This is a genomic window from Micromonospora sp. NPDC049051 (genome assembly GCF_043197575.1).
In the GTDB taxonomy this organism is placed as follows: domain Bacteria; phylum Actinomycetota; class Actinomycetes; order Mycobacteriales; family Micromonosporaceae; genus Micromonospora.
Genome location: NZ_JBICTL010000001.1, coordinates 115,344 through 228,821 on the forward strand (window position 1 = coordinate 115,344; position 113,478 = coordinate 228,821).

Genomic DNA, 113,478 nt, shown 5'->3' on the forward strand with positions numbered 1-113,478 from the left:
GCTGACCGGCGGCGCGTGCAGCTGGTGAACCGTCGCCGCCGGAACGCTGGTACCTGAGGGGCGTGCGGGCACCTGTGGTATCGGGGCGAGCGGACCTCTAGCCCCAGCCCAACTCGTGCAGGCGGGCGTCGTCGATGCCGAAGTGGTGGGCGATCTCGTGCACCACCGTCACCGCCACCTCGTCGACGACGTCCTCGTCGTCGTCGCAGATGCGCAGGATGGGGTTGCGGTAGATGAGGATGCGGTCCGGCAGCACGCCGGCGTAGTCCCAGCCGCGCTCGGTGAGGGCGTGCCCCTCGTAGAGGCCGAGCAGGTCCTCACCGGGGGGCGGGTCGTCCTCCACCAGGACCACGACGTTGCTCATCAGGGCGAGGAGTTCCTCGGGCACCTCGTCGAGCGCGTCGCCGACCAGCTCCTCGAAGCGCTCGCGACTCATCTCCACCGGCACCCCGCCCATTCTGCCTGACGGCACGCACCGCCGGCGCGGAGCGAGACCGGCGGGCGGCCCGCGTACCGGCCGCGCGGGTCGGGCCGCCACGGCGCACACGGCTGGCGTGGCGGCCGACGACCGCTGCGGGACGGCCGGGAAGCGAGGTGCTACGGCCAGGAGGTGAGTGGGACGGTCAGGAGGCGAGGCGGGCGGTCAGGCTGATCTGCGCGCCCGGGGCGAGCAGCCGGGAGATCGGGCAGTTCTCCTTGGCCGTCTCCGCGAGCTTGGTGAACTGGGCCTCGTCGATGCCGGGCACCTGGCCGACGGTCTCCAGCTCGATCCGGGTCACCGTCATTCCGGCGTCGGTCTTGTCGAGGTGGACCTTGGCGGTGGTCTCCACGGAGGTGGGCGGCGAGCCGGCCTCGGCGAGCGCCTTGGAGAACGCCATCGAGAAGCAGCCGGCGTGAGCGGCACCGATGAGCTCCTCGGGGTTGGTGCCCTCACCCTCCTCGAAGCGGGACTTGAAGGAGTAGTTCCCCTCCAGCCCGCCCTTGCCGGTGCGGATCGTGCCGGACCCCTCGGTGAGGTTGCCCTGCCACTGTGCGGAAGCGGTACGGATAGGCATACGTCCGACGCTAGCCCAACCGCGACCGGCCGGCGACCGTTCGCGCTCCGGGTCACCGGGTGCGTACTGTGTCATGATTCGGGGCAGGCCCGCGAACGCGGAAGGGTGGCCGATGTCCCAGGAATCCCCCATTCCCCGGCAGGAACACCGGTCCGACGGTGCGACCGTCCTGGAGTGGGGCACGACGGAGCCGATCGGGTCGGGCCGGTTCGGGCGTACGTTCTCCGGCCTGGGCCGGGACCGCCGGATCCCCGTGCTGCTCGCGGCGCTCGGCGCGGTGGCCGCTCTCGCGTCGATGCTCGGCGAGTGGCAGGTGATGACCCTGCCGAACGCCGGCCCGCAGGGCAACACGCCGCTGCGGGTGCCGGGCGGGGTGTCCGACATCGGCGGCTTCGGGGTGGGTTACCTGGTCGGGCTGTTCGCCCTGGTCTGCGCCGTGGTGCTCGCGCTGCGCGGCACCCGCCCGGTGCGCTCCAACGCCCGGCTCGCCGGGCTGGCCCTGGCCGGGGCACTGCTGGGGCTGCTGGTCGCGACCGCCGCCTCGCTGGACGAGGCCGGCCAGCGGGTCTTCTTCTACTCCACCGACGACGGGTTCCGGGTCGAGTACGGCCGGGGTCTGGTGATGGCGTTCCTGGCCTGCGTCCTCTTCGCGGCGGCGTTGAAGCTGGCCCCGGCCGGCGCGCCCCCGCTCCCCGGGAACGCGGACGACGGGCCCGGGACGGAGGACGAGCGCGGGGCGGACGACGGGCGCGGGGCGGACGAGGCCGAACCGGTGGGTTGGCGCCGGCGCGGCCGCAGGTCGCGGGACGCGGCGGACGATGTGCCGCCCGCGCCGGCCGACCTCACCGTCGGGCCGGCCATCCCCTTCGCCCGCCCCGAACCCCGGAACTGACCCGGCCACCAGCCCTGCGCAGGGGTCCCCGGACGGGGGCACCGGTGGGCCGTCGTCCGTTGGCACAGCATTCGCCGGAACGCCATGGCCGGTGCCCCTCGCGCGAGGTACGTTTGCTGCCCGCCGTCACTAGGGTCGAGGCACCGAGGACCGCGACGGCTGGCTGCGACGGCGGCGGGCGAAGGAGGAACGATGACCCGCCCGGGGCTGCCCAAGCTGATCGCCACGGATCTCGACGGGACGCTCGTCCGCAGTAACGAGACCGTGTCCGCGTACACCCATGAGGTGCTCGACCGGGTGCGGGCCGCCGGGATCCCGGTGGTCGGCGCGACCGGTCGCGGCCCCCGGCTGGCCGAACTGACCCGCAACGACATCCGCGCCGCGGACTTCCTGGTGATGGCCGGCGGCGGCCGGGTGGTCGACCAGAGCGACCCGGCCGGGCCGGTGGTGCTGCGCGACGAGCGCCTCCCCGCCGAGGTGCTGGCCACGCTGCTGACCAGCCTGGAGGCGGCCGTCGGGCCGCTGACCGTGATGGTCGAGGCGTCGGACGAGCACGACGCGCCGCTCTGGGGCGACTACCACCCGAGCTGGCCCTACCAGGACGCGTTCGAGGCGCGCACCCGCGCCGAGTGCCTCTCCCACGACGTGATCAAGGCGTTCGTCCGGACCGCCGATCACCACGTCGACGAACTGCTCGCGGTCGCCCGGCAGATCGTCCCACCGGAGGTGGCCACGCTCACCCAGGCCGGGCTGGGCTTCGTCGAGATCTGCCCGCCGGGGGTGGACAAGTCCACCGGGCTGACCGTGGTGGCGCAGCGGCTGGGCGTCGACCCGGCCGAGGTGCTGGTCTTCGGCGATATGCCCAACGACCTGCCGATGTTCGAGTGGGCCGGCTGGGCCCGGGTCGCGGTCTCCAACGCCCACCCGACGGTCCGCGCCGCCGCGGACGAGGTGACCCTGCGCAACGACGACGACGGGGTGGCGGTGTATCTCGATCGGCTACTGTCCCGCTGATGGAAGAGGCACCACGGCTGATAGCCACCGACATCGACGGCACCCTGCTGCGGGACGACCGCACACTGAGCCCGCACACCGCCGGGGTGCTGGCCCGGCTGTCCGCGGAGGGCACGCCGGTCGTGCTGGTCACCGGCCGTCCCATCCGCTGGCTGAAGATGGTGTACGAGCAGCTCGCCGAGCCGCTGCCGGCCATCTGCGCCAACGGGGCGGTGGTCTACGACCCCGTCGCCGACGAGGTGCTGCGGGCCGACCCGCTCGCCCCGCAGCTCCTCGCCGAGGTGGCCCGACGGCTGCGCGCCGAGGTGCCCGAGGTCAGCTTCGCGGTGGAGATCGTCGACAGCCGGCAGATGCGGCACGAGGCGCACTACCCGCTGCGCTGGGACGCGGACCACGGCGCGATCCGGGCGGTCGAGACCCCGGAGGAGCTGCTGGCGGCACCTGCGGTCAAGCTGCTGGCCCGGGCGGTCGACCAGGATCCGGACGCCTTCGTCGCGCTGGTGGCGGGGGCGTTGGAGGGGCTGGCCGAGGCGACCCACTCGTCGTACTCGGGGCTGGTGGAGATCTCCGCCGCCGGCGTGACCAAGGCGGCCGGGCTGGCGTGGTACTGCGCCCGGCTCGGCATCGACGCCCGCGACGTGCTCGCCTTCGGTGACATGCCCAACGACGTGCCGATGCTGACCTGGGCGGGGCGAGGGGTGGCCGTGGCGAACGCGCACCGCGCCGTCCTGGAGATCGCCGACGAGGTGACGGCGGCGAACTCGGCGGACGGCGTGGCGGCGTACCTGGAGAAGGTCTTCGGGGCGGGGTGAGCGGTCGGCCCCTGGCCGCCCCCGTGGATCAGAGGTACTGGCCGGTGCTGTGCCCCTCGACGCCCTGCGGCGGCTGACCCATGCCCGGCATGCCCGGCAGCATGCCGCCGGGGCCGCTGGGCAGCGCCTGCCGGCCCGAGCGCATCTGCTCCAACTGCACGCGGGCGGCCATCTGCTGCGCCACCAGGGCCGCCTGGATGCCGTGGAACAGGCCCTCCAGCCAGCCGACGAGCTGGGCGTGCGCGATGCGCAGCTCGCCCTCGCTGGGCGCCTTCTCCTCGGTGAAGGGCAGCGAGATGCGCTCCAGTTCCTCGCGCAGCTCGGGGGCGAGGCCCTCCTTCAGCTCGACGATCGACCGCTCGTGGATCTCCCGCATCCGGTGCCGGCTGGCGTCGTCGAGCGGGGCGGCCTTGACCTCCTCCAGCAGCTGTTTGATCATGCTGCCGATCCGCATCACCTTGGCCGGCTGCTCGACCAGTCGGGTCGGGTCCTCGCCGTGTGCCTCGTCGGTCTGCACGGTGCCGACGGGCCGCCCGTCCGGGCCGACCACCACCACCGTTCCGGAGCGACCGGTGCCATCCTGGCCCGGCTCGTCGTTCTGTCCAGCGGAGTGCGCTTCGGTCATGGGAACCATCTTTACCCAGTCGCCAGCGCCCATGCGCCCCGGGACCGATCCCCGACCTCGGATCCGCGCGTGATCCGCGCTACGGTCGCGCCATGCCCGCCGACCCACGCGACGTGCTCAGCCGGCCCGCTCCGGCCCCTGACGCCACCGTCTCCTACGGCGACCATCCGGACCAGGTCGCCGACCTGCGTGTCCCCGCCGGGTCGGGCCCGGCACGGCGGCTGGTCGTGGTGGTGCACGGCGGCTTCTGGCGGGCCGAGTACGACCGCCGGCACACCGACTGGTTGGCCACCGCGCTGGCCGCGCTGGGCCATCCGGTGGCCCAGGTGGAGTACCGGCGGACGGGGCAGCCGGGGGGCGGCTGGCCCACCACGCTGACCGACGTGCTGACCGGCGTGACGGAGCTGCCCCGGCTCGCGGCCGAGGCGCTGCCCGGCCGGGTCGCCGCCGGACCGCCGCTGCTGGTGGGCCACTCGGCGGGGGGACACCTGGCGTTGTACGTGGCGGCGTACGCCCCGGCCGCCGTCGGTGGGGTGCTGGCGCTGGCCCCGGTGTCGGACCTCGCGGAGGCGTACCGGCTGGATCTCGACGAGGGGGCGGTGGCCGCGCTGCTGGGCGGCGGGCCGGCGGACGTCCCCGCGCGCTACGCCGAGGCCGACCCACGCCAGTCAGTACCAACATCAACACGCACAGTAGTCGTTCACGGTGCACTGGATCAACAGGTGCCGATCACGATGAGCCGGGAGTACGTGGCCGCCAGCCGCGCCGCAGGCGGCGATATATCCCTTGTCGAGCTGCCAGAATGCGAGCATTTCGGGCTCATCGATCCGGAGTCGGCGACGTGGCCGCAGATCACGGCCGCTTTCCGATCTTTGGGAGAAGATCGCTAAGCATTGACGCAGCGTCGCTGACCGGGTAGAACGCCGAGGGGGCGCGATCCGCCCTGCATGCTCCCCCGGAAGGAAACTCGGTGTCGCAGATGAACCGCAGGCAGGCCCTGCAACTGCTGGCCGCTCTCGGTACGGCTGGACTGGTCGCCGGGTGCGGCACCGACGACGCCGGAGACTCGGCCAGGGCGGGGAGCCCGATCAAGATCGGCCTCGTGGCGCCCACCAGCGGCGGCCTCAAGGCCATCGGTGACGAGATCACCAACGGCTTCCAGCTCTTCCTCGACCTGAACGACGAACTGCTGGGCGGGCACCCCACCACCCTGCTCACGGCCGACGAGGGCGAGAGCGTCAAGACCGGCAAGGCCGCCGTCGAAGGGCTGCTCAAGCAGGGCGTACTCGCCCTCACCGGCGTGGTCGACGCCAACGTCATGTCGGGTATCCGGGACACCGTCGAGCAGGCCCGGGTGCCCCTGATCGGCTCCAACGCCTCGCCGTCCAGCCTCCAGAGCGTCGTCTACATCTGGCGGACGTCGTACGTGCTGGACGAGGCGGGTCGGGCGCTGGGCCGCTACCTGCGCGAGCAGCTGGAACCGTCGGCGCGGCTGGCGATCATCGTGCCGGACAGCGTCGCCGCGCAGGACGTCGTGCGGGGCTTCCGGCAGGAGTTCGGCGAGTCCGACCCCCGGATCAAGGACGCGATGGTCACCACGGAGGACCACACCAACCCGTCGAAGTCCGCGTACCGGGCCGACATCCGCAGCGCGCTGAGCCGGAACCCGTCGGCGGTGTTCTGCTTCTTCGCCGGGCCGGCAGCGGTCGAGTTCATCAAGCAGCTGCGCATCGAGGGGTACGACGGCAAGGTCTACGCCCCCGGCTTCCTCACCGAGGGGGCGGTGCTGAGCAGCGTCAAGGCCGAGGACGCGCTGGGCATCCAGACGTCGCTGAACTACTCGTCCGACCTGAACAACACGGCCAACCGCCGGTTCGCCTCCGCGTACCGCAAGAAGCACGGCACCTCGCCCACCACGTACGCGATGGCCTCGTACGACGCCGCGCAGGTGCTCGACCAGGCGATCCGGATCGCCGGCGGTTCGCCGACCCCGCAGCAGGTCAACCTGGCGCTCGGCAAGATCGGCCAGATCGACAGCCCGCGCGGGTTGTGGCAGTTCAACCAGCCGCGTACGCCGCAGCAGAAGTGGTACCTGCGCGAGGTCCAGCTCGACGGCCAGGTCCTGTCGAACGTCCTGGTAACCGAACTGGCCACCCTCGGCTAACCCCACCCTCCCCACTCCCGGCCCGCCCCTCGCGCTCCGCCCCCGCGGCGGGCGCGGGAGCGCGGGGGCGCGAGGTGGGTGGGGTCAGGGGCGGAGTTCGGCGATGCAGCACTTCACGCTGCCGCCGCCCTTCTTCAGCTCGGCCAACTCGACCGGTACGGGGTGGTAGCCGGCCGCCTTCAGTTTCCCGGCCAGCCGGGTCGCCTCGCTGTTGAGCACCACGTTGAGCCCGTCGCTGACCAGGTTCAGGCCGAAGGCCAGGGCGTCCTCGGCGTCGGCGACCACCGCGTCCGGGAAGAGCTGCGTGAGCACCCGCTGGCTGGCGGCGGAGAAGGCGCCCGGGTAGTAGACGACGTTCTCGTCGTCGATCGAGGCGAGCGCGACGTCCAGGTGGTAGAAGCGCGGGTCGACCAGACGCAGCGACACCACGGGCCGCCCCAGCGCCTCCTGCGCCTCGGCGTGCGCCGGCAGTTCGGTGCGGAAGCCGTGCCCGGCGAGGATCAGCCCGCCGTGCGCCTCCGGCAGGTACGCGAAGTCACCCTCGCCCTCGTTGGTCTCGATCGGGGCGATGAACCGCCAGTCCCGCGACTCGTAGAACGCCCGGTGCGCGGCGGCCTCGGCGGCCCGCTGCTCGTGCTTGAACTGCGCGCCGTACACCGTGCCGTCGACCACGAACGCGCCGTTGGCGGCGTAGACCATGTCGGGCAGGCCCCGCTCGGGGGTCAGCAGGTGCACCTCGTGGCCGAGACCGACCAGGGTCTCCCGCAGTCGGTCCCACTGCTTGACGGCAAGCTCGGAGTCGACGGGGGTGGTCACGTCCATCCACGGATTGATCGCGTACTCGACCGCGAAGTGCTCGGGCGAGCACATGAGATATGTCCGCTTTCGCGCGACTCGCTGCTGGTTCACGATGACCAAGGGTAGGTACGCTCGAACTTTGGTAACAGCCACAACCATTGCTTCCCAGAGGCGGAACGTTGCAGATAGACGCCGTTGACCAGCGGATCATTGCGTTGCTCGTCGCGGATGCCCGCGCCTCGTACGCCGACATCGGCCAGCGGGTGTCGCTCTCCGCTCCGGCGGTCAAACGACGGGTGGACCGGCTGCGGTCCGCCGGCGTGATCCGGGGCTTCACCGCCATCGTCGACCCCGCCGCCGTCGGCTGGACCACCGAGGCGTTCGTCGAGCTGTTCTGCGCCGGGCGGACCACCCCGGCCCAGATCGGGGTGGCGACCCGCCGGCACCCCGAGGTGGTCGGCGCGTACACCGTCTCGGGCGAGGCCGACGCGCTCGTACACCTGCGGGCCGCCGACATCGCGCACCTGGAGGCGGCGTTGGAGCGGCTGCGGGCCGAGCCGTTCGTGACCTCGACCCGGAGCACCATCGTGCTCTCCCGGCTCGTCGAGTCCCCCGGCGTCGGCCCCTCCCCCCGCTGACCCCCAGCCGGGCCGCCGGCGCGGGCAGACGCGGGAGAGGCGGCGCGGGCAGGCCGCGTGTCGAACGGCGCGGAAGGCCGGAGACGGGCCGGAACCTCCCGGCGGGCGGGTGCGTCGAACCGGCCATGACACGGGGAGCCCCCATCTTCGCGGTCGGCACGCTGGCCGCGCTCACCCTGCTCGGCGGCAGCGCGTTCCCGGCGGCACCGCCCGGCCCACCGGCCCCGCGGCAGCCGACGGCCGCGCCCCTGCTCGTCTCCTACGACTCCTGCGCCCAGGCGCTGGCCGGGCTGCGCGCCGCCGCCGGGGCCTCCGTCGGTCCGTGGGGCTTCGGCGGGAACGGCTGGCGTACCGGGGCGGCCTTCGGCGACGTCGCCAAGGACGCGACCGGGGCCCGGGCGATGCCCCAGTCCGCCCAGCCCGCCCCGGAGCACTCCACGACCAACGTGCACGAGGCCGGCGCGGACGAACCGGACCTCGTCAAGACCGACGGACGGCGGATCGTGACCGTCACCCGGGGCGTGCTGCGGGTGGTGGATCCGGCCGCCCGGCGGGAGACGGGCCGCCTCGACCTGACGCGGTCGACGCCCGAGCTGCGGTGGGGGGAGCAGGCCAGCCTGCTCTTGCACGGCGACCGGGCGCTGGTGCTGACCCGCACGGGCGTGGAACTCCAGCGGGCGACCCGCGAGGCACGGCCGGGCACCGCGCCGCGCCTGATCCTGGTCGACCTCGCGGGTGCGCCACGGGTGCTCGGCACCTACCGGATGGACGGCAGCCTCGTCGACGCCCGGCAGACCGGGTCCACCGCGCGGGTCGTGGTCCGCACGCACCCTCGGCTGGTCTTCCCGTACGCCGAACGGGGCACCGACGCGGCGCGGACCGCCGCCAACCGGGCGGTGATCGCCAGCGCCGGGGTCGAGGCGTGGCTGCCGGCGTACGAGTGGACCGACGGGGCGCAGCGACACGTCGGCCGGGTCGGCTGCGAGCGGCTGAGCCGTCCTCCCGCCTGGTCCGGCACGTCCATGCTGACCGTGTTGAGCTTCGACCTCGCCGGCGACCGCCTCGGCGACGGCGACCCGGTCAGCGTCGCCGCCGACGCCACCACCGTCTACGGCACCGGGACGAGCCTCTACCTCGCCGGAGAGCGGTCGGGCTCGACTCGACCCGGCTCCGGCCGCGTGGGCGACTGGCCGCCGGAGCCGCCGGTCACCGAGATCCACGGCTTCGACACCAGCGGGCCCGGGCGCCCCCGGTACGTGGCCTCCGGCAGCGTCCCCGGTTCACTCGTCAACCAGTACGCGCTCTCGGAGTGGCAGGGGCACCTGCGGGTCGCCACCACCACCGGCGACGCCTGGGGCACCCGGCCGACCTCGGAGTCCGCCGTGTACGTGCTGCGCCCCGACGGCAACTCGCTGGTCCGCACGGGCGCGGTCACCGGCCTCGGCCCCGGCGAGCGGATCTACTCCGTACGCTTCCTCGGCGGCTCCGCGTACGTGGTCACGTTCCGGCTCACCGACCCGCTCTACGCGGTCGACCTGACCGACCCGACTGCGCCCCGGGTCACCGGCGAACTGAAGATCACCGGGTACTCGGCGTACCTGCACCCGCTGCCGGAGGGCCGGCTGCTCGGGGTGGGCCAGGAGGCCGACCGGCGGGGACGCGCGCAGGGGCTCCAGGTCTCCCTGTTCGACGTCCGTGATCCGGCCCGTCCGACCCGGCTCGACCAGTGGCACGTGCCGAGGGCGTACTCCGCGTTGGAGCACGACACGCACGCCTTCCTGCACCACCCGGAGACGGGCCTGGTCGCCCTGCCGGTCGGCGAGGACGTACGCCTGCTGCGGGTGTCCGGGACCGACATCGGCGAGGTCGGCACGGTCTCGCACGCCGGCCGGGCGGGCCCGGTCCTCCGGTCGTTGCTGGTCGGGGACGTGCTCTGGACCGTCTCCGACGCCGGCCTGCGGGCCACCGACCCGGCCACCGCCCGGAGCCTCGACTGGCTGCCGGTGACCTGATCATCCCTCCCTCGGCGGGTGGGGCCCGGTTCTCGGGGTTTCCGGGCCCCACCCCGCCACCACCGGCACGGCTCGGCGAGGCCACGGCCCGGACGTCCGGGCCCGCTTGAGCTTCTTGCGCGACGGGATCTCGTCGGCGGTGGTGCGGGGTGGATCAGAGGTACATGCCGGTGCGGTGTTCGCCCTGGTCCCGCTTGACCGGCTTGTCGCCCTCGCCGAAGAACCGCTTCCCACCGAACTCGCCGTGCAGGCGGTCGTCCAGCTCGTCCGCGAGGCCGGTCATCACCTGGACCGCGAGCATGAGGTGGGTGGCCTGGAAGTTGCGGCCGAAGACGGGGATGGACGCCCACACGGTGTCGTCGGCGCAGTAGAGCCGGCCGATGGGCATCCGGTTGGTCAGCTCGGAGAGCTTGACGTAGAGCCGCTCGGTCGGCTCGACCTCGGTCAGCACGGGGGAGAAGACGTCCACCAGCGGCGGGTTGTCGCGGACCCGGACGAAGACCATCGCCGAGCCGGCGCGGATGTTGATGTCGCCGTCGGAGTCGATCTGCAACCGCTCGGAGTCCGACTTGAGCATGGTCGAGACGACGGTGCGGACCTGCTCGGCGAGCACGGCCACGTCCTGCTCGGGCGCCTGGGCGGCGGCGGCCGCCGCGAGCGCCTCGTCGAGGTCGGCCTCGACGTTGCGGTCGGGGCCGAACTCGCTGCGCGCGGTGCCCAGCGGCTCCACCGGCAGCGGGTCGCCCTCGGCGTCGTGGATGAGGTAGACGAGGAAGGCGGGGTGCGGGGCGCCGTAGACGTCGCGCAGCGTACGGGTCAGCAGGGCCGCCAGCCGGGTGGCCTCGGCGGTGCCGCTGTCCAGCCCGAAGGACTCGCCGGAGCCCTCCACCACGCCGGGCGGCGACCAGCCGAGCGCGATCATGTCCGCCACGGCGGCCCGGTCCAGCCGGTAGCCGTCCGGCAGGGTGGCGTTGCCGACCGCGCGGGCGGCCAGCCGGCCCCCCTCGCCGACATCGATGCTGACGGAGTAGACCGCGTCGCCGGTGCCGGATGCCGTCGGGTCGAGGGTCAGCTCGACGTGCGTGCCCGTGGGCAACGCCGCCAACCGACCGGCGAGTGCGTGCGCGAACTCGTGCCAGGCCTGGGTGACCTTGGCCCGCAGGTCGGCCGTGCTGGGCTCGTCGAGCAGGATCGGCTCGTGGTGCGCCGGCAGGCTGCCGGGCGAGTCGTCGCCCGGCGCCGAGGGGTGGTCCGCCGTCATGATCGCCTCCGTCCGTCGAGGTCACCCTACCCACGGAACGTGGGAGACGAATCAGCCCGACCGTGATCGGACAGCGGAGGTCAGCCCGGCGTCCCGTCCGGGCGTTCGGCGCCGAGCCCGACCGGCCAGGAGGCGGCCAGCGCGCTGAGCCGGGCAGCCGCGCCCGCCGGGTCCGCGCCCCGCCCGACCGCGAGCCCGAGGAGGTACGCCGTGACGGGCGCGCCCGGCCGCAGCACCTGGTGGGCCACGTCCCTGGCCAGGTCGAGCACGGCCGGCACCGGCACCTGGGCGGGGTCGAGGTCCAGCTCGGCGCAGGCCGCCGTCACCCAGTCGTCCATGACCGTCATCGCGCCCACTCCTCCGCCCGGCGTACGTCCTTGTCAGTGTCGCAGTCGAACCAGGGCGGCGGGCCGGCACCGACCCACGGCACCTCGCGCACCCGCAGGCCGGCGAGCAGCGCCCGCATCGACGCCCCGGCGAGCGGCGCGGCGCCCCTGCCGGCCGGCCCGTCGGCGCGCTCGACGCCTCCGTCGGTCGACCCGTCGGCGCGCTCGGTGACGAGGCGGTCCAGGGCTGCGCGCAGTGGCTCCAGCCGCCACACGCCGCAGAGGGGCTGCCGTCGGCCGGCACCGTCGACGTAACAGGCGCCGTCGTGGCCGGCGTGGAGCTGAGCGAGCAACTCCCCGACCGCCGGGCGGGTGAGCAGGGGCAGGTCGGCGGCCAGCAGTGCGACCACCGGCGTACCGGGGCCGAGCAGGGCCACCCCGGCCGCCGCGGCGGCGACGGGGCCGCCGCCCGGCGGTTCCTCCCGGATCACCCGCACCCCGGCAGGCGCCGGTCCGGGCGGGCCGACCAGGATGCGCGGCGCGGCGTCGGCGACGGCGGCCAGCACGCGCTCCCGCATGGGCAGGCCGCCGACCGTACGGGCGGGCTTGTCGACGCCCCCCATCCGGCGCGCGGCCCCGCCCGCCAGCACCACCGCCGCGTACGCGTCCACCCGGCCACGGTAGCCGCCGGACGCCTCGGCGGGACACGAGTGCCGGGGCGCCGACCGGGACGGGCACCTGACGCGGGTGGGGCTGTGGCGTCGGGCGGCGGCCGGCCCCGGAGGTGGGACGGCACTGTGGACGGCCCCCGATAGGGTCTGGTCCGGTAACCCGGCTCTACCGAGCGACGAGGCTCGACGAGCGGCGGTGGACAGGGACGACGAGAACCTCCACCGGTGACACCCTCTGCCTTCGACGGGTCGAGGTGAAGAAAGGGAACAACGATGGCGAAGACTCTGCGTCGCCCGCGCGTCCGCAGCCTCATCGCGGTAGCCGCCGTGGCCGGCGGTGGCGTGCTCGGCCTTGCCGCGCCCGCCCACGCGGACTACACCAGCCCGCTCTACTCGACGCTGAAGGCGTGCAACGCCGCACGGCCGTCGTACGTCAGCTCGTGGACCTCTCCAGGGCCGTGCTACAAGATGTACAACTGGGACGGCACGAAGCACATCGGCTACTCGTTCCTCGTGAGGACCAGGGCCTGACGACGTTTCGCAGGACCGGCCGTTAGGGCGTCGTCGTGTCGCCCTCACGGCCGTGCTCGATGGGCCGGGTCAGAGCTCACCCGGCTGTCGGCCGTCCCCGCGCGGTGCCCCGGCCCGGGGGTGGAGGATGGCGGGATGGGACGGGCTACTGACCGGCGCGGCGTGCTCCGCATCGACCTCGACGCGCCCACCGGCCGCACCTCGGTGCGCCGGCAGGACAGCCTGGCCGTCGAGGAGCCGCTGGAAATCCGGGTCGGTGCGGCCGGTCCCGGCCGGCGACGGCCGCTCGCGGTGACCATGCGTACGCCCGGCGACGACCTCGACCTGGCGATCGGCTTCCTGCTGACCGAGGGACTGATCCGCTCCGCCGACGACGTACGTACCGCCCAGCTCTGCGCCGGCGCGGAGACGCCCAACACGTACAACGTGGTGGACGTGGTGCTGGCCCCCGGCGTGCCCGAACCCGCCGTCGACCCGGCCCGGAACTTCTACACCACCAGCTCCTGCGGCGTGTGCGGCAAGGCGAGCATCGACGCCGTGCGTACCCGATCGGTCTTCGCGGTGGACGACGACCCGCTGACCGTGCCGGCGGCTGTCCTGACCGCGCTGCCGGACCGGATGCGCGCGGCGCAGCGCGGCTTCGACCGCACGGGCGGCCTGCACGCGGCGGGCCTCTTCACCGCCGACGGCGACCTGGTGGTGCTGCGCGAGGACGTCGGCCGGCACAACGCCGTCGACAAGGTGGTCGGCTGGGCGGTACGCGAGCGGCGGTTGCCGCTGGTCGGGCACGTCCTGCTGGTTTCCGGGCGGGCGAGCTTCGAGCTGACCCAGAAGGCCTGGATGGCGGGGTTGCCCCTGCTCGCGGCGGTCTCCGCGCCGAGCAGCCTGGCGGTGGAGCTGGCCGAGGAGGCCGGGCTGACGTTGGTCGGCTTCCTACGCGGCCACGCTATGAACGTCTACGCCCGCCCCGACCGGATCGACGTCACCGTCCCGTCGCGTGATGCTGTGCCATCGGCTGATCACACAGGGTGTTGATCGGACTTATGGTTGACGCCGGTAAGCGACCGTCGTCACAGGGGAGAACCATCGTGCGCCGCATCAGGACCGCCACCGTACTGCTCGGCCTGCCACTGTTCGTGTTGCTGGGGGCAACGCCGGCGAGCGCGGCGAGCACCACCGACGTCACGTCCGCGACCCTGGTCGCCCGGGGCGTCGCCGTGGACGTCACCGTCTCCGTGACGTGCCCGGCCGGCATGTCCGGCTCCTTCGAGCTGAACGTCAGGCAGCGCTCGGGCAACAGGATCGCGTACGGGTCCGGTTGGGCCCCACTCTCGTGCACGGGCCAGCCGCAGGCGGTGCCGGTCCGGGTGCTCGCGCAGCACGACGGCGCCATCTTCCGTACCGGCGAGGCGCTGTTCACCGGCGGCACCGAACTGTGCAACGAGGACACCTGCGAGTACGGGCAGATCGACGACACGGCCCGGGTCACTCGCTGAGCCTGGCGGGCCACTCCTCACGGACCCGGTCGGGCAGGCGCGCGACGCACCGTCGCGCTGCGCCTCACCGGCCGGGTCCGCCGAGCAGGTCACAACCTGTTCCACGTGTCGAACAGCCCCAACCGGACCGCGGCGTCCCGCGCCAGCAGGAAGCCTGCGATGCCGAGGATCCAGCCGAGCATGCTGCCGGAGGTCCGCATGATCCAGGCGTTGAGCCGGGCCAGCACCGGCTCGACCAGTCTCGGCAGGGCCACCCGGGCCGCCAGCAGCAGCACCGCCGGCAGGACCATGACCAGGCAGTAGCCGGCCAGCAGCCCCACCATCTGCCCCGCACCGAGCCCCGAGGTGGTCAGCAGACCGACCGCGCCGAGGTACGGCAGCATCGTCGCCACCTCCGCGAGCGCGGCGAGCAGCGCCAGCCCCACCAGCCACCGCGCCGAGGAGTCGCCGGCGGTGGCCCGGTCCCGCCAGCGCAGCACCCCGCCGCTGCGCGGACGCCGCTTGCTGTCGTAGCGGAAGCTGAGCGCGAACAGCCCGACCCCGAGGACGAGCTGCGCCCAGAGCACCGGTCGGTTGTCCATCGCCCCGCCGAGGACGTCGGCCAGCCGGCTACCGCCGAGGGCGAGCAGCAGCCCGACGCCGAAGTAGAAGACGGCGATCGTGCCGAGGTAGACGAGGATCCGTCGGGCGTTGACCGGCCCGGGCGCGAGCAGCAGCCAGACGGGGATGAAGAGCGTGCCGATGCTCGTGCTGTCGACCAGGGCCAGGCCGGCGAGCGACAGCAGCAGTCCTACGCTCATGCGGGTCTTTCACCGGGTGAGGGCACGCGACCATTCTGCAACGGCGCGTCGACTCGCCCCACGCAGTAACCTCCGCCAGACCCTCCTGAGGGAAGCGCCGAGCCGTACCGATGCCGACGGTGGCGTCAGCGTGGACGGGCCCAGGCGGTGAAGCGGGCGGTCAGGTCGGCCGGCGTCGCCGCGTGTTCCAGCGTGGCGAGCTGTTCGCCCGCCTCGGCCTGGAGCGCCGCCAGGTGGATCAGCAGGGCGGACCGGTCCGTCCGGTATTCGGCGAGCAGCCGCAGCTTGGCCGGCGAACACGGCCAGGCGATGCCGCAGGCCGCGCAGCGCCAGGTGGGGCGGGTGGGCAGGTGGGCGCGGCGACGGCTCATGCCGAGACCTCCTGGCGGGGAACCGACCGGCGGGCACGCGCCGCAAGGACCGGAGCTGCGGTACGCCAGCGCACCCCCTCGCACCACACGTAGAGCGAGCGCCGGTCCACGGCGTCGCCGCGTGCGTCCAGTTGGTAGACGTCGACCCAGCACCAACCGTGGTACGTGTGCCAGTCGGTCAGGACGCGGATCACGCGCACGAAGATCGGGCGGACGAACTGCGGGCTCGCGGACCGGGTCAGGTACAGGATGTCGCCCGACCTGATCTGCCGCTGGTTCACCGGACCGGCTTCACGTTGCGGCCGGCGACCCAGCGGGACACGGGAGCGAGGTTGATCCGGCCCGGCCCCCGATATGGCGGGACGAAGGGGCCGATCGGCCCCGGCACGACCGGGCGGGCCGGCGGTGTCGTCGGAGCGGGCTCCGGCTCCGGCTTCGGGTCCGGCGATGGCTGGCGCTCCGGCAAGGTCTTCCCCCTCGTCCGTCGGGTATGGATGAGGGGGCCACCACGGATGCTCGCCCTGCGGCGACCCCCTCGCGACGCGACCGGCGGGCCTCGGGATGCCTCCACCGGCTCGCGTCGTCTACAAAGCACCCTGCCGAGGGTTGCCAGCCGATCACACTACGTAGCAGTCTGTACCGGAGACATTCGGGACGTTCGGGCTAGGAGCAGGGATGAACCGGGCGGTGCAGGTAGCAATGGCGAAGGCTGGTGAGACTGCGGAGAGCCTCGCAGCTCAGGTCGGCGTCGATCCGAAGACGGCGGCACGGTGGGTGAGCCAGGGACGAATCCCGCAGACCCGTCATCGTGCGCGGGTGGCCGAGATTCTGAACAAGGACATAGAGGAACTCTGGCCGGACGCACTGAAGCGCCGCGAACCAGCCTGGTTCCAGCCATGGACGGACATCGAGCGCGAGGCAGCCGGGCTGCGCTGCTATGAATCCACCGTCATTCCCGGACTCCTTCAGACCGAAGACTACGCCCGTGCGGTGCTCGCGAGCGGCCCTCTCATTGCCGACGCAGACGGCTACGTCGAGACACGGCTACGACGTCAGGCAGCGGTATTCGAGCGACCCCGCCCGCCTCTGGCGGTCTTCGTGATCGATGAGGCCGCGTTGCGGCGAGGTGCGAGAGCAGTCATGCTGCCTCAACTCGACCACCTTGCCGAGATGGCTCAGCGGCCTAACGTCATGGTGCATGTCCTGCCGCTGGATGCGGGCCTCCACCCCGGGCAGGCCGGGCCGTTCGTGATTGCCACGACGAAGGACGGCGAGGATGTCGGCTACCTCGATGATCAGGCGACCGGCCGCATCACTAATGACGTTGCTCCACTCTGGGCCGTCTGGGATACCGTGAGATCACTCGCGCTTCCGCGAAACCAATCCATCGACTTCCTAGAGGCAAGATCATGGCTGACCTGACCGGCGCGCAGTGGCGCAAGACCACCCGCAGCAGCTCGAACGGCGGCAACTGTGTCGAGGTCGCCGACAATCTTCCCGGCGTTGTCGGCGTACGAGACTCGAAGGACCCGGCCGGCCCGGCGCTCACCTTCGCGCCGGCGGTGTGGCGCGCGTTCGTCGCCAAGCTGACCGAGCCGGCCTGATCGTCCGGGGCGCATACCAGGCTGGCGGGCCGTGGAGACGTAGGGCTGTAGTCGGAGAGATGCGGCGTCTCAATCGGGCGTGCCGAATTGCAGCCAGACGCGGATCCGCTCGGTGACCTCGTCGCGTCCGCCGAGGGCGTCACGTACCTCGGCCGTGAACGCGGCGCGGCCCTGTGCGGAGGGCAGCCGGTCGGCCGACAGGGCGGAGAAGACGCCGCCGACCATGTCATCGACGGTGAGCGCCGCGTCGTACTGCACCGACGACTCCGTGTACCGGAAGCCGGCGCGCACGAGGGCCTCCTGGTTGAGTAGGCGGCCCGCCTCGTCGGTTTGGCAGTTGGCTGTCACGGGGTGCCCGAGCAGCCGTTCCAGGCATTCGCGCAGTGCCCCGGACCATTCGGCGTCCTGCAACCACAGCGGTGCTCCGTTGGTGACCACGGCGACGCCACCGCCGGGACGCAGCAGCGGCCGGACGGCCCTGAACAGCGCGTCGCGGTCCATGAAGTGGATCGCGACAGCGGCGGTCAGCGCGCCGATCGTCCGCTCGCCGAGTAGCCGACCCAGCGCGGGCAGGTCGCTGTCAGCACCGAGCAGCCAGGTGGTGTTGCCCGCTGCGGCGTCGAGGGCGGCCTGGCGGGCCAGGGCCAGCATGTCCGGCTCCGGGTCCACGCCGACCACGGCCCCGACCCGGGCGGCGAGCGGGAGGCTCAACTGGCCGGTGCCGCAGCCGAGGTCGACCACCGTGTCGTCGGCACCGAGGCCGAACGCTTCGACAAGGGCGTCGAGCACCTCGGGCGGGTAACCCCGCCGGTGCCTCGCGTAGTACGTCGCCACCTCGCCGCTGAAGCTCGCTTTCATTTCGACAGCCTGCCCGCAGCACGGATCGGGAAGCGAGCCATTCTGCTCAGGGCATGGTCGACGTGCTGCTGCTCACGCAAACCCACCGCGAGTCCATGGGCTGGCCGACACGGCACTAGATCGGGAAGCGGCCTCGGTGGACCTGCCAGTGGCGGCCGGCTCTCAGGTGGTCGACGATCGCGCGCTGGAGCACGGTGCGGCGCGGCAACTGGTCGAGCGGCGTGGTCAGGGTACGGAACACGAACCGCAGCACCTCGACGTCGCCGTCCAACCCGTCCGGCTCCTCGTAGGGCTCCAGCTCGAACCTGCGCTGGAACCGGACGATGTTGGAGTCCTCGGGCAGGTACTCCAGTAGCTGCGGGTCGAGCAGCCACGAGCTGCAGGAGAACGCCGTGTAGCGTTCGTCGGGAAAGTGGCGGGGGAAGAACGCGCGGGCCTCGTCGAGCGACGCCTCGACCGCCTCCGGGGTCATCGGCCCGGACTCGGGGATGTGCAGGGCGATCGCGGTGCCGCCGCGCTGGTGCTGCAACCGGCCCAGCTCGTAGAGGCCGCCGCGTGCGTGCAGCGTCAGCCAGCTCTGCATGACCGGCCAGCCCTCGCGGTGCATCCGCCGGTCGATCGCGAGGTTGCGGCCCAGGTCGGCGAGGGTCGCCCACGAGACGGTGTCGGGGATGCCGTGCTCGCGGTGGTACGCCCGGACAACGTCGACCAGGGCCAGGTACGCGTACACGTAGAGGTGCCGCCAGGCGGGGCCCCGCTCGCGTGGCAGCTCCGGGCCGGGCGGCAGCCAGCCGTGGCCCCCGAGGTCGGCGCGGACCAGGGCGATCGAGCGGTCGAGCAGCCAGCGCAGCTCGGGCGTCCACAGTGTCGAGTCGAGGTCGGGCCAGCCCGCCATGATCTCGGCGGCGTCGTCCGGCCGTACCGCGAGCCGAGCGAGGATCGCGGGCGCGTCGGCCTTGACGGGCAGCGGAGCCGACGGCCGGTCACCGGCGAGCCGGCGTACGCGGTCGATGTCCTCGACGGGTACCCCGAGCCGGGCGGCCGTGTCGTCCAGGTCCACGCGGGCGACCCTACCGGCCGGCGGGGTCTGCCACTGGCCCGTACCGCGCTCGGATCAGACCGGACTGACGATCCACGACGATGAATCGCGGGAGGGCCTACGGGTGCCGGCGCGCGAACAGGATCCCGCCGAGCTTGCTCTCCGGCGAGGTCACGATCGTCTCCGCCACCACGGTTAACCCGGCGGCCCGCAGCCAGACCGCCAGCTTTTCGGGCCGGCGGCGGTGGACGTGGACCTTCATGGGATGACCCCCGTAGCCCTCGGTCTTCAGTCGGGATTCGTCGCCGACATGGAAGCCGAGCAGCAGGAGACCCCCTGGGCGCAGTACCCGCCGGAAGTGCGCGAAGACCGGGCCGACCTCCTCGTCGGGGACGTGGATGAGCGAGTACCAGGCCACCACGCCGTCGACCGAAGCGTCAGCGAGCGCGAGATCGGTCATCGAGCCCACCTCGAACCGCAGATGGGGATGGTCCCGGCGGGCTATCTGGACCATCGCGGGGGAGAGATCGATCCCGAAGGCGTCGAGGCCGTGCTCGTGGAGATGGGCGGTGACGCGTCCGGGCCCGCAGCCGATGTCGGCAACGGGGCCTCCGCCTGCGGCCAGCACCAGTTCGGCGAACGACGCCAGGGCCGCTCGTTCGTGCGGCGCGTCGGCCAGGAGGTCGCGAACCAGTTCCGCATAGCTGGCGGCGACGGTGTCGTAGGAGTCCCTGGTGTCCGCCAACCAGCCCGCATCGTTCACGCCCGACACGTTAGAGCTGTCGGGCTCGGTTCGTCGGCAGGCCGCGCCCGGCACCTCACTCTTACCGCCGGCACCGCCCGACCATCGTGAGCTGGCTGCCGCGCGGCGGAATCGCTATCACCACCGCGGGTCGGATTCGTCGCCGGCCTCACCAGCCTTAGCAGCCGTTTGGGGGTCACTCAGATCAGCGGTTGCTGAAAACGGCGGGAGATGGGTAGGAGGTCCGGTTCACCGAACTTCTCCACCAGCGCCGCAAACCGGGCCACCTTGTCCGCACCGAACCGCCGAACGGTCGCGGCGTAGGACGCCGTGGTCACGAGCGTGGGCGGCGTCGTCTTACTGTGGAACTTGTCCGCGTACATCACGAGTTGCTCCTCCACAGTGTCGGCCGTGTAGTCGTTCACAGGTAATGGCAGACGCTGCCGCAGCACGTCCTCCTGAGTCAGGCCTACGCCAGTGTGATGGGAACAGAATCTGCTGATCAGCTCAGGGAAACCGAGATCGCGTAGTAACGCATGGCCGAGGATTCCATGACGGATGTAGTTCTCGTGATCGAGCTGCCCCGTCGCGTCGTACAGACGGTAGACGCCTATGTCATGCAAGAGGCTTCCCGCACGTACCAGAGCGACGCTCAGGGCCGAGCGGTTCCTGTCGAGCAGTTGCTCCGCCACGGCGCAGACGATCTGGCAATGGGTGTAGACGAGCAGGAAAGCTTCCTCAGTCGGCGCGTACCGCTCGTGCAGCGCACGGATCTGCTCGTCGGTCGGGATGACCACCTTCTGCTCGACTGTCAAGCGCCTACCTCTGCTTCGCAGAACCACTACCAGTAACCCCAGCTCCGGCCGCTGGCAGCGCCGCCTGTCAAAACACCTGCCCGACCGTGACTTTGATGCGCTGGGGATAGCTGTCAACGACGATGTACCAGTGGTCGTCGTACGGCACTTCCAGGACCACGGGGCTCAGGTCATAGAAGCCGCCGAAGAACTCGTACTCGTCGCCGTCGAGGTACGCCTGGTACTCGTCGCCGTCCATCAGGCAGACCCGGGCGGTCGAGCCACGCAGCTCCACCTCGAACATGGCGCCGCCCGCGTACGTACCGAGGTTCCAGTAGAGGTGTTCCACACGCAATGTGTACTGGATGACCACGCCTCGCAGGAAGACTGCCGGGCGAGCATCCGAGCGGACTCCGGGGAAAGATGAGAAGCAACAAGCGGGCCGGTCGGTGGGCTGCAACCGAAGCATTAGGGCGTTCCCCAGATTGCGGCAATTCGGGCATCGAACAGGGTTGGCGACCGAACGGCGGGCTGCTCCGGTCATGTTCGATCGCCCACGTCATGCTGATCGGGTGATCACCAACGGTGAACCCCACCCGCCACAGGCCCAGCTGGACTGGCGCAGCCGGCTGTCCGGAGTGCTCCTCGGCGCAGCCGGCGGCATGGGTATCAACGTCCTGAGCAACGACGTCGGCTACCGGGGCGTCGCCGCCGTCACCGCCGCCGGCGCGGTCCTGTCCGCCGTCGCCTCGCTGCGCCGGCTGCCCCCACAGGCGCCCCTGGTCCGCCACACCACCCGGACCCTGCTCGCCCTCGCCCTGACCGCCACCATCGTCGCCGCCATCAGCCCGGCGCCCTGGACCGCCTACGCCACCCTGACCGCCATCGCCCTGACCATCACCGCCCTCCTCACCACCAACACCACCGACATCGCCCTCAACCTGCTTCTCAGCGCAGCGGTCATCGGCCTCGGGGTGGCGGCCGTCGGCCTCGGCGTCGCGATCCTGATCGACGGCCGCATCCTGGTTGGCGCAGCGATCATCGGCTTCGGGGTGGCGACCATCGGCCTCGGCGTCGCGCCCATGGTGGGTGTAGCGCTCATCGGCCTCGGGGTGGCGAGCATCGGCGTCGGCGTCGCGATCCTGGTCAACAGCGACGTCCTGATCGGCGCAGCGACCATCAGCGCCGGGGTGGCGAGCATCGGCCTCGGCGTCGCGATCCTGGTCAACAGCCGCATCCTGCTCGGCACAGCGGGCACCAGCGCCGGGGTGGCGGCCATCGGCCTCGGCATCGCGATCCTGGTCGACGATGGCGTCCTGATCGGCGCAGCGACCCTCGGCCTCGGGGTGGCGATCATCGGCCTCGGCGTCGCGATCCTGGTCAACAGCCGCATCCTGCTCGGCGCAGCGGGCACCAGCGCCGGGGTGGCGGCCATCGGCCTCGGCGTCGCGATCCTGGTCGACAGCGGCATCCAGATCGGGGCTGCCCTTCCCGCCGCAGCGGCCGTCGGCACCGGGGTAGCGGTCATCGGCGGCGGCATCGTGACGCTGGTTCGGGGTACTGGTCTCACCACAAGGCTGCAAAAGTGGGGCACAGCCCTGACACAGGAACCGCCGAACAGGTAGAGGAGGCGTCCGGCATCTAGCTCGTAGCGTCAGCCCGTCGGGCAACAGGAAGGCCCCGTCGCGATGGACGAGGCCCGGCCAGGAACGATCGGGTGAGACGGAGGCGCCCCGTCGGTGGTTGACTGCCCGCATGGAGCTGAGCGTCGGCGAGCAGCAGCTTCCCGCGACCCTGCACCTGCCGGCCGGGCCGCCTCGGGGTGCCCTCGCCGTGTTGCACGGCTCCCACGCCGGCAGCCGGTCGTACTTCCTCTACGAGCACCTTGCCCGGCTGCTCCCACCGGCCGGAATCGCCGTGCTGCGCTTCGACCGGCGCCCCCGGATCGACGGACGCGACGTGCCGCTGAGCGCCCAGGCCGACGACGCGGCGGCGGCCCTGAACGTGCTCCGCCGGCAGGTCGGTGACGTCCCGGTCGGGCTGTGGGGGTTCAGCCAGGGGGCCTGGGCGGCGGCGCTGACCGCCAGCCGCCACCGGGTCGACTTCCTCGCGCTCGTCGGGTGCAGCGGGGTCAGCCCGGCGCGGCAGATGCGGTACGGCACCGCCGAGCAGCTGCGCCGCCACGGGTACGGCGACGCCGACCTCGCCGAGCTGGACCGGCTGCGTGGCGTCGCGGAGGCGTACCTGCGCGGCGGGCTGTCCCGGGCGGTGGCGCAGGCGGAGCTGGACGCCGCGTTCGAGCGCCCCTGGTTTCCGCTGGCGTTCCTGCCGCGCGAGGTGCCGGAGCCCGGCGCCTGGACCGACCTGGACTTCGACCCGGAGCCGGTCCTCGCGGCGCTGTCCTGCCCGGTGCTGCTCTGCTACGGCGAGACCGACGCCTGGATCCCGATCGAGGAGAGCCTGGCGGTGTGGCACCGGGCTGCCCGCGCCGCGGAGCTGACCGTCGCCCGGCTGACCGGCTGCGACCACGCGCCCACCCTTCCCGGGTTTGAGGGCCTGGCCGGCGTCAGCCCGCAGTACGAACAGGTCCTGCTCTCCTGGCTGGACCGACGTGTCTCCTGCCCGAAGCGCCCGTAAACCCTCGCGGTATTCGCCCGTAAACCCTCGCGGTAGTTTCGCCGACCGTACTTGATGGACGGTTTGCGGCCATGGTCGACTACGCGTCATGCGCAGGTTGCTGCCTTCAATCTTCGTCCTCATTCTCGGTGCCGCTGGTGTTGTCGCGGGCGTCACGAGTCCGCTCTGGGGGCACGTACGCAAGGCCGGCACCCAGCAGCACAGCTACGTCTCCGAATCGTTCCTGCGCAGCAACGGCTGGATCCTGCCGCGCCCGCCCGCTTCCTATCAGTGCTGACCGAGCCGCAGGAAAAGGACCCCGTAGAAAACGCCTCGTTGCCCGTTGGGTGCAATTCCTGCTACGAATACCGGGTTTTCCCGGGGCACCCGGTCCGGGTACGTCAGGGGGATCTCCCCGATGCCTCCGGCCGGCACGGACGACAGGCTCGACGTCATGAAGATCATGAATAGCCGAACTGCGCTCGTCGCGACGGCGCTCGCCACCGTGCTGACCGTCGTGACCCCCGGCGCGGTCACCGCCGCTCCTCCGGCCCGCCCCACCGCCGACTGCCACCCCGGCACCCTCGACCCCGGCCCGCTCCGGCAGGCGATCGCCGAATTGCCCAACTCCGACGCCACCAGCGCCCAGGTCCGGATCAGCACCCCGGACGGCTGCTGGACCGGCACCACCGGCGTCCGGGACCTGCGCAGCCAGGCTCCCGTGCCGCCGCACGCACGGTTCCGGATCGGCAGCGTCACCAAGGTCTTCACCGCCGCGCTGGTGCTGCAACTGGTCGCCGAGGGCCGCATCCACCTGGCCGATCCGGTGCAGCGGCACCTGCCCGGGCTGCTGCCCGCCGACTACCCGACCGTCACCGTCCGCCAGTTGCTCGACCACACCAACGGCATCCCCAGCCCGAGCATGCCGGACGGGATCGAGTGGCAGCTCGCCCACCGGTACGACCGGTGGACCCCGGAGCAGATTGTGCGGCTCGGCCTGCGCAACCCCCGGGAGTTCGAACCCGGGACGAGGCAGCACTACACCAACATGGGCTACATCGTCGCCGGCCTGCTGGTGGAGAAGGTCACCGGCCACCCGTACGCGCGGGAGCTGGATCGGCGGATCGCCCGCCCGCTCGGCCTGCGGGACACGTACGCCCCCGGCGACGACCCACGCATCCTCGGTCCGCACGCACACGGATACCAGGCCGTCGTGCGCGACGGAGCCACCGAGCTGGTGGACGCGACGACGTGGAGCCAGACCTTCACCCCGGCCTCCGGCAACGTCATCTCCAGCCTCGACGACCTGGACACGTTCGTCACCGCGCTCTTCGCCGGCCGGGTCGTGCCCCCGGCCCAGCTGGCCGAGATGTTCACCCTGCCCGCGGTCCCCGACGTCTCCGGCGGCCCGGCCCGGTACAGCGTCGGGCTCACCGCGTTCCCGCTGCCCGGGGGCGAACTCCTGTGGATCAAGACGGGCTCCCGGTTCGGGTACCTGACCGGCGTGGCGTCCACCCGCGACGGCCGGTTCCGGATGCAGTACTCGATCACCGGGACCGACGCCAAGGGTCAGGAACTCGGCCGTACCGCTCAGGCGGTCATCGGCGCCGCGCTCGGGATGCTCTGACAGGGGTCAGCGAGGGCCGCGTCGGCGGCGCCGGCGGCGGAGCACTCCGGGCGTTCCCACCGCCGGCCAGCCGTCCAGCTCGGAGGGCGGCACGCCCCGGCGCAGCAGGTCGTCGAGGAGCAGCGCCATCGAGTGGCCGGGGTGCTCGGCCAGGGCGCGTTCGAGGGCCACCGCCGCCAACGCGCCCTGCCCCGCCCGCCACGCCGCGAACGCCAGCAGCGCGGCCGGCACGGCGATCAGCTCCGGTTCGGCCCGGCGCAGCACGTCGGTCCAGAGCGCGATGTCCGCGTCCCGGCCGTCGGTGCGTTCCCAGGCGTGGTCGCGTACCGGCACGTGGGTCAGCAGCAGGCTCAGCCAGGCCACCTCGCTGTCGGTGAGCGCCCCGCCCCGCCGGTACCGGCGCTGTGCGCTGCGTACGGCGGCAGCCCCGGCGGAGCGGACCGCCCGCTCGCCGCGCGGGTCGGCCGTCGGCGCCCGGTCCGACAGCTCCGCCAGCCGTCGCCCTGCACGGGCGGTGGCCTCGCGTACGGCCGTCCGGGCCGGACCGGTCACCGGGGCGACCTGCGCGACGAGGGCGTCCCGGTCGGGCAGGGCGACCTGGCCGGCGAAGACGGCCGCCGCGCTGACCTCGCTGGCGGCGACGTCGTAGGGCTTGCCGTCGGGCGGGCAGCACTCCGGCTCCACGCACAGGTACGACCAGTAGCGGCCGTCGGTGACCCGGAGGGCGTCGAGCACGGCCAGCCCGGCGGCGCTCAGCGCGGCGCGCACGGCGTCGACCGCCGGGGTGACCAGGTGTGCCGGGCCGTATCCCAGCACGGTGGCGGTCTCGGCGTCCTGCCGGGCGACGACGCCCGCGAGATGGCCGGCAGGGTCGCGCGGGTCGGCGAGATCGGGCAGGTCGGCGCGGGCGGCGAAGGTGATCCGGCGGCCCCGCATCGCCACCACGACGACGCTGCGGGTCGGGTGGAAGCCGAGCAGGTAGGGCACGGCGGCGATGAGGTCGGCGGGGGAACGGACGGCGAGGCGGAGGCGGTCGGTGGGGGTCATGGCTGGCAGCCTGCGGCGCGCGTGGACCGGTCGACGTCCCCTGTGGACGACACTCGGGTTATCCACAGTCACCGAACGTATTCGGCCAGGTCGGCGGCTTACGCCCCGGCGCGGGCGGGGTACTCGGGCCGGGCCGCCACCAGGGACGCCAGCTCGCTGCGGGAGCCGACGCCCAGCTTGGGATACGCCTTGTAGAGGTGGTAGCCGACCGTACGGGGGCTCAGGAAGAGCTGCGCCCCGATCTCCCGGTTGCTCAGCCCCCGGGCCGCCAGCTGCACCACCTGGTGTTCCTGCGGGGTCAGCCGCTGCACGGCACCCGTGTCGGCGGCCCGGACGCTCTCCCCGGCGGCGCGCAGCTCGGCGCGCGCCCGCGCGCTCCAGGGCTGGGCCTGGAGCCGGTCGAAGATCTCCAGCGCCGAGTGCAGCACGATCCGCGCCTCGCTGATCCGGCGTGCCCGGCGCAGCCACTCGCCGTACAGCAGTTCCGTGCGGGCCCGCTCGAACGGCGGGCCGCCCTGCTGGTGCAGCGCCACCGCCTGGGCGTACCGGTCGTCGGCGTTGCCGTCCAGCAGCGCCTGGCAGCGCAGTGCGATCGCCCGCGTCCACGGCTGCCGGACGCGCCCGGCCCATTCGGCGTACTGCCGGGCGGCCGAGAGCCCGTCCGCCGGCCGGTCCACCCGGGTCGCGGCCTCCACCAGGTCGGGAAGGCTGACCATCGCGCCGCCCCGGTGCCGGGCGCCCAGCATGCCGGAGAGCCGGCCGAAGGCCGCCTCGTACCGGCCGAGGCCCAGGTCGAGCAGGCTCAGCGCACCCGCCGCGTGGATGTTGCCCGGCGTGACGCCCCGGGCGATGGGTTCCGCCGTCAGCTCGACGCACCGCTGTTCCGCACCCCGGATGGCGGCCAGGGAGGCGAGCACGGTGGTCAGGGTGACGGCGTGCCGGCGCTGCCCGGTGTCGGCGGCGATCCGTAGCCCCTCCGTCGCGTTGGCCTCCGCGTCGTCGTGTCGGCCCCGCATGAGCTGGGCGCAGGCGAGCAGCGGCAGCACCGAGGCCAGCAGGCCGGCGGCACCCTGTTGACGGGCCACGGCGGCCAGCCGCGCCGCGATGTCGTCCGCGCTGTCGAAATCGGCCAGCATGATGTGCCACCACCCGATGTCGAGCAGTTCGAGGTGCCTGTCGCACCCGGTCGTCTCCTCGACCAGCACCCGCAGCGGTGCGACGGAGGCGTCGGTGAGGGCGTTCTGCGCGGCGAACGCGCGGGACAGCGCGGCGACGAGGTGGGCGCTGGGCACGCCGAGTTCCTCGGCCCGGGCCGCGGTGCGGTCCAGCGCACCGAAGTCACCGGCGTGGGCGGCCGCCCGGCCGGCGCGGAAGAGCAGGTGACCCGCCAGGCTCGGAGCGAGGTCGGCCACCGCGACTGCGGCGTCGGAGAGCAGGCGGTGGGCCTCCCTGGGGCGGTCCCGCGAGTCCAGCACGGCGGCGCGGACCAGGGCGATGTCGGCCAGTTGCAGGGGGTGGGTGACGTGGTCGGCGGCCTGGTCGGCCAGCGTCGCGGCCCGATCCAGTTGGCCGGTGTCGGCCGCCGCCTCCGCCGCGACGGTCAGCCGCCGCCCGCGCCGGGCCCGGTCGGCGGTGAGTTCGGCGGCCCGCTCGTACATGGCCGAGACGGCGGCGCTTCCCCGGACCGCCCCGGTCGAGGCCGCGGTCTCCAGGGCGACCGCCGCCTCCTCGTCCGGCCCGGTGGCCATCGCCGACCGGTGCCAGGCGTACGAGCAGACGTCGCCCCGGGCCGCGTAGACCTCCGCCAACGCCTCGTGCGCCGCCAGCCGGCTGCCGGCCTCCGAGGTCTCCCGCAGCGCCGAGAACAACAGCGGATGGCGCAACACGAGCCGGCCCTCCACCAGCCGTACGAGCTGCGCCTGCTCGGCGGGGGCCAGGTCGTCACGGGTGCAGCCGAGGCGCTCGGCGGCCGGGAACACCACGGAGGCGTCGGCGGAGGACGCGGCGACGACGAGCAGCCGCCGGGTCGCCTCGGGCAGCCGCCGCACCCGTTCGGCGAAGACCTCGTGGAGTCGCTGGAAACGCGAGGACGGCACCCGGCGTGGCTCGCCGTCGACCGGCAGCTCCAGCAGGGCGAGCGGGTTGCCCTGCGCCTCGGTGAGCAGGTCGGGCCGGAGATGACCGGGCACCGGATCCGACCGCTGCGCCAGCACCTCGGCGGCGGCCGACTCGGCCAGCGGCCCGATCGGCAGCTCCGGCAGACCGGCCCGGTCGAACGGGGACGGTTCGTCGGTGCGGACCGCCACGATCACCGCGATGGCCTCGGCGTCGAGCCGCCGTACGGCGAAGATCAGCGCCTCCGCCGAGGCCGGGTCGAGCCAGTGCGCGTCGTCGACCAGGCAGAGCAGCGGGCGTTCCTCGGCCAGCTCGGCCAGCAGGGTCAGTACGGCCAGCCCGACGAGGTAGCGGTCGACGTCGCCGCCGGTCTCCTGACCGAGCGCCACCCGCAACGCCCGGGCCTGCGGGGCGGGCAGGGCGTCGAGCCGGCCGGTCTGGCGGCCCAGCAGCAGGTGCAGCCCGGAGAAGGGAAAGCCCGTCTCCGACTCGGTGCCGTCGGTGCGCAGCACCCGCATGTCGTCGGCGCGGGCGGCGGCGTCGTCGAGCAGCGCCGACTTGCCGATGCCGGCCTCCCCGCGCAGGACGAGCACACCGCTGCGCCCGGCCCGCGCCTGCCCGAGCATGGCGTCGATCCGGGCGGTCTCCTCGCTTCGGCCGTGCAGCACGGGGGTCAAGGCTACGCGCCCACCGGGCCCGTCGAGACGTACCGCGCCCCCGCAGGGCGCTCCCGGGCGCAGCCGGCGCGAACCTCAGGCCGCGTACGGGATGCGCTCCCGGGCGTCCCGCAGGGCCCACCCCCACCAGCCGAGCTGGTCCAGCACGGTCTTGGCGGCGTTGTTGCAGCCCTGCGGCTCCACCGGCGTCCCCGACTCGTCGAACCGCTCCCAGCAGCTGTGGAAGCTCACGGTGTCCCGTACGGTCGTCGCGTGCAACTCGGCGAACACCAGCCGCAGGTGCTCCACCGCACGTAGGCCGCCGGAGACCCCGCCGTAGGAGACGAAACCGACGGGCTTGGCGCGCCACTCGTCGCGGTACCAGTCGATCGCGATCTTGACCGAGGCCGGGTAGCTGTGGTTGTACTCCGGCGTCACCACCACGAAGGCGTCGGCGGCGGCCAGCCGTGGCGCTAGCGCCTCCACCGCCGCCGGCCGCGGGGCGCCGAACCCGCCGAGCGACGGCGGCAGGTCGACCTCGGTCAGGTCGACCACGTCGATCTCGAAGCCGTCGTGCCGGCGCGCCTGGTCGACGAACCACTCGGCCACCACCGGGCCGAAGCGGCCCTGCCGGGTGCTGCCGACGATGACGGCGAGCCGCAGTCTCTGCGTGGTCATGGTGCTCTCCTGGGTGCTCGGGGTGGATGTGCCGACCACGCTAGGCAGCCGGCGGGGCCCCGCCATCTGTCAACTGACCGGTCGCCGGGCCCGGCCCCGCGCCGGTGGCCGCTACGGTCGTTCGACAGATGCCCGGCGAGGGTCCGCGTCCCTACCGTCGGTGCCCATGACCGCCGCACCCGCACCGCAGCCGTCGACCCCGGTCGTGCACACCCGCTGGGCGCCGGTCGTGGCGGTCGCCCTCGCCATGCTCGTGGCGACCTCCGAGATGAGCATGGCCGGCGTCGTGCTGCCCTCGATCGGCGCCGACCTGGGCGCCGACCCGGCCGCCACCACCTGGGTGCTGCTCGCGTACGCGCTGCCGATGGCCGCGATCGCCATCCCGGCGGGCCGCTGGGCCGACCGGGCGGATGCCCGGCTGATCTTCGCCGTGTCCATGGCCGGTGTCGGGGTCACCAGCGTGTTCGCCGCCTGCGCACCGGCGCTGTGGGTGCTGCTGGCCGTACGGCTGCTCCAGGGCGTCGCGGGCGGTCTGACGCTGGCGGTCTACCTGCCGGTGATCGCCGCGACCGTGCGGGCGGACCAGCGGGCCCGCGCGATCAGCGCGGTGGTGACCATCATGACCATCGGCGGAATGGCCGGCACCTCGTTGGGCGGGCTGGTGGCCGGCACCTCCGGTTGGCGCGCGGTGTTCCTGCTGAAGCTGCCCCTCGTCGCGGGCGCGCTCTGGCTGGGCCTGTGGGCGCTGCCCCGCGACGGCCGGGGTCTGCCCGTCCCCGGGCTGCCGCTGCTGCGCGAGGCGGTGCTGCTGGGCGGCATGGTCGCCGCGGTGCTCGTCGCCGTCGATGAGATCGTCACCCGGCCGGTGGTGGCGGCAGGGCTCGGCGCGCTGGCCGTGGGGCTGGGCGTGACCTGGGCGCGGTTGCCCGCCTCACGGCCGGTCATCGCGCTGGTCCGCGCCCGCCGTTTCGGGTTCACCGCCCTCGGGCTGTTCCTGGTGTGCTTCAACGTCGCGCTGACGGTCTTCCTCCTGCCGTACTTCCTCGCCGACGTGCTGCACAAGGGACCTGAGGTGGCCGGGATGCTGCTGCTGGTCCAGATCGGCGCCATGACGGTCACCTCGCCCGTCGCCGGCTGGCTCGCCGACCGGGTCGGCGCGCTGCCGGCGGCGGCGACGGGCGCCGCGCTGACGGCCGGGGCGACGCTGCTGCCGGTCACGCTCTCCGCCGACTCCGGGCTGGCGCACCTCGCCTGGCAGGTCGCGTTGGTCGGCGTCGGATTCGGCCTGTTCAACACCCCGGTCATCGCGGCGGTCATGGCGGCGGCGCCCGCCGGCTCGACGGGTGCCGCCGGCGGCGTCGGCGGCACCGTACGGATGATCGCGACGACGCTCGCGCCGGCGGTCGCCGCGCTGTGCTGGACCGCCGCCGGGGGCGGGCTGGCCGGCTTCCGTACCGCCCTGGTGGTGCTCACGGTGGTCCAGGCCGCCGGGATGCTGGCGCTGCTGGCCGCCCGGCGCGGGCGCGCCGCCGTGTCCGTGGCCGACGGCGGCTGAGGTCGCGTGGGGTGCGGTGACGCCGGCCGGCGGGACCGTCGACGCCACCGCGAACCGGTCAGAGACCGATGCTGGCCTGCGGCCCGGCGTGGGTACGCAGCATCGCCGGGATGTCCGCGGCGTTGTGCAGGGTGTACGAGTAGAAGCTGCTCGGGTTGAACGCCGAGCCCTTCGACTTGCGGGCGGCGGCAACGGGTTCAAGCTCGGCGGCGGCGACCCCGCCCCCGAGGTGCGGCACCGGGTGACCCGGAGCGCGGCCCGGGACAACGCCGGTTATCGGCTTCACGTCGAGACGTTGCGGAAGAACTATCCACCAATTGCGCGAATGTGTCCGATCAGACTGCTGAGCTTGTCGAACCTCTCGCCGTCCGCCTGCACCCCGGGTAGAGGTTTGTCGTTCTCGCCGTGCTCGCCGAGCGGGTTCACGACTGCTGCGTCTCCCTGCGCGAACATCGCGTGCATGTGCAGCGGAGCGTACAGGGCCGGATCTGCAGGGTCGGTGTTCTCGGTGACTTCGGGCTTCGTGACCGGCCTCTTGTTCCCCTGCCACTCGAGGAACCATACGGCGCTTCCCTGTGGAAGACTCGACTGCAGCTCTGCCAACTGCTTCGCAGCGCTCTGGGGTTCCCCCAGTGGAAACTCCACGACAATCTTTCCTATCAGTTCCGGCTGCAGACTGCCGTTGATCGTCTCCGAGACACCGAGACTGAGGCCAACGGTTTGCAGATCACCCATGACCCGTAGAAGCTTGACGTCGGTGATGGTTGCGACGACCACCGCATCGGCATTGCCGGTAGCGGCTCGGACGTCCGCCGGAGGCGCGACGAGCATCGCCCCGTCGAGCCGCAGGCTGTCGTAGAATTTTTCGTCCCCAGGGTGATACCGGTCAACGCTCGTTATAGCACCTGGTGCTGGCTCGTTCTGTATCTGCGCACCCCTGTCCCCGGCGCCCGGCTGACTTGCACAACCAGAACCCGCGATGACAATTACGCTGAGACCTGCGGTGATCCTTGTTCTCCACGTCGAGTTCATGAGCGTCCCCTAATCGTCAGTACTGAGCATTGATGTGCGCGCGATCGTGTCCATCGTAAGTGGCGCCACCGTTATCGCCGGCGTAGATCCACATGCAACTCGCGGTGGTGTCGCTCCTGTGGCGGAGGCCAACACTGTGGCCGAGTTCATGACATGCGACGTTCTGCCGCTGGGCCGCAGTGTCGAATACGCCGTTGTCGGACACCCAGTAATACACGTTGAACCTGAAATGCCCCGCGACATGGTGTGGGCGGCAGCCGCACGGCCGGCGGGAGGCGTTACCTTGCGCAGATGGATCTGGCGTACCTACGGGCGCACCCGGAGCACCTGCCGACCTTCCTGACCCACCAGCGGATCCGGGAGACGCCGGTCGCCGGCGGCGACATCTGCGCGGCGTCGAGGCTCACGCTGGACGACGGGCACTCGGTCTTCGCCAAGAGCTGGCCGGAGAGCGCCGGCAGGCCCGCGCCCGAGGGCTTCTTCGCCGCCGAGGCGGCCGGTCTGCGCTGGCTCGGCGAGGCGGGCGCCGTGGCCGTACCGGAGGTGATCGTGGCGCTGCCCGGGCTGCTCGCGCTGGAGTGGGTCGACCCCGGCGAGCCGACGCCCGAGGCGGCCGAGCGGTTCGGCCGGGAGTTGGCGGGGCTGCACCGGGCCGGGGCGTCGGCCTTCGGCGCCGGGTGGACCGGGTTCATCGGGGCGCTGCCGGCGGACAACACGCCCGACCACGGCCCCTGGTCGGCCTGGTTCGCCCGGGCGCGGCTCACGCCGTACCTCCGGACGGCGGTCGACGGCGGCGCGCTCACCGGCAGCGAGGCCCGCCTGGTCGAGCAGGTCGTCGAGCGGATCGGCGAGTTCGGCGGGGACGAGCCGCCGGCGCGGATCCACGGGGACCTCTGGCCGGGCAACGTCCTCTGGGGCGCGGACGACCGGGTCTGGGTGGTCGACCCGGCGGCGCACGGCGGGCACCGCGAGACGGACCTGGCGCAGCTCGCGCTCTTCGGCGGCGCGCCGCACCTCGACCGGATCCGCTCCGCGTACGCCGAGCAGTGGCCGCTGGCCGACGGGTGGCGCGAGCGGGTGCCGCTGCACCAGCTGCACCTGATGCTGGTGCACGCCGCGCTGTTCGGCGGGGCGTACCGCGATGCGGTGGCCCGCACCGCCCGGTCGGCCCTGGCCGGGCTCGGGCGAGCTACCGTCGACGGGTGACCGCCGCCCCGCCGACCGACGGCGCCCTCGCCGACCGGTACGGCCGCGTCGCCCGGGACCTGCGGGTCTCCCTCACCGACAAGTGCAACCTGCGCTGCACCTACTGCATGCCGGCCGAAGGGCTGGCGTGGCTGCCCGGCCCGCAACTGCTCGGCGACGCCGAGGTCGTCCGGCTGGTCGGCGTCGCGGTGCGCCTGCTCGGCGTGACCGAGGTGCGGTTCACCGGTGGGGAGCCGCTGATCCGGCCCGGCCTGGTCGGCATCGTGGCCGCCGTGGCGGCGCTGGAGCCGCGTCCCCGGATCTCGCTGACCACCAACGGCATCGGGCTGGACCGGCTCGCCCCCGCGTTGCGCGCCGCCGGGTTGGACCGGGTGAACGTGTCGCTCGACACGCTGGACCCGGGGCGGTTCACGCGGCTGACCCGGCGCCCGCGCCTGGCGGACGTGCTGGCCGGGTTGGCCGGGGCGGCCGCCGCCGGCCTCACCCCCGTCAAGATCAACGCGGTGCTGATGCGCGGTGTAAACGACGACGAGGCCCCCGAGCTGCTCCGCTTCGCCCTCGCCCACGGCTACGAGCTGCGGTTCATCGAGCAGATGCCGCTGGACGCCCAGCACGGCTGGGACCGCGACAGCATGGTCACCGCCGACGGGATCCTGGCCTCCCTGCGCGGCACGTACGACCTGGCACCCGACCCGGCGGAGCGCGGCGCGGCACCGGCCGAGACCTGGCTGGTCGACGGCGGCCCCGCCCGGGTCGGCGTGATCGCCAGCGTCACCCGGCCCTTCTGCGGCGACTGCGACCGCACCCGGCTCACCGCCGACGGGCAGGTACGCGCGTGCCTCTTCGCCACCGAGGAGTCCGACCTGCGCGGCGCCCTGCGGGCCGGGGCCGACGACGACGAGCTGGCCCGGCGCTGGCGGGCCGCGATGTGGGGCAAACGGGCCGGGCACGGCATCGACGACCCGGCCTTCCTCCAGCCCGCCCGGCCGATGTCCGCGATCGGAGGCTGACCCGTGGCAGCATCGACACCCCCGGCCCGTGGTGCCGGGCAGGCGACCGGCTCCGGGCCGGCGGCTGACGCCGGAACGACGTTGACCGTCCGCTACTTCGCGGGGGCGCGGGCCGCCGCCGGCAGGTCCGAGGAGCCCGCATCCGCCGGCCGGTCCCTGGACGAAATCGTCGTGGAACTGACCGACCGGCACGGCGCGCGGCTCGCCGCCGTCCTGACGGTGGCGAGTTTCCTCGTCGACGGCGTGACCTGTCATGATCGGCGGGCACCGCTACCGGCCGGGGCCACGATCGACGTCCTGCCGCCCTTCGCGGGCGGCTGAGGGAGAGGCGCACACATGCTGGCGGCACTGGCGTTCGTCGCCACCATCGCACTGATCACCGGCCTGATCCACCTCTACCTGTGGAAGCGCCTGGTCCGGGACACCACCGTCCCCGGGCGCTGGCGGCGGATCGGCGGGGTCACCGCCCTGGTGCTCGCGCTGCTCGTACCGGCGACCATGGCCGGCACCCAGGCGGGCCTCTACTGGCTCGCGTGGCCGGGCTACCTCTGGCTCGCCATCATGTTCTATCTGCTCGTCCTGCTCGTGGCGCTGGAAGTGCCGATGGCGGTGGCGAAGCTCGTGCTGCGTCGCCGGGTCGCCGCCGCGGAGCCCACGGCCGCCGCGCCGGAGCCCGCCATGGTCCCCGCCGCGGAGCCCGCCGCGCCCGAGCCCGCCGTGGGGGTCGCGGCCGGCCCGCCGACGGCCGGCGCCGTCGGGCAGCCCGACCACGACCCGGCCCGCCGGCTGCTGCTGACCCGTGGCGCGGCGATCTTCGCCGGGCTCACCGCCACCGGCCTGACCGGGTACGGCATCCGCACCGCCCTCGGCCCGCCGCAGCTCGACCGGGTGCAGATCCCGCTCGCCAAGCTCCCCCGGAGCATGGACGGCCTGCGGATCGCCACCGTCTCCGACATCCACCTCGGCCCGCTGCGGGGACGCGCGCACACCGAGCGGATCGTCGCCGCGATCAACCGCCTCGACGCCGACATCGTCGCCGTCGTCGGCGACCTGGTCGACGGCTCGGTCGCCGAACTGGGCGAGGCCGCCGAGCCGCTGCGCGGCCTGCGCTCCCGGCACGGCAGCTACTTCGTCACCGGCAACCACGAGTACTACTCGGGGGTCGAGGAGTGGGTCCAGGAGCTGGACCGGCTCGGCCTGCGGGTCATGCAGAACGAGCGGACGGAGATCCAGGCCCGGGGCGGCGTGCTCGACCTGGCCGGGGTCAACGACGTCACCGCCTCCGGCACCGGCCTGGCGGCCCCGGCGGACTACGCGGCGGCCCTCGGCGACCGCGACCCGAGCAGGCCGGTGGTGCTGCTCGCCCACCAGCCGGTCGCCGCCGTGGAGGCGGCGAAGTTCGGCGTCGACCTCCAGCTCTCCGGGCACACCCACGGCGGCCAGATGGTGCCGTTCAACCTGCTCGTGAAGCTCCAGCAGCCGGTGGTCTCCGGGCTCGGCGAGGTCGACGGCACCAAGGTCTACGTCACCAACGGCGCCGGATTCTGGGGCCCGCCGGTCCGCGTCGGCGCCGAACCACAGATCACCCTGGTGGAGCTGCGCTCCCGCTGAGCCCATAGCGCGGGCGGCCGGTGTTGTCCAGCACCGGATGCTCAGGTCACGGGTGTGCGTGGCGACAGGTGGGTATTGGCGCGGGCGTGACAGGATGCGGCGTGCCTCCGTTCAGTCCCGCACCCCCCGGCGGCCCTTCGCCGTTCGTCGCGGATCTGCACATCCACTCGAAGTACTCGCGCGCGTGCAGCCGTGACCTCACCCTGCCCAACCTCGGCTGGTGGGCGCGGCGCAAGGGCATCGGGGTGCTCGGCACCGGCGACTTCACCCACCCCGCCTGGTACGACCACCTCCGCGAGACGCTGCACCCGGCGGAGCCCGGCCTGCACCGGCTCAGCCCGGAGGCGGAGCGCGACATCGCCCGCCGGCTGCCGCCCCGCCTGGCGAGCGAGGCGGAGGCGAACCCGGTCCGGTTCATGCTCAGCGTGGAGATCTCCACGATCTACAAGCGAGACGACCGCACCCGCAAGGTGCACCACCTGATCTACCTGCCCGACCTGGACGCGGTGGCCCGGTTCAACACCGCGCTCGGGCGGATCGGCAACCTCGGCTCGGACGGCCGGCCCATCCTCGGTCTGGACTCCCGGGACCTGCTGGAGATCACGCTGGAGGCCAGCGCCGACGGCTACCTGGTGCCGGCGCACATCTGGACCCCGTGGTTCTCCGCGCTGGGCTCCAAGTCGGGCTTCGACGCGATCGCCGACTGCTACGCCGACCTCGCCGAGCACATCTTCGCGGTGGAGACCGGCCTCTCCTCCGACCCCGAGATGAACTGGCGCGTCGGCAGCCTGGACGGCTACCGGCTGGTCTCCAACTCGGACGCACACTCGCCGCCGGCGCTGGCCCGGGAGGCCACCGTCTTCGCCACCGCCCGCGACTACTTCGCCATCCGGGACGCGCTGCGTACCGGTGACGGGCTCGCCGGGACCATCGAGTTCTTCCCCGAGGAGGGCAAGTACCACGCGGACGGGCACCGCCTCTGCGGGGTCAACTGGTCGCCCGAGCAGACCCGGGCCGCCGGTGGCCGCTGCCCGGAGTGCGGCAAGCCGCTGACCGTCGGCGTACTCAGCCGGGTCGAGGAGCTGGCCGACCGGCCGTCGGGGCAGCGCCCCGCGCACGCCCGCGACGTCACCCACCTGGTGCCGCTGGCCGAGATCCTCGGCGAGCTGAACAAGGTGGGTGCCCGGTCCAAGAAGGTCGAAGGAAAACTCAACGAGCTGGTCGCGGCGCTCGGCCCGGAGCTGGAGATCCTCACCACCACGCCGCTCGACGAGATCGGCCGGGTCGGCGGGGAACTGCTCGCCGAGGGCATCGGCCGGCTGCGCCGGGGCGACGTGCGCCGGGTCCCCGGCTACGACGGCGAGTACGGCGTCATCACCCTCTTCGACCCGGCCGAGCTGGGCGGCAACGCGGGTGCGGCGCAGGAGACCCTCTTCGACGTACCCGTGCCGGCGCAGCGCACCCCGGCGGAGCCGGCGCCGAAGCCCCGCGCCAAGCGCCCGGCGGCGGCGAAGGCCGAGCCGAAGCGCAAGGCCGCGCCGCCCGCGCCGCCGCCCCCGATCGCGCCGACGCCCTCACCGCACGAGCCGTTCGAGCCGATGCTCGCCGGCATGGAGGAGGTCGGCACGGGCCTGCTGGACCGGCTGGACGCCATGCAGCGGGTGGCCGCCTCGGCGCCGGGCGGGCCGCTGCTCATCGTCGCCGGGCCGGGCACCGGCAAGACCCGGACGCTGACCCACCGGATCGCCTACCTCTGCGCGGAGCTGAACGTCTTCCCCGAGCAGTGCCTGGCGATCACCTTCACCCGGCGGGCCGCCGAGGAGCTGCGGCACCGCCTCGACGGGCTGCTCGGGCCGGTCGCCGAGGACGTCACCGTCGGCACCTTCCACTCGCTGGGTCTGACGATCCTGCGGGAGAACGCCGACGCCGTCGGCCTGCCGGCGGACTTCCGGATCGCCGACGACGCCCAGCGGGCGGAGGCCCGCGCCGAGGCGGGCGACGACGACGCGGCCTACGCGGCGCTGCTGCGCAAGCAGGACCTGGTGGACCTCGACGAGCTGCTGACCCTGCCGGTCGCGCTGCTGAAGGCCGACCGGAAGCTGGTGCAGCGGTACCGGGAGCGCTGGCGGTGGATCTTCGTCGACGAGTACCAGGACGTCGACGAGGTGCAGTACGAGCTGCTGCGCCTGCTCAGCCCCGCCGACGGCAACCTCTGCGCGATCGGCGACCCGGACCAGGCGATCTATTCCTTCCGGGGCGCCGACGTCGGCTACTTCCTGCGCTTCTCGCAGGACTTCACCGACGCCCGGCTGGTCCGGCTGAACCGCAACTACCGCTCGTCGGCGCCGATCCTGGCCGCCGCCGTACAGGCCATCGCGCCGTCGTCGCTGGTACGTGGCCGCCGGCTCGACCCGGCCCGGCTCGACCCGGAGGCCCCGCTGGTGGGTCGCTACCCGGCGGCGTCCGTCGCCGACGAGGCCGACTTCGTCGTACGCACCATCGACGAGCTGGTCGGCGGGCTGTCGCACCGGTCCCTCGACTCGGGGCGGATCGACGGCCGGTCCACCTCGCTCTCCTTCTCCGACATCGCGGTGCTCTACCGCACCGACGCGCAGGCCGCCCCGATCGTGGACGCGCTGGCACGGGCGAACATCCCGGTGCAGAAGCGCTCGCACGACCGGCTGCGGGACCGGCCCGGGGTGGCCGCCATCGCGCGCGAGCTGCGCCACGCGGACGGGCTCGACGGTTCGCTCGCCGCCCGCGTCCGGCTGGCCGGTCAGGTGCTGGCGGAGCGCTTCGCCGTGCCCACGCTGGACGGCGCCGGTGCCGTACGCCCGGAGGACGTCCGCTCGGCCGTCGACCTGCTCACCCCGCTGGCCCGCCGCTGCGGCGACGACCTGCCGCTGTTCCTCTCCCAGCTCGCCACCGGGGCGGAGGTGGACGCGCTCGACCCCCGCGCCGAGGCGGTCACTCTGCTCACCCTGCACGCCGCCAAGGGGCTGGAGTTCCCGGTGGTCTTCCTGGTCGGTGCCGAGGACGGCCTGCTCCCGCTGCGCTGGCCCGGCAGCACGCCCGACTCCGACGCGATCGCCGAGGAGCGGCGGCTCTTCTTCGTCGGGCTGACCCGGGCCCAGGACCGGCTCTACGTGACCCACGCCGCCCGCCGCAGCCGGCACGGCACGGAACGCGAGTGCGCCCCGTCGCCGTTCCTCGACGTCATCGACCCGGGCCTCTTCGAACGCTTCGGCGAGACCGAGCCCCGCCGCCCCCGCGACCGCCAGCTCCGCCTCATCTGATCCCGCCGGCTCCACCGCCCCGCCTGACGCGCGACACAGCGTCCGGCGGTCAGGGCGCGGCCGGCCAGGCGCGGGGTGGGCCTGCCCGTGCGGCCTAACTGTCGATGCGGCGTACGCGGTCAGCGCGGCTCAGGCGGTGAGGGCGGCCAGCCAGGCGCCGGTGAGCAGGGCCGGGCCGAGCGGAAGCGGCGTGTCGCGGCGCACCCTGCCTGCGGCCAGCAGGACGAGCACCACCACACCGTGGAGCAGGTGCGGCAGGAGCAGCCCGAGCGCCAGGGTCGGCCCGCCGAGCCAACCGAGCGGCAGGCCGAGGACGGCAGCGAGTTTCACGTCGCCGAAGCCCAGCCGGGAACCGGGCAGCAACGCCAGCAGCACGTGGCAGGCGAAGCAGAGCACGGCCCCGGCCATGGCGCCGAGCAGGTGCCCGGGGTTGCCGGACGTTGCCGCCACGCCGGCCAGGCCGCCGGCGGCGACCAGCCCGGCGGTGCCCACCAGCGGGTCGGGCAGCCGCAGGCAGGCCAGGTCGACCAGGGCGAGCACCTGCCCGACGGCCGCCAGCGCGAGGAGGACCGGCAGGGCGGGGTCGGCCCCCAGGGTCGCGGCGAGCCCGGCGAACACCAGGGCTCCCGCGGACGCGCCCCACGCGGCCTCGACGACGCGTACGACGGACGGCCCGGCATCCCCGTCTCGCACCACGGCTGGCGCCTTGTCCGCGTCTCGCGCCACGGCTGGCGTGTCCTCCGCGTGCGGAACCGTGCCCGGCACTGTCCCGGTGCCGGCGGCGTGATCTCGGGCCGGATCTCGTTCGCGCGACGCGGGCGGGGCGGTGAAGTGACGGGCGGCCCGGGGCGCGGCGAGGCCGCTCAGGGCACCGAGCAGCGCCACGCATGCCAGCAGCCCGGTCGACACGGGCGGACGCTACCGGCGCGACGGCTCCGGCGCGGTACCCCGGGCGGGACGTCGCGGTCTCTCGGTGCTCACCACGAGGGCCACGCCGGCGAGGATGACCGCGCCGCCGAGCACCACCCGCGCGGTGACCGGCTCGGCGACGAACAACGCGCCGAGCGTCACCGCGACCACCGGGTTGACGTACGCGTACGTGGAGGCCAGCGAGATCGGGGCGTTGTGCAGCAGCCAGACGTACGCGGTGAAGGCCACCAGCGAGCCGGCCACCGTCAGGTACGCGAGCGCGAGCCACGACCGGGTGGTCACGGCGCCCAGGTCGAAGCCGCGCAACTCGCCACGGCCCACGGCGAGGACGGCGAGTGCGACCGCCCCGGCGAGCATCTCGTAGACGGTGGCGACGAACGGGTCGGCGGGCATCCGGATGCGCCCGGAGATGAAGGAGCCGATCGACCAGCAGGTGGCCGCGGCGACCACGGTCAGCGCCCCGGTGAGCGGTACGGCGCCCGCCCCTCCGGTCGGCAGCACCAACAGCACCAGGCCGACGAAGCCCACCGTCACCCCGGCCAGCGTCCACGACCGGGGGCGGTCGCCGGTGACCGTACGCAGCAGCACCACCAGCAGCGGAACGGTGGCCACCAGCAGCGCGGCGATCCCGGAGGGCACCGCGACTCCCGCCGGACCGGACTGGGCGAGCACCACGAGCCCGTTGCCGCAGGCCAGCAGGAGCACCCCGACCAGTGCCGTCGAGGCGAGCTGCCGCCGGTCGACCCGCAGCGCGCCGCGCCCCCGCCGCACCCGCAGCACGATCGCCAGCACCAGGGCGGCGGCGGCGAACCGGGCAGCCGCCGATGTGAGCGGCGGCATGGACTCCACGGCGATCCGGATGCCCAGATAGGTGGAGCCCCAGAGGACATAGACCAGCAGCAACGCGGTCCAGAGCAGTGCCGGCCCGGCGGCAGCCGTACGACCCGCCCCGGCGACCGGTCCGGTTCCGGTCCCGGCCGCGGTCGGCGGCGGTGCGCTCGGTGGAGGTGGGCTCATCGGTGGACACGCTACGGTGACGGGGGCGTCGGCGTCCCTCGTTGGTGGCCGGCCTCTCACCACTCGCACGGGAGGCGTGCATGGCGAACTACGGACCACCGGGTCACGGGGACCCGGACCCGTGGCACGGGCGGCGCCCCGATCAGCCGTACGGCCCGTCGGACGGGTCCTGGCCGGACGCCTGGGGTGACCCGTACGCGGGAGGTCCCGGCCCGCCCCCGCAGCGCCGACGCGGACGGGCGGCCCCGGTCGTCGCGGTGCTCGCCACGGTGGTGCTGCTGGTCCTGGTCGGCGGGGCAGCGGTGCTCTACCTGCTCGACCAGGACGACGAGACGCCCGTCGCCACGCCGACCGGATCCGCGCCCGTGGCGAAGGCCGACCCGTCGGACGCGCCGGCCAGCGCGACGGCCCCCGCACCGATCACGCCCGCCCCCGACTCCTCGGCCGACCCGCGCTTCGTCAAGGCCGGCCAGTGCGTCCGTAACGACGGCCCGGCCGGTGGCAAGCCCAAGCTGCTGATCAGCGACTGCGCCCCGCAGACGTACGAGGTGCTGCGCCGGATCGACGGCGCGACCAGCGGCGAGAAGGACGCGGCGGCGAAGTGCGCCAAGGTTGACGGCTACACCAACTGGTACTTCTTCGACAGCGAGCTGGACACCCTCGACTTCGTGCTCTGCCTGAAGCAGCGCTAGGCCAGCGCGCTGCGCCGCAGCGCTGAGCCGCAGCGTCCCCTGAGCGACCAACCCCTGAACCACCGCGCCCCTGGGCGACCGCACCCCTGAGGAAGAGATGACGACCTACGGATCACCCGCGCAGCCGGACGACCCCTACCAGCGCCAGCCCGGCACTCCGGGCGGCCCGCCCCCCATCGACCCGACGCTGCCCGAGTGGGGCCAGCCGCCGGCCGCCGGCCAGTGGGGCCAGCAGTCCGGGGGCGAACCGCAGTGGGGTCAGCCGCCGTCCCGTGGTGAAGCGCCGGCCGCCCCGCAGTGGGGCCAGCCGGACCCGATGTGGAACCAGTCCCCGCCGCCGCCGGCCCAGGATCCGGGCTACCCTCCGCCGAGTTCCGGAGCCGGCTACCCGCCGCCCACGTCGGGGGCCGGCTACCCGCCGCCGCCCACGTCCGGGGCCGGCTACCCGCCGCCGCCGACCTCCGGGGCCGGGGCCGGGTACCCGCCGGCCGGGGTCCACGGAAGCTACCCGCCGGCCGGGCCGGGGCCCGCGCCGACGCCCGGCGGCCAGTGGGGTGCCCCGCCGCCGCCGTTGCCGGGCGGGTACGGGATGCCCCCGGCCGCCCCGCCGGCCAAAGGCGGCGGCGGCAAGATCGCGCTGGTCATCGGCCTGGTGGTGGTGCTCCTGCTCTGCCCGTGCCTCGGCCTCGCCGGCTGGGCGTTCTGGCAGTCCGACGACGAGGACCCGATCGCGACCCCGACGATGAGTGCTCCCGCCAAGCCGACGGTCGAGCCGACCACCGAGCCGACGGACGAGCCCACCCCGGCACCCACCTCCGCCCGTCCGAGCCCCACCAGGGCCGAGTTCGCCAAGGGCGACTGCGTGGTCAACGACGGTACGGCCAGCGACGCCGAGCTGCGGAAGGTGCCCTGCGGCCCCAACACGTACGAGGTGCTGCTGCGGATCCCCGGTACGGCGAACGGCAACCTCTGCAAGACCCGGGCTCCGGAGGCGACCGCGAACTACACGCACAACAACTCGCTGGACTTCCTCGACTACGTGCTCTGCCTGAAGAAGCGCTGATTGCCGAAACTAGGGCTGTCTAGCATCCACGCTAGACAGCCCTAGTTTTGCGTCGAGACTCCTCCCGAGGGCCCGACACGCCGGTTGCCCCCTCTACGCATGTCTAGTCCCGCAGCTAGACGGCCCGATACTGTGCGATGCGTGGATCCGGTCCGCAACCCGTACGCGCCGGGCGCCGGCCAGCGTCCCCCCGAACTCGCCGGGCGGGGGCGCGAGCTGGACGTCTTCGACGTCGTGCTGGAGCGCATCGCCCGGGGCCGGCCCGAACGCAGCCTGATGCTCACCGGCCTGCGCGGGGTCGGCAAGACCGTGCTGCTCAACACCCTCCGCTCCCAGGCGATCAACCACCTCTGGGGCAGCGGAAAGATCGAGGCGCGCCCGGACCAGTCGCTGCGTCGCCCGATCGCCGCCGCGCTGCACATGGCCGTCCGGGAGCTGGCACCCCGGCACCGCGCGCCCGACCGGATCGACGCCTTCCTCGGCGTACTCAAGGCGTTCGCCCAGCGGACCGCGCCGACCGGTCGCGGCAACGCCGCCCCGAAGCTGCGCGACCGGTGGCAGCCCGGTATCGACGTGCCCGCCGCCAGCGGCCGCGCCGACTCCGGCGACATCGAGATCGACCTGGTGGAGCTGCTCACCGACGCCGCGGCGGTGGCCGCCGACGTCGGCACCGGCATCGCGGTCTTCATCGACGAGATGCAGGACCTCGGCCCGGAGGACGTCTCCGCGCTCTGCGCCGCCTGCCACGAGCTGTCCCAGCTCGGCGCGCCGCTGATCGTGGTCGGCGCCGGGCTGCCGCACCTGCCGGCCGTGCTCAGCGCGGCCAAGTCGTACTCCGAGCGGCTCTTCCGTTACCAGCGCATCGACCGGCTCGACCGGATCGCCGCCGACCAGGCGCTCTGCGCGCCGGCCGAGCGCGAGGAGGTCGAGTACGAGCAGAAGGCGCTCGACCTGCTCTACGAGAAGTCCGGCGGCTATCCCTACTTCGTCCAGGCGTACGGGAAGGCGACCTGGGACCACGCGCCCCGCTCGCCGATCACCGCCGCCGACGTACGGGTCGCCGCGCCCGAGGCCGAGGCCGAGCTGGCGGTGGGCTTCTTCGGCTCCCGCTTCGAACGGGCCACCCCCGCCGAGCGCGAATACATGCGGGCCATGGCCACCCTGTCCCTGGTGGAGGGCGAGACCGACGGCGGGGGCCGCGACGACATGGACGCCGCCGTACCGACGGCGGAGATCGCCCGGTCCCTGGGGCGCAAGCCGGCCAGCCTCTCCCCGGCCCGGGACGCGCTGATCAAGAAGGGCCTGATCTACTCCGGGGAACGCGGCACGGTCGCCTTCACCGTCCCCCACTTCGGCCGCTACCTGCGTACCCAACCGGCCTGACCGGCCACCACGGGCCGCGACGGGCGCACACCCGATGAGCGCGGCGCGGGACGGCCGGGTCCGGCGCGGCGCGGGCTTCGCGCGTGGGATCAGGCCGGCGTCAGACCTTGGACCAGGGCGGTGGGAAGATCACCTCACCGCGCGGCGGTGGCCCCTCGCCGCTCGTGGACGGCGGCAGCACCAGCGCCTGCCACGGGTCGCCCAGGCCCGACCAGGGACTGCTCAGGCCCAACCGGTCGGCCCGCCCGAAGCCGAACCGGTGGTAGTAGGCCGGGTCACCCAGCACCACCACCAGCCGTTCGCCCAGCTCGGTGGCCGCCTCGACGGCGGCCTGCACCACCGCCGCGCCCAGCCCGATCCGCCGCCGGTGCGGCGCGACCGCCACCGGGCCGAGCGCCAGGGCCGGCGCGGTGTGGTCGTCGGACTTCACCCGCACCCTGGAGAGCAGGGCGTAACCGACGACCTCGCCGCCGTACTCGGCGACCATCGCCAGCTCCGGCAGCCAGGCGTCGCTGCCGCGCAACTCCTCGACCAGCCCGACCTCGGGCGGCGTGGCCACGTCGGGGCGGGCGAACGCGGCGGCCAGCACCCGCCGGACCGCGCCGATGTCGGCCGGGTCCTCGGGTCGCAGCCGCAGCGTCGTCACGCGGGGCACGTTACCCCTCACTGGCGGTCCATCAGCGACGGTCGCTCGGATCGGCGTGGCGTGGCGTGCACCGCCGCCGATCCGGATCGGCGGTTGCGGGGGTAGCCGGGCCGGCGACGGGGTATGACTGACCCATGAAACCCGTACGTTCCCTCGCCCGCGCCATGCTGAGCGGCATCTTCGTGGTCAGCGGGTTCACGAATCTCCGCAACCCCGGGCAGCTCGTCCCGGCCGCGAAGCCCGTGACGGACCGGGTGACGCCGCTGTTGGAGAAGGCCGACCCCCGCATCCCGACCGACACCGAGACGCTGATCCGCATCAACGCGGCGGTGCAGGTGGGCGCCGGGCTGATGCTCGCCACCGGTCGGTTCGCCCGGCCTGCGGCGCTCGTCCTCGCCGGCACGCTGGTCCCGGTGACCCTCGCCGGGCATCCCTTCTGGAACAACGACGACCCGGCGGCGCGGCGCGCCAACCAGGTCCACTTCCTGAAGAACCTCGGCCTCTTCGGCGGGCTGCTGCTCGCCGCCGCGGACACCGGCGGCAGGCCGGGACTGCGCTGGCGGACCGGACACCGGATCGGCCACTCCCGACGTTCCGTGCAGCGAGCCGTCCGTACCGCCCGCAGGGAGGCCCGGATCGCCGTACGATCAGCAGCGACGGCCCGACGACTGCCCGGCTGACCTGCGTCGATACCTTCCCCCGGCCGACCCCTCACGCGTCAACACCGCGAATCACCTGAACCACCCGACAGGCGTTAACGCGGTGGAAATGTCAAAAACTTGTGTGGGATCGGACACGGTCGCATAACGCGGGAGGCATTAACGTGAGGCGCCGTTCTAGGCTCCGTGCAGGACCTGGACGGGTAGGACGACCTTGGTACGGGGGTGGCCACGCCATGCCGGCGACCGTCGGAAGACGGGTGGACCGCCTCGCCCCAGTCCGTCGCGTAACGCGTGGGATCGATCGTAGGACAGTCGTACGGGCTGGCATCGTGGCCGCCGTCGCCTATGCCGCATGGCTCGCCATCGGTGCCTTCGGGCGGCCGTACAACTTCTTCGACATGAAGATCTACCACGGCGCGGTGGTGTGGTGGGCGAGCGGTCACGAGCTCTACGAGTTCATCGCACCCGGCACCACCCTGGGCTTCACCTACCCGCCGTTCGGCGGCCTGGTGATGCTGCCGATGGCGCACCTGCCGGTCGAGCTGGCCGGGATGGTCAACGCCCTCGCGAGCATCGCCGCCCTGGCCATCGTGCTGGCCGGGCTGCTCCGCCCGATCGTCGACCGGCTCGGCTGGCCCCTGTGGTTCACCGTGGGGATCGCGACGCCGCTGGCGGTCGCCGTCGAGCCGGCCCGGGAGACCCTCGGCTACGGCCAGGTGAACCTGCTCCTCTTCGCGCTGATCATGGCCGACCTGATCGGCCTCCGCTGGCGGTCCCGCCGGGGCACCCACATCGCGCCCAGCGACGGCCTGCTGCTGCGCTTCGTCTACAGCGGCGCCTGGGCCGGCGTCGGCATCGGCCTGGCCACCGCGGTCAAGCTCACCCCGGCGCTGTTCATCGCCTACCTGGTCATCACCCGACAGTGGCGGGCCGCGACCACCGCGATCGGCACCGCGATCGCCGTGACGGTCGGTTCCTTCGCGGTCGTCGGCACGGAGTCCCGGGCCTACTTCGGCGGCGTACTCTGGCAGACCGAGCGGGTCGGGGCCGCCGACATGACGCCCAACCAGTCGTTGGCGGGGCTGCTGGCCCGGCTGTACGACTCGATCGAGACGCCCGGCCTGCTCTGGCTGGCGTTCTCGGTGCTGATGCTGGCGCTCGGCCTCTCCCGGGCCGTCAACGCCCGCGCCGACGGCGACGAGCTGACCGCGTTCACGCTGGTCGGTCTCACCGCCAACGTGATCAGCCCGATCTCCTGGACGCACCACCTGGTCTGGGTGATCCCCGCGATCATCGTGCTGGCCGACGCGGCCGTACGCCGTCGCGACGCCAGCCGCGGGCCGGCGCTGCGAACCGGCCAGGGCGGGTACGGCGGACCGCCGGGGGTGACCGGGCTGCGCTCGCCGATCTGGTACCCGACGTTGACCGGGCTCCGGCACGGCGGCGCCGCGATCGGGCTCTACCTGCTCTTCCTGATCTCCCCGATCTGGCCGTACGAGCACCAGCTCCCCGAGGTGTCGCACTACCAGGACGGCCTCTTCGGCGCCCTGATGGAGAACTCGCTGGCGCTGGCCCTGATCCTGCTGGTCGCCGCGCTGCCGTGGCGCCCCGGCGCCGAGCCGGCCTTCTACGCCGACCGGTTCGGCCGCCAGGCCATGACGGGCGTCCGCCGCTGACGGGGTGGAGCCGAGCCGCCCCGCTCAGGGGCAGTTCACCCACTCCTCGGTGCCGTCGGCGAAGACCTGCCGCTTCCAGATCGGCAGCCGCGCCTTGGCCTCGTCGACCAGCCGCGCGCAGGCCGCGAACGCGGCGGCCCGGTGGGCGGTGCTGACGGCCGCCACCAGGGCCACGTCGCCGATGGCGAGGGGACCGACCCGGTGCGACACCGCGACCGCGTACACGTCGGGATCGGCGGCGATCTCGACCGCGACCTCGCGCAGGATCCGCCCGGCGCTCGGGTGGCCCTCGTACTCCAGGCTGGTCACCGCGCGACCGTGGTCGTGGTCGCGGACCACCCCCTGGAACGAGACCACCGCGCCGGCCCGGCGGTCCGCGACCGCCGCCTCGTGCGCGGCGAGGTCGAGCGGGCGGTCGGTGACCTCGCCGAACGTCCTCGGGCGACGGTCCGCCGCGTCGGTGGTCGGCGCGGTCACCACGCACGCTCCCCCGGCAGCAGCGGCAGCGGTACGACCGGCACCCGGTCGCCGGGCTCGCCGGAGCTGCCGGGTCGGATGACGGCGAACCCGTCGGCGCCGGCCAGCCCGCGCAGCATCGCGGAGCCGACGTGCCGAACGGGGTGCGCGGTGCCGGCGACCCGGTCCACCCGTACCAGCGCCAGATGGGTGTACGCGCCCCGCCCGCGTACCGGCTCGGCGAGCGTGGCGTGCGGCAGCACCGGCATCGAACGGCCCGTCAGGCCGGCCAGCAGCGGGGCGACCAGCGAGACCAGGGCGACGATGGCGGACTGCGGGTTGCCGGGCAGCCCGGCGACGAACCGGACCCGGCCGTCGGCGTCGGCCAGCCGCGCCAGCAGCATCGGAAACCCGGGGCGCACCGCCACCGTGTTGACCACGTAGTCGGCACCGAGCGCCTCCAGCGTCGGATGCAGGTGGTCGACCGGTCCGTGCATCGTGCCGCCGGTGGTGCACACCAGGTCGGCGGTGCCCAGCGCGGCGCGCAGCGCCGCCACGTGCGCGGGGAGGGTGTCCGCCACCGGTCCCACCACGTCCGAGGGGCGCACCAGGCAGCCGTAGCGGCGCAACCAGGCCGGCACCGCCGGCCCGAGCGCGTCGCGTACCCGGCCGGCGCCGGGCGGGCCGGCGGTCAGCAGCTCGTCGCCGAAGACCAGCAGCGCGGCGCGGGGCTGCCGTCGCACCAGCAGACGGTCGTGCCCGCAGGAGGCGGCCAGGCCGATCAGCGCCGGATCCACCGGGGTGCCGGCGGCGACGAGTTCCTCCCCGGCGTACGCCTCCTCGCCCGGCTCGCGCCACTCCGGCGCCGGGCGCGGCGTGCCGTCGACCAGCCCCTCCGGCGTACGGCGGGACTCCTCCACCCGCAGCACGGCCGTGGTGCCCTCCGGCACCATCGCGCCGGTGGCGATCTCGACGGTCGTCCCGTCGTCGGTCAGCGGGGCGGGGGTGCCGCCCGCCAGCACCCGCCCGACCGGCCGCCACGGCCCGGCGCCCCGCACCGCCCAGCCGTCGACGCTGGAGGTGGGGAAGGCGGGCAGGTCCGTACGGGTGGTCAGCGGCTCGGCGAGGGTGTGCCCGTCGATCTCGGCGAGCGGCCGGCTGACGGCGGTGAGCGCGGCGGCCAGACCGACGGCGTACACCCGGGACCGGGCCTCCTCCCAGCCGGCGGGCGGGGGCGCGCTGACCGGCTCGGCGGCCGGTGCGGTTTCCGTGCTCACCGGCCGAGCCTAACGGTGCGGTACGCCGGTCGCGCCGTCAGCGGCCCCGCGCCCACCGGTCGGTCCGCCCGCACCCACCGGTCGGTCCGTCCGCGTCCGTCGTCAGTGGTCGCCGCCGCGGAGCTGGTCGACGGCGTGGGCGAGGATCGGCGCGAGCACGGCGAGGCCGTCCCTGGCTCCGCCGGTCGAACCGGGCAGGTTGACCACCAGCATCCGGCCGACCACGCCGGCGAGCCCCCGGGAGAGCGCGGCGGCGGGCACCTTGTCGCGGCTGTGCGCCCGGATCGCCTCGGCGATGCCGGGGACCTCGTGGTCGAGCAGCGCCCGGGTCACCTCGGGCGTACGGTCCGACGGGTTGATCCCCGTGCCGCCGCTGGTCAGCACGACGTCGATCCCGTCGGCCAGGGCGGCGCGCAGCGCCTCCCCCACGGGCTCGCCGTCGGGCACCACCACCGGCCCGTCCACCTCGCAGCCGAGGTCGCGCAGGCCGGCGACGAGCAGGGGGCCGCTGGTGTCCGCGTACACCCCGGCGGCGGCCCGGTTGGACGCCACCACCACGCGGGCCCGGATCACGGCCGCTCCTCCGGCCGGACCCACAAGCCGGTCTTGCCGCCCTCCTTGCGCAGCACCCGGACCGCGTCGACGCTGGCCGCCGGGTCGACCGCCTTGACCATGTCGACCAGCGCCAGCCCGGCGACGGCCACCGCCGTCAGCGCCTCCATCTCCACGCCGGTGCGGTCCGCCGTCCGCGCGGTGGCGGTGATCTCGACGGTGTCGTCGGTGAGCGCCAGGTCGACCGTGACGCCGTGCAGGGCGATGGGGTGGCAGAGCGGGATCAGGTCGGGGGTGCGCTTCGCGCCCATGATGCCGGCGAGGCGGCCGACCGCCAGCGCGTCGCCCTTGGGCAGCCCGTCGCGGCGCAGCAGCTCGACGACCTCGGACGTGGTGCGGAGCCGGCCGGCGGCGACGGCCAGGCGGCCGGTGACCGCCTTCGCGGAGACGTCGACCATGCGGGCCGCGCCCGCCGGATCGACGTGGGTGAGCTGCGCGGGATCGGTCACGGTCGCGAGCCTATCTTTCCGGTACGCCACGCTGTCGTGAATTGGACGCAAGTAGGAACGCGTTTCGGCCCGCCGCCCCACGAACCGTTTCCATCCCGCTTCCGGGTGTGACGCGATAGCGGTCCCCGTACGGCGGTGGACCGGGATGCCGTGCCGCAACGGTGTGCCGGCATAGGCTCTCCGCCGCCCCGGAAAGCGATCATCACCATCGAGGGGAATTGGCCCGGCGACCGGCCGGCCGGAGCGACAGGGAGCAAGGTACGGAGTGCATCTTGCCGCGTCATTTCCGTGACGTCGCCGGGTTCGCCCGCGCGTCGTCGGCGCTCACGGAACCGGTTGGCGGATCGCGCGTACCGGCGCGGAAGCGGTGGACCCGGCCACTCGGCGGGCCCGGGTCGCGCCCCACGGCCCCGGTGCCGAAGCTGTCGGCCGTGCAAACTGCACCGTCGTGTCCGATACCCACGCGGCCATCGACGGTTCATTATCTAGCGTTAACGGAAGACGACAGAAACACAGCACTGAGTTCCCACGCAGAAGCAGAAAGTCACGTCACGGGGCACGGTTCTCATCCATTGCCCATAGTCACATATATCCCTCCATAATTGCCCGAACCGCACTTAGGCTGTCGGCGGCGCGGAACACCGCCGCGCAAGGGCCAACGCGAAACCGGGGAGGGTAGCGATGTCGGCACACGAGTGGAACTGAGCATTGTGGCTGGCGCGTGACCGCGGGTAATCTTGGCCTGCTTAGCAAGGGAGAGCAGTCGGGGCGCGGTGACACGACCGGACGTGGGCAAGACAGAGGCCGAGCGGCGGCTGACGCTGCACGTCGGCCTCGTCTGCGTTGTGGCGGCCTTCGCGGCCGCCCTGTGTCTCCGCGAGTTGACCAAGCTCGACTGGTCCCGCAACCACCTCACCCTCTCGGTCACTCTGATCTGTCTCGCCCTCCTCGCGATGACGATCAAGTGGCGGATCCGGATCCGTGCGACGGTGCACGCGATCTCCTGGAGCGAGACGGCGATCATCCTGAGCCTGGCGGTCGCACCGACCCCGCTGGTGATCCTGGCCACCGGCATCGGCGTGGCGATCGCCCAGTACCTCGCCAAGCTCCCGCCGTTGAAGGCCGCCTTCGGAGTGGCCAAGACCATGCTGCTCGCGGTGGGCGGCGGGGCGGCCCTGCACGCGGCCGGCGCGTCTCCACCGGTCGACGACCTCTGGCCGGCCCTCGGCCCGCTCGCGCTCGCCTACGCCGTCACGGTGGTCCTCGACGAACTGCTGACCCTCCCGGTCATCGCACTCGCCACCGGCACCCGGCTCCGGCGACTCTTCCGCGACGACCTCGGACTGCGGCTGACGAGCGCGCTGGCGCGTTTCGTCCTCATCGTCACCACGCTGTTCATCCTCCACGCGGACGCCCGGCTCCTGCTGGCGGTGCCGCCCCTCGTACTCAGCCTCCACCTGCTCTACTCCAACCGCGTCAAGGCCCGCACCGAACAGCAGGCGTGGCAGCGCCTGGCCCGCACCACCGACGCGCTCAACGTGGTCGACCTGGACAAGGTCCTCACCACCGCGGTCACCCAGGCCGCCGAACTGTTCTCCGCCGACGAGGTGGAGATCGAACTGCGCGACGGCGGCCGGACCGTGCGCGGTGGCGCGGTCGCCATCACCCACGACGGGCCGGCCGGCGAGCCGACCTCCGTCGACGGCACCGTGATCCCCGCCGCGCTCGAAGGGCACGACCGCACCGTCGACGTGGGCGTACTGCGACTGCGCTTCCGCGGGCCCGTGCAGCTCTCCGAGCGGGAGGAGTACACGCTGCGCACCTTCGCCTCGGCGCTCTGCACCGCCGTACGCAACGCGCAGGCGTACGCCGAACTGGCCCGGGTCGCCGACGAACACGCGTACGCCGCCACCCACGACGCCCTGACCGGGCTGGCCAACCGCCGGCACCTGCTCGACCAGGGCAGCGAACACCTCAACACCCGGCACGCCGACGGAGTGACCGCGCTGGTCCTGATCGACCTCAACCACTTCAAGGAGGTCAACGACACGCTCGGGCACGCCGCCGGGGACCAGGTGCTGATACAGGTCGCCGAGCGGCTACGCGACGCCGCCCAGGACGGCGACCTGGTGGCCCGGCTCGGCGGCGACGAGTTCGCCGTACTCCTGCGGGGTCTGCCGGCCCCGGCGGTGGCCGCGCACCGCGCGGAGAGCCTGCTCGCCGCGCTGCACGAGCCCTTCGACCTGGACGGCATGCGGATCAGCGTCGAGGCGAGCGGCGGAATCGCCGCCGCACCCGCCACCGGAGGCATGCCCGAACTGCTGCGCCGCGCCGACGTGGCGATGTACCAGGCCAAACGGGCCGGCCAGCGCATCTCGACGTACGCCCCGACCCGGGACACCGCCGACCTCGGCCGGCTCACCCTCGGCGGCGAACTGCCACGCGCCGTCGCCGACCACGAGTTCACCGTCAACTTCCAGCCCATCGTCGACCTCGGCAGCGGCCGGGTCACCGGCGCGGAGGCCCTCGCCCGCTGGCACCACCCCACCCACGGGATGATCGACCCGCTGCGCTTCCTGGAGGCCGTCGAACGCTCGGGCCTGCTCCCCGCCTTCGCCGAGGCGATCCTCGACCAGGCCCTGATCGCGGCGGGCAACTGGCGCGACGCCGGCTTCGACGTACCCGTCGCGGTCAACGTGTCGCCGCGCAGCCTCCTCGACGCCCGGTTCCCCGGCTCCGTGCTGGCCCGGCTACGCGCCCACGACCTGCCCCCCGACCGGCTGGTGCTGGAGCTGACCGAGACCCTCACCCTCAGCCAGCTCGACGTCGTCGACCGGGTGCTCAGCCGCCTGCGCGACGAGGGGGTACGGCTCGCCCTCGACGACTTCGGCACCGGCTACTCCTCCCTGTCGCTGCTCTCCCGCATCCCCGTGCACGAGCTGAAGATCGACCGCAGCTTCGTGACCGCCATGGAGAGCTCCGCCGAGGCCGCCGCCGTCATCCGCTCCACCCTCGACCTGGGTCGCAGCCTCGGGCTCGACGTGGTCGCCGAGGGCGTGGAGAGCGAACCCCAGCGCCGTGCCCTCTGGGAACTGGGCTGCACCGCCGGCCAGGGGCACCTCTTCGCCCGGCCCGTGCCCGCCGGCACGCTCCTCGCGACCTTCCGGCGCGGCTCCGGAGGCAGCCCCGGCACACTCGCGCCCCCGCTGCACGACGCGGGAGCCGTCATCCGGCTCGCCCCGGGCCGCCGCCAAGCCGGACGCGGGCGCAACGACCGCCACCTGCCCGCCTGACACGGCGACGCGCACCTGCTGCCAGACTGGCCGGCGTGACCGCCGCCCCGACCGCCCGCCGCCGCGGCTGGCAACGCCTCGACTCCGCCGCCGGCGGCCTCGCCCTCGACCTCACCCTCTACGCCGCCTCCGCGACCTTCGCCGCGGTCACCGCGGCCACGTCCACCCTGGTCCCGCACCGCGCCTGGGGCGCCGTCGCCGCCGTCGGGTACCTCCTCGCGGCCCTCGCCGCGACAGGTCAGCTCCTGCTCCGGCGGCGCGCCCCCGGATCACCGCTGACCGGGCTGCGGGCACGCTGGGCGGTCACCGGCTTCGCCTGGACCACCACCGCCCTGCTGCCCCTGGCCTGGCAGAGCATCCAACGCTCCGGCGGACGCACCGACCGGGCGCAGGAGGAGGTGCTCGTCGTCGAGGAGTCCGGCCGGCGGCTGGTCGACACCGGCACCCCCTACCTCGGGCACGACGCGATCGCCGCCCTGCCGCCCGGCGAACAACTGCTCGGCTACACCCCGTACCAGCCGGGAATGGCCCTGTTCGGGCTGCCCCGCGCCGCCGTCGACACCTGGCTGACCGACGCCCGCGTCTGGTTCGCCGTCGGCACCGCGCTGGCCCTCGCCCTGGCGGTCCGCGCCCTCACCCGCCGCACCGACCGGCCCACCGACCACCGCACCGGCGCCGCCGTGCTGCGCGGCGTACAGGCCGCCACCGTCCTCCCCGTCTGCGCCCTCACCCTGGCCACCGGCGGCGACGACCTGCCCGTACTCGCGCTCTGCCTGCTCGCCCTCGCCCTCGCCGCCACCGACCGGCCGGGTCGGGCCGGCCTCGCGGTCGGCCTGGCCGGGGCGCTGAAGCTCTTCGCGTGGCCGGTCGCCCTCGTACTGATCATCTGGGGTCTGACCCGGCGGGCCGGCCTGCGGGTCGCCGCCGGCGCGATCGGCCTGCCCGCCGCCGCGCTGCTGCCGGCCCTGCTCGTCGACCGCGACGCGCTGGTCGAGAACGTGCTCCGCTTCCCGCTCGGGCACGGCCTGGTCACCAGCCCCGCACAGTCGCCGTTCCCCGGCCACCTGATCGCCACCACCCTGCCCGCCGGCCGCGCCGTCGCCGCCGCGCTGCTCCTCGCCGCCGGGCTGGCCATCGCCGTCCGGCTCGCCCGCCGACCGCCCCGCACCGCCGTCACCGCCGCCCTGATCTGCGGGTACGGTCTGCTCGCCGCGATCCTGCTGATGCCCTCGACCCGCTTCGGCTACCTGCTCTACCCACTCGCCCTCCTGGCCTGGGCCCCCGCCCTGTGTCACCCCGGTTCCGGCATCTGGCGGGCGGAGGCCGGCGACACGGCGTAGACCTGAGGCATGACCACCTACCGCGACCGCGAAGAGGCGGGCCGGATCCTCGCCGAACGGCTCACCGCGCTCATCGGTGAACCCGACGTCATCGTGCTCGGGCTGGTACGCGGCGGTGTGCCCGTGGCCCGAGTGGTCGCCGAACGTCTCGGCGCACCTCTGGACGTGCTGGTCGTCCGCAAACTCGGCATGCCGGCAGCGCCCGAGGTGGCCTTCGGCGCGCTCGGCCCCGACGGCGTGCGGGTCCTCAACGACGTCGTGGCCAGCCGGCTCACGGAGGGCGACGTCGCCGAGGTCGTCCACCGCGAGCAGACCGAACTGGAGCGACGCGAGCGGCTCTACCGCGCCGGCCGGCCGCCGCTCGACCTGACCGGGCGCATCGCCCTGATCGTCGACGACGGACTGGCCACCGGGGCCAGCGCCCGCGCCGCCGTCCAGGTCGCCCGCCACCTCGGCGCCCGCCGGGTCGTGGTCGCCGTCCCGGTCGGCTCGCAGGAGGCGTACGAGATGCTGGCCGCCGAGGCCGACCAGGTCGTCTGCGCCCAGCATCCGCCCGAGTTCATGGCGGTGAGCGCCTACTACGAGGACTTCCACGAGGTGTCGGACTCCGAAGTCGCGGAAGCGCTGACAGCGACCGCATGACCGGACCGGGTACGGTCGGAGGATGAGCCTGACCTGTCCCAAGTGCCACGGAGAAATGCGCCAGTACGAGCGCAGCGGCGTCGTCATCGACCAGTGCGGCGAGTGCCGGGGAATCTTCCTCGACCGCGGCGAGCTGGAGAAGCTGTTCGAGGCGGAGGCCAACTGGAACCGCCAGCAGGCCCCGGCGGCCCCGGCGCAGCCCGCCCAGCAGCACGGTGGCCACCCCGGCCAGCCGAGCCACCAGCAGGGCGGTTACGCGCCTCCGCCGCCCCCGCCGCCGCCCGCCCCCGCCCCGCACCAGCCGGGCTACGGCGCCGTCCCGCCGCCGCCCCCGCCCGCGCACGGCTACCCGCCGGCCCCCGCCTACGGCCAGCAGCACTACGGCTACCACGGGCACTACAAGCGCAAGAAGCACAAGAGCTTCCTGGACGAGATGTTCGGCTGAGCCACTCCCGTCGACCGGGCCGGCGCCTCGACCGGCCCGGTCACCCGTGGTCGCACACCACCCGCCGCCACCGTTCGCCGTGCCGACCGGCGGTGGCCGTGCGACGCTGCCCTCCATGACGCCGCACACGCTGCACCACCCGCTGGCGCAGGCGTACGACGGGATCACCCGGGTCGTCGCGGACCTCGACGACGCCGACCTGCAACGGCCCACCCGGTGCCGGGGCTGGCTCGTCGCGGACCTGCTGTTCCACGTGCTCTGCGACGCCCAGCGGGCGCTGGTCGCGCTGGCCAGTCCCACCGACGGCCCGCCCGACGTGGACGACGTGAGCTACTGGCGCGGGTTCCCGCCCGACGGGGACGACGCGCGGCACGCCTGGTGGGCCCGCCGCTCCGCCGCCGCCTTCGACCGCCCCCACGGGATCGTCCGGCTCTGGGCCGACACCGCCCCCGCCGCCGTACGCGCCGCGAGCGTGGCCGATCCCGACGGCCACGTCACCACGCAGGGGCACGTGCTGCGGGTGCCGGACCTGCTCGCCACTCTCACCACCGAGGCCGTCGTGCACCACCTGGACCTGGTCCTCGACCTGCCGGGAGCACCCCTGCCCGGAGCGCTCGCGACCGGCGTCGCCGTGACCACCATGGACGGTCTGCTGAGTGACGACGCCGTACGACCGGCCGCGTGGAGCGACGCGGAGTACCTGCTCAAGGCCACCGGACGAATGCCGCTCACCGACCGCGACCAGCTCGAACTCGGCGAGGTCGCCGGCTGGTTCCCGCTGCTGGGCTGACCCGTTCCCGCGCTGCTGGCCGACCGGCGCGACCGGCCTCAGACGATGGCCATGTCCACGAAGCGCGACAGGTGGAGCTGCGCGGCCACCGTCACCGTGTCGGTCGGACCATTTCTGTGCTTGGCGACAATGAAATCCGCTTCCCCGGCCCGCGGCGATTCCTTGTCATAGTAGTCGTCGCGGTGCAAAAGGATGACAACGTCGGCATCCTGCTCGATCGAGCCAGATTCGCGCAAATCGGACAACTGCGGTCGCTTGTCGGTACGCTGCTCCGGGCCACGGTTCAGCTGACTCACCGCGATCACCGGACACTCGACCTCCTTGGCGAGCAGCTTCAGGCCACGGGACAGGTCCGCGACCTCCTGCTGCCGACTCTCGGTGCGCTTCGGGGAGGTCATCAGCTGGAGATAGTCGACCACGATCAGCTTGAGGTCGTGGCGCTGCTTGAGCCGGCGCGCCTTGGCCCGGATCTCCATCAGGTTCATGCTCGGCGTGTCGTCGACGAAGAGCGGGGCCTCGCTGATCTCTCCCATGCAGCGGGCGAGCTTGGTCCAGTCGTCGTCGGAGAGCTGGCCGCTACGCAGGACGTGCAGCGGCACCCGCGCCTCGGCCGACAGCAGCCGCATGACGATCTCGACCTTGCTCATTTCCAGCGAGAAGATCGCCGATGCCTGATTAGCCCGAATTGCAGCATTCCGCGCGAAATCCATACTTGCGGTCGATTTGCCCAAGCCAGGGCGTCCGGCGACGATCACAAGTTGCCCGGCGTGCAGGCCGTTGAGCAGGCGGTCCAGGTCGGTGAAGCCGGTGGGTACGCCGGTCATCACGCCGCCCTGGGCGCCCACGGCCTCGATCTCGTCCAGGGTCGGCTGGAGCATGTCGGCGAGCACGGCGAAGTCCTCGCTGACGCGCCGCTCCGTGACGTCGTAGACCGCCTGCTGGGCGAGGTCCACGATGTCGTCGACGTCGCGGCTGCCGCCCTGCCCCGTGCCGTAGCCGAGTTGCACGATCTTCGTGCCCGCCTCGACCAGACGCCGCAGGACCGCCCGCTCGCTGACGATGCGGGCGTAGTACGCCGCGTTCGCGGCGGTCGGCACGCTCGCGATCAGCGTGTGCAGGTAGGGGGCGCCGCCGATGCGGACGAGGTCACCGGAGTCGGCCAGGGCCGCCGCCACGGTGATGGAGTCGGCCGGCTCGCCCCGACCGTAGATCTCCAGGATGGTGTCGAAGATGGTGGCGTGCACCGGCCGGTAGAAGTCGTTGGTCTTGAGGATCTCGACGACGTCGGCGATGGCGTCCTTGGACAGCAGCATGCCGCCGAGGACGCACTGCTCGGCTGCGACGTCCTGCGGTGGGGTCTTGTCGAACTGGCCGTCGCGCTGCGGCGGCGGGGACGCCTGCCCCCCGCCCGATCGCGAGTCCGCCCGCATGTCGTCGGTGACCGACACGGGTTCCCCCTCCACAGCGTCGGATCCGGATTGAGCCCTACCACCAGGTACGACAACCTCGACCTGCCGGTCGATCGGGGGCATCGTACGGCCGGTCGGGGGCCAACCATACGGAACCCGAGGTCAGCCCCTCAAGCACGCCGGTGGACGAGCCTCGGGACAACCTGTGGACGCCGGTGGAGAACATGTGCGCAGGGTGTGCACAGCCTGTGGACAACGACTGGGGAATTCTCCAGCGCACGCCTCTGAGCTGCACAAACGCAATCCCCAGCCTGTGGACAGAAAGTTTTCGGTCGAACTACGGGATCGAACGTCCCGTACTATCTCCAGCGAACGGCTACACCTGAACGGCGGGTTGCGCCATCGGTTGAGAAGGGTCACGCTCCGGCCGTGAGTAACCGGGACTGGGGACGCGGAGAGGATGGTCCGCGCGGGCGACCGGTCGCCCCCTGGGACGACCCCGCCGATCCGTCACCGGTCGATCCCCGGGAGCGCGGCTCCGACCGGCACGGTACGCCGAGTCGGCGTCGGGCCGTCGAGCGCGGCCAGCGGGAGCCGGTTGACAGCTACCTGCCGCGTTGGGCGCTGGAGTCGGGAGTCCGCAGCGCGGACGGCGGGGGCCGGCACGCCGCTCCCGACGACGAGGAGCAGGTCGAGGTCGCCTGGCCGCCTTCCGGTGCCGCCTGGCGGACCACCGAGACCACGAGCAGTTGGCGTCGGGTCAGCGAGACGAACTGGGCTGAGGACCCGGCGGTCGGCACCGGTGGCGACTCGGAGCACACCGGGGAGTGGACGTTCGACGACCTGCGGGAGCCGGGCTACTCCGGGCGGCGGCGGGCTGCGGACGACCCCGTGTCGGGAGCAGTGCCGCCGAGCCGGCCGAGGCGCCTGCCGTCGGAGCGACCCCAGGTCGTCTGGTCGGGGCTGGAGGAGGGGCAGGCGGCGGAGTCCGTGCCGCGTCGGGAGGGCCGCCGGGGCCGGCGGGCGGCGGAGGACCCACCTGCCGTCGATCCGTGGGACCGGGAGTCGCAGCCCGCCGCGTCCGAGATCCCGCCCGCCCGTCTTCCGACCGTGGACGCCTGGGACGCGTCAGGGGTGCACGCGTGGCGGCCGGCTGGTGAGGTCGACCGCTGGGAGCACTCCGGCAGGTGGGAGCGCACCGACGGAACCGGCCGGTGGGGCCAGCCGGACGACACCGGGCAGTGGGACCGGCCGGACGGCCCCGGGCCGTGGGATCGGTACGCCGACGGTGTCGCGGGGGAGCGGGCCGCGCCGGGCTCCGGCGGAGGTCCCGCGGAGGGCTGGTCCTGGGCCGGGCGGGACGACGGGAGCGAGGGTTTCTGGTCGGGCACCCGGCTGGCGGGCGACGATCCCCGGTGGGCGGATCCGTCGGTGTCGGCGCCCCGGTCACCGGTGGTGCCCTACACCGCGCCGCGTCCGAGGCCGAGTCGCCGGGTGGCGGAGCCGGTCGGCGACGCGGCGGCCGTACGACGTCGGGCCGGGGCGGAGGGTTGGGGCCGTCGTATCGAGGACGACCTGCTCGATCCCGATCAGGGTGGCCCGTGGCTGCCGCTGCTCTACACGTTCGGCTGCTATCTGGTGCCGGCGGTGCTCGTCTTCGTGTGGCTGCTGACGCTGGACGCTCAGGTGCCGGCGGGGTGCGTCACGGACATCACCGGAGGGGGTTGCGACTCGCCCCGGTCGCGAGCGTTGGGCTCGCTGGCGGCGGGTCTGCCGCGCTTCGGGCTGGCGCTGGCGAGCAGTCTGGTCGTGGCGCTGCTGCTGCGCCGGGTCGGGACGACATGGCGTTCGGCCAGCGTCGCGCTGGCGGCGGCCGTGGTCGGCGGCGGCCTCTCGACGGTGATGATCAGCGCGTTCACCGGTCAGCCGATCGGCTGAGGGCGGCCTGCCAGGCGGTGGCCGCCGCCGGGTCGGGCCGCGGGTGTGCGAGGCCGCCGAGAATCCGCCCGGCGGTCGTGTCGTACGGCTGGTTGCGCGCGGATGAGACCGGGTTGTCGTTCGGGGTGCGGGAGGCCGAAGACCTGACGTGTCCCGGCGGACGATTCAGCTCGACAGGGGGCGAACCAGAGGCGGGACGGTTCCGCAGCGCGACAGGGCCCGCACCTGGTCGGTGCGGGCCCTGTCGATGGTGCTGGGTGAGGTGTCAGCCCTGGACGACGTTGAGGTCGAACTTGGCGGTCACCTCGGGGTGCAGCTTGATCTGCACGGGGTAGGAGCCGGTCGACTTGATGGGACCGGACACCTCCAGCCGACGACGGTCGAGGGTCGGACCACCGGCGGCCTTGACCGCTTCGACGATCTCGGCCGGGGTGACCGAGCCGAAGAGCCGCCCGCCGTCGCCGGCGCGGGCCTTCAGGTTGACCTTGAGGCCCTCGAGCTGGCCCTTGACCTCGTTGGCGTGGCCGAGGTCGCGGATCTCCCGGGCCGAACGGGCCCGCTGGATGACCGTGACCTGCTTCTCCGCACCCTTGGTCCAGGCGATCGCGAAGCCCTGCGGCAGCAGGTAGTTACGGCCGTAGCCGTTCTTGACCTCGACGATGTCGCCCGGGGCACCGAGGCCGGACACCTCCTGAGTCAGGATGATCTTCATTTCGGTGCCTCCTCTCAGCGCGCCGTGGCCGTGTACGGCAGGAGCGCCATCTCACGGGCGTTCTTGACCGCACGGGCGATCTGCCGCTGCTGCTGCGAGGTCACGCCGGTCACCCGCCGAGCGCGGATCTTGCCGCGGTCGGAGATGAACTTGCGCAGCAGCGCGGTGTCCTTGTAATCGATGTAGGTGATCCCGTCCTTGTCGAGCGGGTTCACCTTCTTCTTCGGCTTGCGAAGTGCAGCGGCCTTGGCCATTGCTCGTGCTCCTGGTTTGCGATCGCGGGCGCTCGGCGCCATTAGAACGGGGGCTCCTCGTCGAAGTTGCCGCCACCCGAACCACCGCGCGAGGGTGCCGGTGCAGCCGAGGCCCAGGGGTCGTCGAAGTTGCCTCCGCCGCCGCCCTGGCCACCTCCACCACCGCCGCCGAAGCCGCCGCCACCGCCGCCGGAGCGGGACATCTTCTGCACCTTCGCCGTGGCGTAGCGCAGCGACGGGCCGATCTCGTCGACCTCGAGCTCGATGACGGTGCGCTTCTCGCCCTCGCGCGTCTCGTACGACCGCTGACGCAGCCGGCCCGAGACGATCACGCGGGCGCCCCGCTGGAGCGACTCGGCGACGTGCTCCGCCGCCTGCCGCCACACGGTGCAAGCCAGGAAGAGCGGCTCGCCGTCCTTCCACTCGCCGGAGGCCTTGTCCATGAACCGGGGCGTCGAAGCGACCCGGAACTTGGCGACCGCCGCACCGGAGGGGGTGAACCGCAACTCGGGGTCATCGGTCAGGTTGCCGATGACCGTGATGGTGGTGTCTCCTGCCATGACCATCTCCTCGCGCACTCATCAGTTCCGCCGTACAGGCTCTCAGAGCCCTCCGACAGTGCCGATGAGGCTGATCCGGGTGAACCGGGTTGAATGCTTTAGCGCATCTCCGGCCGGATGACCTTGGTGCGCAGCACGGACTCGTTGAGCCGCAGCTGACGGTCCAGCTCGGCCACCGCTGCGGGCGTCGCCTGCAGGTCGATGACGGCGTAGATGCCTTCGGCCTTCTTGTTGATCTCGTACGCGAGGCGCCGGCGGCCCCACACGTCGGTCTTCTCCACCGAGCCACCCGCGGTCCGGATCACGTTCAGGTACGTGTCGAGCGACGGGGCGACGGTGCGCTCCTCGAGGCTGGGGTCGAGGATCACCATGACTTCGTAATGACGCAAGACGTGCTCACCTCCTGTGGGCTAAGCGGCCACGGTCCTTCCGTGGCAGGAGGTCGTGCGTCGTGGCCCGCACCGGTTGCGGGGGAACCCGGCCGGACGCGGACAACCGGACCAGGATAGCCGGTCCCGACGATCATGCCCGAGGTGCCCGGCGGGCCGATCCCGCCCGACGAGGCGACGGGGGCCCGCGTCGACGTCGGTGTCGATGCGAGCCCCCGTGCACGAGGCCGCGGGGCGTCCCGTCCGCATTCCTTGGGTGGGACCTGGGGAGGAACGACCACACCGATGAGGTTGGACCGGGGACGCCCCGCGGAGCTTTATCGTGTTGTTACCTGACGTTACAACGGCTCTTGCCCCTTGTCGGGGGAAATGGCGGAATTCTCCGACAAATTTCCCGTTGAGCCCGTTCCGTCAGGGCAGGCCCCCGCCCCGCCGGGCCGCGCGACGGGGGTGCCCCTGCTCTCGGGCGATTCACGCATGCCATGCGACCCGTGCTCCGCCAGGCGACCAGCGGCCGTTTCCAGTCGGGCTGCGCCAACCGTGGATCCCACTCGCATCAACGACGGCCGACGGCGGGAGGTGACGCGTGGGGGCGGCGCGTCCGCCACCGCCGTCAACCCGGCTGTCAGCGATGCGACGTAGGCTCCCGTGCATGCGTATCGGAGCCCACGTCGATTCGACCGACCCGATGGCGGAGGCGACCGCCCGAGGGGCCGAGGCCGTGCAGTTCTTCCTCTCCGACCCGCAGGGGTGGAAGGCACCGAAGCCACGGGAGGACGCGGACCGGCTGCGGGCCGCGGACGTCGACCTCTACGTGCACGCGCCGTACGTCATCAACGTCGCCACCCTGAACAACCGGATCCGGATCCCCAGCCGCAAGCTGCTGCTCGGGCACGCCCAGGCGGCCACCGCCGTCGGCGCGAAGGGGCTGATCGTGCACGGTGGGCACGTCAACGCCGGCGACGACCTCGCCGTGGGCTTCGACAACTGGCGCAAGACTTTCGCGTACGCGGCGGACTCCGGCGGCTTCGGCGTGCCCGTCCTGATCGAGAACACGGCCGGCGGCGACAACGCCTGCGCCCGGCGACTCGACGCGCTCGCCCGGCTCTGGGACGCCCTCGGCGACTACGAGGTGGGCTTCTGCCTGGACACCTGCCACGCCCACGCCGGCGGCGAGGAACTGCTCGGGCTGGTCGACCGGGTCAAGGCGATCACCGGGCGGATCGACCTGGTGCACGCCAACAACTCCAAGGGCGCGTTCAACTCCGGCCAGGACCGGCACGACAACCTCGACGGCGGGACGATCGACCCGGAGCTGCTGGTGGCGGTGATCCGCGCGGCCGACGCACCCGTCATCGTCGAGACCCCGGGCGGGGTCGACGGTCAGGGCGCCGACATCACCTTCCTGCGTGACCGGCTGGGCGCGGGGAGCCCGGCGGCATGACGACCGAGCAGTCCGCCACCGGCAGTTCCCGTGGCGACGCCCCCGCCGATCCGACGGGGAAGACCGACCCGGCCGGGAAGACCGACCCGGCCGGGAAGACCGAGCTGACCGGGAAGGCCGACGCGACGGACACCGGGAACGGCAAGGCCGAGAAGGCCGACCCGACCAAGACCGGGGACGGCAAAGCCAAGCTCGGGAACGGCCAGGCCGAGACCAAGCTCGGGAACGGCAAAGCCGAGGTCGGGAACGACCAAGCCGAGGCCAAGCTCGGGAACGGCAAAGCCGAGGCCAAGAACGGCAAGGCCGAAGCCGGAGCGGGCGGGGCCGGCAAGGACGACGCCGAGGCGGGCGCAGCCGGCAGGACCGAAACCACGTCGGACGCGACCGGCAGGACGGAGACCAAGGCGGGCGCAGCCGGTACGACCGGGACCGGCACCGAGGGCACGACGAAGGCCGGCGAAAAGGCAGGCGAAAAGGCCGACGACAAGGATGCCGACGGCGCCGACGAGGACGGGGGCGGCAAGGAGGCGAAGCCGGACCGGTGGAAGGCCTTCGCGTCCGCCCCCGAACCGGTGCCCTCCTGGCTGGGACGCGTCGTACGGGCCGGGACCCGGGCAACCGGCCGCCTGCTGGTGCACGAGTGGACGCTCGCGTCGCTCGCCTCGCTGGCGTTGGCCGTACTGCTGACCTGGCCGACGCTGCGCTACCCGCGTCACACCCTGCCGCAGGACTACTGGGACCCCAGCCTCCAGGCGTGGCAGATGGCCTGGTCGGGGCACATCCTGTTGACCAACCCGGCACAGCTGTGGCAGTCGAACACCTTCTTCCCCGAGCCCTGGAGCTTCGCCTTCTCCGACACCCTGCTCGGGTACGCGCCGGCGGGCATGATCGGCACCGGCCCCGAGGCCGCCGTGCTCCGCTACAACATCATGTTCGTGCTGGCCCACGCGCTCGCCACGCTCGGGGCGTACGCGCTGGCCCGGCAGCTCGGCGCGGGCCGGATCGGTTCCGCGGTGGCCGGGGTGAGCTTCGCGTACGCGCCCTGGCTGCTGGCCCAGGCCGGGCACCTGCACGTGATCTCGAACGGTGGCATCCCGCTGGCGTTGGCCATGCTCGCCCGGGGCCACGGCTGGTCGCTGCGGCACGGGTACCGGCCCGAGCGTCGGCACGACGGCTGGGTCTACACCGGCTGGTTGGTCGCGGCCTGGCAACTCAGTCTGGGCTTCGGCATCGGGTTGCCGTTCGCGTACTTCCTGGCCGGGACCGTGCTGGTCGCGGCCGTGACCTGGTTCCTGCGGCGGTGGGTGGTGCGGCCGGTCAAGCGCCCGTTCGGCCGGCGGCTGCTGATCGCGGACCTGGTGGGCGGCCTGCTCTTCGCCGGCGTCGGCGTGCTGCTGGCCATCCCGTTCTTCACGGTGGCGGAGGCGCACCCGAACGCGAAGCGCTCCATCGGCGACATCGACATCTTCTCCCCGCCGGCGAGTGGCTTCTTCACCGCGCCGGCCGAGTCGCGGGTCTGGGGTGGGCTGCACGAGGGGGCGCGGGCGCTGCTGCCATGGCACCCGGAGATGACCCTGCTGCCCGGCTTCGTGCTCTACGCGCTCGCCGCCGGCGGGCTGTTCTTCTCCGTGTGGAAGTTGCGCCACCGGCTGCTGCTGCTCGCCGGGGTGGTGGTGACGATGGTGCTCGCCATGGGCACCCGGTTCTTCGACGGCACCTTCACCTACGTGCCGCTGTTCGAGTACGTGCCGGGCTGGAACGGCCTGCGTACGCCGGGCCGGCTGATGCTCTGGACGACGCTGCTGCTCGGGCTGCTCGCGGCGGGGGCGGTCAGCGCGTTCGCCGCCCGGGTCCGGGAGATCTCCGCCGAGCGGATCCCCTCCTGGCCGAGCCCGTGGCTGCGGCTGGCCACCCTGCTGCCGCTGGTGCTGGTGATCGGCGAGGGGCTGAACTCCACCCCGCACCCGATCGTGCCGCCCCAGCCGGCCGCGATGCGGACCGTGGAGGGGCCGCTGCTGGTGCTGCCCAGCAACCAGAGCCTCGACCAGCCGGTGATGCTGTGGTCCACCAGCAGGTTCCAGGACGTGGTGAACGGGGGCAGCGGTTTCACCCCGAGCCAGCTCGACGACGTACGCCGGGTGACGCTCGCCTTCCCCGACCAGGCCAGCGTCGACTACCTGCGCGTCCTCGGGGTCCGCAACGTGCTGCTGATGCGCGACCACATCGCCGGCACGCCCTGGGAGATCACCGTCGACGCGCCGGTCGACGGGCTGGGCATCACGCGGGAGGAAATAGGGAACACCGTGCTTTATCGCTTGTGACATTCGTCACGATCACATTAACCCGAAGCATCCCCCGGTGAAGACATCGAGTCTCTTGACTTGCCGGTGTTTTGCTGACACAGTCGCGTGACTACGCCAGTACGGGGGTGCATATGGTGCAGTTCAAAATTCTCGGCCCATTGGCGATTTCCAGTGGGGACACCTTTGTCCCGCTCTCCAGCCCACGCCAACGGAAACTCCTGGCCGCCCTACTCATCAGCAACAACGCCGCCGTGTCGGTGGACCGACTGATCGATGTCATCTGGCCGGGCGATCCACCGGCCACGGCTCGTCAACAGGTGCAGAACTGCATCGGTTCACTCAATTCTCGACTAATTGAATACGGGCATCCGCGGACCGTACTGAGATACGGTTCCCAATACATTCTGGAACTGGACGAAAGCTCGGTGGACGAGCGCCTTTTCTGCGCCGAATACAAGGCGGCGGCGCAGACCGCGCAGACCGGCGACCACGCCCGGGCGATCGAGCGCCTCCGGGATGCGTTGGCGCTCTGGCGCGGTGGCGCCATGGAGGACATCGACTCCGAGCGCCTCGCCGGTGAGGTCGTCCGGCTGGAGGAGGTACGGGTCCGGGCCCTGGAACAACTGGTCGACTGGGAGTTCCGTCAGGGCCGGTACGCGGAGCTGATCCCTGATCTGAGCCTGTGGACGCAGATCTATCCCTACAACGAGTTCCTGCACTCCTGCCTGGCCCAGGCACTGCACCACGCGTCCCGGACGGCCGAAGCGCTGGAGGTGCTCCGCCGACTCGGGCAGCGGTTGGAGCAGGAACTGGGGCTCGGCCCGGGTCCCGCCCTGCTCCGGTTGGAGACACAGTTGCGGGCTCCGGCACACGACGCCCACCCGAGCGAGACGGCGGACCTGCCCACGCTCAAGGCGATCCAGGCCGCGCTCGTCGACCTGTCCCAGGCGGTACAGACTCTGATCAACGATGCGGGCACCAAGGGCTCGGCGGAGATCGTCGCGGCGAAGGGGCGCATTCCCTGACGCCCGGCTGACAACGCGCCCCGCCGGACGACGGGCAGGCACGACGCGCGCCGATCCCGGACCGGCCCGGGGAGCGCCGGAGGAGGCTCTGACGCGTCAGAGCCTCCTCCGGCACCGGGTCATTCTCGTTCCTCCGGATCCGCTTCCCGCGCGTCCACGCCCGCAAAGAGCTTGCGGACCCCGGAGAGGACCGCCAACAGCGCGACCGTCAACAGGCCGAACAGCCCGTTCAGCCACCAGTCGACCATGGTGGCGGAGAAGCACAGGTTCCCCGGCGTGCAGTCGGTGTCGCCGAGCTCGAACCGGCCAGCGACGAATCCGGCGGGAAGGCAGAGCAGAGCGACGCAGCCGCCCAGGCCGAAGAACCAGCCGGACACCCGGTGGGCGAGGGCCAGGCCGAGCCAGGTCGCGAGGAGCAACGCCGGCAGGATCACGTCGACGGCGCCCACACCGGCCACATCCATGTCAGTCCTTCCGTCACCGCCCCCTCACCCGGTCCGGCGTGTGGTCCCGGCTCATTCCCAGACCGCGTCCGACCGGGTCAGGGACTCCCGACCGGTACGCCGCTGGGCAGCCCCAGCGGCGGTGGAGATCAGTTCGACCACCGGATGCTTGATCGTGCTCAGCGCACCAGCCGGCGTCAACGTCGACACCCGGAACACGACATCCAGGACATCGTCCGGCCCCAACGGCACCGCCGCCCGCCAGGCGACGTGATAGACGGAGGAGTGGCGTGTCGTCGCCTGCGGGCGTACCGCGCCGGGACGGCTCCGGTCGTTGAGCCTGACCGAGGCGACCTGGATGTCGGCGACCACCTGGGGATCGACCGAGATGCCGAACACCGTCGACGATGGAGACCTACCGGGCCCGACGCCGCGCAGGGTGACCCGGACCGGGTAGTCGTAGCGGAACCGGTCGCCGTCGCCCCAGGTCTTCCGGCCCCACGCCCCGGACAGCTCGATCCCCCAGGGGCGAGCGGGCCCCCCGAAGGACGAGGGACGGGCCGGCTGGAGGCTACGCCGGGAGCTGCTCCCCAGTTTGGCGCTGGCCTCCGCGGGATCGCGGACGAGGTCCTGGGGGTACCGGAGCGGATGCGCGGTGCCCATCACCGCCACCAGGTCACCGGCGGCCGGTACCGTCTCGGTGAGTTCGACCACACAGGAGCGCAGCCCGGTGGCAGGGTCCGTGCTCGTGGTGCTGCCGGCGGCGACGACCCGCCCGTCGAGCGTCATGACTGCCGGTTGCGCGGGGGCGTAGACGCGTGGATCGAACGTCACGGTGATCCGGGTGCCCGCCGGCAGCGGCGTCTTGCGGACCACCTTGACCGCGAGTTGCCGGGGGCACACCGCGGGGGCCGCACCGTCCCCCGAGAGGACGCGGACCGGCTGGCCGCCGACCGGTTCCAGGACGGGTACGGAGCTGGCGGCCGACGCCGGAGCCATCGGTACACCCAGTTCAATGACACCCACGCCGAGCGAGAACCCGGCGATCGTCAGGGCCTGCCGGCGGGACAGCTGGGGCATCGTCACGAGAATCTCCTTCTGGCAGCGGCGGCACCGGGCTCAGCTGACACCGGCATAGTTCTTGACGACATCGACGAACGCCCTGGCCGTGCCCTTGCGGGCCTCCTCGGGCACCAGGGTGGGGTGCAGGTAGTTGTCGCTGAACTGCTCGACCCAGAACGCGTCCCGGATCGGCCCCGTACTGGTGTCCACGATCAGTCCGAACATGCGGTTGCAGGCCGCGTCGGCGATGCTCGCGGACGATTTGAACCGGCGCGCGTAGAAGTTCGCGAAGCGTGCCTCCGCGGCCGCGGGTGTCGCGTACCAGTTCTGGAAGAGCGTGGAGAGCGGCACCTGCGGATTGGCCCGGCTCTGGTGCCCGAGCACCAACGCGTCCACGTCGGCGAAGAGGTCGCTGAGCGTCAGGAAGGAGTTGTCCGCCCTCGTCGCGATCCGCTCCATGGCGAAGGCGTACGCCTGCGAGGCCGGGAGCCCGCTCGTCGTCCACTGACCCAGCACGCTGAGCACGTCACCGCCCCAGGAACCGAAGTCGGCGAGGTTCACCTCGGTCAGGTCCGACACCAGGTTGTGGTTGAGGATCGCCCCGAACGAAGCGCCGAAGTGGTCGATGTCCAGGTCCCACAGGTGCTTCGGATCCCGCAACGGGCGGTCGTCCGGACGCCCGGGGTAGCCCCGGACGAAGTCGATGAACCCGCTGTCCAACTCGCCGAAGACGGTGTTCGAGCCGGTGAAGGCGTACTGGTTCGATCGCATCCGAAGGAACTGGGCCACCAGCTCGGGCGCCGACCGGGCGGTGTGACCGTGGTCCTCGCGCCACTGCTTGGCGCGAGCCTCCAGCCAGATCAGCATCGTGTAGAAGCCGTCGTTGGGGTCCCGTGGGCGGGTGACGCTGTCCACCCCCAGGTCGCGGCCGGAGACGATGTTGTTGTCGATCTCCAGGGCCCCCGGGGTGCCCGCGCCCAGGACGAAGTTGCTGATCTGGTCGAACGCCCAGTTGCCCGGCAGCGGGTAGCCCAGATTGCCGCTGTAGCCGGTGGACATGCCGCTGACGAAGCTACGGGTGGTGAGGCCTTCCGCCTCGAGCCGCAGACAGGTGTTCCGGCACCCGTAGACGCCGATGGCAAAGCGGTTGCCATCGGCGGCCACCGCGTCGCGTACCCCCTTGAAGTGTGGGATCACCGCACTGGTGATTTCCTCGTCGAGGGCGTCGAAGTCGACCGAGAAGTAGATGACGGTGCCGTACGGGATGCCGAAACCGCGGGCCGCCGCGCAGGCCGCCGTACCGGCCGTGAAGCCCTGCGTGTAGTCGAAGTACTGCACGGCGTCCCCCCACTCCTGGTAGAGGGGGAAGATCGAAAGCCCGTTGTCGAAGATGAGGGCGATCTCGGAGTGCGTCAGCACCTTGTTGGTGCCCCCGGTCAGGTACCGGCCGGCGTACTTGTAGCCCGCGTTCTTCACGGTCTGGATCGTCGTGCTGTTCAACGGGTACATGCAGTCGATGGCGGTGCCTCTGCGTTCCGGGTCGCCCGTCGACACCAGCAACGACATCCAGGTCTGGTAGTCACCCTTCCCCGTCTCCGGGAGCATGCAGAACCGTTGGAAGACGCTGACGATGCGGGCGAGTTCATCGTTGAAGACGCCACCGCCCTCACCCCAACGGTTGCCGTACCGGTTGAACGCCATGGCGCACTGGAAGAGCCGGACCCAGCCCGTCGGGCCGCTGTCCTGGGAGCCGCTCTGCACGAGGGCGCTGTTCTGGAGACCGCTGCGCGTGCCCGGGCCGATGTAGCCGGTGACCTGACTGTCGGTCATGCCCAGCTGGTACTGGATGGCCAGCACGAGGGCCTGCTGGACGTTGCGGGAGAAGTGCCCGTCGCACGGGCCGATGAAGTACTGTCCCCGGCCGATGTAGGCGCCGTTGAGCCAGCGCTGGCACTCCTGGATGGCCGCGCTGCCGTTGTTGACGAGGACGTACGCGTCCATGCTCAACAGCGCCTTGAAGACCTTGGGCTCCACCCCGTTGAGCATCAGCGGCAGTTGCGGAACCGGGAGGCCCATGTTGCGCACCATCGCGGCCAGCCCGGACTGGGTGTCGAGCCCGAAGGCGCCGTTGATCTGACCGCCGCTGTAGCCCTTGCAGTAGAGGGCGGCCTCGGCGATGGTCCGCATGTTCATGTTCCCGGAGTTCTGCCCCACGGTGCCGTACGCGGTCAGTCTGGCCAGGGTGGTCGGGCCGAAGCTGTCGGACAACGCCGTGATGCCGAGTTCGTGCTGTAGCGCTCGGGTGAGCGAGTAGATGGTCTGCCATCCGGTCCGGCCGTTCTCGGTGCACCTGTTGTAACCCGGCACCCCGCCATAGGTGGCGTTCACCCACTGCTGCGCCCGGAGCACCATCTCGTCGGTCATGTGAAACTCCCTGAGTCTGTCGTGCCGATGAACGCGAGTTCGACCTGAAGGCAGACGCGCGCGACCATCCGCGCTTCCAGGAAGCGCGGGCGATCGCGCGTATCTGCCGTCACCGGTCCTTGGACTGGGAAGAAACCCCTGGCCACGCTCTGCGGTCCGGGTGATTCCCCGGCACCGACGCGGTTGGTTGCAGGCTCAGTACTTCGACGTGTACCAGGTCGTGGAGCCGGCGCTCGCCTCTGCCCGGGCCAGCAGACCCGCGTCGTTGACCATGTACGTGTAGTAGGCGCCCGCGAAGCCGCTGTACGAGGTCCGGACCGCGCCGCTCAGGTGGTAGCTGCGAACGGTCGGGTAGTAGAAGTCCGAGGAGACCCGGGCCCAGGCGGTCCGGCAGCGAGGGCTGTACCGCAGTTCGAGGTTGATGCCGCTGGTGTTGCTCGCGACGGTCTCCGCATCGTCGGCGCAGTAGTGGTAACAGGTCGAGCACCCGCTGTGGTAGATCTTGTACGTCGCGGGGTTCTTCCCGTCACACACCGATCCGCAGCCGGTCGCCGCCAGCTCGACCTCCGGGATCATGGTCGCGGTCTGCGGGTCCAACTCCTCGGCAGTCACCGTTGCCGGCTGCTCCACCGCCGAACTCGGGGCAGCTGGCGGGGCGGCGAACGCTGCCTGTGGGGCGACGACGCCGGTCAGGCCGATCGCCAGCGCAGCGCTCAGGTGGGCGAACTTCTTTCTCAACATGACGATCCTTCCGGCTCCTGTCGAACGCCCGAAGGATCCGACAGGCCGCCATCAGGACTTCATCTTCCGCCCACCGTCCGCCCACCCCCCGCCATCGGCGAGCGAGGCCGGCAGTGTCGAGCCGGCCACCGGCTCCGCCGGCTGCGGCGAGGCCGGGGCGGGTCGACGCCAGCGGGCCACCCAGGGTGCGTCCCTGGTTCCGTCGAACAGGCCGCCGTCCGGATCGTCCGGATAGGTGTTGCGGACCGCGTCCAACCCGGGGTTCAGGATCTCCCGGACCACCAGCACGCAGAGCACGACCACGGTGGTCAGGCGCAGCGTCGCCGCCAGCACGAAGACCCCCTCCGGGAAGACCGGCTTGCTGGTCGCCGCGCCGAGCAGTTCGCCGTAGAACGCCACGAAGTAGCAGACCTCGGCCAGCTGCCAGGCCAGGAAGGCACCCCACTTCGGGCGGGCGAGCACGACCAGCGGCAGCAGCCAGAGCACGAACTGCTGCGACCACACCTTGCTGAAGATCAGGAACGCGGCGACCACCAGGAACGCGAGCTGGGCGAGCCGGGGCCGGCGCGGGGCCAGCAGCCCCAGCGCGGCCACCCCGAGGCAGGCCAGCCCGAAGAGGGCGTACGACAGGTAGTTCAACGTCGGGATGTTGACGTTGAGCCACTCGAACGGCCCGAGGTCGGCGGGGTTGGCGTTGCCGAACTTCCCGTCCACGTAACGCCCGATGTACCAGAGGGTGCCCCAGTCGATGGGCCGGGTCGAGTTCAGCTCGAAGAAGCGGTCCCAGTTCTCCCGGTAGGGGATGGCGACCGGGAGGTTCACGAGGACCAGGGAGGCCAGGGCTGCGCCGAGAGCGGTGAGGCCGGCACGGAGGCGCCCGGTGCGCAGTGCCAGCACGAGGATCGGGCCGAGGATGAACAGCGGCCACATCTTGGCCGCCCCGGCGAGGCCGAGCAGGACGCCGGCCGCCAGCGGTCGGCTGCGGGCCCAGGCGAGGAGGCCGAACGCGGCCAGGCCGATGGCGAGCAGGTCCCAGTTGACCGTGGCGGTGAGCATCAGTGCGGGGGCGAGCGCGAAGAGCGCGGCGTCCCATGGTCGGCGGCGGCGCAGGGCGAGGATCACCGCCACCGTGGCGACCGCCAGCGCGCCGAGCACCAGCGCGTTCAGGTTGTAGAACCACTGGCCCTGGTTGAGCCCCGGGTCGTTCTGGCCGAGGGCGTGCACGGGCAGGCCGAGGGCCCCCATGAAGTACCCGGTGAGCACGGGATACTCGACGGGGTGGTCCTGGTAGGGCACGGCGCCCTCGTTGAGCCGTTCGGCGTAGTAGAGCGCCAGCACGTCGGTGTAGCAGAACCGGGTGTACTGCACGTTGTTCTGCCAGGCGCCGTCCTGGCAGGGCGACTTCTGCACCCAGTGCAGTGCCAGGGTCAGGCAGACCAGCGCCAGGACGATCCGGGCCGCCGTCCAGAACCTGTTCTCTCTGCCCACGGGCCGGTCCAGCGCGACGGCGTGGTCGCCCAGCGGGCCGCCGATCGCGCCGGAGACGCCCCGGACGAAGCCGTCGGAGCGGGACGGGTGGTCAGGGGCACCGGCGTCGTCGATGCCTCGCGTCGACTGCGTCCTCATGAGGGTGCATCCTGCCGTACGTCGGGCCTCCGCGTCCCCTCCCGCTCACGACACGTCCGTACGCGAAACGCCGCCGGCGGCCGGAGAAGGTGCTCCGGCCGCCGGCGGCGTTCGTCGATCAGTTGTCGTCGGGTCGGGGGGTCAGGCTCGGTAGCAGCCCGCCTCCGCCGTTCCCACCCGGCCGTGGGTCGGTCGGGGTGGTGGTTCCGCCAGGGCCGCCGGGAGGGCCACCGGGCGTGTTGCCGCCGCCGTTGTTCCCACCGCCCGGGCAGAACAGGCCGGTCGGGTCGGTGCACGGCTGACCGGGCTCAGGCGCGGGCGGCGGCGGTTCCTCGCCGTTGCCGGCCTTGTCGTCACCAATGCCGGTGACGCTCGGCAGGGACGACCTTTCCTTGCCCTTCAGCGCTTCGTCCATGTACCGCTTCCACAACTCCGCCGGGAAGCTGCTACCACCGATGTCGCTCCCGTTCTTGGCGACGATGGTCGGCTTCCTGGGGTCACGGCTGCCGATCCAGACCGCGGTGGCGACGTTGTCGTCGTAGCCGACCATCCAGGCGTGGGCGTTACGGGGAGTGCCGTTGTGCTCCCAGGTGCCGGTCTTGCCGGCCGCGTCCCGCCCGTTGTCGAGGTTGGCGTTGCTCTTCTCCGGGATCTCCTTCAGCACCGCGGTCACCTCCTGGGCGACCTCCCTCTTGATGCGCTGCTGCGGCTTGAGCTTCTCACCGGTCCCGGGAACCTGCTCCCACTTACCGGTGGACTTGTTCTGCTTCTCCACCTTGAGAACGAAGTGCGCCTTGTGGTAGACGCCGTCGTTGGCCATGGTGGCGAGCCCGTTGGCGTGGTCGAGCACGGTGATCGGGTACTGGCCGTAGCCGACGACCCGGTCGAACTTGCTCGGCGCGAGGTTCTCCGGCTTCTCCTTGACCAGGTCGTACGGCTGGGGCGGGTCAACCGTCCACATCGTGCTGACGCCGGCCTGCCGCGCCATGCCTACCACCTTGTCGGCACCGATCTTCTCGGTCACGTGGAAGAACGGCACGTTGTACGACTTGATCGTCGACTCCTCCAGCGTGCAGGACTTGCCGCAGGTGGCGTTACGGCCGGCGTTCTGCACCTTGTCCTTGAAGCCTTCCGGCCTGAAGGGCGTGGCGTCCCAGCGCGACTTGACCGAGATGCCGGCCTCGATGGCCGCCGCCAGGGTGTAGACCTTGAACGACGAGCCCGGCGGGTGCCCACCGACGATGTCGCCGTTGGCGTTGGTGTTCTTGCCCGCGTAGTCGAAGTCGGCGCCGCTGTCACCGCCGTAGTAGGCGAGCACCCGGCCGGAGTTCGGATCGATGGACACCGCCGCCGCCATCAGGTTCTTCGGCTGCCCGTTGAGCACCGACCCCTTCCGGTCGGGTTGGGCGGCCTTCTCCAGCGCGTCCTGCATCTTGGCGTTGATCGTGGTCGTGATCCGGTATCCGCCGGAGCGCAGTTCGTCGACGCAGGTCGGTTTGCCGGGCGCGTTGGAGTCGGAGCAGATCCCCCACTGCTCCATCTCCTGGCGGACGTAGTTGACGACGTTGCCCCGTGGGCTCTTCACGCCGAACCCGTTGCCGTCCTTCTTCGGTGCCAGCACCTTCGGGTACGCGGTCGGTCGCTCCGCGGCGTTCAACCAGCCCTCCTCGACCATGCCGCCGAGCACGTAGTCCCACCGCTCCTTGGCCTGGGGGAGGTTGACCGCCGGGTCGTAGCCCTTGTGCGTCGCGCTGGACTGCGGCTGCTTGATCAGGGCCGCGAGCACTGCCCCCTCGGCGATCGTGAGCTTGCTGGCCGGCTTGCCGAAGTAGGTCTGCGCGGCCGCCTCGATGCCGTACGCGCCGCGCCCGAAGTAGATCACGTTCAGGTAGTGCTGCATGATCTCCGGCTTGGTGTACTTCTCGTTCAGCTTGGAGGCGAAGATCGCCTCCTTCACCTTCCGGGCGTACGTGTCTTCCTTGAGATTCTCGATCGCGTTGCGGGCGTACTGCTGGGTGATCGTCGAGGCGCCCTGCTTGTCGCCACCGCTGAGGTTGTTCCAGGCCGCCCGCGCGATGCCCTTGTAGTCCACGCCCGAGTGCTTGTAGAAGTTACGGTCCTCGGCCGCCGCCACCGCGTTCTCGACGTAGTCGGGAATGTCGTTGATCGTGACGAAGGTGCGGTTCTCGTTACCCAGCCGGGCCACCTGGGTCTTCTTGTCGCTGGCCAGGATCGTGGTGGAGAGCGGCAGCGGAACCTCGTCCGGGAGGACGACGTTGGTCGAGTAGTAGGTGAAGCCGACCACGCCGACCCCGGCGAGCATGATGAAGACCGCGAAGGCGGCGATCAGCATGTTCACCCGCTTGCGCTTCTTCGCCCGCGCCGCCGCGGCCGGGTCGCCCGCGCCGCGCGCACGCCGACCGGGGCCGGTCGGCCCGCCGGGCCCACCCGGGCCGCCCGCGGCCGGCGAGACGCTCGCCCGGGCCGAGGCCCGGGCGAGGACGCCGCCGACGGCTGCCGACCCGACGCTGGCCCGCCCCGCCGGGGCGGCACCCACGGCGGCGGAGCCCACCGAGGCACGCCCGGCCGACCCGCCCGCAGCCGGGGAGACCGGCACCGACGCGCGACCCGCGCCCGCCGCCCGGCCCGCGCCGGGCGCGGGCGGAACCGGCACCGACGCGCGACCCGGCCCTGCCCGACCTGTGGAGCCCACCGAGGCCGAGCCCGCAGCGGATCCGGCGCGCGGCGGGACGGCCGCCGACGCGGAGCCGTGCCTCGGCGGAACCGCCGCCGAGCCGGACGTGGGCGGAACGGCCGCCGAGCCGCCGACCGAGGCCCGCCCTCCGGCGGGCCGGGGCGCGACCGAGGCGCGGCCTGCGGGTGCAGTACCGTCCTGTGCAGCCGACCAGCCGTCCCCGCGGGCGTCACCGCCGGGGTCGCCGTGCTGGCCCGGAATCTGGGCCCGCCCGCGCGGGGAACTGGAATCGCCGTACGAGTTCATTCCTCACACCCTGCCGTCGCGGTGGGACGCAGCTGCGCCGCCACCGGTTTGCCGTGAGATGGGACACCTGTCGAGGGCGGCACGTGCGTGCCGGTCGACCAGTGCCACTTGCGAATCAATCGGGCTAATCAGACCAACGATCCGTCGGTCCTCCCAGGCGTGCGTACGCCGTTCGGGGTCGGCCGATCGAACGAAGATCACCGTTGCGCCTCTCGCCTCCGTGGGCCGCCCGCACCGCTGCCCGAGGCGGCCGTGCCGCCCACCGCGTCCTGCTCCGGCCCGCCCTCCGGGCTCCCGGTCAGCCCGTCCCGGCCGAGCAGGTACTGCTCGACGAGATGGTTCCAGTCACAGCCGAGGCACACCTCCACCACGAAGACCTGAAACTCACGCACCGTCATCGCCAGCACCGGCAACTCGGCCAGTGTCCGGGCCTGCCCGGCGGACTGCTTGAGTTCGTCGCCGTAAATGTAGTGGACGTGGGTCAGGTTCTCACTCCGGCAGATCGGACACCGCTCGTCGGTCGGCTCGCCATGGAAACGGGCCGCATTCTTCAGGTAGGGCGATGCGTCGCAGACGTCGTACGTGCCGATCCGGCCGGCGAGGAGTTCACGCAGCACTGCCCGCTTCCGGAGCGAGTAGTCGACCACCTGGCGCTGCGTACGCATGCGGAGAAGGGTACGCGGTCCGGCCGGGCGAGGCGACCACGGTGACGATGCGTGATCAGGACACCCCGGAGCGGGGAATTGCCCTGATCACGGGGATCCGCTAGCGTGCGATGTATCGGTCCGATACATCGCGGCGGTTACCGCTCCGCGTAGAGGGTACAGAGAGGATGGCCCGTGCTCGAGCTCGCCATCCTCGGCCTGCTGCAGGAAACTCCGATGCACGGCTATGAGCTGCGCAAGGAGCTGACCGCCAAGCTCGGCGCGATCAGGGCGGCGATCAGTTACGGCTCGCTCTACCCGACCCTGCGCCGGTTGCAGGCGGCGGGATGGATCGCCGAGGCCGGTGACGCGCCCGCCACCGCCGAGGAGGTTCCCGCCCTGACCAGCCGACGGGGTCGGGTGGTCTACGAAATCACCGCGGAAGGCAAGGAACGCTTCGCCCAACTGATCGCACAGACCGGGCCGGAGACGTACGACGACACGGGCTTCGGCGTGCACTTCGCGTTCTTCGCCCGGACCGACCAGGCGACCCGACTCCGCATCCTGGAGGGCCGCCGGCGAAAGATCGAGGAACGCCGCGAAGGGCTTCGTGACGTGCTCGGCCGGGCGGCCGAGCGGCTCGACGCCTACACGCTGGAACTGCAGCGCCACGGCCTGGACGCCTGTGAGCGCGAGGTCCGCTGGCTGGAGGAGCTCATCGCCAACGAGCGCTCCGGCCGTGCCCCGACGGTCCCGTCAACCGGGACGGCCGGCGGTCGACGAGAAGACAACAGCCCGCCTCCGCCTGGAGAGTCCAGGACAGAGCGGCCGTGATGAAGAAGAAGGAGGCAGACGCTATGGGCTCCGTCCGCGTCGCCATCGTCGGTGTGGGTAACTGCGCCTCGTCCCTCGTACAGGGCGTGGAGTACTACCGCAACGCCGACCCGAACGACCGCGTCCCGGGTCTCATGCACGTCACCTTCGGCGACTACCACGTCTCGGACGTGCAGTTCGTCTCGGCGTTCGACGTGGACGCCAAGAAGGTGGGCATGGACCTCGCCGAGGCGATCGTCGCCAGCGAGAACAACACCATCAAGCTCTGCGACGTGCCGCCGACGGGCGTCACCGTGCAGCGCGGTCCGACCTTCGACGGCCTGGGCCAGTACTACCGCGAGATCGTCGAGGAGTCCGACGCACAGCCGGTCGACGTGGCCCAGGCGCTGCGCGACGCGCAGGTCGACGTCGTGGTCTCGTACCTGCCGGTCGGCTCCGAGCAGGCCGACAAGTTCTACGCCCAGGCCGCGATCGACGCCGGCTGCGCGTTCGTCAACGCGCTGCCCGTCTTCATCGCCTCCGACCCGGAGTGGGCCAAGAAGTTCGAGGACGCGGGCCTGCCGATCGTCGGTGACGACATCAAGAGCCAGGTCGGCGCCACCATCGTGCACCGGGCGCTGGCGAAGCTGTTCGAGGACCGGGGCGTCGAGCTGCTGCGCACGTACCAGCTCAACTTCGGCGGCAACATGGACTTCATGAACATGCTGGAGCGCAACCGCCTAGTCTCGAAGAAGATCTCGAAGACCCAGTCGGTCACCTCGCAGATCCCCCACGAGATGAGCAAGAGCGACGTGCACATCGGCCCGTCGGACCACGTGCCGTGGCTCGACGACCGCAAGTGGGCGTACATCCGCCTGGAGGGTCGTTCCTTCGGTGACACCCCGCTCAACGCCGAGCTCAAGCTCGAGGTGTGGGACTCGCCGAACTCGGCCGGTGTCATCATCGACGCCGTCCGGGCCGCGAAGATCGCGCTGGACCGCAAGATCGGCGGCCCGATCCTGTCGGCCTCGTCGTACTTCATGAAGTCCCCGCCGGTGCAGTACGCCGACCACGACGCGCACGCCGCCGTCGAGGCGTTCATCGCCGGTGACGTCGAGCGCTGACGCGCCGACAGCAGCACCATCGAGGGCCGGGTCCGCGAGGGACCCGGCCCTCGCCGCGTCCACCCTGCCCAGCGCAACCGGGTGCCGGCGTCACACGGGGTCGAACGGTCGGCGACGTGCCGTTAGGCTGACCGCCGTGACGTCCCTTTCGCCCCGTGGGGCACGACGGGTCGTGGCGGCGGTCGCCGGCGCGGTGCTCCTTCCCGTCCTCGTCGGATGCGCGGCGCCGGGCACCGGTCCGGGCGCCACGTCGGCAGGGGACGTGGTGCCGGCAGGCGGCACAGCCCCGGCAGGCGGCACGACACCGGGTGGCGTCGTGGCACCGGGTGGCATCGCGGCACCGGGCCTGCCGGCCACCTCCACAGCGCCGGCCCAGGCCGACTGCGTCAGGAAGGGCACCCCGGCCACCCGTCCCGGGCCGGTCGCCCAGCCCGGCGGCACCGCGGCGTCGGGCTCGTCCGTTCCCCGACAGCCCCCGACCGACGAGCAGCGTCGCGCGGAGGAGTTCCGCCGCCAGCAGGCGGCCAACGACGGCTTCCGGCAGCGCGGCACGCTCGGCGAAGAGGCGGCCAGCGGCGCCCGGGCCTGCGCGGCGCAACTCAGGAGGAGTCTCAACCTGTTGACCGCCGGCGGCCGGGACCAGCCGGGGCAGGAGGCCGTACGGCGGACGGTCGAGGCGACCGGGCTGACCGAGATCACCGTGCGGGCACCGGGGCGACTCGACCTCGGCCCCGCCGGCGGGCTCGTCTTCGCGGGCTGGACCGGTCGGGCGTGCGTCTTCGGCAGCGTCCGGGCGGGCGCCGTCGTCGTGGAGATCGGCACCCGCATCGCCGACGGCGGCTGCCTACCCGCACCGAACTGACCGGGCCGCGCGGTGCGTCGCGTCAGGACCAGGCGCGCCGCAGGGCCACCCCGGCCTCCAGCTCCAGCAGCTTCACCTTGCGCTCCAGGCCACCGCCGAAGCCGACCAGCTTGCCGCCCGCGCCGACGATCCGGTGACACGGCACGAGCACCGGAATCGGGTTGCGGTTGCAGGCCACCCCGACCGCGCGGGCGGCGCCCGGGTCGCCCAGCCGCCGGGCCACCTCGCCGTAGGTGAGCGTCTCCCCGTACGGGATGAGGGTCATCTCCCGCCAGACGCCCCGCTCGAAGTCGGACCCGCCCGGCGCCGCCAGCGGCACGGTGAAGGCGAGCAGCTCGCCCGCGAAGTACGCCCGCAGCTCCGCCAACGCCTGCCGGGCCGCCTCGTCGCCCGGCTCCTCGACGGCTCCCGGGGCCCGGCCGAAGTGGGCCCGGCAGACGTTGGCCCCGTCGGTGGCGACGGAGAACTCGCCGATCGGGAAGTCGAGCACGGTCCAGCGCATCCACCGATTGTCCCCGAGGCCCCGACACCCTCCGCCCGAGCCGCCGGGGGTACGTGCGACCGGAGGCGTCGACGTGATGACGAGCGCTCCCGCTGGCCGGCCGACGCCCCAAGACGACCTTGCGGAGCAGCGATACCGTGCAGGCCGTGGCCACGGGTACGCTGATCTTCCTCATCATCGGCGGCGCGGGCGTCGCGGTCCTGGCGCTCGCCCTCTTCGGCGCCGAGCTGTTCCACTTCGGCAACCCGGACTTCGACGGTCCGGTGTCGGTCGAGGCTGTCGCCGGCTTCACCGGGGCGCTCGGTTTCGGCGCCGCGATCGTCAACGAGCTGGTCGGTGGGCGTACCCCCGGCATGATCGCGGTGGCCCTGGCCGGCGGCGTCGTCGCGGCCCTGCCCACCGCCTGGGCCGCGGCCCGGCTGAGCCGGGCGGCCCGCGACATGCGCACCGACCCCACCCCCACCCGTCACCACCTGGTCGGCGCGCTCGGCCTGGTGGTCACCCCGGTGCCCGCCGACGGCTACGGCGAGGTCCGGGTCCGGGTGGCCGGCCAGCCGGTCAAGCTCAACGCCCGCGCCGACCGACCGATCCCCGTCGGCGCCCAGATCTTCGTGGTCGAGGCGCTCAGCGAGACCAGCGTGCACGTCGAGACCTACTGAACCCCCTCATAGAAAACAGGACGGTCACATGCCCCTTCTCATCGCCATCGGCGGCGCGGTTCTCCTCGTCCTCGTCCTCGTCCTCTTCGTGCTCTCCCGGATCAAGGTCGCCGGGCCGAACGAGGCCTTCATCGTCACCGGCCGCAAGGGTCGCACCACGCAGACCGCCGACGGCGGCCGGTCGACCGACAACTCCGGGCAGAAGGTCGTGCTCGGCGCGTCCGTCTTCGTGCTGCCCGTGGTGCAGAAGCTCCAGTCGCTCGACCTGTCCAGCCGGCGCATCGACGTGGGCATCAAGGGCGCGGTCAGCAAGCAGGGCATCCGTGCCGACCTGCACGGCGTCGCGATCGTCAAGGTCGGCGGCACCGAGGACGCCATCCGGGCCGCCGCGCAGCGCTTCCTGCACCAGCAGGACGAGATCGAGGACTTCACCCGGGAGGTGCTGGCCGGCGCGCTGCGCTCGATCGTCGGCCGGCTCACCGTCGAGGAGGTCATCCGGGACCGGGCGGCGTTCGCCAGCGCGGTCGCCGAGGAGGCCGAGCACTCGATGACGAACCAGGGCCTGGTGCTGGACACCTTCCAGCTCCAGGACATCCTCGCCGAGGGCTCCTACCTGCAGGACCTGGGCCGGCCCGAGGCGGCCCGCGTGCTCAAGGACGCGGCCATCGCCGAGGCGCGGGCCCGGCAGCAGGCCGAGCAGGAGCGGCTGCTCGCCGAGGAGGCGATCGCCGAGGCCAACCGGAACCTGTCGCTGAAGCAGGCCGCCATCCAGGCGGAGATCGACGCGGCCAAGGCCAAGTCCGCCGCCGCCGGGCCGCTGGCCCAGGCCGAGCGGGACCAGGCGATCCTCTCCGAGCAGCAGAAGGTCGCCGAGCGCAACGCCGAACTCAAGCAGCGTCAGCTCGACACCGAGGTGCGCAAGCCGGCCGACGCCGCCCGCTACAAGGTGGAGCAGGAGGCCGAGGCCGCCCGCAACGCGGCCGTGCTGAACGCCGACGCGCAGCGCCAGGCCGTCATCGCCGCCGCCCAGGCGTCCGCCGAGCAGGCCCGGCTCACCGGTGAGGGCGAGCGGGCCCGCCGGGCCGCGCTGGCCGAGGCCAACGCGATCGAGGGCGCCAAGGAGGGTGAGGCCGAGCAGCGTCGCCGTTCCGCCATCGCCGAGGCGGTCGAGCGGGAGGGTGCGGCCGAGGCCGCGGCCATCCTGGCCAAGGGTCAGGCCGAGGCCGACGCGATGGCCCGCAAGGCCGAGGCCTTCGCGGCGTACGGCGAGGCCGCGGTGCTGGACCTGCTGGTCAAGGTGCTGCCGCAGGTGGTCGAGGCGGCCAGCGCCCCGATCGGCGCGATCGACAAGATGACCGTCATCTCCACCGACGGCGCCTCGTCGCTGACCAAGTCGGTGGCGGGCAACGTGGCCCAGGGGCTCCAGCTCGGCAGCGACCTGACCGGCATCGACCTCGCCGGCCTGCTGGCGAAGCTCGGGTCCGCGTCGGCGGCCACCGGCAACGGCAAGCCGCCGGTCGACGGCACGGCGGTCGAGACCCGCTGACGCCACCCGGGCAGCGGTCGGACCGCTGAGCGCGACAGGGCGCCGTCCCCACCAGGGGCGGCGCCCTTCCCGTGCGGGGCCGTGCCGCCGCTGCCGGCGTATCCCACGGCACCCGGCCGCGCTATCCGACGATGCCCTCTTCGCGGGCCCAGCGCAGCAGCTCCGCCTCGGCCTCGTCGCGGTCCAGCGGGCCGCGCTCCAGGCGCAGCTCCTTGAGGTGCTTCCAGGCCTGGCCGACCACGGGCCCCGGCGGTACGCCCAGCAGCTCCATGATGGCGTTGCCGTCCAGGTCGGGCCGGACGCGCGCCAGGTCCTCCTCGGCGGCGATCCGGGCGATCCGCTCCTCCAGCGCGTCGTAGTCGGCGGCGAGTTGGGCCGCCTTGCGCCGGTTGCGGGTGGTGCAGTCCGAGCGGGTCAGCTTGTGCAGGCGCGGCAGCAGGTCACCGGCGTCGGCGACGTAGCGGCGCACCGCCGAGTCGGTCCACTCGCCCCGGCCGTAGCCGTAGAAGCGCAGGTGCAGCGCGACCAGCGCGGTGACCTTGGAGGTGATCTCCTTGGGGTACCGCAGCGCCTTCATCCGGGCCTTGGTGAGCCGGGCGCCGACCACCTCGTGGTGGTGGAAGCTGACCCGGCCGTCCGAGCCCACCGCCTTCGTCGCCGGCTTGCCGACGTCGTGCATCAGCGCGGCCATCCGCAGGATGAAGTCCGGCCCCTCGGTCTCGTACGAGACGGCGTTGCTCACCACGGTGAGGGTGTGCTCGTAGACGTCCTTGTGCTGGGCGTGCTCGTCGATCTCCAGCTTGAGCCCGGTCAACTCCGGCAGGAAGCGCTCGGCGAGGCCGGTGTCGACCAGCAGCCGCAGCCCCGTGATCGGGTCCGCGCCGCAGAGCAGCTTGGTGAACTCGTCGCGGATCCGCTCGGCCGTGATCCGGTCCAGGTCGCGCGCCATCCGGGTCATCGCCGCGTACGCGTCGGGGTGCACCGCGAAGCGCAGTTGGGCGGCGAAGCGGGCCGCGCGCAGCATCCGCAGCGGGTCGTCGCCGAACGACTCCGCCGGGGTGCCCGGGGTGCGGATCACCTTGGCGGCGAGGTCGTCCAGCCCGCCGTGCGGATCGGTGAACCGGTGCTCGGGCAGGCTGACCGCCATCGCGTTGATGGTGAAGTCACGCCGCCGCAGGTCCTCGGCGAGGTCGGTGCCGTACTCGACGATCGGGTTGCGGCTGACCTGGTCGTACGACTCGGCGCGGAAGGTGGTGATCTCCAGCCGCAGGCCGTCGCGCTGGCATCCGATGGTGCCGAACTCCCGGCCGGTCTCCCAGATCGACTCGGCCCAGCCGCGTACGACACGCAGGGTCTCGTCGGGGTGGGCGTCGGTGCAGAAGTCGAGGTCGTCGCCGAGGCGGCCGAGCAGGGCGTCGCGTACCGAACCGCCCACCAGGTGCAGCTCGTGGCCGGCCCGGGCGAACCGGCGGCCCAGCTCGTCGGCGACCGGCGAGACTCGGAGCAGTTCGGCGACGGCGTTGCGCTGCGCGGCGGTGAGTTCGCGGCGGTCGGCGGCGTGGGGAGCGGAGGCTTCGGACATGGGAGCGCCAGACTATCGGTCCCGGCGGGGATGCGGTCCGCCGGGCGCGGGTAACGGGTGCCCGTTGACTATCGTCTGTTGCGTGCGGGCCGGGCCCCGGCCGCGACGTACCTCTCTGCCTTGGAGGCGACAAGATGAGCGGCGGTCTCTACCGCAGCGCGAACGCCGCCCAGGGCGGCGCCGCGCCCGGCCGGCCGTCGGACGGCGCCACGTTCATCTCCGCCGAGCCGCTCAACCAGCCGGCCCTGGAGTCGACCGCGCCGCCGCAGGAGCAGGTCGGCGAGGCCAGCGCCGCGACCAACAGCGCGGTGATGGCGATCGGCAGCCTCGTCAGCCGGGGTACGGGCTTCCTGCGCAACCTGGTGATCGCGGCGGCGCTCGGCGGCGCGCTGGTCGGTGACGCGTACACGACCGCGCAGATCCTGCCCGGGATGGTCTACGAGTTCCTGCTCGGCGGCGTGCTCACCAGCGTGCTGATCCCGGTGCTGGTACGCCGCCGCAAGGCCGACGCCGACGGCGGTCAGGCGTACGCCCAGCGGCTGCTCACCCTCGCGCTGCTCGCCCTCGGCGCGGCGGCCCTGCTCGCCGTCCTCTTCGCCACCCAGCTGACCACGCTCTACGGCAGCGGCGAGTCGACCGGCGACTACTCGCAGCTGGTCACGGCGCTGAGTCGCCTGATGCTGCCGATCATCTTCTTCTCCGGGCTGAGCGCGCTGATCAGCGCGGTGCTCAACACCCGGGGCCACTTCGCCGCCCCGATGTGGGCGCCGATCCTGAACAACCTCGTGGTGATCGCCACCGCCGGCCTCTACATCGCCATCTTCGGGGCGAAGATCGTCAAGCCAGGCGAGATGACCACCGGGCGGATCCTGCTGATCGGCGGCGGCACCCTGCTCGGCGTGGCGATCCAGGTGGCCGGACTGCTGCCGGCGCTGCGCAAGGTCGGCTTCCGCTGGAAGCTGCGCTTCGACTTCCGCGAGCTGGGCCTGCGCGAGCTGGGCCGCCTCGGGGCGTGGATGTTCTGCTACGTCGCGGTCAGCCAGATCGGTTTGATCGTGCTGTTCAACCTGCTGAACCAGGCCGGCCGGGAGAGCGCCGCCGGCCCGCTGATCTACAACAACGTCTTCCTGCTGCTGATGATGGCGCACGGCATCATCGCCGTCTCGATCATCACTGCGTTGATGCCCCGGATGAGCGCCGCCGCCGCCGACGGCCGGTACGCCGACCTGGCCGCCGACCTGTCCCGGGGGACCCGGATGGTGACCGCTGTGCTCGCGCCGGTCGCGGTCTGCTACGCCGTGCTCGCCACCCCGATCGCGTTCACCCTGTTCCGGGTCGGAGCCTTCAGCGCGGACAACGCCACCGCCACCTCGGTGGTACTGCTCGCCGCCGCGCTCGCCCTGGTGCCGTTCGCGGTCAGCCAGCTCTTCACGTTCGCCTTCTACGCCCTCCCGGACACCCGCACCCCGGCGCTGATCAACATTCCGGTGGTGGCGCTGCGCATCGGGGTGCAGATCGTGCTCTTCGTGGTCTTCTCGGCAAGCTTCGCCGGCGCCGGCATGATGATCGGCAACACCGTCTCCTACCTGGCTGCCGCGATCGCCTCCGCCTGGCTGCTCCGCCCCCGGGTGGGTCGCATCGGCCTCGGCGAGATCATGCGGACCGGCGGCCGGGTCCTGGTCGCGGCGCTCGGCGCGGCGGTGGTCGGCCTGATCGTGGTCAAGCTGCTGCCCGGCGACGACACGCCGAGTCGCCTGGAGGCCGTCGGGCAGCTGGTGATCGGCGGCGCGGTGATCGGCGGGACGTACCTCGGGCTGGCGATGGTCCTGCGGATCGGCGAGATCACCGAGGTCGTGGGCATGGTCCGGCGCCGGTTGGGCGGCCGCTGACCGATACCCGTCCGACGGGTGGCGCGGGCAGCGTGCGGACGGACTGCACTCTCTGTGAACGAGGATCACCAGCCTGGGGATGCGCCTGTGGATAACTCAGCGATTCACCGCTCAACCACCGAACCGGCCTGTGGATAACCAGCCGTACGGCTGAGCATGGTCGCCCGGTCGGCGGGAACCCGGCGGCGTCGGCGCGATCGCCGCACAAGCCGGCCCCTCCCTCCGGGTGCTTGCGGTCAACCTCTAGATTGGCCAGTACATGTGCCAGCAACGTGGCTGACAACGGGCGCAACCGGACAAGCCGGTCGCCTGCCGGCAGCTCGGCCCGGGAGCGGCGCGAAGATGACATGTCGGGGAGACGGCCAACCCGGGTAAGGTCGCTCTCGACGGGTACGGCAGGCGCCGACGCTCCGCGTCGACACCGGTCGGCCGGTTCCTTCGAAGGCAGAGCGGGAAGCCACATGCCCAGCAGCGCGGGTCCATCGATCGACACGATCACCGAGGGAGGACGGGTGACCCAGGTCGGCGAAGGTCAGGAGGCGGAGGAGAGCGCTCCTCAGGTCATGACCTTCGGTGCTCCCACGGCCGGTGAGATCCTCGCCGAGCGTTACGAGCTGGTCGAGCACATCAACAACGACAGCGCGGGTCGGCTGGTCTGGCGCGGGGTCGACGTCATCCTGCGCCGTCCGGTCGCGGTCGTGCTGCGCTATCCGGGTGGCGACTCGGCCACCGAGATGCTCCAGGGTGCCGTCGCGGCCAGCCGCGTCATCCACCCCAACCTGGTCGGCGTCTACGACGCGATCGACGAGGCCGAGCGGGCGTACGTGGTGCGCGAGTGGGTCGACGGGCAGTCGCTGCGCGAGCTGGTCGCCGACGGTCCGTTGGACCCGGCCCGCGCCACCACCATCGGCAACGCGGTCGCCAGCGCCCTCGCCGCCGTGCACGCCACCGGCATGGTGCACGGCAACGTCCATCCCGGCACCGTGATGATCAGCGACGACGGCCGGGTGGTGCTGGCCGACGCGCGTACCGACGGCGCCGACAGCCAGCAGAGCGACGTCCGCGCGATCGGCGGGATCCTCTACTTCGCCCTGACCGGGCACTGGCCGCACGCCGAGGCCCCGCTGCGGGGCGCCACCGCCGGCCACGGCAGGGCCGCCATCTCCGACGCCGTCCGCGACGCGGCCGGCGCGATCGCCGCCCCCCGGCAGGTCCGGGCGGGCGTGCCGGCGTACCTCGACGACCTCACCATGGACCTGCTCGACGCCGAGATCGAGCCGCCCTCGTCGGACGTGCTCGCGGCCGAGCTGGCCCGACTGGACGTGCCGGCCGACGAGCAGTTCCTGGAGAGCGCCGGCCCGCTGCGCTTCACGGCCGACACCGGCGAGGAGCCGTCGCCGCTGGCCGCCGCCGGCGGACGCAAGGTCGCGATCGGCATCGCGGGCCTGCTGGCGGTCGCCCTGGTCGGTCTGCTGATCGGCATCACCACCCTGCGGGGCGGTGACGACGACCCCCAGACCAACCCGGTCGCCGCGCCCTCGTCGAGCGCACCCGCCGGCGACGACGCCACCCCGGCCGCCGTCACGGCCGGGCCCTTGAAGATCAACGCCGCCCGGATCATCGACCCCCAGGGCGACCGCACCGAGGTCCGCAACGCCGACAAGGTCTTCGACGGCAACGAGGACGAGGGCTGGGAGACCCAGACCTACCGGGGGCGCGCCAACTTCGGCAACATCAAGCAGGGCATGGGCGTCTGGATCGACCTCGGTGGCGAGCACACGGTGAAGTCCGTGCAGGTGCTGCTGTCCGCCCGGGGCGCCTCCGCCCAGCTCTACGCCGGCACCACCGACCAGCCGTCGTCGTCCTCCGGTGACGCGCAGCTCTTCGCGGACTACAAGAAGACCGCGATCGGCCAGCCGTTCGAGGAGCACGAGGGCACCAAGATGACCTTCAACGGCTTCAACGCCGACCAGAAGTACCGCTACCTGCTGTTCTGGATCACCGAGCTGCCGCCGAGCGACGGCGGCTACAAGCTCGGCGTCCAGGAGATCACGGTCCAGGGGTCGTGAGGCGGCCACCGCGCTCCGGGCACCGCATCCACCGGACGTGGTGATGGGCGTACGCGGGGAACGGACGACCGGTGGACCGGCAGGTCCACCGGTCTCGTCGGTGCCGCCGGCCGGGGCGGCGGACCTCGATCTCCTGCACGCCCACGTCGCCGGTGACCCGCACGCCTTCACCGAGCTGTTCCACCGGCACCGGGACCGGCTCTGGGCGGTGGCCCTGCGCACGCTCGGCGACCGCGAGGAGGCCGCCGACGCCCTCCAGGACGCCCTGCTCTCCGCCCACCGGGCAGCCGGCCGGTTCCGGGGCGACTCCGCTGTCACCACCTGGCTGCACCGCATCGTCGTGAACGCCTGCCTGGACCGGGTCCGCCGCCGCCAGGCGCACCCCACGGTGCCGCTGCCGGACGGGGTACGCGACACCGAGTCCGGCACCGGGGGCATCGAGCCGGCGGCGCCCGTACAGGACCACGACACCGCGCTCGTGGTCCGGCAGGCGCTCGCCGAGCTGCCCCCCGAGCAGCGGGCGGCGCTGATCCTGGTCGACGTGCAGGGCTATCCCGTTGCGGAGGTGGCCCTGATCCTCGGCGTCGCCGAGGGGACGGTCAAGAGCCGGTGCGCCCGGGGCCGGGCCCGCCTGGCGGCGCAACTCGGCCACCTGCGCCCCCGCCCCGCCCCGCGACCGGAGGCACAGTCCGGCCCACAACGGGCGGAGCGGACCCCGGCCACGAGACAGAACGTGCCGGCCGTCACCCGAGGGAACCCGCGGTCGCCCGAGGGCGTCCCATCGGGGTCGGGACGGTCCCGGCGGGATGTCCACCAGGAGGACGCGTGACGACCGGGGGGTTCAGGGAGGTCGACCACGACCTGCTCGCCGACTACCTCGGCGGGGCGCTGGTCGGCACGCCCGAGGAGGATCTCGTCGCCCGACTCGTCGACGAGAACGAGGACTGGGCGCAGGCGTACGCGCTGCTGGCCCCGGCCGTTGCGGACGTCCGCGCGGACCTGGCCGCCTGGGGCTCCGCCGCGCCCGAGATGCCGGCCGACGTCGCCGACCGGCTCGTCGCCGCGCTGGCCCACGCCACCGCAGCCGATCCCGCGTACTCCGAGCTGAGCCGATCCGAGCCGGACCCCGCGACGCCGGACGGACCGGGGGCGGAACACGACGGGGAGCCCACCGAGGCACAGCCGGCCAAGGGACAGCCCCCGGTCAGGACGGGCACCGGTCCGCTGCCGACGCAGCCGCTCGGCGGGTCCGGTCGGCGTCCGGCCGGCGTACCCCGGTCGGAGCCGGGGCCCGGCGGGGGCACCGGGCCGGGTCGACGGCGGCGCCGCTGGACCCGGCTGGCCGGGCCGGTCGCGCTGGCCGCCGTGTCGATAGCGGCGGTCGGGCTCGGCGTCAACCAGTTCGTCAGGGACCAGCAGACGGACGGAGCCGCGGACTCGGCGTTGCCCGGCACCACGCACCGTGAGGACGCCGGCGCCACGCCCTTCCGGATCTCCGGCGAGCCGTCGGTACGCAGCGGGACGGACTACACGCCGGAGTCCCTGGCCGCCCTCGTGCCGTCGCCGAAGTCACGGCCGTTCGCCGGCGACCCGCCCGTGCAGCAGCCCGGCGTCCAGGCCGAGGGCGGGCGGGTGCCCAGCTCCGCCGTCGGGCTCGACCGGCTCACCGACCCGGCCGCGCTGGGCGCCTGCATCGGCGAGATCAAGGCCGAACACGGCCAGGGCCCGCTGGTGGTCGAGGTGGTGGACTACGCCCGCTTCCAGGGCCGACCGGCGCTGATCGTGCGGTTCACCGACGTCACGGGAGCGCACTGGGCCTGGGCGAGCGGACCGGAGTGCGGTGTGCCCGGGTCCGGCTCGGACAGCCGCTACCGCACGCGGGTAGGGTGAATTCGCGGGTCCCGGGCGTTTGACCGTTCACGTGACCTGACCCACCGGATGACCGGCTCGGGAATCCCCGGTTCGTACGATGACGTTCTGCACATCAGACTGCCGGCACCGCGAGGGGCGTCGGCATCGGATCGACATCGGTGCGCGCCGATGGCGAACAACACAATCGGGAGACGGCAGTGGACGAGGTCCGCAACCTGATCATCATCGGCTCCGGGCCAGCCGGTTACACGGCGGCGGTCTACGCGGCGCGCGCCAACCTCAAGCCGCTCATCATCGAGGGCGTGCAGTCCGGCGGTGCGCTGATGACCACCACCGAGGTGGAGAACTTCCCCGGATTCGCCGACGGCATCCTCGGTCCCGAGCTGATGGACAACATGCGCAAGCAGGCGGAACGGTTCGGGGCGGAGTTCCTCACCGACGACGTGACGCGGGTCGAGCTGAAGGACACCGGCAGCCTCGGCTCCGACGCCGTCAGCACCGTCTGGGTGGGCCAGACCGCGTACCGGGCCAGGGCCGTCATCCTCGCCACCGGCTCCGCGTGGCGTCCGCTCGGCGTACCCGGTGAGCAGGAGTACCTGGGCCACGGCGTCTCGTCCTGCGCGACCTGCGACGGCTTCTTCTTCCGCAACCAGCACATCGTGGTCGTGGGCGGCGGCGACTCGGCGATGGAGGAGGCCAGCTTCCTCACCCGGTTCGCCGACTCGGTCACCATCATCCACCGCCGGGACTCGTTCCGCGCCAGCAAGATCATGGCCGAGCGGGCGCTGAGCAACGAGAAGATCAAGGTCGAGTGGAACACCGTGGTCGAGGAGATCCTCGGCGACGACGGCAAGGTGTGCGGGGTACGGGTGCGCAACACGCACACCGGCGAGTCCAAGGTCCTCGACGTCACCGGCGTCTTCGTCGCCATCGGCCACGACCCGCGCAGCGAGCTCTTCCGGGACCAGGTGGAGCTGGACGACGAGGGCTACGTGAAGGTCGAGGCACCCAGCACCCGCACCAGCGTGCCCGGTGTCTTCGCCGCCGGCGACGTGGTGGACCACACCTACCGGCAGGCGATCACCGCCGCCGGCACGGGGTGTGCCGCCGCCCTGGACGCCGAGCGCTTCATCGCCACGCTGCAGGGCTGAACAACCGAACACATCCCCCGGAGGAGGGTCATAGTGGGAGCAACGAAGTCGGTCACCGACGCGAGTTTCGCCGCTGACGTGCTGAAGTCCGACAAGCCGGTTCTGGTGGACTTCTGGGCCGAGTGGTGCGGCCCGTGCCGCAAGGTGTCGCCGCTGCTGGAGGAGATCGCCGGCGAGATGGGCGACCAGGTCACCATCGTCAAGCTCAACATCGACGAGAACCCGGAGACCGCCCGCGCCTACCGCGTGATGTCGGTGCCGACCCTCACCGTCTTCAAGAACGGCGAGCCGGTGCAGTCGATCGCCGGCGCCAAGCCGAAGGGCGAACTCGTCAGGCTCATCGAATCGGCGCTCTGAGCAGCACCGACCCGCGTCGACCCCGTACCCGCTCCGGCGGGCACGGGGTCGACGCGTTTTCCCGACGTACCGCCCCCGGATCGCCCCGGACCGCATAACCTCAACCCGGGGCCGCCCGGCCAGCAACCGTCCGTGCAGAGGGGGTCGTGCGTGCGTCCGATCCGACCCGGTGACCGTGGACCCGCCGTCACCGAGATCCGTACGGTGCTGGCCGGTCTCGACCTCCTCGTTCCGACGGCGCCGGACGCCGACGAGTTCGACCCGCACACCGAACGGGCCGTGCGGGCCTTCCAGCAGTCCCGGGGGCTCAGCGTCGACGGTCGGGTCGGTGCGGAGACCTGGCGGGCCCTGGACGCCGCCCGCTGGCGGCTCGGCGCCCGCACGCTCTACCACGCCGTCCCGGAACCGCTCACCGGTGAGGACGTCCGCTCGCTCCAGGAACGGCTGCTGGAGATGGGGTACGACGTGGGGCGCGCGGACGCCATCTACGGCGTACGGACCGCGCGTGCGGTCGCGCAGTTCCAACGCGAGGTCGGGCTGACGCCCGACGGCTCGTGCGGCCCGCACACCACGAACGCGCTGCGCCGGCTCGGTCGCAAGGTCGTCGGAGGGCGCCCGCAGTGGCTGCGCGAGTCCGACGCCATCCGGCAGTCCGGCCCGACGCTGGTGGGCCGGACCGTCGTCATCGACCCCGGGCACGGGGGCACCGACCCGGGCGTGGTGGTGCCGGACGGGGCGCTGCGGTGGACCGAGGCGGATCTCGTGCACGACCTGGCCAGCCGGCTGGAGGGCCGGCTCGCCGCCTCCGGCGTCCGGGTGCAGCTCACCCGCGGGCCGGCCCCCGAGGAGTGCCTGCCCGACGACCGGCGGGCGGAGCTGGCCAACTCGCTCGGCGCCGACGTGTTCATCTCGCTGCACGCCGACGGGCACGCCAACCCGGAGGCGGAGGGGGTGGCGACCTATCACTACGGCACCGACAACGGGGTGACCTCGGCGACCGGGGAGCGGCTGGCCGGGCTGGTGCAGCGGGAGATCGTCGCCCGCACCGGCCTGCTCGACTGCCGCACGCACGCGAAGGCGTGGGACCTGCTCCGGCTGACCCGGATGCCGGCCGTACGCATCGAGGTCGGCTACCTCACCTCGCCCGCCGACCGGGCACGGCTGACCGATCCCCGCTTCCGCGACCGGGTGGTGGAGGCGATCGTCGCCGCCGTGCAGCGGATGTACTTCCCCATCGAGCGGGACGTCCCCACCGGCTCGATCGACGTCAGCGAACTGCGGGCGGTGGTGGCCGCCGGCACGGTGGTGGACTGAGCCTCCGCCGCTCCCGGAGTCGCCCGTTGCCGAGTCAGCCGGCGGTCGTACGGGTGGCGGGGGCCGGGCGGACCGGACGCAGCAGCGTCTCGGGACTCATCGAGCCGAGCAGCTTCTCCAACGCGTACTCGACGTCGGACTTCCAGCTCAGCGCCGTACGCAGCTCCAGCCGCAGCCTGGGGTAGCGCGGGTGCGGGCGTACCGTCTTGAAGCCCACGGAGAGGAAGAAGTCGGCCGGGGCGACGCAGGCACCGGCGGGGTCGGCCGCGTCGCCGAACTTGGCGTCGCCGAAGGCCTCGATCGCCTTGATGCCGCGCTTGGTGAGGTCCCGGGCGACGCCCTGGACCAGCATCCGCCCCAGCCCGCCGCCGGCGAAGGCGGGCACCACGTTGGCCGTCATCAGCAGCGCGGCGTCGGCGGAGACCGGAGACGTGGGGAAGGCCATCGAGCGCGGCACGTAGGCCGGTGGGGCGTACAGGACGAAGCCTGCCGGCATGCCGTCGACGTAGACGAGCTTGCCGCAGGAGCCCCACTCCAGCAGCGTCTGCGAGACCCAGGCCTCCTTCTCCAGCCCCGGGTCGCCCGCGGCGCAGGCCCGGTCCGCCGAAACCGGATCAAGCTCCCAGTAGACGCACTGCCGGCACGGACGGGGCAGGTCCTCCAGGGTGTCCAGGGTCAGACTGACCAGACGTCGCGACATTGGTGCATCCCCACACTAGGCTCGGAGGTGAGAACGGCATGGAACGACAACGCCGCCTTCCTGCCCCCCGACGAGCGATCGTACGCCGCAAACGGACGCCGCGGGAGGGGACGCGCGAATGCCCCTTCCGCCGGGACACCCGGGGCGCCGGGTCCGGGTCCGCGATGTGGACGGGGATCACCGTCACGCTGGCATCCTGGCAGGTTGCGACTAGGATCGGCACCGGCGTCCCGCGTCGCCATGGTCGCCGGTGTCCCGGGTACGCCGGGGCGGGAGCCACCCGAGCAGCCATCGAGGTGATGTCATGACCGGCACGACGCTCGACGACTACACCGACCGCTACGCCCGCCGCGTACGCGGCATGACCGCCTCGGAGATCCGCGCGCTCTTCGCGGTGGCCAGTCGGCCGGAGGTCGTCTCGCTCGCCGGAGGCGCTCCCTACATCGCGGCGCTGCCCCTCGACGCCGTCGGCGAGATGCTCGGCCGACTCGGTGCCGAGCACGGCGCCACCACCCTCCAGTACGGCATCGGCCAGGGCACCCTCGAACTGCGCGAGCGGATCTGCGAGGTGATGGCCCTCTCCGGCATCGACGCCGCCTGCGGCGCGTCCCCGGACGACGTGGTGGTCACCGTGGGCGGGCAGCAGGCCCTCGACCTGGTGGCCCGGCTCTTCCTCGATCCGGGGGACGTGGTCCTCGCCGAGGGCCCGACCTATGTCGGCGCGCTCGGGGTGTTCCAGGCCGCCCAGGCACAGGTCGCGCACGTGCCGATGGACGACGACGGGCTGATCCCGGAGGCGCTGGAGGCGGCCATCGCCGAGCAGGCGCGCGCCGGCCGGCGGGTCAAGTTCCTCTACACCATCCCGACCTACCAGAACCCGACCGGCGTGACCCTGACCGAGGAGCGGCGGGAGCGGGTCCTCGACATCTGCGAGCGGGCCGGCCTGCTCGTGGTCGAGGACGACCCGTACGGCCAGTTGGGTTTCTCCGGGGACGCGCCGGCCCCGCTGCGCGCGCGGCGCCGCGACGGGGTCTTCTACCTCAGCACCTTCTCCAAGACCTTCGCGCCCGGCCTGCGGGTCGGCTGGATCCTCGCGCCGCACGCCGTCCGCGACAAGCTGGTCATCGCCAGCGAGGCGCAGATCCTCTGCCCGAGCGGCTACGCGCAGGCCGCCGTCTCCACCTACCTCGGCACCATGCCCTGGCGGGAGCAGCTCAAGGTCTACCGCGAGGTCTACCGGGAGCGACGCGACGCGATGCTCACCGCGCTGGACGACCTGATGCCCGCCGGCACGACCTGGACGACCCCCGGCGGCGGCCTCTTCGTCTGGGCGACCCTGCCCGACGGCCTCGACTCCAAGGCGATGATGCCCCGGGCCATCGCCGCCCGGGTGGCGTACGTGCCGGGCACCGGCTTCTACGCCGACGGCACCGGCGGCGGCAACATGCGGCTCAACTTCTCCTTCCCGTCCCCGGAACGGATCCGCGAGGGCGTACGCCGACTGGCCGGCGTGATGGAGCAGGACATCGCCATGCGCCGGGTGTTCGGTGCGGTCGGCCACCCCGGTAAGCGGCGCGGGCAGGCCGGCGCGGACACGCCGGGACCCGACTTGGCATGATTCCGGCATGGTTCCCACCGCTGCCGACCGTTCCGTCGTGACCGACTCCGCCACCACCGCCGACCTGCGGGTGCTGGTGCTCGCCGGCGGGCTCTCCTACGAACGCGACGTCTCGCTGCGGTCCGGGCGCCGGGTGCTCGACGCGCTGCGCGCAGTGGGCGTGGACGCCGAGCTGCGGGACGCCGACGTGGCGCTGCTGCCGGCCCTGAACGCCGACCCGCCGGACGCCGTCGTGATCGCGCTGCACGGCGCCACCGGTGAGGACGGGTCGCTGCGCGGCGTGCTGGACCTCTGCGGCATCCCGTACGTGGGGTGCGACGCCCGCGCGTCGCGGCTCGCCTGGGACAAGCCCTCGGCCAAAGCGGTGCTCCGCGAGGCGGGCATTCCGACCCCCGACTGGGTAGCCCTTCCGCACGACCGGTTCTCCGAGCTGGGTGCCGTTGCGGTGCTCGACCGGATCGTCGAGCGGCTGGGGTTGCCGCTCATGGTGAAGCCCGCCCAGGGCGGTTCGGGGTTGGGCGCCGCCGTGGTCCGGGATGCCGCGTCCCTGCCGGCCGCGATGGTCGGCTGTTTCGCGTACGACTCGACGGCGCTGGTCGAGCGGTACGTGCCCGGCATGGACGTGGCGGTCTCCGTGGTCGACCTGGGTGACGGGCCGCGGGCCCTGCCTGCGGTGGAGATCGTGCCCCGCAACGGGGTGTACGACTACGCCGCCCGCTACACCGCCGGCCGGACGACCTGGCACACCCCCGCACGGTTGGAGCCGGCGGTGGCCGGGGCGGTCGCCGACGTCGCGCTGGCCGCGCACACCGCGCTGGGTCTGCGCGACCTGAGCCGCGTCGACCTGATCGTGGACTCCGCCGGGCGACCGCACGTGCTGGAGGTGAACGTCTCGCCGGGGATGACCGAGACCTCGCTGCTGCCGCTCGCGGTCCAGGCCGCCGGACTGGACTTCGGCCGGATGATCGGCACCCTGGTGGGCCGCGCCGCGACCCGGCGCCCCTGACCGACAGGGCTGTCCCGCCGCCACCGGCGTTCGCCGGCCCTGACGCTTCCGCACTGCCTGGCCGGCGAATGCGGGCGGGCGTCTAATCGTCCGACCGGCTGGCGTCCCCGGCGGGCACCTCGGCCGCCGGCTCCTCCGCTGGCGGGGTCTCCGCGGCGGACTCGATCACCGAGACCGGCTCACCCGCCGGCGGGTCGGCATCGGCCCGCGGATGCCCGGTGAAGCTGGACGGCGCCTGCCACTGGATGCGCGGTGGCTCCGCCAACGGCCGTCCCCCGAACTCCGCCAGCCAGGCGGCGACCATGGCGAGATTCTCTCGCCAACGTGCCTCGGAGATGGGCGGCAGGATCGAATCCCACAGGGAGAGGAAGGTCCCCCGCAGCTGGAGCTGACCGTAGGGCCGGGCGAGGAACCACATGTGCAGGTGCGCGGAGCCGTCACCCCATCGGTTCACGTGCACCCGGGCCACCCCGTCGAGGGACCGGATGGCTCGTTCCAGCCGGACGGTCATGACGCCCAGCTCGGCGGCGAGCAGGTTCGGCAGGTCGCCGAGATCCAGATGCGAGCGGCTTTCCAGGATCAGCACCATCGGCAGCCCGGTGGGGCGGTCCATGGCGCGTACCCGCCATCGCTCGCCCACCCAGATGTACGCGTCGTCAGGGGCCGTGCAGGCGGTGCACTCCCGGTGCCCCTCACCCTTGCGGGGCGGCTCGACCGGGACCGGCTCGTCGAGTTGCTTGACGCGAAGGTCGCCCTCGAAGGGAAAGGACGGCCACTGAGTGAAGTCCGGAACGGAGGGAGGGGTGTCTTGCACGACGCTGACACTAACCGTTCCGGGCACAACTGTCCCTACCCCGATCGACCGCTGCGGCGCACTCGTCCCGCCGGCGTACGGGCGATGCGAGTGGGCCCGTCCACAGGTCGTCCACAGACCGCCGAGAGCCGAACACACGCCGTCATCCACAGGCCGGCACACCGTTCCACGCGGGGTTTCACGTGAAACAGGCGACCCTGTGGATAACTCCTGTGGATAACTTTCGGGCGCGATGGCGACCCCGCCACCCGTCGCAGGCGTCGATCCCACGTACGGCCACGGGCGCAGTTGGCACCTCTCGCAGCGGCTCACGAACGGCCCCGCGACGGTCGACCACCTCGCGGGTGCTCTGCACGACGGCGACGGTGTGCCGGAGTCGACGGCTCCAACGGGTTGGCCCGCGAGACGAGATGCGGAGCCGGGGGTGACTGAAGAGGGGCGAACATGCCCGGGCGTCGAGTCGGCGGCCCTGCGCACAGCGGACCACCCGGCATAAGGTCTGTCGGCGGCCAGGTGGTGCCCCAGCGGACCGGACCACTGGCTGAGGTCTGTCGACGGAACGAGGAGACGGCCCTCCCGGCGAGAGGGCCGCCGGGACACCGGCCGGCGGGGTGGCACGTCTCGGTCTTCCTACCCCGCTCGGTCGGCTAAGCGTCGGCAGCTGGTAACACGAGCGGCGACTCGATCTGCATGACAATCGGTGGCCCGTCTTGCGAGAGGAACGGGCGAAGCCGCAGCGGCGGCAGTCGCTGGCGAGCCACGCACCGGTGGCGCTACCGGTCGCCTCTCGGCGGAACCGGGCGGTGGGAGCCCGGACGGCGGCAGCCCCGGCGAATTCTGTAGCGGTGGCAGCCCGAGCGAATCTGAAGCAGGGGGGTCCCGCGCAGCTGTAGCAGTGCTCCAGCAGTGGAGCCCCGCGAAGCTCTGGTCGGCCAACGCGGTCGCCGGCTGGTTGGAGCGGCTGCGGCTAATTGGATGGCAGCTACTGGAAGCGGTAACGGTCGCCGCTTGGCACGCGGGCAGGATGCTCACCGTGGTAATCCGCCAGCGGTGCACCTTCAGTGCGCCGGCCGTGAGTACGGACGGAGGCCGGTTTCACGTGAAACCCGTCCGTCCTCGCTCTGGGCGTCGGCCGGATTGTCGAGCAGCACCGCGACGGTGCCTCGGTTTCACGTGAAACCCCAAGTGCTTCTGAAGCCAGAGAAGCATGCTGGGGAGTGCTGCGAGATGACCGCGTGGTGGCCGGCGAGCACCCGCGCCCCTGGCTAAGCCGCTTCATGCTCACAGCCCGGATCGTCAAACAAGGCCGTCACACCGGCGTCTCCAGCTCAGCAAGAGCCACTGGCGTTTATCTGGGCGGCTCCGCATGACGCACCAGCAAGACGGAGCGGGGGCGCTCGATGAGCGTGCAGGCGCAGCCCTCTGTGTGGTCCGCAGCCTCGCCGTGGGCGGGGAACCCTCCATCCCCTCGGGGGTACTCCTGTGGACGCCGCAGAAGGGCGTACAGCAGATCGCCCGGGGCGCGGACATCTCGTGCCCCCCGGGATTCGGCGGCGGCTACGGACCCGAGCGGAATAGCGGTCGTCCATCTTCCGGGGCATTCGGGGCCGCTGGCGCCCCGCCGGTCCTCGGCTGGCTGCCTGCTTCCTTGTTGACCTCCGCCAGGAAAGAGCGCCTCGGCCTGCCGCACATGGAACGGCCGCGCGACCCGGAAGGTCGCGCGGCCGGTGGTGCTGTCGTTTCGTGCGGAGGCGGTGCGGCTGTCCCCGGGACGACCCGCAGGCAGTATGTCGGGCCCGGCCAGTTCGACCGAGGGGTTGCCCGCTCAGCTCTCCGGTTCCTCCTGCTGGCTGACGCCGATGATGTCCACGATCCGCTCCAGGTCGTCGACCGTCGCGAACTCGATCGTGATCTTTCCCTTGCTCCGGCCGATGTCCACCTTCACGCGGGTGTCGAACCGGTCGGAGAGCTTGTCGGCCAGGTCCGTCAGTGCGGGGGCGTGCGGCTTCGGGCGGCGCTTGGCCGCTTCCTTCTTGCCCGTACCGTCGCTCAGGGCCAGGGCGACGATCTCCTCGGTCGCGCGGACCGACAGACCCTCGGCGACGATCCGGAGTGCGAGCTGCTCCTGCGCCTCGGCCTCGTCGAGGCTCAACAGGGCCCGGGCGTGCCCGGCGGAGAGGACGCCTGCGGCGACCCGCTTCTGCACCGGCGCGGGCAGGTTCAGCAGCCGGATGGTGTTCGAGATCTGCGGCCGGCTCCGCCCGATCCGTCGGGCGAGTTCCTCGTGGGTGGCACCGAACTCGTCCAGCAGCTGCTGGTATGCGGCGGCTTCTTCCAGCGGGTTCAGGTTCGCCCGGTGGATGTTCTCGAGCAGCGCATCGCGGAGCATGGCGTCGTCGCGGGTGTCCCGGACGATCGCCGGGATGTGCTCACGCCCGACAGCCTGCGCGGCGCGCCAGCGCCGCTCGCCCATGACCAGTTCGTACTTCTCGTCGTCGAGCTGCCGTACGACAATCGGCTGGAGGAAGCCGACCTCCTGGATCGAGGTCTTCAGCTCCTCCAGGGCGTCCTCGTCGAACACCTGGCGAGGCTGCTTCGGGTTCGGCACGATGGTGTCGACCGGGATCTCGGCGAACCGGGCACCCGGCACGGGGCTGAGCGCGGGCTGCGGCTCAGGCTGCGCCGATGGGAGCGGACTCGCCGCGGCGGGCACCGGCTCCGTCGACGGAGCGGCGGCAGCTCCGTTCGGCGTCTCGACCGCCGCAGGCGGCTCGGCGATCGGGCCCGACTCCACCACGGTGGTCGGCGCCGGCCCGGTCGGGATGAGGGCCCCCAGGCCCCGTCCCAGACCGCCCCGAGGACGGTTCTTCATGCCACGCCTCCCAGCGACTGATCCGCACTACGCATTCCGACCCACCGGCTCCTTGACGCCACGCTCGGCGATCTCCTGGGCGGCTTCGAAGTAGCTCGTCGCCCCCCGCGATCCCGGATCGTAGGTCATCACCGACTGGCCGTAGCTGGGCGCCTCCGAGACGCGGACGTTGCGGGGGATGACCGCCTGGAGCACCTTGTCGCCGAAGTGGTTCCGCACGTCCTGCTCGACGGCGTCGGCCAGCCGGGTACGCCGGTCGTACATGGTGAGCAGGATGGTGGAGACGTCGAGCCTGGGGTTGAGGTGCTGACGGACCAGGTTGATGTTGTTGATCAGCTGGTTCAGCCCCTCCAGCGCGTAGTACTCGCACTGGATCGGGATGAGCACCTCCTGCGCGGCCACGAGCGCGTTGACCGTGAGGAGGCCGAGCGAGGGCGGGCAGTCGATGAAGACGTAGTCGAAGTGGCCCGGGTACGCCTCGATCGCCCGGGACAGCCGGGACTCGCGCGCGACGACCGACACCAGCTCGATCTCCGCGCCGGCGAGGTCGATCGTCGCCGGTACGCACCAGAGGTTGGGGATGCCCTCGACGCCCTGGGCTACCTCCTCCAGCGGCACGCTGTTGATGAGGCAGTCGTAGACGTCCGGCACGCCGGTGTGGTGCGGGACGTTCAGCCCCGTGGAGGCGTTGCCCTGCGGGTCCAGGTCGACCACCAGCACCCGGTTACCGTGCAGGGCGAGTGCCACCGCAAGGTTCACCGTCGTCGTGGTCTTTCCTACGCCGCCCTTCTGGTTCGCGACGCACATCACCCGGGTCCGTTCCGGCCGAGGCATCATCACCTCGCCACTCGGATTAAGGATCTGCACGGCGCGCATCGCCTCCATAGCCAACGGTGGGTCATCCTCTTCGCGCGTCGGGGTTTCACGTGAAACGTACGCGGCCTCGGCGACAGCGGCCCCTTGGGAGCCGACCGGGGGCGCGGACATGTCGGTGACGGAAACGGGTTCGGGGGTTGCGTCCGGCACGGAGTCCGGGGTCGGCTGCTGCGGCACGGCGGACTCGAACCGGACCGAGGCTGAGGCGTTGCGCCGGATGGGAACCACCCGACCGCCCGCCGAGTTGTTGGCTCGCGGCACCTCGGGTGCGGCCCTTGGCCCGGAGGGCTCCGGCACGACCGGCTCGACGCCGCCCGGCTGTGCGGACACGTTCCGGTTGGACGGCTGGTTCGAAGGCCCGTCGGGCGGCCAGCTCAGAAATTCGGTTTCACGTGAAACGGGGTCGCCCGCTGACCCGGTCACGCGTGGATCGTCGTACCTTCCGTCGTCATGCACCTGTCATCCCTACCCGCTTCGGATGGTCGGTCCGCACCCCGTCAACTGGCCGCACGCGATCGCACCGCAGAGCGTACGGCCCGGTGGAAGCGGCGGGACCGGTGAACATCCGTTGCCGCCGCTCCACACTATCGACGCGCAGCCAGCCTACGGCTCACGGGCGCAGCCGGTCCACGTCGGGTTCTCAATCCTTCCCGTCCACCCGTACCGGTTCAACGACGCAACCGCCGGTCGGGAAGCCGGACTTCCGGCGTGGTGTCCGCGCGAGACTCAACGCCGCCGGGAGCGACCGCCCCGCGACCTCTTCGGGGCCTTCGGTCGAGCCGGCCCGACCACCCGCTCCCGCACGATCTCCACCACTGTCGTCGGCGGATCGATGACGCCCTCGCCGCAGCGGTGCACCTCGGGCTCGCCGCCGCCGAGCCGGGCGACGGTCTGCGCGTGCTCGGCCACCTCGTCGGCAGCGGACGCGCCCTTGAGCGCGATCAGCCGACCGCCGGGCACGGCCAACGGCAGGCACCACGTGGAGAGCCGGTCCAGCGGGGCGACGGCCCGCGCGGTGACCACGTCCCCGCTCAACGGGCCGACACCCGTCGAGCCGGTCGCCGCCTCGTCGGCCCGCCCCCGGAACACCCGGACCATCTTCGCCAGCCCGAGGTGCTGCACCGCCTCGATGAGGAAGGACGTGCGCCGGGCGAGCGGTTCGATCAGGGTCACCGTCAGGTCGGGTCGTGCGATTGCCAGCACCAGGCCGGGCAACCCGGCCCCGGAACCGACGTCGAGCACCGTCGCCCCGTCCGGGATCCGCTCGGCCACCGCCGCGCAGTTGAGCAGGTGCCGGTCCCAGATCCGGGGCGCCTCGCGCGGGCCGATCAGGCCGCGGACCACGCCGTCGGTGGCGAGCAGTTCGGCGTACGCGGCGGCCAGGTCGAGCCGGTCGCCGAAGAGCGCGCGCGCTGCCACGGCCAACTCCGGCGGCAGCACCGCATCGGCCGGAGACGGCCCAGCGTCGGAAGTCACAGCCGGCGAGGGCCCATTCTCTGCGGTGCCGGCCGGAGACAGCGCGCCCTCAGGGGTCGCGGTCGGGGGCAGTGCGGTGTCGGACGTCACGGCCGGGGACGGCCCGGCGTCAGGGGTCGCGTTCGTCTCGGGCCGGACAGGCGACGGCCCGGGCGGCGTACCACCCGGGCCGTCCACGGCACCGGCCGTGGTGTCGTCGTGGGTCACCCGGTCAGTCCGCCGGCCGGACGATGATGCGCCGGTTCGGCTCGACGCCCTCGGACTCGCTCTCCACGCCGCTCATCGCGTTCACCACGTCGTGCACGCACTTGCGCTCGAACGCGGACATCGGCTCCAGGCGCACGGGCTCGCCGTGCTCCTTGACTTTCTCCACGGCGTTCTTGGCGACCGCAGCAAGCTCCTTGCGGCGGGTCGCCCGGTAGCCGCCGACGTCGAGCAGCAGCCGGCTCGGGGTGCCGGTCTGCCGGAAGACGGCCAGCCGGGCGAGTTCCTGAAGCGCCTCCAGGGTGGCGCCCCGCTGGCCCACGAGGTTCTGCAGCCGACCACCGACCACCTCGACGACGGGACGACCGCCGGAGACCAGCTCGTCGATGTCGCCGTCGTAGTCGAGGATGTCGAGCAGGCCCTCGACGTAGTCCGCCGCGATCTCGCTCTGCCGGAACAGCTCGCTCTCGCCGACGGCCTTCTTCTCCTTCGGGCCCGACTCCGCGTCGGTCTCCTCGGTCTCGCCGTTCACCGCGGTCGGCTCGGTCCCCTCCTCGTCCAGGGACTCGTCGGCGCGGGGGGTGCTGGTGTCGGTCACGGTCTCATCTCCGTACTCGCTCGGCCGGACCGTCGGGTCCGCTGGTTTCCCGGGGCCGGCTGGAGGTTGCCGGTGCCCACGGGCACGTCTGTCGTACGGGCAGTGTCGCCCGTGGCCGCGCCGCGCGCGGCGGTTCCGCCCCGGCGCCGGCCGTACGGCGGCTGCGCGGTGCGGAACGGGCCGCCGTCGGTCTCCCGACGGCGGCCCGGATGTTCTCAGCCCTGCCGCTTGGCGGGGCCCTTCTTGGGGTTGACCGGCTTGGCTCCCGGCTTGGGACCGGCGACCTTCGGCGCGGCCGGCTTCGCCGGGGCCTGGGGGGCAGCCTTGGTACGCCCGAGCAGGCCGCCCGTCTTCGCCGGCTGCACCGGCTTGCGGGCCGTGGTGCCCGGCTTGCCGGTGGCGGTCGGCGGCGGCGGGAACTTCCGCAGCACCCACTGCTGCTGGGCGAGGGTGAAGAGGTTGTTGGTGACCCAGTAGATGATCACACCGATGGGGAAGATCGCTCCGGAGATGAGCAGCGACAGCGGGATGCCGTAGAGCATCAGCTTCTGGATCATCCGCTGCTGCGGGTCCTCGGCCCAACCGGTCTTCAGGATCATCTGGCGGCTGGTGAGGTAGGTGGTGCCCATCATCACCAGGACGAGGATGCCGGCGATGATCTTCACGGTGGTGCCGTTGGCGCCGAGCCGCGCCAACTCCTCGGCGGTGGAGCCGAACTTGCCGGCGATCGGGGCGGTGAAGAGCTTCGCGGACGAGGCGCTCTCGAACTGGCTGATCGTCCAGCCGTAGAGGGTCTTCCCGGCCTCGCTCTTGTCCGGGTTGAGGCGGCGGAGCACGTGGAAGAGGCCCAGGAAGACGGGGATCTGGAGGAACATCGGAAGGCAGCCCATGAGCGGGTTGGCCTTTTCCTTCCGATAGAGCTCCATCATCTCCTTCTGGAGCGTCTCCCGGTCACCCTTGTGCTTCTCCTGCAGCGCCTTCACCTGCGGCTGGAGCGCCTGCATGGCCCGCTGCGACTTGATCTGCTTGACGAAGACGGGGAAGAGGATCACCCGGACGGTGACCACCAGGAAGATGATGGCGAGGATCCAGGCCCAGTTGGTGCCGATCACCGCCGGATCCGGCACCCCGACGAAGTCCCAGGCCCCATGCCAGACCAGCAGGATCCACGAAATCGCGTAGTAGATCCAGTCGAGGCTCAATTCTCAGACTCCAGTCACATCGGCGCGGCGGCGGCCGCCCGGCTCCGGCACCGGGTCGTGTCCACCTGGGTGGAAGGGGTGGCAGCGCAACAGCCGCCGGGCCGTCAGGCCAGCTCCCCGGATCGCGCCGTGCACCGCGACCGCCTCCAGGGCGTAGGCGCTGCACGACGGGTAGAACCGACAGCGGGCCGGCAGCGCCGGACTTATCCACCGACGGTACGCGATGACGGGCCCGGTCAGCAGCCGGGCACCGATCGTCGTCGGCCGGGGCCCGGCCGGTCCGGCGGTCACCGGGACCGCCGCCCGCGGGGCGCCTTCGCCGCCGCGATCGCCGCGTCCAGATCGGCGCCGAGTCGCGGGTACGAGGCGTCGGCCGCGGCGGGCAGCGCCCGTACGACCAGGGTGGCTCCGGTGGGCAGATCCGCCAGCCGCTCACGGACAAGGTGTCGCAGGCGACGCCGGACCCGGTTGCGGACCACGGCGTTGCCGACGGCCTTGGACACGACGAAGCCGGCGCGGGCCGGCGCGGAAGGTTGCTCCGCACCACTGCTCCGCGCCGGCTCCGGCGAGGTTGCTGTCGCGGGTTCGAGGGCTGCCGGCAGGCTCAGGTGGACGACGAGCGCGCCACGACCGGCTCGTCGGCCACCCCGGACCGCTGCGGCGAAGTCAGTGCTGCGCCGCAGTCGCTGTGCGGCCGCCAGCACGACTGCCCACGTCCCCCGGACCTGCCCCGGTCGGCCTCAGGCCGACAGGCGGGCGCGGCCCTTGGAGCGACGGGTCGACAGGATGGCGCGGCCGGCACGGGTGCGCATGCGCAGCCGGAAGCCGTGGGTCTTCGCGCGCCGGCGGTTGTTCGGCTGGTAGGTGCGCTTGCTCACGTCAGGCTCTCCGTTTTCGTACGCCCCGGGCGAGGGGTCGCCGGGATCGTGTGGTGGTCCAGGCCACCTCGACGGTGGCCCCCCGATCGGTGCTGCCCGTCGGAGCGGGACCTCGGCGATGCGGGGAAGCAACCGCGGACAGCAAGCACCCATCACCCTAGCAGAGGGCGAGAGAGCAGCCGTTCCAGCCTACGCAGGGCGGCAACCACCGTCAAACACTCCCCAGCAGGGCGGACACCGGCCCTGCCCGGCGACCGATGGGGCCGTTTTCGCTCATGTCGACAAGGGTCGCCGCGCGTCGGCGGTTGATGACGCGCCGACAACGCTGTTACCGTGCCCGATTGCGGTCAGCGTCGAAAGGTCCGGTCGTTGCCGGCGGGCAAGACCGGACAAGGTAGTGAATCGTTCGGCACGGTGAACCCGCTTCAGCGCCCGTTCAGGCAGGGGGCAGGTCCGACCCGCGTCCGGCGGGCGGCCACAATCGGTGCGTACACAGGCTGTGGATAACTTGTGGACGAGGACCGGTCGGCCGCCCGGTGGGTGTCGTTCCACCCGCGCATACGCGGCGGGCCCGGGACGGCCGACCGGAGCAGACGGCGGCGTCGGCGGAGCAGAGGCGAGGGGGGTGGCACGACGGTGACCGGTACGACCGACCTTGCCGCGGTGTGGACGGCGGCGACCGACGAACTCGCCGACGAGATCATCTCCGCGCAGCAGCGGGCGTACCTGCGGCTGACCCGGCTGCGTGCCATCGTCGAGGACACCGCGCTGCTCTCCGTCCCGGACGCCTTCACCCGGGACGTGATCGAGTCGCGGCTGCGCCCGGCGATCACGGAGGCGCTCACCCGCCGGTTGGGCCGACCGATCCAGGTCGCGGTGACCGTACGCCTGCCCGAGGACGGCGCGAGCCGCCCGGCGGGCACCGTCTACCGCAGCGTCCCGGAGCCCGGACCGGCCGACCACGACGGCGGGCTGCCCGCGCACCCCGACGCGCCGATGGGCTACGACGGGACGACCGGGCAGCGCGACGACGAGGTCCTCGACTCCGGGCAGCCGCCTCTCATCCCCGAGCAGGCCCACCCCCAGCGGCGACCCGACGCGTCGGTGCCGGGCGCGGACGGGCACCGGCCGGACGAGCGGGGCGGGCAGGAGACGCTGTTCAGCACCGCCTTCGCCGGGCCCGACCGGTCGGGCCCGCTGCGACACCAGACCGAACGCCAGGGCTACGACGGGCAGGTCGCCCGGCTGGACCCGCCGGCCGCCGACGTACGGGGGTACGAGCCGCGCTACCGCGAGGACGCCGTCTCCCCCCGGGACCAGCACGTGATCCGGGCCCTGCCCCGCGACACGGGAACCGACAACGGGCCCGGGCGGGGTGGCGCGGATCACCATCGGCCCGGTGGCCGGGACGATCGCCGGCTGCCGGGCGCCGACACCGGCGGCAACCGGCTCAACCCGAAGTACATGTTCGAGACGTTCGTCATCGGCTCGTCCAACCGCTTCGCGCACGCCGCGAGCGTCGCGGTCGCCGAGTCGCCGGCGAAGGCGTACAACCCGCTCTTCATCTACGGCAGCTCGGGGCTGGGCAAGACGCACCTGCTGCACGCCATCGGGCACTACGCCACGACGCTGGGCAACGCGCGCTCGGTCCGGTACGTCTCGACCGAGGAGTTCACCAACGACTTCATCAACTCGCTCCGGGACGACAAGACCAGTGCGTTCCAGCGGCGCTACCGCGACGTCGACATCCTGCTGATCGACGACATCCAGTTCCTGGAGAACCGCGAGCGCACGCAGGAGGAGTTCTTCCACACGTTCAACACGCTGCACAACGCCAACAAGCAGATCGTGATCACCTCCGACCGGTCGCCGAAGCAGCTCGCGACCCTGGAGGACCGGCTGCGTACCCGCTTCGAGTGGGGGCTGCTCGCCGACATCCAGCCGCCGGACCTGGAGACCCGGATCGCGATCCTGCAGAAGAAGGCGGCGCAGGAGCGCCTCTACGCCCCGCCGGACGTGCTGGAGTTCATCGCCTCGCGGGTGTCGAACTCGATCCGGGAGCTGGAGGGCGCGCTGATCCGGGTCACGGCGTTCGCCAGCCTGACCCGTTCCACGGTCGAGCTGTCGCTGGCGGAGGAGGTGCTGCGGGACTTCATCCCCGACGGTGCCGGGCCGGAGATCACCGCCGACCAGATCATGGTCTCCACCGCCGACTACTTCGGCGTCAGCCTGGAGGACCTGCGCGGGCACTCCCGCTCGCGGGTGCTGGTGAACGCCCGTCAGGTCGCCATGTACCTGTGCCGTGAGCTGACCGACCTGTCGCTGCCCCGCATCGGGCAGGCCTTCGGCGGCCGGGACCACACCACCGTGATGCACGCCGACCGCAAGATCCGCCAGCAGATGGCCGAGCGCCGCTCGCTCTACAACCAGATCGCCGAGCTGACCAACCGGATCAAGCAGAACACCTGAGCGACGCGGAACGACGCGCCCGGCCGGACCTCTCGGCCGGGCGTTTTTTCGTCTTCCACAGCCGGCCCGGCTTGACCCTCGACATGGTCTAGGCCACAGCATCGGGGCCGTGTCCGTACACAGCCCGGATCGTTGTCCACATCTCGTTGTCCACAGCCTGTGGGAAACTACCGTCCGTCCACCGCCAGTTACCCACAGGTTGTGGACAAACCCTGGGGACGACGCTGTGGACGACTGTGGACAGTCCGGAAGTTGTCCACCGGTGACGGCCCACCTGTGGGCAACCTGTTGAAGGTTCTGGGGATGACGACGTCCGGGCGTCGGTCGCCCGTCCACAGGGCTGGGGAGAAAGTCGGTGGATAACCGGTGGATAACCGGTGGACGACGGTGGACAACCTGGGGGCGCCGACGGCCTGTGGACAGGAAGACGAGTTGTACCCCGGGTTCTCCACAGGTAAACCACCGGTGGATAACGTGCCTGACCTGCGCAGACGCTAGTTCTCCACAGTTTGCACAGGTGCGATGAAGATGACGAGTTATCTCTTCTAAGACAACAAAAACCAATCATCACCGTTGGACTTCCTGTGGATTGGCCGGAAGGCCGTCGTGGACGGCTCTCCGGCACCAGGGAAGTCACGGGGTCGGGCGCACAGCCGATGCCCACGCGCCCTAAGGTGCGATGGGTACCCGCACGGACAGGCGGGTCGGTAGGCAGCGGTCGGCATGAGAGAGTTGTCGCTGACGTCGACGCGGAGGCATTGATGAAGTTCCGAGTGGAGCGCGACGCGCTCGCCGAGGCCGTGGCCTGGACCGCGAAGAGCCTGCCCAGCCGGCCGTCCGTACCGGTGCTCGCGGGCGTGATGCTGCGCGTCACCGACGGCAACCTGCAGGTCTCCGGCTTCGACTACGAGGTCTCCAGCCAGGTCACCGTCGAGGTGCAGGGGGACGCCGACGGCGCCGCCCTGGTCTCCGGCCGGCTGCTGGCCGAGATCACCAAGGCGCTGCCCGCCAAGCCGGTGGACATCGCCGCCGTCGGCGCCCACCTCGAACTGGTCTGCGGCAGCGCCCGGTTCACCCTGCCCACCATGCCGGTCGAGGACTACCCGTCCCTGCCGGAGATGCCCGAGAGCGCCGGCACCATCGACGCCGCCGCCTTCGCGGCCGCCGTCGCCCAGGTGGCCGTCGCCGCCGGCCGCGACGAGACGCTGCCGATGATGACCGGCGTACGCATCGAGCTCTCCGGCGGCACGCTGGCCATGCTCGCCACCGACCGCTACCGGCTGGCCCTGCGCGAGATGGAGTGGAACCCGGACGACTCCGAGGTGAGCCTCAACGCCCTCGTGCCGGCCCGGACCCTGCACGACACCGCCAAGGCCCTCGGCCCGATCGGTGGCCAGGTCACCATGGCGCTCTCCCAGGGCGCGGCCGGCGAGGGGATGATCGGCTTCGCCGGCGGCACCCGACGCACCACCAGCCGCCTGCTCGACGGGGCGAACTACCCCCCGGTGCGCTCCCTCTTCCCCGCCACCCACAACGCCGAGGCCCGGGTGCCCGTCAGCACCCTGATCGAGGTCGTCAAGCGGGTCGCCCTCGTCGCCGACCGGGCCACCCCGGTGCTGCTGAGCTTCAGCGCCGACGGCCTGGTGGTCGAGGCCGGCGGCACCGAGGAGGCGCGGGCCAGCGAGGCGATGGAGGCCACCTTCACCGGTGACGCGCTGACCATCGGCTTCAACCCCCAGTACCTGATCGACGGTCTGACCAACCTGGGGTCCCAGTTCGCCGTGCTCTCGTTCGTCGACGCCTTCAAGCCCGCGGTGATTTCGCCCGCCGGCGAGGATGGCGAGGTCATCCCCGGGTACCGGTACCTCATCATGCCGATCCGCGTCTCCCGCTGATCGCGTCCCGAGAAGACCACGACGCACGGAGGTAGGAACACATGCAGCTCGGCCTGGTAGGGCTCGGCCGGATGGGCGGCAACATGCGCGAGCGGTTGCGCGCCGCCGGGCACGAGGTGGTCGGCTTCGACCACAACGCGGAGCTGAGCGACGTCGCGACCCTCGCGGAGCTGGCGGAGAAGCTGGAGTCGCCCCGGGCCGTCTGGGTCATGGTCCCGGCCGGCGTCACCGACGCGACCATCGACGAGCTCGCCGACGTCCTCGGCGAGGGCGACATCATCATCGACGGTGGCAACTCCCGCTTCAGCGACGACGCGCCCCGCGCGGAGCGGCTGAACGAGCGCGGCATCGGCTACCTCGACGCCGGCGTCTCGGGCGGCGTCTGGGGCCGGCAGAACGGCTACGCGCTCATGGTCGGCGGCGCCCAGGAGCACGTCGAGCGGCTCATGCCGATCTTCGATTCGCTGAAGCCGGCTGGCGAGTTCGGCTTCGTGCACGCCGGTCCGGTGGGCGCCGGGCACTACGCCAAGATGGTCCACAACGGCATCGAGTACGGCCTGATGCACGCCTACGCCGAGGGCTACGAGCTGCTGGCCAAGTCGGAGCTGGTCACCAACGTGCCCGGGGTGTTCAAGTCCTGGCGCGAGGGCACCGTGGTCCGGTCCTGGCTGCTGGACCTGCTCGACCGGGCCCTCGACGAGGACCCGGAGCTGGCCGAGCTGAGCGGCTACACGGAGGACACGGGCGAGGGTCGGTGGACGGTCGACGAGGCGGTCCGGCTCGCCGTGCCGCTGAACGTGATCACCGCCTCGCTCTTCGCCCGCTTCGCCTCCCGCCAGGACGACTCCCCGGCCATGAAGGCGGTCGCCGCGCTGCGCCAGCAGTTCGGCGGGCACGCCGTCCGCAAGCGCTGACGGAATCCACGCGCCTGTGTACGTCCGCCGGCTCGAACTGGTCGACTTCCGCTCGTACGAGCGGGTCGGCGTGGACCTGGAGCCGGGGGCGAACGTCCTGACCGGCGCCAACGGCGTCGGCAAGACGAACCTGGTCGAGGCGCTGGGCTACGTGGCGACCCTGGATTCGCACCGGGTCGCCACGGACGCCCCCCTCGTACGGATGGGCGCCTCCTCGGCGGTGATCCGCTGCGCGGTCGTGCACGAGGGCCGCGAGCTGCTGGTGGAACTGGAGATCGTCCCGGGCAAGGCCAACCGGGCCCGGCTGGGACGGTCACCGGCCCGCCGCGCGCGGGACGTCCTCGGCGCGTTGCGGCTCGTGCTGTTCGCCCCGGAGGACCTGGAACTCGTCCGGGGCGACCCGGCCGAACGCCGCCGTTACCTCGACGACCTGCTGGTCAGCCGCCAACCCCGGTACGCCGGCGTGCGGGCCGACTACGAACGGGTGGTCAAGCAGCGCAACGCCCTGCTGCGCACCGCGTACCTGGCCCGCAAGACGGGCGGGTCGCGGGGCGGGGACCTGTCGACCCTGGCGGTGTGGGACACGCATCTCGCCCGGCACGGCGCCGAACTGCTCGCCGGGCGGCTGGAGCTGGTCGCCGCGCTGGGCCCGCACGTGACCAAGGCGTACGACGCGGTGGCGGCGGGACGCGGGGCCGCCGGGATCGCGTACCGGCCGTCGGTGGAGCTGGCGGAGCCCACCACCGACCGGGAGGCCCTGGCGGCGGCACTGACCGCCGCGCTCGTGGAGTCCCGCGCCGCCGAGGTCGAGAGAGGCACCACCCTGGTCGGCCCGCACCGCGACGAACTGGCGCTGACGCTGGGCCCCCTGCCCGCCAAGGGCTACGCCAGCCACGGCGAGTCCTGGTCGTACGCCCTGGCCCTGCGGCTGGCCGGCTACGACCTGCTCCGCTCCGACGGCATCGAGCCGGTGCTGGTGCTCGACGACGTCTTCGCCGAGCTGGACGCCGGGCGGCGGGAGCGGCTGGCGGAGCTGGTCGGCGGAGCGAGCCAGCTGCTGGTGACCTGTGCCGTGGACGAGGACGTGCCGGCCTCCCTGCGCGGCGCCCGCTACGCGGTGGGCGACGGGACGGTACGACGTGTCGGATGAGCTTCCACCGGCCCGCCTGGGGCCGGTACGCGGCCGGCCGGCCGGCGACCCCGCCGACGCGGCGCGCGGGGCCGACCCGAGCCGCGGGCATCCGGCCGGGGCCGGTGGCGACCGGGCGGACGGCGCGGCGCGCGGCGGCGAGCCGTCCGCCGGCACGCCGTCCGGTGGCGATGCGGCCGGCGGCGCGAGCGGGCCGGAGCTGGCCCGGGCGGTGCTGGACGCGGCACGGGCCCGCCGGGAGGCGGCGGCCCGTACGCGTCGGCGTACCCCCGGCGGTGGGGGTGACGGGGGCGGTCAGGAGCGGCGTCTGCGCGGATACTCCGGCCCCGGTCCGGACCCCCGCGACCCGCAGCCGCTCGGCGCGGTCCTCAACCGGCTCGTCAAGGCGCGCGGCTGGCAGCAGCCGGCGGCCGAGGCGACGGTGTTCGGCGCCTGGGAGCGGGTGGTGGGCCCGGAGGTGGCCCAGCACAGCCGCCCGGTGAAGCTGGAGGACGGCGAGCTGACCGTGGAGGCGCGCTCGACCGCCTGGGCCACCCAGCTCCGGCTGCTGGCCGGCTCGCTGCTGAAGCAGATCGCCAGCGAGGTCGGCCACAACGTGGTGCGCAAGCTGCACATCCACGGCCCTGCCGCGCCGTCCTGGTCGAAGGGCCCGCGCCGGGTCCGGGGCCGCGGCCCACGGGACACCTACGGCTGACGGTCAGCGACCCCCGCGCCGGGCCTCCCGCTCGGCGCGCTTGCGTTCCCGCTGCTCGCGGCTCCACTGCTTACGCCGCTCCAGGTCCTGCTTCCACGCCTCCCGGGCGTGGTGCGAGCCGCCCTGCACCGCGCCCTGCACCTCGGGCGGGCCCGCGAGACGCCGGTACGCCCAGGCCATCAGCCGCCCGCCCTCGCCGGGGGCCTTCGGGGTGGGCTTCTCCTCGGTCATCGCCTGACCTCCCGCGCGCGGTGAACAATCGGCATGCGCACCATTGGTACACCATGCCGGTGGAGGACCTGCGCCACCCGCGTACCGCGCGGACCCAGGTCACCGCCGCCGTCGACCGGGTGGCCCCAGGCGTCGGCACGCACAAAGGCTCAGGCGTCGGCGTACACGGCGAAGCCGCGGTCGGCGCAGCGGCGGTAGAAGGCGGCCAGCACCGCCAGCTCGGCGCAGGTGAAGTTCCACTGCGGCGGCTCGCCGCTCTCGTCGCGCAGCGCGTCCAGGCGGCTGTCGAGCCAGCGCAGCTGCTGCTCGGCCAACCGCCCGTCGGCGAGCAACGACCGCAGCACCTCGCTCACCGAGTCGAAGGTGACCGCCTCGCCGTGCGGGCGGTGGCCCGTCACGAACCGCTCGACGCCACCGGCGATCCAGGCGCAACCGTCGGGATCGATCACCGGGTCCTCGTCCTCCGCCGCCGCGTCCGTGGCGTAGAGCACACCTTCCAGGCCGAGCAGCAGATCGACCAGCTCGGTGTACGCGGTCGCCCGCACGGTGCCGGTCTTCGCGATCAGCTCGGCGAGCGCCGCGGTGGGCGCGGAGATGCGGGGCATGTCGACGATGTCGCCGAAGTCGACGAACTCGGCCGGTGCGACCGGGTCGTAGAAGCGGCCGGTCCGCGGCCAATGCACCGCGACGTTGTCCAGCCCCATCTGGTGTCACCTCTTCGAGAGCACGGATAGTTCGTATCGGCTCGATCGTCCGGTTCCGGCCGGAAAAGATCAAGGCCGGGTCGGCGGCGTGGCGGCTGTGACGTTTTCCGGCCCGGTCGACCGGCACCCGATCGTCAGGCGGCGGCGCCCCCGATCGCCCCATGGCGTGTAGGGGGAGTCGAGGGCGACGCGGTTCGGCCGGCTACGTCGGTCTCAGCCGCCTCGCAGGGGTGCCGAGTGGTGGTTCTGTCGCTGGCGCACAGTAAGATTGACCGCGAGACGAAGACCCGGTGCGGAGCGACGAGACACGGGCCCGTGAGCGGGGCCCGCGATCATTGTCCATGTCGGGTCGAGCCGATCGCGATCCGCGGGCAACCGCGGCGACCGGCGCGTTCGACCCGTACCCCGGAATTGTCCCCGGTGCCGGTCTGCGCGTCGACGTCGCGTCCTGTCCGCCGAACCCGCGCCCGACGCGCCACCAGGTGCGGACGGCGCGAGAAAGTGGCCGAGGGTGGCAGCGCAGGACAAGCAGGAGTACGGCGCCGGGTCGATCACCGTCCTCGAAGGGCTGGAGGCGGTCCGGAAGCGCCCCGGTATGTACATCGGGTCGACCGGTGAGCGTGGTCTGCACCACCTCGTGTGGGAGGTCGTCGACAACGCGGTGGACGAGGCGCTGGCCGGTCACTGCGACACCGTCGACGTGGTGCTGCTCGCCGACGGCGGGGTCCGGGTCACCGACAACGGTCGGGGTTTCCCGGTCGACCTGCACCCGAAGCTGAAGAAGCCGGGCGTCGAGGTGGCGCTGACCGTGCTGCACGCGGGCGGCAAGTTCGACGGCAAGGCGTACGCCGTCTCCGGCGGCCTGCACGGCGTCGGCGTGTCCGTGGTGAACGCCCTCTCCACGAAGATGGCCGTGGAGATCCACAAGGACGGCTCCGTCTGGCGGCAGCAGTACCACAACTCCAAGCCGACCCCGCTGGAGAAGGGCGAGACGACCGACCGGACCGGCTCCGCGGTCGCCTTCTGGCCCGACCCGGACGTGTTCGAGACGGTCGACTTCGACTTCCAGACCATCTACCGCCGCCTCCAGGAGATGGCCTTCCTCAACCGGGGCCTCACCATCCACCTGCTCGACGA

109 protein-coding genes and 2 pseudogenes (2 of these 111 running past the window's edge) are annotated in these 113,478 nt (G+C 72.4%); 57 read left to right on the forward strand and 54 right to left on the reverse strand.

Annotated features, from left to right (window positions below; genetic code table 11):
* Positions 1-5, forward strand: the end of a protein-coding gene (locus ACGFIR_RS00540; RefSeq protein ID WP_393142439.1) for a TetR/AcrR family transcriptional regulator. Its footprint begins 547 nt before the window's first position; 5 of the gene's 552 nt are visible here — the last part of the coding sequence; its start codon lies beyond the left edge, outside the window; it ends in the stop codon at positions 3-5.
* Between the two features lie 92 nt (positions 6-97).
* Here ACGFIR_RS00540 and ACGFIR_RS00545 read toward each other — a convergent pair whose 3' ends face one another.
* On the reverse strand, positions 98-442 hold the full coding sequence (locus tag ACGFIR_RS00545) for a metallopeptidase family protein (RefSeq protein ID WP_393005597.1): 345 nt from the start codon (positions 440-442) through the stop codon (positions 98-100).
* Between the two features lie 181 nt (positions 443-623).
* On the reverse strand, positions 624-1,055 hold the full coding sequence (locus tag ACGFIR_RS00550; RefSeq protein ID WP_393005346.1) for an OsmC family protein: 432 nt from the start codon (positions 1,053-1,055) through the stop codon (positions 624-626).
* Between the two features lie 112 nt (positions 1,056-1,167).
* On the opposite strand from ACGFIR_RS00550, the gene ACGFIR_RS00555 reads away from it, so the two are divergent.
* The 3 genes from ACGFIR_RS00555 (at position 1,168) to ACGFIR_RS00565 (ending at position 3,773) form a co-directional block, all read left to right on the forward strand.
* The gene (locus tag ACGFIR_RS00555) at positions 1,168-1,947 is read left to right on the forward strand and encodes a hypothetical protein (protein WP_393142441.1); all 780 of its coding nucleotides are present in this window, start codon (positions 1,168-1,170) and stop codon (positions 1,945-1,947) included.
* A gap of 192 nt (positions 1,948-2,139) precedes the next feature.
* A complete protein-coding gene (locus ACGFIR_RS00560) occupies positions 2,140-2,961 on the forward strand; it encodes an HAD family hydrolase (protein ID WP_393142443.1) in 822 nt (273 codons plus the stop codon).
* Entirely contained in the window at positions 2,961-3,773 is an 813-nt protein-coding gene (locus tag ACGFIR_RS00565; RefSeq protein WP_393005340.1) for a Cof-type HAD-IIB family hydrolase, read from the forward strand. Before ACGFIR_RS00560 ends, ACGFIR_RS00565 begins: the two co-directional genes overlap by 1 nt.
* A 28-nt stretch (positions 3,774-3,801) precedes the next feature.
* On the opposite strand, the gene ACGFIR_RS00570 is transcribed toward ACGFIR_RS00565, so the two are convergent.
* Positions 3,802-4,407, reverse strand: a complete 606-nt coding sequence (locus ACGFIR_RS00570; protein WP_393005338.1) for a bacterial proteasome activator family protein — start codon at positions 4,405-4,407, stop codon at positions 3,802-3,804.
* 83 nt (positions 4,408-4,490) lie between these two features.
* On the opposite strand from ACGFIR_RS00570, the gene ACGFIR_RS00575 reads away from it, so the two are divergent.
* Both ACGFIR_RS00575 and ACGFIR_RS00580 read left to right on the forward strand, forming a co-directional pair.
* The gene (locus ACGFIR_RS00575) at positions 4,491-5,288 is read left to right on the forward strand and encodes an alpha/beta hydrolase family protein (protein WP_393142445.1); all 798 of its coding nucleotides are present in this window, start codon (positions 4,491-4,493) and stop codon (positions 5,286-5,288) included.
* An 80-nt stretch (positions 5,289-5,368) separates the two neighbouring features.
* Positions 5,369-6,562 carry an ABC transporter substrate-binding protein gene (locus ACGFIR_RS00580; RefSeq protein WP_393005334.1) on the forward strand — a complete coding sequence of 398 codons (1,194 nt, stop codon included), beginning with the start codon at positions 5,369-5,371 and terminating at the stop codon, positions 6,560-6,562.
* 84 nt (positions 6,563-6,646) lie between these two features.
* Here ACGFIR_RS00580 and ddaH read toward each other — a convergent pair whose 3' ends face one another.
* Positions 6,647-7,480 carry a dimethylargininase gene (gene ddaH, locus ACGFIR_RS00585; protein ID WP_393142447.1) on the reverse strand — a complete coding sequence of 278 codons (834 nt, stop codon included), beginning with the start codon at positions 7,478-7,480 and terminating at the stop codon, positions 6,647-6,649.
* Between the two features lie 59 nt (positions 7,481-7,539).
* On the opposite strand from ddaH, the gene ACGFIR_RS00590 reads away from it, so the two are divergent.
* Both ACGFIR_RS00590 and ACGFIR_RS00595 read left to right on the forward strand, forming a co-directional pair.
* Complete coding sequence (locus ACGFIR_RS00590) at positions 7,540-7,998, forward strand: Lrp/AsnC family transcriptional regulator (protein ID WP_393005330.1); 459 nt, start codon at positions 7,540-7,542, stop codon at positions 7,996-7,998.
* 125 nt (positions 7,999-8,123) lie between these two features.
* Positions 8,124-10,010, forward strand: coding sequence for a beta-propeller domain-containing protein (locus ACGFIR_RS00595; protein ID WP_393142449.1), 1,887 nt, complete (start codon positions 8,124-8,126; stop codon positions 10,008-10,010).
* 154 nt (positions 10,011-10,164) lie between these two features.
* On the opposite strand, the gene ACGFIR_RS00600 is transcribed toward ACGFIR_RS00595, so the two are convergent.
* The 3 genes from ACGFIR_RS00600 to ACGFIR_RS00610 all read right to left on the reverse strand — a co-directional run bounded on the left by ACGFIR_RS00600 (position 10,165) and on the right by ACGFIR_RS00610 (position 12,268).
* Positions 10,165-11,271, reverse strand: coding sequence for a hypothetical protein (locus ACGFIR_RS00600; protein WP_393005326.1), 1,107 nt, complete (start codon positions 11,269-11,271; stop codon positions 10,165-10,167).
* 80 nt (positions 11,272-11,351) lie between these two features.
* Complete coding sequence (locus tag ACGFIR_RS00605) at positions 11,352-11,618, reverse strand: DUF6457 domain-containing protein (RefSeq protein WP_393005324.1); 267 nt, start codon at positions 11,616-11,618, stop codon at positions 11,352-11,354.
* The gene (locus ACGFIR_RS00610; protein ID WP_393142451.1) at positions 11,615-12,268 is read right to left on the reverse strand and encodes a molybdenum cofactor guanylyltransferase; all 654 of its coding nucleotides are present in this window, start codon (positions 12,266-12,268) and stop codon (positions 11,615-11,617) included. Before ACGFIR_RS00610 ends, ACGFIR_RS00605 begins: the two co-directional genes overlap by 4 nt.
* Positions 12,269-12,541: 273 nt before the next feature.
* Here ACGFIR_RS00610 and ACGFIR_RS00615 point away from each other — a divergent pair, with 273 nt between their 5' ends.
* From ACGFIR_RS00615 to ACGFIR_RS00625, 3 genes are all read left to right on the forward strand, one after another.
* Entirely contained in the window at positions 12,542-12,799 is a 258-nt protein-coding gene (locus tag ACGFIR_RS00615; RefSeq protein ID WP_393005320.1) for a hypothetical protein, read from the forward strand.
* Between the two features lie 135 nt (positions 12,800-12,934).
* Positions 12,935-13,834: a formate dehydrogenase accessory sulfurtransferase FdhD gene (fdhD, locus tag ACGFIR_RS00620; RefSeq protein ID WP_393142453.1), complete on the forward strand. Its 900-nt coding sequence runs from the start codon at positions 12,935-12,937 to the stop codon at positions 13,832-13,834.
* 53 nt (positions 13,835-13,887) lie between these two features.
* Positions 13,888-14,295, forward strand: a complete 408-nt coding sequence (locus tag ACGFIR_RS00625) for a hypothetical protein (protein WP_393142455.1) — start codon at positions 13,888-13,890, stop codon at positions 14,293-14,295.
* A gap of 89 nt (positions 14,296-14,384) precedes the next feature.
* Here the strand turns inward: ACGFIR_RS00625 and ACGFIR_RS00630 are convergent, their stop codons facing one another.
* The 3 genes from ACGFIR_RS00630 to ACGFIR_RS00640 form a co-directional block, all read right to left on the reverse strand.
* The gene (locus ACGFIR_RS00630; RefSeq protein WP_393142457.1) at positions 14,385-15,095 is read right to left on the reverse strand and encodes a GAP family protein; all 711 of its coding nucleotides are present in this window, start codon (positions 15,093-15,095) and stop codon (positions 14,385-14,387) included.
* 125 nt (positions 15,096-15,220) lie between these two features.
* On the reverse strand, positions 15,221-15,466 hold the full coding sequence (locus ACGFIR_RS00635; RefSeq protein ID WP_393142459.1) for a flavin reductase: 246 nt from the start codon (positions 15,464-15,466) through the stop codon (positions 15,221-15,223).
* Entirely contained in the window at positions 15,463-15,747 is a 285-nt protein-coding gene (locus tag ACGFIR_RS00640; protein WP_393142461.1) for a hypothetical protein, read from the reverse strand. Before ACGFIR_RS00640 ends, ACGFIR_RS00635 begins: the two co-directional genes overlap by 4 nt.
* A gap of 394 nt (positions 15,748-16,141) precedes the next feature.
* On the opposite strand from ACGFIR_RS00640, the gene ACGFIR_RS00645 reads away from it, so the two are divergent.
* Positions 16,142-16,888, forward strand: coding sequence for a Scr1 family TA system antitoxin-like transcriptional regulator (locus tag ACGFIR_RS00645; protein ID WP_393142463.1), 747 nt, complete (start codon positions 16,142-16,144; stop codon positions 16,886-16,888).
* On the forward strand, positions 16,876-17,070 hold the full coding sequence (locus ACGFIR_RS00650; RefSeq protein ID WP_393142465.1) for a DUF397 domain-containing protein: 195 nt from the start codon (positions 16,876-16,878) through the stop codon (positions 17,068-17,070). Before ACGFIR_RS00645 ends, ACGFIR_RS00650 begins: the two co-directional genes overlap by 13 nt.
* Before the next feature lie 69 nt (positions 17,071-17,139).
* On the opposite strand, the gene ACGFIR_RS00655 is transcribed toward ACGFIR_RS00650, so the two are convergent.
* The 5 genes from ACGFIR_RS00655 to ACGFIR_RS00675 form a co-directional block, all read right to left on the reverse strand.
* On the reverse strand, positions 17,140-17,928 hold the full coding sequence (locus ACGFIR_RS00655) for a class I SAM-dependent methyltransferase (protein WP_393142467.1): 789 nt from the start codon (positions 17,926-17,928) through the stop codon (positions 17,140-17,142).
* A gap of 115 nt (positions 17,929-18,043) precedes the next feature.
* Positions 18,044-18,988, reverse strand: a complete 945-nt coding sequence (locus ACGFIR_RS00660; protein WP_393142469.1) for an acyltransferase domain-containing protein — start codon at positions 18,986-18,988, stop codon at positions 18,044-18,046.
* A gap of 97 nt (positions 18,989-19,085) precedes the next feature.
* Positions 19,086-19,730 (reverse strand): class I SAM-dependent methyltransferase, encoded by a 645-nt coding sequence (locus ACGFIR_RS00665; RefSeq protein WP_393142470.1) that lies wholly within the window; start codon positions 19,728-19,730, stop codon positions 19,086-19,088.
* A 179-nt stretch (positions 19,731-19,909) separates the two neighbouring features.
* Positions 19,910-20,524 carry an HD domain-containing protein gene (locus tag ACGFIR_RS00670; RefSeq protein ID WP_393142472.1) on the reverse strand — a complete coding sequence of 205 codons (615 nt, stop codon included), beginning with the start codon at positions 20,522-20,524 and terminating at the stop codon, positions 19,910-19,912.
* Between the two features lie 67 nt (positions 20,525-20,591).
* Entirely contained in the window at positions 20,592-20,852 is a 261-nt protein-coding gene (locus ACGFIR_RS00675) for a DUF1883 domain-containing protein (protein WP_393005298.1), read from the reverse strand.
* Positions 20,853-20,868: 16 nt separating this feature from the next.
* On the opposite strand from ACGFIR_RS00675, the gene ACGFIR_RS00680 reads away from it, so the two are divergent.
* The 4 genes from ACGFIR_RS00680 (at position 20,869) to ACGFIR_RS00695 (ending at position 24,746) form a co-directional block, all read left to right on the forward strand.
* Complete coding sequence (locus tag ACGFIR_RS00680; protein WP_393142474.1) at positions 20,869-22,128, forward strand: hypothetical protein; 1,260 nt, start codon at positions 20,869-20,871, stop codon at positions 22,126-22,128.
* Between the two features lie 130 nt (positions 22,129-22,258).
* Positions 22,259-23,140, forward strand: a complete 882-nt coding sequence (locus ACGFIR_RS00685; RefSeq protein ID WP_393005294.1) for an alpha/beta hydrolase family protein — start codon at positions 22,259-22,261, stop codon at positions 23,138-23,140.
* Positions 23,141-23,228: 88 nt separating this feature from the next.
* The gene (locus ACGFIR_RS00690) at positions 23,229-23,417 is read left to right on the forward strand and encodes a hypothetical protein (protein ID WP_393005293.1); all 189 of its coding nucleotides are present in this window, start codon (positions 23,229-23,231) and stop codon (positions 23,415-23,417) included.
* A gap of 156 nt (positions 23,418-23,573) precedes the next feature.
* Positions 23,574-24,746 (forward strand): serine hydrolase domain-containing protein, encoded by a 1,173-nt coding sequence (locus tag ACGFIR_RS00695; RefSeq protein ID WP_393005291.1) that lies wholly within the window; start codon positions 23,574-23,576, stop codon positions 24,744-24,746.
* Between the two features lie 6 nt (positions 24,747-24,752).
* Here ACGFIR_RS00695 and ACGFIR_RS00700 read toward each other — a convergent pair whose 3' ends face one another.
* The 3 genes from ACGFIR_RS00700 to ACGFIR_RS00710 form a co-directional block, all read right to left on the reverse strand.
* Positions 24,753-25,793: a DUF4192 domain-containing protein gene (locus ACGFIR_RS00700; RefSeq protein ID WP_393005289.1), complete on the reverse strand. Its 1,041-nt coding sequence runs from the start codon at positions 25,791-25,793 to the stop codon at positions 24,753-24,755.
* Between the two features lie 98 nt (positions 25,794-25,891).
* Positions 25,892-28,576 carry an ATP-binding protein gene (locus ACGFIR_RS00705; protein ID WP_393142475.1) on the reverse strand — a complete coding sequence of 895 codons (2,685 nt, stop codon included), beginning with the start codon at positions 28,574-28,576 and terminating at the stop codon, positions 25,892-25,894.
* Between the two features lie 84 nt (positions 28,577-28,660).
* Positions 28,661-29,242 (reverse strand): NADPH-dependent FMN reductase, encoded by a 582-nt coding sequence (locus ACGFIR_RS00710; protein WP_393142477.1) that lies wholly within the window; start codon positions 29,240-29,242, stop codon positions 28,661-28,663.
* 166 nt (positions 29,243-29,408) lie between these two features.
* Here ACGFIR_RS00710 and ACGFIR_RS00715 point away from each other — a divergent pair, with 166 nt between their 5' ends.
* On the forward strand, positions 29,409-30,797 hold the full coding sequence (locus ACGFIR_RS00715; protein WP_393142479.1) for an MFS transporter: 1,389 nt from the start codon (positions 29,409-29,411) through the stop codon (positions 30,795-30,797).
* A 58-nt stretch (positions 30,798-30,855) separates the two neighbouring features.
* On the opposite strand, the gene ACGFIR_RS00720 is transcribed toward ACGFIR_RS00715, so the two are convergent.
* The 3 genes from ACGFIR_RS00720 to ACGFIR_RS00730 all read right to left on the reverse strand — a co-directional run bounded on the left by ACGFIR_RS00720 (position 30,856) and on the right by ACGFIR_RS00730 (position 32,046).
* Positions 30,856-31,035 carry a hypothetical protein gene (locus tag ACGFIR_RS00720; RefSeq protein WP_393142481.1) on the reverse strand — a complete coding sequence of 60 codons (180 nt, stop codon included), beginning with the start codon at positions 31,033-31,035 and terminating at the stop codon, positions 30,856-30,858.
* 68 nt (positions 31,036-31,103) lie between these two features.
* Positions 31,104-31,829 (reverse strand): hypothetical protein, encoded by a 726-nt coding sequence (locus ACGFIR_RS00725; protein WP_393142482.1) that lies wholly within the window; start codon positions 31,827-31,829, stop codon positions 31,104-31,106.
* Positions 31,830-31,845: 16 nt separating this feature from the next.
* Positions 31,846-32,046 (reverse strand): matrixin family metalloprotease, encoded by a 201-nt coding sequence (locus tag ACGFIR_RS00730; protein ID WP_393142484.1) that lies wholly within the window; start codon positions 32,044-32,046, stop codon positions 31,846-31,848.
* A gap of 74 nt (positions 32,047-32,120) precedes the next feature.
* On the opposite strand from ACGFIR_RS00730, the gene ACGFIR_RS00735 reads away from it, so the two are divergent.
* The 5 genes from ACGFIR_RS00735 to ACGFIR_RS00755 all read left to right on the forward strand — a co-directional run bounded on the left by ACGFIR_RS00735 (position 32,121) and on the right by ACGFIR_RS00755 (position 38,952).
* Positions 32,121-33,035: a fructosamine kinase family protein gene (locus tag ACGFIR_RS00735; protein ID WP_393142486.1), complete on the forward strand. Its 915-nt coding sequence runs from the start codon at positions 32,121-32,123 to the stop codon at positions 33,033-33,035.
* Positions 33,032-34,045, forward strand: coding sequence for a GTP 3',8-cyclase MoaA (moaA, locus tag ACGFIR_RS00740; protein ID WP_393142488.1), 1,014 nt, complete (start codon positions 33,032-33,034; stop codon positions 34,043-34,045). Before ACGFIR_RS00735 ends, moaA begins: the two co-directional genes overlap by 4 nt.
* An 81-nt stretch (positions 34,046-34,126) precedes the next feature.
* On the forward strand, positions 34,127-34,366 hold the full coding sequence (locus ACGFIR_RS00745) for a MoaD/ThiS family protein (protein WP_393143684.1): 240 nt from the start codon (positions 34,127-34,129) through the stop codon (positions 34,364-34,366).
* Between the two features lie 15 nt (positions 34,367-34,381).
* A complete protein-coding gene (locus ACGFIR_RS00750) occupies positions 34,382-35,656 on the forward strand; it encodes a metallophosphoesterase (RefSeq protein ID WP_393142490.1) in 1,275 nt (424 codons plus the stop codon).
* 101 nt (positions 35,657-35,757) lie between these two features.
* A complete protein-coding gene (locus tag ACGFIR_RS00755) occupies positions 35,758-38,952 on the forward strand; it encodes a UvrD-helicase domain-containing protein (RefSeq protein ID WP_393142492.1) in 3,195 nt (1,064 codons plus the stop codon).
* 129 nt (positions 38,953-39,081) lie between these two features.
* On the opposite strand, the gene ACGFIR_RS00760 is transcribed toward ACGFIR_RS00755, so the two are convergent.
* On the reverse strand, positions 39,082-39,861 hold the full coding sequence (locus tag ACGFIR_RS00760; RefSeq protein WP_393142494.1) for a prepilin peptidase: 780 nt from the start codon (positions 39,859-39,861) through the stop codon (positions 39,082-39,084).
* A gap of 9 nt (positions 39,862-39,870) precedes the next feature.
* Entirely contained in the window at positions 39,871-40,899 is a 1,029-nt protein-coding gene (locus tag ACGFIR_RS00765; protein WP_393005263.1) for an EamA family transporter, read from the reverse strand.
* An 80-nt stretch (positions 40,900-40,979) separates the two neighbouring features.
* Here ACGFIR_RS00765 and ACGFIR_RS00770 point away from each other — a divergent pair, with 80 nt between their 5' ends.
* From ACGFIR_RS00770 to ACGFIR_RS00780, 3 genes are all read left to right on the forward strand, one after another.
* The gene (locus tag ACGFIR_RS00770) at positions 40,980-41,591 is read left to right on the forward strand and encodes a hypothetical protein (protein WP_393005261.1); all 612 of its coding nucleotides are present in this window, start codon (positions 40,980-40,982) and stop codon (positions 41,589-41,591) included.
* Between the two features lie 97 nt (positions 41,592-41,688).
* Positions 41,689-42,654: a hypothetical protein gene (locus ACGFIR_RS00775; RefSeq protein WP_393142496.1), complete on the forward strand. Its 966-nt coding sequence runs from the start codon at positions 41,689-41,691 to the stop codon at positions 42,652-42,654.
* A 141-nt stretch (positions 42,655-42,795) separates the two neighbouring features.
* Positions 42,796-44,037 carry an AAA family ATPase gene (locus ACGFIR_RS00780; RefSeq protein ID WP_393005257.1) on the forward strand — a complete coding sequence of 414 codons (1,242 nt, stop codon included), beginning with the start codon at positions 42,796-42,798 and terminating at the stop codon, positions 44,035-44,037.
* Positions 44,038-44,137: 100 nt separating this feature from the next.
* On the opposite strand, the gene ACGFIR_RS00785 is transcribed toward ACGFIR_RS00780, so the two are convergent.
* Positions 44,138-44,692 carry a GNAT family N-acetyltransferase gene (locus ACGFIR_RS00785; protein WP_393005255.1) on the reverse strand — a complete coding sequence of 185 codons (555 nt, stop codon included), beginning with the start codon at positions 44,690-44,692 and terminating at the stop codon, positions 44,138-44,140.
* 125 nt (positions 44,693-44,817) lie between these two features.
* Between ACGFIR_RS00785 and ACGFIR_RS00790 the strand changes: the two genes are divergently transcribed.
* Positions 44,818-45,363, forward strand: coding sequence for a DoxX family protein (locus ACGFIR_RS00790; RefSeq protein ID WP_393005253.1), 546 nt, complete (start codon positions 44,818-44,820; stop codon positions 45,361-45,363).
* A gap of 215 nt (positions 45,364-45,578) precedes the next feature.
* Complete coding sequence (locus ACGFIR_RS00795) at positions 45,579-47,021, forward strand: glycosyltransferase 87 family protein (RefSeq protein ID WP_393005251.1); 1,443 nt, start codon at positions 45,579-45,581, stop codon at positions 47,019-47,021.
* A 24-nt stretch (positions 47,022-47,045) separates the two neighbouring features.
* On the opposite strand, the gene ACGFIR_RS00800 is transcribed toward ACGFIR_RS00795, so the two are convergent.
* The 4 genes from ACGFIR_RS00800 to moaC all read right to left on the reverse strand — a co-directional run bounded on the left by ACGFIR_RS00800 (position 47,046) and on the right by moaC (position 49,815).
* Complete coding sequence (locus tag ACGFIR_RS00800; RefSeq protein ID WP_393142498.1) at positions 47,046-47,498, reverse strand: molybdenum cofactor biosynthesis protein MoaE; 453 nt, start codon at positions 47,496-47,498, stop codon at positions 47,046-47,048.
* Positions 47,495-48,754 carry a molybdopterin molybdotransferase MoeA gene (locus ACGFIR_RS00805; RefSeq protein WP_393142500.1) on the reverse strand — a complete coding sequence of 420 codons (1,260 nt, stop codon included), beginning with the start codon at positions 48,752-48,754 and terminating at the stop codon, positions 47,495-47,497. The genes ACGFIR_RS00800 and ACGFIR_RS00805 overlap by 4 nt, the downstream gene beginning before the upstream one ends.
* 102 nt (positions 48,755-48,856) lie before the next feature.
* A complete protein-coding gene (locus ACGFIR_RS00810) occupies positions 48,857-49,327 on the reverse strand; it encodes a molybdenum cofactor biosynthesis protein B (protein ID WP_393005245.1) in 471 nt (156 codons plus the stop codon).
* Positions 49,324-49,815 carry a cyclic pyranopterin monophosphate synthase MoaC gene (gene moaC, locus ACGFIR_RS00815; RefSeq protein WP_393005243.1) on the reverse strand — a complete coding sequence of 164 codons (492 nt, stop codon included), beginning with the start codon at positions 49,813-49,815 and terminating at the stop codon, positions 49,324-49,326. The genes ACGFIR_RS00810 and moaC overlap by 4 nt, the downstream gene beginning before the upstream one ends.
* A 788-nt stretch (positions 49,816-50,603) precedes the next feature.
* On the opposite strand from moaC, the gene ACGFIR_RS00820 reads away from it, so the two are divergent.
* From ACGFIR_RS00820 to ACGFIR_RS00840, 5 genes and pseudogenes are all read left to right on the forward strand, one after another.
* Entirely contained in the window at positions 50,604-53,108 is a 2,505-nt protein-coding gene (locus ACGFIR_RS00820; RefSeq protein WP_393142502.1) for a putative bifunctional diguanylate cyclase/phosphodiesterase, read from the forward strand.
* A gap of 35 nt (positions 53,109-53,143) precedes the next feature.
* Positions 53,144-54,528, forward strand: a pseudogene (locus ACGFIR_RS00825) (glycosyltransferase 87 family protein).
* Entirely contained in the window at positions 54,458-55,090 is a 633-nt protein-coding gene (locus ACGFIR_RS00830) for a phosphoribosyltransferase (RefSeq protein ID WP_393142504.1), read from the forward strand. The pseudogene ACGFIR_RS00825 and the gene ACGFIR_RS00830 overlap by 71 nt, the downstream one beginning before the upstream one ends.
* A 22-nt stretch (positions 55,091-55,112) precedes the next feature.
* A complete protein-coding gene (locus ACGFIR_RS00835) occupies positions 55,113-55,535 on the forward strand; it encodes a zf-TFIIB domain-containing protein (RefSeq protein WP_393005235.1) in 423 nt (140 codons plus the stop codon).
* 115 nt (positions 55,536-55,650) lie between these two features.
* Positions 55,651-56,325: a maleylpyruvate isomerase N-terminal domain-containing protein gene (locus tag ACGFIR_RS00840; protein WP_393142506.1), complete on the forward strand. Its 675-nt coding sequence runs from the start codon at positions 55,651-55,653 to the stop codon at positions 56,323-56,325.
* Between the two features lie 38 nt (positions 56,326-56,363).
* Here the strand turns inward: ACGFIR_RS00840 and dnaB are convergent, their stop codons facing one another.
* Positions 56,364-57,755 (reverse strand): replicative DNA helicase, encoded by a 1,392-nt coding sequence (gene dnaB, locus ACGFIR_RS00845; RefSeq protein WP_393143686.1) that lies wholly within the window; start codon positions 57,753-57,755, stop codon positions 56,364-56,366.
* 408 nt (positions 57,756-58,163) lie between these two features.
* On the opposite strand from dnaB, the gene ACGFIR_RS00850 reads away from it, so the two are divergent.
* Complete coding sequence (locus ACGFIR_RS00850) at positions 58,164-59,672, forward strand: hypothetical protein (RefSeq protein WP_393005229.1); 1,509 nt, start codon at positions 58,164-58,166, stop codon at positions 59,670-59,672.
* A gap of 265 nt (positions 59,673-59,937) precedes the next feature.
* Here ACGFIR_RS00850 and rplI read toward each other — a convergent pair whose 3' ends face one another.
* The 4 genes from rplI to rpsF form a co-directional block, all read right to left on the reverse strand.
* Positions 59,938-60,384 (reverse strand): 50S ribosomal protein L9, encoded by a 447-nt coding sequence (rplI, locus tag ACGFIR_RS00855; RefSeq protein ID WP_393005227.1) that lies wholly within the window; start codon positions 60,382-60,384, stop codon positions 59,938-59,940.
* A 14-nt stretch (positions 60,385-60,398) separates the two neighbouring features.
* The gene (gene rpsR, locus ACGFIR_RS00860) at positions 60,399-60,638 is read right to left on the reverse strand and encodes a 30S ribosomal protein S18 (protein ID WP_007073789.1); all 240 of its coding nucleotides are present in this window, start codon (positions 60,636-60,638) and stop codon (positions 60,399-60,401) included.
* A gap of 41 nt (positions 60,639-60,679) precedes the next feature.
* Positions 60,680-61,216, reverse strand: a complete 537-nt coding sequence (locus tag ACGFIR_RS00865) for a single-stranded DNA-binding protein (protein WP_172896610.1) — start codon at positions 61,214-61,216, stop codon at positions 60,680-60,682.
* A gap of 80 nt (positions 61,217-61,296) precedes the next feature.
* The gene (gene rpsF, locus ACGFIR_RS00870) at positions 61,297-61,587 is read right to left on the reverse strand and encodes a 30S ribosomal protein S6 (RefSeq protein WP_121397433.1); all 291 of its coding nucleotides are present in this window, start codon (positions 61,585-61,587) and stop codon (positions 61,297-61,299) included.
* 652 nt (positions 61,588-62,239) lie between these two features.
* On the opposite strand from rpsF, the gene ACGFIR_RS00875 reads away from it, so the two are divergent.
* From ACGFIR_RS00875 to ACGFIR_RS00885, 3 genes are all read left to right on the forward strand, one after another.
* Complete coding sequence (locus tag ACGFIR_RS00875; RefSeq protein WP_393005225.1) at positions 62,240-63,031, forward strand: deoxyribonuclease IV; 792 nt, start codon at positions 62,240-62,242, stop codon at positions 63,029-63,031.
* Positions 63,028-65,352: a hypothetical protein gene (locus ACGFIR_RS00880; RefSeq protein ID WP_393142508.1), complete on the forward strand. Its 2,325-nt coding sequence runs from the start codon at positions 63,028-63,030 to the stop codon at positions 65,350-65,352. Before ACGFIR_RS00875 ends, ACGFIR_RS00880 begins: the two co-directional genes overlap by 4 nt.
* Before the next feature lie 407 nt (positions 65,353-65,759).
* Positions 65,760-66,359 carry a BTAD domain-containing putative transcriptional regulator gene (locus ACGFIR_RS00885; RefSeq protein ID WP_393005221.1) on the forward strand — a complete coding sequence of 200 codons (600 nt, stop codon included), beginning with the start codon at positions 65,760-65,762 and terminating at the stop codon, positions 66,357-66,359.
* A gap of 119 nt (positions 66,360-66,478) precedes the next feature.
* Here ACGFIR_RS00885 and ACGFIR_RS00890 read toward each other — a convergent pair whose 3' ends face one another.
* The 7 genes from ACGFIR_RS00890 to ACGFIR_RS00920 form a co-directional block, all read right to left on the reverse strand.
* Complete coding sequence (locus ACGFIR_RS00890; RefSeq protein WP_393005219.1) at positions 66,479-66,823, reverse strand: hypothetical protein; 345 nt, start codon at positions 66,821-66,823, stop codon at positions 66,479-66,481.
* Between the two features lie 51 nt (positions 66,824-66,874).
* Positions 66,875-67,888, reverse strand: a complete 1,014-nt coding sequence (locus ACGFIR_RS00895; RefSeq protein WP_393005218.1) for a hypothetical protein — start codon at positions 67,886-67,888, stop codon at positions 66,875-66,877.
* Between the two features lie 33 nt (positions 67,889-67,921).
* Positions 67,922-70,288: a glycoside hydrolase domain-containing protein gene (locus ACGFIR_RS00900; protein ID WP_393142510.1), complete on the reverse strand. Its 2,367-nt coding sequence runs from the start codon at positions 70,286-70,288 to the stop codon at positions 67,922-67,924.
* A 195-nt stretch (positions 70,289-70,483) separates the two neighbouring features.
* Positions 70,484-71,029 carry a DUF2690 domain-containing protein gene (locus tag ACGFIR_RS00905; protein WP_393142512.1) on the reverse strand — a complete coding sequence of 182 codons (546 nt, stop codon included), beginning with the start codon at positions 71,027-71,029 and terminating at the stop codon, positions 70,484-70,486.
* A 51-nt stretch (positions 71,030-71,080) separates the two neighbouring features.
* Positions 71,081-72,655 (reverse strand): glycosyltransferase family 87 protein, encoded by a 1,575-nt coding sequence (locus ACGFIR_RS00910; protein WP_393142514.1) that lies wholly within the window; start codon positions 72,653-72,655, stop codon positions 71,081-71,083.
* Positions 72,656-72,773: 118 nt separating this feature from the next.
* Positions 72,774-75,656 carry a transglycosylase domain-containing protein gene (locus ACGFIR_RS00915; protein WP_393142516.1) on the reverse strand — a complete coding sequence of 961 codons (2,883 nt, stop codon included), beginning with the start codon at positions 75,654-75,656 and terminating at the stop codon, positions 72,774-72,776.
* A 197-nt stretch (positions 75,657-75,853) separates the two neighbouring features.
* Complete coding sequence (locus ACGFIR_RS00920) at positions 75,854-76,321, reverse strand: DUF5318 domain-containing protein (RefSeq protein ID WP_393005208.1); 468 nt, start codon at positions 76,319-76,321, stop codon at positions 75,854-75,856.
* A 174-nt stretch (positions 76,322-76,495) separates the two neighbouring features.
* On the opposite strand from ACGFIR_RS00920, the gene ACGFIR_RS00925 reads away from it, so the two are divergent.
* From ACGFIR_RS00925 to ACGFIR_RS00935, 3 genes are all read left to right on the forward strand, one after another.
* The gene (locus ACGFIR_RS00925) at positions 76,496-77,134 is read left to right on the forward strand and encodes a PadR family transcriptional regulator (protein ID WP_393005206.1); all 639 of its coding nucleotides are present in this window, start codon (positions 76,496-76,498) and stop codon (positions 77,132-77,134) included.
* 23 nt (positions 77,135-77,157) lie between these two features.
* Complete coding sequence (locus tag ACGFIR_RS00930) at positions 77,158-78,237, forward strand: inositol-3-phosphate synthase (RefSeq protein WP_393005204.1); 1,080 nt, start codon at positions 77,158-77,160, stop codon at positions 78,235-78,237.
* A 316-nt stretch (positions 78,238-78,553) separates the two neighbouring features.
* Positions 78,554-79,099, forward strand: a complete 546-nt coding sequence (locus ACGFIR_RS00935; RefSeq protein WP_393142518.1) for a hypothetical protein — start codon at positions 78,554-78,556, stop codon at positions 79,097-79,099.
* A gap of 22 nt (positions 79,100-79,121) precedes the next feature.
* Here the strand turns inward: ACGFIR_RS00935 and ACGFIR_RS00940 are convergent, their stop codons facing one another.
* Positions 79,122-79,601, reverse strand: a complete 480-nt coding sequence (locus ACGFIR_RS00940) for a methylated-DNA--[protein]-cysteine S-methyltransferase (protein WP_393142520.1) — start codon at positions 79,599-79,601, stop codon at positions 79,122-79,124.
* A gap of 137 nt (positions 79,602-79,738) precedes the next feature.
* On the opposite strand from ACGFIR_RS00940, the gene ACGFIR_RS00945 reads away from it, so the two are divergent.
* On the forward strand, positions 79,739-80,260 hold the full coding sequence (locus tag ACGFIR_RS00945) for a hypothetical protein (RefSeq protein WP_393005198.1): 522 nt from the start codon (positions 79,739-79,741) through the stop codon (positions 80,258-80,260).
* A gap of 28 nt (positions 80,261-80,288) precedes the next feature.
* Positions 80,289-81,806, forward strand: a complete 1,518-nt coding sequence (locus ACGFIR_RS00950) for a flotillin family protein (RefSeq protein ID WP_393005196.1) — start codon at positions 80,289-80,291, stop codon at positions 81,804-81,806.
* A 121-nt stretch (positions 81,807-81,927) separates the two neighbouring features.
* On the opposite strand, the gene ACGFIR_RS00955 is transcribed toward ACGFIR_RS00950, so the two are convergent.
* Positions 81,928-83,388, reverse strand: a complete 1,461-nt coding sequence (locus ACGFIR_RS00955) for a CCA tRNA nucleotidyltransferase (RefSeq protein ID WP_393005194.1) — start codon at positions 83,386-83,388, stop codon at positions 81,928-81,930.
* Positions 83,389-83,522: 134 nt separating this feature from the next.
* Between ACGFIR_RS00955 and murJ the strand changes: the two genes are divergently transcribed.
* The 7 genes from murJ to ACGFIR_RS00990 all read left to right on the forward strand — a co-directional run bounded on the left by murJ (position 83,523) and on the right by ACGFIR_RS00990 (position 92,040).
* Complete coding sequence (gene murJ, locus ACGFIR_RS00960; RefSeq protein WP_393142522.1) at positions 83,523-85,277, forward strand: murein biosynthesis integral membrane protein MurJ; 1,755 nt, start codon at positions 83,523-83,525, stop codon at positions 85,275-85,277.
* A gap of 461 nt (positions 85,278-85,738) precedes the next feature.
* Complete coding sequence (locus ACGFIR_RS00965) at positions 85,739-87,346, forward strand: protein kinase family protein (protein ID WP_393005190.1); 1,608 nt, start codon at positions 85,739-85,741, stop codon at positions 87,344-87,346.
* Positions 87,347-87,389: 43 nt separating this feature from the next.
* The gene (gene sigM / locus ACGFIR_RS00970; RefSeq protein WP_393005188.1) at positions 87,390-88,175 is read left to right on the forward strand and encodes an RNA polymerase sigma factor SigM; all 786 of its coding nucleotides are present in this window, start codon (positions 87,390-87,392) and stop codon (positions 88,173-88,175) included.
* Positions 88,172-89,236 (forward strand): hypothetical protein, encoded by a 1,065-nt coding sequence (locus tag ACGFIR_RS00975; RefSeq protein WP_393142524.1) that lies wholly within the window; start codon positions 88,172-88,174, stop codon positions 89,234-89,236. Before sigM ends, ACGFIR_RS00975 begins: the two co-directional genes overlap by 4 nt.
* Before the next feature lie 179 nt (positions 89,237-89,415).
* The gene (gene trxB, locus ACGFIR_RS00980; protein WP_393005184.1) at positions 89,416-90,369 is read left to right on the forward strand and encodes a thioredoxin-disulfide reductase; all 954 of its coding nucleotides are present in this window, start codon (positions 89,416-89,418) and stop codon (positions 90,367-90,369) included.
* Between the two features lie 33 nt (positions 90,370-90,402).
* Positions 90,403-90,726, forward strand: a complete 324-nt coding sequence (gene trxA / locus ACGFIR_RS00985) for a thioredoxin (RefSeq protein ID WP_132235478.1) — start codon at positions 90,403-90,405, stop codon at positions 90,724-90,726.
* Positions 90,727-90,876: 150 nt separating this feature from the next.
* Complete coding sequence (locus tag ACGFIR_RS00990) at positions 90,877-92,040, forward strand: N-acetylmuramoyl-L-alanine amidase (RefSeq protein ID WP_393005182.1); 1,164 nt, start codon at positions 90,877-90,879, stop codon at positions 92,038-92,040.
* Positions 92,041-92,074: 34 nt separating this feature from the next.
* Here the strand turns inward: ACGFIR_RS00990 and ACGFIR_RS00995 are convergent, their stop codons facing one another.
* Positions 92,075-92,740 (reverse strand): GNAT family N-acetyltransferase, encoded by a 666-nt coding sequence (locus tag ACGFIR_RS00995; protein WP_393005180.1) that lies wholly within the window; start codon positions 92,738-92,740, stop codon positions 92,075-92,077.
* A 304-nt stretch (positions 92,741-93,044) separates the two neighbouring features.
* Here ACGFIR_RS00995 and ACGFIR_RS01000 point away from each other — a divergent pair, with 304 nt between their 5' ends.
* Both ACGFIR_RS01000 and ACGFIR_RS01005 read left to right on the forward strand, forming a co-directional pair.
* A complete protein-coding gene (locus ACGFIR_RS01000) occupies positions 93,045-94,358 on the forward strand; it encodes a PLP-dependent aminotransferase family protein (protein ID WP_393005178.1) in 1,314 nt (437 codons plus the stop codon).
* A 7-nt stretch (positions 94,359-94,365) separates the two neighbouring features.
* Positions 94,366-95,364: a D-alanine--D-alanine ligase gene (locus tag ACGFIR_RS01005; RefSeq protein ID WP_393142526.1), complete on the forward strand. Its 999-nt coding sequence runs from the start codon at positions 94,366-94,368 to the stop codon at positions 95,362-95,364.
* A gap of 88 nt (positions 95,365-95,452) precedes the next feature.
* On the opposite strand, the pseudogene ACGFIR_RS01010 reads toward ACGFIR_RS01005, so the two are convergent.
* The 9 genes and pseudogenes from ACGFIR_RS01010 to rpmH form a co-directional block, all read right to left on the reverse strand.
* A pseudogene (locus tag ACGFIR_RS01010) lies at positions 95,453-96,178 on the reverse strand (hypothetical protein); the annotation flags it as partial.
* Between the two features lie 1,825 nt (positions 96,179-98,003).
* On the reverse strand, positions 98,004-99,050 hold the full coding sequence (locus ACGFIR_RS01015) for a ParB/RepB/Spo0J family partition protein (protein WP_393005174.1): 1,047 nt from the start codon (positions 99,048-99,050) through the stop codon (positions 98,004-98,006).
* Between the two features lie 27 nt (positions 99,051-99,077).
* The gene (locus ACGFIR_RS01020) at positions 99,078-100,382 is read right to left on the reverse strand and encodes an AAA family ATPase (protein ID WP_393142528.1); all 1,305 of its coding nucleotides are present in this window, start codon (positions 100,380-100,382) and stop codon (positions 99,078-99,080) included.
* A 270-nt stretch (positions 100,383-100,652) separates the two neighbouring features.
* Positions 100,653-101,351, reverse strand: a complete 699-nt coding sequence (gene rsmG, locus ACGFIR_RS01025; protein ID WP_393143688.1) for a 16S rRNA (guanine(527)-N(7))-methyltransferase RsmG — start codon at positions 101,349-101,351, stop codon at positions 100,653-100,655.
* A gap of 262 nt (positions 101,352-101,613) precedes the next feature.
* Positions 101,614-102,204, reverse strand: coding sequence for a protein jag (locus ACGFIR_RS01030; RefSeq protein ID WP_393005168.1), 591 nt, complete (start codon positions 102,202-102,204; stop codon positions 101,614-101,616).
* A 215-nt stretch (positions 102,205-102,419) separates the two neighbouring features.
* Positions 102,420-103,406 (reverse strand): membrane protein insertase YidC, encoded by a 987-nt coding sequence (gene yidC, locus ACGFIR_RS01035; RefSeq protein WP_393142530.1) that lies wholly within the window; start codon positions 103,404-103,406, stop codon positions 102,420-102,422.
* 3 nt (positions 103,407-103,409) lie between these two features.
* Entirely contained in the window at positions 103,410-103,649 is a 240-nt protein-coding gene (gene yidD / locus ACGFIR_RS01040; RefSeq protein ID WP_393005593.1) for a membrane protein insertion efficiency factor YidD, read from the reverse strand.
* A 44-nt stretch (positions 103,650-103,693) separates the two neighbouring features.
* Complete coding sequence (gene rnpA, locus ACGFIR_RS01045) at positions 103,694-104,110, reverse strand: ribonuclease P protein component (protein ID WP_393005164.1); 417 nt, start codon at positions 104,108-104,110, stop codon at positions 103,694-103,696.
* Between the two features lie 36 nt (positions 104,111-104,146).
* Entirely contained in the window at positions 104,147-104,284 is a 138-nt protein-coding gene (gene rpmH, locus ACGFIR_RS01050) for a 50S ribosomal protein L34 (protein ID WP_089002791.1), read from the reverse strand.
* A gap of 663 nt (positions 104,285-104,947) precedes the next feature.
* Here rpmH and dnaA point away from each other — a divergent pair.
* The 5 genes from dnaA (at position 104,948) to ACGFIR_RS01075 (ending at position 111,406) form a co-directional block, all read left to right on the forward strand.
* Positions 104,948-106,753 carry a chromosomal replication initiator protein DnaA gene (gene dnaA / locus ACGFIR_RS01055; protein ID WP_393143690.1) on the forward strand — a complete coding sequence of 602 codons (1,806 nt, stop codon included), beginning with the start codon at positions 104,948-104,950 and terminating at the stop codon, positions 106,751-106,753.
* 761 nt (positions 106,754-107,514) lie between these two features.
* Complete coding sequence (gene dnaN, locus ACGFIR_RS01060; protein ID WP_393005160.1) at positions 107,515-108,648, forward strand: DNA polymerase III subunit beta; 1,134 nt, start codon at positions 107,515-107,517, stop codon at positions 108,646-108,648.
* A 41-nt stretch (positions 108,649-108,689) separates the two neighbouring features.
* A complete protein-coding gene (gene gnd, locus ACGFIR_RS01065; protein ID WP_393005158.1) occupies positions 108,690-109,562 on the forward strand; it encodes a phosphogluconate dehydrogenase (NAD(+)-dependent, decarboxylating) in 873 nt (290 codons plus the stop codon).
* A gap of 16 nt (positions 109,563-109,578) precedes the next feature.
* On the forward strand, positions 109,579-110,712 hold the full coding sequence (gene recF, locus ACGFIR_RS01070) for a DNA replication/repair protein RecF (protein ID WP_393005156.1): 1,134 nt from the start codon (positions 109,579-109,581) through the stop codon (positions 110,710-110,712).
* On the forward strand, positions 110,702-111,406 hold the full coding sequence (locus ACGFIR_RS01075; protein ID WP_393142532.1) for a DUF721 domain-containing protein: 705 nt from the start codon (positions 110,702-110,704) through the stop codon (positions 111,404-111,406). Before recF ends, ACGFIR_RS01075 begins: the two co-directional genes overlap by 11 nt.
* Positions 111,407-111,409: 3 nt before the next feature.
* Here ACGFIR_RS01075 and ACGFIR_RS01080 read toward each other — a convergent pair whose 3' ends face one another.
* The gene (locus ACGFIR_RS01080) at positions 111,410-111,637 is read right to left on the reverse strand and encodes a hypothetical protein (RefSeq protein ID WP_393142534.1); all 228 of its coding nucleotides are present in this window, start codon (positions 111,635-111,637) and stop codon (positions 111,410-111,412) included.
* A 149-nt stretch (positions 111,638-111,786) separates the two neighbouring features.
* A complete protein-coding gene (locus ACGFIR_RS01085) occupies positions 111,787-112,341 on the reverse strand; it encodes a hypothetical protein (RefSeq protein WP_393005150.1) in 555 nt (184 codons plus the stop codon).
* A gap of 511 nt (positions 112,342-112,852) precedes the next feature.
* Here ACGFIR_RS01085 and gyrB point away from each other — a divergent pair.
* A protein-coding gene (gyrB, locus tag ACGFIR_RS01090; RefSeq protein WP_393142536.1) for a DNA topoisomerase (ATP-hydrolyzing) subunit B crosses the window boundary here: on the forward strand, positions 112,853-113,478 show its 5' end (the start). Its footprint extends 1,321 nt past the window's final position; the window shows 626 of its 1,947 coding nt (coding positions 1-626); the start codon lies at positions 112,853-112,855; its stop codon lies beyond the right edge, outside the window.

Coding starts and splice junctions, on each gene's coding strand:
- ACGFIR_RS00550 (WP_393005346.1), bottom strand. CDS start 1,055: ATGCCTATCCGTACCGCTTCCGCACAGTGGCAGGGCAACCTCACCGAG.
- ACGFIR_RS00555 (WP_393142441.1), top strand. CDS start 1,168: ATGTCCCAGGAATCCCCCATTCCCCGGCAGGAACACCGGTCCGACGGT.
- ACGFIR_RS00560 (WP_393142443.1), top strand. CDS start 2,140: ATGACCCGCCCGGGGCTGCCCAAGCTGATCGCCACGGATCTCGACGGG.
- ACGFIR_RS00565 (WP_393005340.1), top strand. CDS start 2,961: ATGGAAGAGGCACCACGGCTGATAGCCACCGACATCGACGGCACCCTG.
- ACGFIR_RS00570 (WP_393005338.1), bottom strand. CDS start 4,407: ATGGTTCCCATGACCGAAGCGCACTCCGCTGGACAGAACGACGAGCCG.
- ACGFIR_RS00575 (WP_393142445.1), top strand. CDS start 4,491: ATGCCCGCCGACCCACGCGACGTGCTCAGCCGGCCCGCTCCGGCCCCT.
- ACGFIR_RS00595 (WP_393142449.1), top strand. CDS start 8,124: ATGACACGGGGAGCCCCCATCTTCGCGGTCGGCACGCTGGCCGCGCTC.
- ACGFIR_RS00600 (WP_393005326.1), bottom strand. CDS start 11,271: ATGACGGCGGACCACCCCTCGGCGCCGGGCGACGACTCGCCCGGCAGC.
- ACGFIR_RS00605 (WP_393005324.1), bottom strand. CDS start 11,618: ATGACGGTCATGGACGACTGGGTGACGGCGGCCTGCGCCGAGCTGGAC.
- ACGFIR_RS00615 (WP_393005320.1), top strand. CDS start 12,542: ATGGCGAAGACTCTGCGTCGCCCGCGCGTCCGCAGCCTCATCGCGGTA.
- fdhD (WP_393142453.1), top strand. CDS start 12,935: ATGGGACGGGCTACTGACCGGCGCGGCGTGCTCCGCATCGACCTCGAC.
- ACGFIR_RS00630 (WP_393142457.1), bottom strand. CDS start 15,095: ATGAGCGTAGGACTGCTGCTGTCGCTCGCCGGCCTGGCCCTGGTCGAC.
- ACGFIR_RS00635 (WP_393142459.1), bottom strand. CDS start 15,466: ATGAGCCGTCGCCGCGCCCACCTGCCCACCCGCCCCACCTGGCGCTGC.
- ACGFIR_RS00645 (WP_393142463.1), top strand. CDS start 16,142: ATGAACCGGGCGGTGCAGGTAGCAATGGCGAAGGCTGGTGAGACTGCG.
- ACGFIR_RS00650 (WP_393142465.1), top strand. CDS start 16,876: ATGGCTGACCTGACCGGCGCGCAGTGGCGCAAGACCACCCGCAGCAGC.
- ACGFIR_RS00655 (WP_393142467.1), bottom strand. CDS start 17,928: ATGAAAGCGAGCTTCAGCGGCGAGGTGGCGACGTACTACGCGAGGCAC.
- ACGFIR_RS00680 (WP_393142474.1), top strand. CDS start 20,869: ATGACCACGCCTCGCAGGAAGACTGCCGGGCGAGCATCCGAGCGGACT.
- ACGFIR_RS00685 (WP_393005294.1), top strand. CDS start 22,259: ATGGAGCTGAGCGTCGGCGAGCAGCAGCTTCCCGCGACCCTGCACCTG.
- ACGFIR_RS00690 (WP_393005293.1), top strand. CDS start 23,229: ATGCGCAGGTTGCTGCCTTCAATCTTCGTCCTCATTCTCGGTGCCGCT.
- ACGFIR_RS00695 (WP_393005291.1), top strand. CDS start 23,574: ATGAAGATCATGAATAGCCGAACTGCGCTCGTCGCGACGGCGCTCGCC.
- ACGFIR_RS00700 (WP_393005289.1), bottom strand. CDS start 25,793: ATGACCCCCACCGACCGCCTCCGCCTCGCCGTCCGTTCCCCCGCCGAC.
- ACGFIR_RS00710 (WP_393142477.1), bottom strand. CDS start 29,242: ATGACCACGCAGAGACTGCGGCTCGCCGTCATCGTCGGCAGCACCCGG.
- ACGFIR_RS00715 (WP_393142479.1), top strand. CDS start 29,409: ATGACCGCCGCACCCGCACCGCAGCCGTCGACCCCGGTCGTGCACACC.
- ACGFIR_RS00725 (WP_393142482.1), bottom strand. CDS start 31,829: ATGAACTCGACGTGGAGAACAAGGATCACCGCAGGTCTCAGCGTAATT.
- ACGFIR_RS00735 (WP_393142486.1), top strand. CDS start 32,121: ATGGATCTGGCGTACCTACGGGCGCACCCGGAGCACCTGCCGACCTTC.
- ACGFIR_RS00750 (WP_393142490.1), top strand. CDS start 34,382: ATGCTGGCGGCACTGGCGTTCGTCGCCACCATCGCACTGATCACCGGC.
- ACGFIR_RS00765 (WP_393005263.1), bottom strand. CDS start 40,899: ATGAGCCCACCTCCACCGAGCGCACCGCCGCCGACCGCGGCCGGGACC.
- ACGFIR_RS00770 (WP_393005261.1), top strand. CDS start 40,980: ATGGCGAACTACGGACCACCGGGTCACGGGGACCCGGACCCGTGGCAC.
- ACGFIR_RS00775 (WP_393142496.1), top strand. CDS start 41,689: ATGACGACCTACGGATCACCCGCGCAGCCGGACGACCCCTACCAGCGC.
- ACGFIR_RS00790 (WP_393005253.1), top strand. CDS start 44,818: ATGAAACCCGTACGTTCCCTCGCCCGCGCCATGCTGAGCGGCATCTTC.
- ACGFIR_RS00795 (WP_393005251.1), top strand. CDS start 45,579: ATGCCGGCGACCGTCGGAAGACGGGTGGACCGCCTCGCCCCAGTCCGT.
- ACGFIR_RS00830 (WP_393142504.1), top strand. CDS start 54,458: ATGACCACCTACCGCGACCGCGAAGAGGCGGGCCGGATCCTCGCCGAA.
- ACGFIR_RS00835 (WP_393005235.1), top strand. CDS start 55,113: ATGAGCCTGACCTGTCCCAAGTGCCACGGAGAAATGCGCCAGTACGAG.
- ACGFIR_RS00840 (WP_393142506.1), top strand. CDS start 55,651: ATGACGCCGCACACGCTGCACCACCCGCTGGCGCAGGCGTACGACGGG.
- dnaB (WP_393143686.1), bottom strand. CDS start 57,755: ATGCGGGCGGACTCGCGATCGGGCGGGGGGCAGGCGTCCCCGCCGCCG.
- rplI (WP_393005227.1), bottom strand. CDS start 60,384: ATGAAGATCATCCTGACTCAGGAGGTGTCCGGCCTCGGTGCCCCGGGC.
- rpsR (WP_007073789.1), bottom strand. CDS start 60,638: ATGGCCAAGGCCGCTGCACTTCGCAAGCCGAAGAAGAAGGTGAACCCG.
- ACGFIR_RS00875 (WP_393005225.1), top strand. CDS start 62,240: ATGCGTATCGGAGCCCACGTCGATTCGACCGACCCGATGGCGGAGGCG.
- ACGFIR_RS00880 (WP_393142508.1), top strand. CDS start 63,028: ATGACGACCGAGCAGTCCGCCACCGGCAGTTCCCGTGGCGACGCCCCC.
- ACGFIR_RS00890 (WP_393005219.1), bottom strand. CDS start 66,823: ATGGATGTGGCCGGTGTGGGCGCCGTCGACGTGATCCTGCCGGCGTTG.
- ACGFIR_RS00900 (WP_393142510.1), bottom strand. CDS start 70,288: ATGACCGACGAGATGGTGCTCCGGGCGCAGCAGTGGGTGAACGCCACC.
- ACGFIR_RS00905 (WP_393142512.1), bottom strand. CDS start 71,029: ATGTTGAGAAAGAAGTTCGCCCACCTGAGCGCTGCGCTGGCGATCGGC.
- ACGFIR_RS00910 (WP_393142514.1), bottom strand. CDS start 72,655: ATGAGGACGCAGTCGACGCGAGGCATCGACGACGCCGGTGCCCCTGAC.
- ACGFIR_RS00915 (WP_393142516.1), bottom strand. CDS start 75,656: ATGAACTCGTACGGCGATTCCAGTTCCCCGCGCGGGCGGGCCCAGATT.
- ACGFIR_RS00920 (WP_393005208.1), bottom strand. CDS start 76,321: ATGCGTACGCAGCGCCAGGTGGTCGACTACTCGCTCCGGAAGCGGGCA.
- ACGFIR_RS00930 (WP_393005204.1), top strand. CDS start 77,158: ATGGGCTCCGTCCGCGTCGCCATCGTCGGTGTGGGTAACTGCGCCTCG.
- ACGFIR_RS00940 (WP_393142520.1), bottom strand. CDS start 79,601: ATGCGCTGGACCGTGCTCGACTTCCCGATCGGCGAGTTCTCCGTCGCC.
- ACGFIR_RS00950 (WP_393005196.1), top strand. CDS start 80,289: ATGCCCCTTCTCATCGCCATCGGCGGCGCGGTTCTCCTCGTCCTCGTC.
- ACGFIR_RS00955 (WP_393005194.1), bottom strand. CDS start 83,388: ATGTCCGAAGCCTCCGCTCCCCACGCCGCCGACCGCCGCGAACTCACC.
- murJ (WP_393142522.1), top strand. CDS start 83,523: ATGAGCGGCGGTCTCTACCGCAGCGCGAACGCCGCCCAGGGCGGCGCC.
- ACGFIR_RS00965 (WP_393005190.1), top strand. CDS start 85,739: ATGCCCAGCAGCGCGGGTCCATCGATCGACACGATCACCGAGGGAGGA.
- sigM (WP_393005188.1), top strand. CDS start 87,390: ATGGGCGTACGCGGGGAACGGACGACCGGTGGACCGGCAGGTCCACCG.
- ACGFIR_RS00995 (WP_393005180.1), bottom strand. CDS start 92,740: ATGTCGCGACGTCTGGTCAGTCTGACCCTGGACACCCTGGAGGACCTG.
- ACGFIR_RS01000 (WP_393005178.1), top strand. CDS start 93,045: ATGACCGGCACGACGCTCGACGACTACACCGACCGCTACGCCCGCCGC.
- ACGFIR_RS01005 (WP_393142526.1), top strand. CDS start 94,366: ATGGTTCCCACCGCTGCCGACCGTTCCGTCGTGACCGACTCCGCCACC.
- ACGFIR_RS01015 (WP_393005174.1), bottom strand. CDS start 99,050: ATGAAGAACCGTCCTCGGGGCGGTCTGGGACGGGGCCTGGGGGCCCTC.
- dnaN (WP_393005160.1), top strand. CDS start 107,515: ATGAAGTTCCGAGTGGAGCGCGACGCGCTCGCCGAGGCCGTGGCCTGG.
- gnd (WP_393005158.1), top strand. CDS start 108,690: ATGCAGCTCGGCCTGGTAGGGCTCGGCCGGATGGGCGGCAACATGCGC.
- ACGFIR_RS01080 (WP_393142534.1), bottom strand. CDS start 111,637: ATGACCGAGGAGAAGCCCACCCCGAAGGCCCCCGGCGAGGGCGGGCGG.
- ACGFIR_RS01085 (WP_393005150.1), bottom strand. CDS start 112,341: ATGGGGCTGGACAACGTCGCGGTGCATTGGCCGCGGACCGGCCGCTTC.